Origin of the sequence: Sphingomonas immobilis, from assembly GCF_030580995.1 — a bacterium.
Lineage (GTDB): Bacteria > Pseudomonadota > Alphaproteobacteria > Sphingomonadales > Sphingomonadaceae > Sphingomonas > Sphingomonas immobilis.
This window is the reverse complement of sequence record NZ_JAUQSZ010000007.1, coordinates 57,672-166,756: the sequence shown is the minus strand read 5'-3', so window position 1 is coordinate 166,756 and position 109,085 is coordinate 57,672. Positions and strand designations below refer to the sequence as shown.

Below are 109,085 nucleotides of genomic sequence, written 5' to 3'. Positions count from 1 at the left end.
CGCGACAGCGTCGGCCTCGGTCACCTTGGCTTCGGCCGTGGCGAGATCGGGCGGCGTCGCGGCGAGCGCGGTCTGCGCGGCCGCGGCGGGGGTACGAACCGCCGGCGACATATTGTTCGGGTTGAAGCCGCTCGCGGCCTTCTCTTCCTTCTTGGCGCTGGCGGGCGCCGCAACCGTCAAGCCGGCAAGACCGATCGTCAGCGCGGCGGCGATCGCAATCTTCGAACCCTGCATCATCAAACTCTCCTTGAGGCGGCGCGTGAGGCCGAAATACCCGGTCGCTCTAGCCACCCGTAGGGCGGCGTTCAAGCGACGCTGTCGTGCAGACGAGTGCCGTCCGCGGCCTGAACAACGGTTGAACCCGCATCCGGCTCCCTCCGACGCATGCTTTGACGCTGACGGCGCGCGGCGTTACCGGCGGCGGCGATGATCGCCCTGCTCTCCCCCGCCAAGACGCTCGATTTCGAGCGCCCGATTCCCGACGTTGCCGCCACCGCCCCGCGCTTCGCGGAAGAAGCGTTGTCGCTCGCCGGTTCCGCATCGCGCCTGTCGCAGAAGAAGCTGGCGGAGCTGATGCACATCTCGCCCAAGCTGGCAAAGCTCAACGCCGATCGCTTCCACGGCTTCGCGGACCAGCCCGAGCGGCCCGCGATCTACGCCTTCGCCGGCGACGTCTATACCGGCTTCGAGGTGCGCAGCCTCGACGATGCGGCGGTCGCCTTCGCGCAGGATCATGTGCGGATGCTGTCGGGCCTCTACGGCCTGCTGCGCCCCTATGACGCGATGCGGCCCTATCGGCTCGAGATGGGCACGCGCTGGGCGCCGCGCCGCAAGAAGCTGACCGACTGGTGGGGCGATCGCATCGCCGCCGCCGTCCGCGAGGACGTGGCAGAAGAGGGGTCGGGCGTCGTCCTCAACCTCGCCAGCCAGGAATATTTCGCGGCGGTCGACGGGCGGCTGAAGGACTGCCGCGTCATCCACGTCGATTTCCGCGAGCCCGGTCCCGAGGGCCCACGCTTCGTCAGCTTCAACGCGAAGCGAGCGCGTGGCATGATGGCGCGCTGGCTGTGCGAACATCGAATCACCGACGCCGAGGCGATGAAGGGCTTCGACAGCGACGGCTATAGCTTCGACGCGGCGGAAAGCACGCCCGACACGTGGCGTTTCACCCGTCAGGCATGACGGAAATTTCATAAAGCCGTCACCGCGCGGGCGTCTGCAAAGGACCAGACCGGCCGCAAGGGGGCACGCATCCCGCGTCGCCCGATCCGGGGAGATGCCTGTGACCAAGACCCTTTTCGCGCTAACCGCGTGCGCCGCACTTACATTCGGCACCGCCGCCATCGCCGCGCCGAAGCCGACCCCTACTCCAAAGCCCATTGCCGCCAAGCCCGTTCCGGTCGCGGCGAAGCCCGCGCCGGTCGTGGCGGCTAAACCCGTGGCAAAGCCCGTCCCGGTCGCCGCCGCCAAACCCGCGCCCAAGCCCAAGCCCGCCGCCGCACCCGCCGGTCGTATGGTCCAAGCCAAGCTCGCCAATGGCAAGACCGTCACCTACAATTGCTCGCTCGCCGGCAACGCCACCAAGAAAGCCTGCAAGAGCTGACGACTGCTCTCCCCTCCCTGGAAGGGAGGGGCTGGGGGTGGGTCAGTGTGGGGCGGGCGCTACGATCCCTCGCAAGCCCACCCACCCCCTCCCCTCCCTTCCAGGGAGGGGAGTTTTGTTCGCTCACGTCTCCACGGTTTCTCCCGGTAATGGCGAGACGGTCCGTTTCGCCCCTCACGTGCGCGCACGCGCGTGACATGGGTGGCTGGGTGGGTTAGAAGTTCCGTCATCCAACCGAAACAAACCCGAAAGACTTGAAACCTTGACCGACGAGACGCTGCTCGCCGACCCCTCGGATATTTCCCCGATCTCGATCGTCGAGGAAATGAAGACCTCGTATCTGGATTACGCGATGAGCGTGATCGTCAGCCGCGCGCTGCCCGACGTCCGCGACGGCCTGAAACCCGTCCACCGCCGCATCCTCTTCGCCAGCCAGGAGGGCGGCTTCGTTCCCGGCCGCCCGTACCGCAAATGCGCGAAGATCGTCGGTGACGTGATGGGTAACTATCACCCGCACGGCGACAGCTCGATCTACATGGCCCTCGCCCGCCTGGCGCAGGACTGGGCGATGCGCGTCATGCTGATGGACGGCCAGGGCAATTTCGGGTCGATGGACCCCGATATGCCCGCCTCGATGCGCTATACCGAGGCGCGGCTGACCAAGGCGGCGATGACGCTGCTCGACGATATCGACAAGGACACCGTCGATTTCGCGCCCAACTACGACGGCTCGCGCGAGGAGCCGACGGTGCTGCCGGCGCGCTTCCCCAACATCCTCGTCAACGGCGCGGGCGGCATCGCCGTTGGCATGGCGACCAACATCCCGCCGCACAATCTCGGCGAAGTGATCGACGCGTGCTTCGCCTATATCGAGAACGGCGCGATCACGATCGACGAGCTGATGGAGATCGTGCCGGGCCCGGACTTCCCGACCGGCGGCATCATCCTCGGCCGCGCCGGCTGCCGCAGCGCCTATCACGAGGGCCGCGGCTCGATCATCGTGCGCTCGCGCCACATCGTCGAGGAAGGGCGCGGCGACAAGCGTTCGATCGTCCTCACCGAAATCCCCTATCAGGCCGGCAAGAGCAACCTCGTCGAGAAGATCGCCGAGGCCGCCAAGGACAAGCGGATCGAGGGCATCAGCGACATCCGCGACGAATCGAACCGTCACGGCGTGCGCATCGTCATCGATCTGAAGCGCGACGCGACGCCCGAAGTCGTCCTCAACCAGCTCTGGCGCCACACGCCCGCGCAGTCGAGCTTCCCCGCCAACATGCTCGCGATCCGCGGCGGCCGTCCCGAGACGCTCAACCTGCGCGACATCATCGAGGCGTTCGTAAAGTTCCGCGAGGAAGTCATCACGCGCCGCTCGAAGTTCGAGCTGGCGAAGGCGCGCGACCGGGCGCACATCTTGCTCGGCCTCGTCGTCGCGGTGTCGAACCTCGACGAGATGGTGCGCATCATTCGCGGCTCGGCCAACCCCGCCATCGCCCGCGCCGCCCTTGCCGCGCGCGAATGGCCGATCGCCGAGATCGCCCCCTACATTCGCCTCGTCGAAGCGGTCGAGACCGCGATCGAGGGCGACACCTACAAGCTCTCCGAGATCCAGATTCGCGCGATCCTCGACCTGCGCCTGCACCGCCTCACTGCACTCGGCCGCGACGAGATCGGCGACGAGCTCAAGACGCTCGCCGAATCGATCACCGAGCTGCTCGCCATCCTCGCCGACCGCGTGAAGCTCTACGCGGTGATGAAGGAGGAGCTCGCCGCCGTGCGCGATCAGTTCGCCACGCCGCGCAAGACCGAGATCGCCGCCGCCGCCGACGGCATCGACGACGAGGACCTGATCGAGCGCGAGGACATGGTCGTCACCGTCACGGTCGAAGGCTATATCAAGCGCACCACGCTCGACACCTTCCGCGCGCAGAAGCGCGGCGGCAAGGGCCGCGCCGGCATGGCGACCAAGGAAGAGGATGTCGTTACCGAGCTGTTCGTCACCTCGACACACACGCCCGTCCTGTTCTTCTCCAACCACGGTCGCGTCTATCGCATGAAAGTCTGGCGCCTGCCCGAGGGCGGCGCGGCGACGCGCGGTCGGCCGATGGTCAATCTGCTGCCGCTCGCGGCCGACGAGAAGATCACCACCGTCCTGCCGCTGCCCGAGGACGAGGCGGAGTGGAGCAACCTCCACGTCATGTTCGCGACCGCCAAGGGCTATGTCCGCCGCAATTCGATGGACGCCTTCGCCAACATCCGCACCGCCGGCAAGATCGCGATGAAGTTCGAAGGCGAAGACGCCGACGACCGCCTGATCGGCGTGCGCCTGCTCACTGAGGCCGACGACGTGCTGCTCGCCACCCGCCAGGGCAAGGCGATCCGCTTCGCCGCGACCGACGTACGCGAGTTCCAGAGCCGCGATTCGACGGGCGTGCGCGGCGCGAAGCTCGGCAACGGCGACGAGGTCATCTCCCTCGGCGTGCTGCGCGGCACGCCTTACACGCCAGAGCAGCGCGACGCGTATCTCAAGGCCGCGCCGTGGAAGGAAGGCGAGCGCGAAGTCACGCTCCCGCAGGAGATTGTCGACGAGATGCAGGCGGCGGAGGAATTCATCCTCACCGTCTGTGCCAACGGCTATGGCAAGCGCTCCTCGGCCTATGAATACCGCCGCACCAATCGCGGCGGCCAGGGCATCACCAACATCGACAACCTCAAGCGCAACGGCCCCGTCGTCGCGAGCTTCCCGGCGCATGCCGGCGAGCAGCTGATGCTCGTCACCGATCAGGCCAAGCTGATCCGCATGTCGTTGGGCGACACGCGCGTCATCGGGCGCGGCTCGGCGGGCGTGAAGCTGTTCGATGTCGGCACCAACGAGCATGTCGTCTCCGCCGCCAAGATCGAGGAGAGCGAGGAGGAGGCCGAGGCCAATTACGGCGACGGCCCGGTTGCAGGCGAACCCACCCCCGACGGCGATACGGCTGAGGATCTCGCCGCCGGCCCCGAGGACGGCGAGTGAGCGACACGATCGCCTACAAGGTGCTGACCGCGGCTCAGATGGCGGAGCTCGAGGGCGGGTCGTTCGCGGGCGCGCCGATCGATCTGGCGGACGGCTACATCCACCTCTCGACCGCCGCCCAGCTCACCGAAACGGTCGACAAGCATTTCGCGGAGGCAGTCGATCTGCACGTCGCGGCGGTCGATCTCGAAGCGCTCGGCGACGGCGTGAAATGGGAGGAATCGCGCGGCGGCCAGCTCTTCCCGCACCTCTACGGCGGGCCATTGTTGCTGGAAACGGTGATCGCCTACGGCCCGCTTTCGCGGAACGACGACGGATCGGTGGCGCTGCCGGTCGCCGGCTGAGCGCCCGCGTTCAGACGTAGAGGTCGGTCACTTCCGCGCCCTCGCCCACTGCCTCCAGCAACAACGTGCGGTGACAATGGCACGGGTCGCGCTCGTAGCACAGCAGCGCACTCGGCATCTCGCGCGCGAGATCAAGCATGATCGCCGCCTGCGCCTGCGCCTCGGGCAGTTCGAGCTGGTCGGCATAGACCGCCTCCAGCGTGGCGACGTCGCCGCGCTTGGCGGCATCGCGTCCCGGTTTCGGCGTGCCGAGCGCCTTCAGGTGCCGATAGTCGATCCCGGCCTCGGCCAGCGACGCAGCAAGGCTCGATTTCGAAAACCCCGGCCGCCGCGACAAGGGCAAGGCCCGCACGTCGATCACCCGCGCGACGCCCGCTGTCTGTAGCGCTGCGATGAACCCGTCCATCGTCGCGCCTTCATATCCGATCGTGAAGATGTGCATGCGGTGGATATAGGAAAGAAACCGCACGCCCCCAACCGTTCGTGCTGAGCGAAGTCGAAGCACATGGCACGCTCGCCATGCCCTTCGACTTCGCTCAGGGCGAACGGCCGTGGATTGGCTTGACTCCACCACCATTCCCGTTATTTCTGTCTTTACAGAAATAGAGAACAAACATGACCGTCACCGACCATCCCGACGCCAAGGCCTTCATCCTCCACTGGGGGGAGATGGGCACGCAATGGGGCGTCAACCGCTCGGTGTCGCAGATCCACGCCTTCCTCTACCTCTCCGAAAAGCCCGTCGATGCCGAGACCATCGTCGAGGCGCTCGGCCTCGCGCGCTCCAACGTGTCGACCGGCCTCAAGGAACTGCAGGGCTACGGCATCGTCCGCCGCGTCCATGTCGAGGGCGACCGCCGCGACCATTTCGTCGCCGAGACCGATCTGTGGGACATGCTGATGCGCATCGTGCAGGAGCGCAAGCGGCGCGAGATCGACCCCACCATCGCCCTCCTCGCCGATCTCGCCGAGCGGCTGAAGGCCGACAAGGCCGCCCCCGCCCAGCTCCGCGAGCGCGTCACGCGCATGCACGAATTCATCGGCACGCTCGGCGGCTGGTACGAACAGGTCCGCGTGCTGCCCAAACCGACGCTCGTCACGCTGATGAAGCTCGGCGGCAAGGTCGCCCGCTTCATCCCCGGCGGTAAGGCCAAACCGAAGGACTGATCGCCGGCACGACCACCCCGCATACGCACGTCCGCTAATTTCTTTTATTACAGAAAGGACAGTTACAATGGTCGAGACAACCTACATCCTCTACCTCGTCATCACCATCGCGATCACCATCTGGGTCGCGCGCACGCTGTCCCGCAACGGCGTCGTTTTCCTCACCCAATGCTTCGGCCAGAACGAGACGCTGGCGCGCTCCACCAATCACCTGCTCGTCGTCGGCTTCTATCTCATCAACATCGGTTTCATCACGCTGACGCTCAGCCTCGGGAACGAACCGACGACGATCCCCGGCGCGATGCGCTTTCTCAGCGGCAAGGTCGGCCTCGCGATCGTCGTGCTGGGGGCGATGCACTTCTTCAACATGGGCGCGATCGCGCATTTCGGCCGCAAGGTGAACGCCTGGCTCGCCGACGTCCGTCCGAGCGCCCCGCACTATCCCGCCTGAACATAGCCCGCGCCCGAAAGGAGACTGGTGATGACCGCGATCAAATCCGCTCTGGCCGACGTCGCCTGGCGCGACCTGACGCCGATGCGTCGCCGCGACGGGCTGGTCGAATGTTGCCACCCGCTGCCGTGGCTGCTCGCCAGCCTCGCCGCCGCGGCGCTCGGTTGGTGGCCGGTCGCGGCCGGCGCTTCCTTCATGCTGTTCCTGACGGCGCTGCGGCTCAATCACGAGGCGATCCACCACAATCTCGGCTTCGACGCGCGCGGCCACCGCATCGTGCTGCACGCCCTCAGTGCTTTGATGCTCGGCTCCAACACCGCCGTCGCCTTCAATCACCTCCAGCATCACAAGCATATCGGCACGGACTGCGATCTGGAGGGCGCGTGCGGCCGCATGACGATGGCGCGTGTGCTCGTCCACGGCCCGCTCTTTCCGCTCCGCATGCACGTGGCGGCATGGCAGGACGGCGGCCCTGCGGTGCGGCGGCGGATGCGGATCGACGCCGCGCTCAACCTCGCGGTGATCGCCGCCGTAACGCTCAGCGGCAGCCCGGTGCTGCTCTATCACGTCGCCGCGATGGCGGTCGCGCAGTGCCTCACGGCCTTCTTCGCGGTGTGGATCACGCACCACGACCTCGCGCCAGAGGATGTCGCCCGCACGCAGCACAGCGCGCTCGTCAATCTCGCGACCTACAACATGCTGCTCCACCTCGAACATCACCTCTTCCCCGGCGTGCCGGTGAAGCGGCTGGGCCGGCTCGCCGCGCGCATCGCCGCCGCAGCACCCGATGTCGCCGCGCGCGAGCGGCTGGTGGTGCCCGAGCCGTGGCGGTGAAGCGCGGCCTTAACGCCTGACCCGTAAGGACAGTCCGATGGATTTCGAACCCGAAACCCCGCAACCGGCGATCGATCCCGCCCCCGCCTGGCCGCGCATCCTCGGCGCGTTCGGCGTGGCGCTCGCCTTCGCGCTGGCGGTGTACCTGCTGCTGGAGGCGACGCGCTTCAACGGCACGATCAGCTTCACCTTCCTGCTGCTGCTCCCGGCGAGCCTCTCCGCCTTCGTCTGCTACGTGTCCGATCCGCACGCGACGCGCACGATCGGGCAATATCTGATGGTGCCCTTCTGGCTGCTGCTCGCGGTGATCGTCTGCTCGATCTTCATCCTGCGCGAAGGCACGATCTGCGTCGTGCTGCTCGGCCCGCTGTGGATGCTCAGCGGCATGCTCGGCGCGTGGCTGACGCACGCCCTGCGGCGGCGGGGTGAGCGGGAGGAGCGCGGCGGCCACGTCCGCGCCAGCGCCCTGCTGGTGATCCCCCTCCTCGCGATGCAGGTCGAGCCGCTCGTCCCGCTCCCCACCGCCGAGCCCGTCGTCGCGCGCAGTATCGTCATCGCGGCCCCGCCGGAGAAGATCTGGCCGCTGCTGCGCGGCATCCCCGACGTGCGTCCGGGCGAAGGCGCATGGAACATCTCGCAGGACGTGCTCGGCATCCCCCGCCCGATCGGCGCGCGGCTGGTCGGCGGCGGCATCGGCGCGGACCGCTACGCCGACTGGGGCGAACGCATCAAATTCCGCGAGCGCATTACGGAATGGGAGCCCGGCAGGCGCCTCGGCTGGCGCTTCCTCTTCGACGACGTCGCGGGCTGGGGCTATACCGACCGCCACCTGATGCCGAACAGCGCATACTTCACCGTGACGACGGGCGGCTATACCGTCGAACCGCTCGGCGACGGCCGCAGCCGCGTGACGCTCGACACGCACTACCGCATCACGACGCCGGTGAATGGCTATTCGGAGATGTGGGGCCAGCTCTTCCTCGGCGATCTCGAGAACAACCTGCTCGCGCTCGTGAAGGGCCGGGCGGAACGTGGGGCAGCCCGTGAGTGAACCGTCTCGCCACAGTTCTATCGCGCATCCGATCGGCGTCGCGATCTTGAGCGCAGGACCGATCGGAATGTGGATTCAAACGGCTTGGATGACGCTTACGCGCGCAGACATGCACATCGATCCAATCACAGTGCTGGCGGCCGCCACAATTAGCGCGATAGTGTTTTCACCTTGGGCGATCGCCTTTGGAGCGCCAGTCGGCGCCGTTCCGGCTATCCTTAGCGTGAAACTGCTCGTCTGGGTCGGTGATAAGAGTCCGATACTTCGTCATCAGATCTTTTGGGGATCAGCCGGCGCGATATTCGGTCTTGCGGTCGCCTATCTCATCTCGCTGGCATTCCCCAACGAGCCGCTGCTTTATCCTTGGGGAGCAGCGGTAGGCTGGATTTCTCTGTCGTTCGCGCGCTTGTTCCTCAAGTGGGACCTCGCGGCCTCGGATCGCTGTCCTACAAGTGCACGATAGTGCATCTTGCACGGATGCATCGCCACACCCCCCGTTCTCCCGCGTAGGCGGGAGTCCAGAGCCCCAAACGCTCCGCCCGAGACCCTGTACTCCCGCTTTCGCGGGAGAACCGGGTGGCGGTTTCAAATCAATCCACTCGTCGCAAGTATCGCGGTGACGTAGCGTAAACTTCGACAACTTCGCCGTCGCGCCCGCTTCCCGATTTCATGCCGATCAGTGTGACTTTAGTGTGACCTTTGCCTCCCCGCCCCCACCCCGCTATCGCCGCTTCGCATGACACACGACATTCACATCATCGGCGGCGGGCTCGCGGGTTCCGAGGCCGCCTGGCAGCTCGCCGAGGCCGGTTTCCGCGTGAAGCTCTCCGAAATGCGCGGCTCCGGGGAGATGACGCCCGCGCACCATACCGACGGCCTCGCCGAACTCGTCTGCTCGAACAGCTTCCGCTCCGACGATGCGACCAGCAACGCCGTCGGCCTCATCCATCAGGAACTCCGCACCCTCGGCTCGCTGATCCTGCGCGAGGCCGACATCCACAAGGTCCCCGCCGGTTCCGCGCTGGCGGTAGACCGCGACGGCTTCTCGGGCGGCGTCACGGCGGCGCTCGTCGCGCATCCCAATGTCGAGATCGTCCGCGAGCGGGTGGACATTCTCCCCGACACGCCCGCGATCGTCGCCACCGGCCCGCTCACCGCCCCCGGCCTCGCCGACAGCATCGCCGGCGCGACCGGCGCCGACGCGCTCGCTTTCTTCGACGCCATCGCGCCGATCGTCCATTTCGAAAGCATCGACATGGAGACGGCGTGGTTCCAGTCGCGGTGGAACAAGGGGGACGGGAAGGACTATATCAACTGCGCGCTCAACCGCGAACAATATGAGGCCTTCCATGCCGGCCTGATCGCTGGCGAAAAGACCGAGTTCAAGGAATGGGAGAACGTCCCCTATTTCGAAGGCTGCATGCCGATCGAGGTGATGGCCGAACGCGGGCTCGACACGCTCCGCTTCGGCCCGATGAAGCCCGTCGGCCTCGACGATCCGCGCACCGGCCGCTGGCCGCATGCCGTAGTCCAGTTGCGACAGGACAATGCGCAAGGCACGCTCTGGAACATCGTCGGCTTCCAGACCAAGCTCAAGCACGCCGAGCAGGTGCGGTTGTTCCGCACCATCCCCGGCCTCGAAAATGCCGAGTTCGCGCGCCTCGGCGGCCTGCACCGCAACACCTTCATCCGCTCGCCCGAGCTGCTCGACTCGACGCTGCGGCTGAAGTCGCGCCCCAACATCCGCTTCGCCGGCCAGATCACCGGCTGCGAAGGCTATGTCGAAAGCGCCGCGATCGGCCTTATGGCGGGCCGCTTCGCGATCGCGGAACTGCGCGGCGGGGCGCTCCCGCCGCCGCCGGTCGAAACCGCGCTCGGCGCGCTGCTCCACCACATCACCGGCGCGGCGGTGGCCGAGACCTATCAGCCGATGAACGTCAATTTCGGTCTGATGCCCCCCATCCCCGGCCGCACCAAGAAGGCCGACCGCAAGAAGATGTACACCGACCGCGCCCGCGCCGCCTTTGGGGCCTGGCTGGCGGCTTGAAACAAGAATGCCGTTCGTGCTGAGCGAAGTCGAAGCACGTAACCCGGGTGCGACGCTTGGAACACGTCCTTCGACTTCGCTCAGTACGAACGGAGGATTTAGAGCGGCCTAGCTCTCCTCCTCGTCCTTCGCCGCCGGGGCCGCCTGCTGGTTCTCGGGGCAGCGCGCGCGGACCTTGGCCTTGCGCTTGGGCTTGGTGGTGGCGAATTCGGACGCCGTCATCGCGCCCGATTTGTCGGCGTCGGCGGTGGCGAACTTGGCCTCGGTCTTGGCCGCCCATTCGTCGAAATCGAGCTTGCCGTCATGGTTGAGGTCGAGCTTCGCATAGGCCTTGTGCCGCGCGAGCAGATACTCGTCGCGCGTCACCTTGCCGTCGCGGTCCTTGTCGTAGCGGTCGAAGCGCTTCTGCTCGCGCGTGCGCTCGCTCGCCTCGGGGGCAGCATCGGGCAAGGCGTCGGCGGTCTGCGCCGCCCCGGCCTGTGCGCCCGCCAGCGGCAGCGCCGCACCGGGGCTGCCGCGCCCGCCGAAATAGAGAAAGCCGCCCGCCGTCAGCAGCATCGCCGCCAACCCGCCGACCAGATATCGCCACATGCCCACTCTCCCCCGATGTGACGTCAAACCTATCGGAGAGACGGCATCAGCGTCCAGTCATCCGGTGCCACATCAATCGCGCCACGCGCCCCGGTGCCCCCACCGGGATCGCCGCGCCGGGCGCCAGCGACAGGTTCATCCGCGCGACATGCGCCAACGCCCCCAGCGCCCGCCCGTCCCGGCTCCACCGCACCGCCGTCGCCTCGCGCAGGGCGTCCGCCGCCAGCGCCCGCGCCACCGCCGCCACCTTGGCGTCGGACAGATGCCGCGCGAGGTCGGCCAGCGCCCAGCCCCGCCCCGCGGCGGCTACCGGATCGTCTGACGTCACCAGCGTACCCGCGATTCGGAACAGCGCCGCACCCCGCCCCTCGCCATGCGCGCGCATCACCGCCTCGGTGACGTCATCCGCCTCCAGCAACGCCTCCCACCCTTCGACCAACGCCGCCAACCGCGCGCCGGTGACGCCACGCGGCAACACCTCCGCCGCCAGCGCCTGCAACACCGGCTCGGCCGGCGGCGGCTGCGTATCGAGCCGCGTGAGCGCATCGTGCCACCACGTCAGCCGCATCTGCCCCACCACCGGCTCGCTGGTGGTGCGCAGGATTGCCGCCAGCGCATCGTCGAGCCGGAACAAGGCGGCGAGTGACGCCACCGCGTCGCCCCGCGCATAGCCCAGCGCGAGTCCGCGTTCGGGGCCATTCGTAACCGCGTCGTTAACCACGTCGATAGACCTCACCTTATCGCCTCGCGGTGCAAAGGGCCCAATCGGGACCATCTCCGACCGGGTTCTTGGTGAGGTAATCGGGTGAAGAAGTCAGGGCGCAACATCGGCAACGGCGGCTTTCTGTCGCGGCTCGCCAACGACACCAGCGGCAACACGCTGGCGATGATGGCGATCGCGCTTATCCCCATCTGCGGAATCATCGGTTCGGGCGTGGACACCGCGCGACTGTACGTCGTGAAGGTGCGCCTGCAACAGGCCTGCGACGCCGGCGTGCTCGCGGGCCGCAAGTCGATCGTCAACAGCTCCGCTCCGCTTGACGTGTCGCCGACCGGCCAGGCGCAGACCTTCTTCAAGAACAATTTCAAGAACGGCTGGATGCAGAGCGCCTCCACTACGTTCACCCCTTCCAAGACGAGCGACAACCAGGTCAACGGCACCGCCACCACATCGGTGCCGATGACGGTGATGAAGATGTTCGGCGCGGCCGACGTGGCGATGACGGTGACATGCCAGGCGCGCTACGACGTCGCCGATACCGATGTCGTCTTCGTGCTCGATACGACGGGCTCGATGGCCGACAAGCCCGACGACAGCGGCGGCGGCGGCAAGATCGCGTTCACCCGCGAGAATGGCCAGCTCGGCTTCTCGACGCAGGAAGCCTCGTCCGGCTCGAAGATTTCGGGCGTGCGCAGCGCGGTGCTGAACTTCTACGATACAGTCGCATCGACGGCAGATTCCTCGACGCACATCCGCTACGGTTTCGTGCCGTACAGCGTGTCGGTGAACGTCGGCAAGGCGATCTACGATCTCAACCCGAGCTATCTGGTCGACAGCTACGACTACAATAGCCGCGTCCCCGCGGGCGAAGCGAACGACACGGTCCTTACGGGCTCGAGCAACAAGACCGTCACGAACACGGATAACACCGCCTCCACCGCCTGCTCTACAGGCGTGGTGCGATCGCCGACGACGGGCTACGTCGTCACCGGCACTTATCCCAATGCCAACGCCAACGCGACGCGCACGACGACGACCTGGGCGTCGCAGACCGGCGGCAAGGCACCGGGCACCTGCACCGTCACGGTCGAAAAGCTCAAGGTCAAATGGAACTACCAGACCACGACGATCGACACCTCGCAGTTCAAGACCTTTGCCGCCACCACCGACCCGACGCGCTTCGGCAATGGCACCGTGACGTGGAACGGCTGCATCGAGGAAATGGACACGACGGCCAACCTCAGCACCTTCAACCAGAGCTCGCTGCCGCCTGATCTCAACCCGGACACGATCCCGTCGGATGACTCCACCCGGTGGCGCCCGGCGCTGCCCGAGCTCAGCTATTGGCGCAACAGCAACGGCAATAGCTTCAACACCGCCAATAACACGACCAGCCTGAACAGCGACTACGTGCCCTCCAACGCCGGCAATGGCTATCCGAACGCCACCACCACCGCGGGCTATTGGATGGGCTACAATTACAACAGCGACTACGTCGCCTGTCCGAAGGCCGCGAAGCGCCTGTCGGTGATGACGCGCGGCGAGGTCGAAACCTATGTCTCGGCAAGCGGCGATCTGCGTCCGGGCGGCTACACGTATCACGACGCCGGGATGATTTGGGGCACGCGCTTCCTTGCCCCGAACGGTCCATTCGCGAACGACACCGCCGCATGGCCGAACCGCAACGCGCCCAACCGCTACATCGTGTTCATGACCGACGGCGCGATGACGAACGTCTCGCAGGCCTATCATCTGTACGGCGTCGAACAATATGACGCGCGTATCGGCGGCGCGAACGGCGTCACGACCTATCACACCGCGCGCTTCCTCGCGGAGTGTCAGGCGGCGGGCAACCGCGGCATCAAGGTCTATGTCATCGCCTTCGGCACGTCGCTGACCACCGATCTCAAGAACTGCGCCAAATACGGCCAGGGCCTGTCGTTCGCCGCGACCGACAACGCCGGCCTCAACACCGCCTTCCAGAACATTGCAAAGCAGATCGCCTTGCTGCGGATCTCGCAGTGATGCGCCGCTTGCGCGATTTCCTGCGCGATCGCCGCGGCTCGACCATCGTCGAATTCGCGTTCGTCGCCCCGGTGATGTGCCTGCTGCTGATGGGCCTGTGCGACCTGGCGTATCAGGTCTACGCGCAGGCGATCCTCAACGGTGCCGTGCAGAAGGCCGGGCGCGATTCCGCGATCCAGGGCGGCAACAACAACACTACCGCGATCGACGCGAAGGTGTCGGCGGTGGTCAAGCAGATCGCGAAGACCGCGACCTTCACCTTTACGCGCACGAACTACGATACGTTCAGCCTCGCCAAGCCCGAGACGTTCACCGATACGAACAACAACGGCATTCGCGATCCCGGCGAGTGTTTCACCGACGTCAACGGCAACAACCAATGGGACGCGGCACCGGGTGACGACGGCCAGGGCGGCGCGAACGACGTGAGCTCCTATACCGTGACGGTGACCTATCCGCGCCTGTTCGCCGTGGCGGGCCTGTTCGGCTGGTCGAGCACCAACACCATCAGCGCCAGCACGCTGCTGAAGAACCAGCCTTACGCAACGCAATCGGTCCTGACGGTGACAGCGAAGCAGGTCTGCACATGATGAAGCGGTTTTCCCCCAGGCTCCGTCGCCTCGCGCGCGACAACAGCGGCGTGGCGATGCTCGAATTCGCCTTCGCAATGCCGCTCGTCCTGATGATCGGGCTGTACGGCATAGAGACCTCGAACATGGCGCTGATCAATCTCAAGATCAGCCAGATCGCCCTTGGTCTCGCGGACAACGCCTCGCGCGTGGGCGCGATCGATTCGAGCCAGATCGAACAGCTCCGCGAGATCGACATGAACGACGTGCTCGACGCCGTGCGCACGCAGGGCAAGAGCATCAATCTGACGACGTACGGGCGCGTCACTGTGTCCAGCCTGGAAGCGGACAGCAGCGGTGTCCAGCGCATCCACTGGCAGCGTTGCCTCGGCAAGATGGCGGGTTCGAACTATGATTCGACCTACGGCGTAGCGACGAACGCCCTGACATCGAACGCCGGCACTTATGATCCCAACGCTGGCGTGAATACCGCGTCGTCCGGCGACAATTCGGCACTTCGGCCCGGACCGCTCGCGGTTGGCCCTGCTGGCGGGCCGGTGCTGGTCGGCATGGGTGACAGCGCCGCCGAAGCGGTGACGGCACCCGCCAGCGGCGGCGTGATCTTCGTCGAGATCAACTACAAATATCAGCCGGTGGTGGGCAACTGGCTCTTCGGCCAGTCGCGCATCCACTATATCGCGTCGTTCATCGTGCGCGACAACCGCGACTTCTCCCAGATCTACAATCCGTCGCCCGCCATCACGACGGCCAACAAGCTGACCTGCGACAAGTGGACGGCATGACGCGCCGCCTCTAGCGGTACGTCACCTTCTTCACCGCCGCGACGATCTTGTCGGCGTTGACGAGCGCGATCTTCTCCAGGTTGGCTGCATAGGGCAGCGGTACGTCCTCGTCCGTCACGCGCAGGACGGGCGCGTCGAGATCGTCGAACCCCTCCTCCATCGCGATCGCGAGGATCTCCGACGAGATCGAGCATGTCGGCCAGCCTTCCTCGACCACGACCATGCGGTTGGTCTTCTTGAGACTCTCCAGCACCGCTTTCTTGTCAAGCGGGCGCAGCGTGCGCAGGTCGATCACCTCCGCCTCGATGCCCTCCTTCGCCAGCGTTTCGGCGGCTTCGAGCGACAGTCCGACGCCGATCGAATAGCTGACGATCGTTACATCCTTGCCCTCGCGCATGATCCGCGCCTTGCCGATCGGCAGCACGTAATCGTCGATCTTGGGCACGTCGAACGAGCGACCGTACAGCAGCTCGTTCTCCAGGAACACGACGGGATCGTCGGTGCGGATCGCGGCCTTCAGCAGGCCCTTGGCATCGGCCGCGTCATAGGGCGCGATCACGATCAAGCCGGGCACGCTCGCGTACCACGGACCATAGTTCTGGGAATGCTGCGCGGCGACGCGGCTGGCTGCGCCGTTGGGCCCGCGGAACACGATCGGGCAGCGCATCTGGCCGCCCGACATATAGTTGGTCTTGGCGGCCGAATTGATGATGTGGTCGATCGCCTGCATCGCGAAGTTGAAGGTCATGAACTCGACGATCGGCTTCAACCCGCCCATCGCCGCGCCCGAGCCGATACCGGCGAAACCGTATTCGGTGATCGGCGTGTCGATCACGCGCGCCTCGCCGAACTCGTCGAGCAGGCCCTGCGTGACCTTGTACGCGCCCTGATACTGCGCGACTTCCTCGCCCATCACGAAAACGCGATCGTCGCGGCGCATTTCCTCGGCCATCGCATCGCGCAGCGCCTCGCGCAGCGTCATGCGCTCCATCTCGGTGCCTTCGGGCAGCGCGGGATCGGCGACCGCCGCATCGTGCTTGGCCGCCTCGAACAACTGACGCGCGCCGGTCTCGACCTTCTCCTGCGCGGGGCTCGCGCCGGTTTCCTCGGACTCGCCCTTGGGCTTTTCTTCCGTCTCCTCTGCGGGCGCTTCGGCCTTGGGCTCTGCGGAAGCGGGCTCCTCGCCCTCCCCGTCAAGCGTCGCGATGACGGTGCCGACCTTCACGCCCTCGGAACCTTCCGCGACGAGGATCTTGCCGATCGTGCCTTCGTCGACCGCCTCGAACTCCATCGTCGCCTTGTCGGTCTCAATCTCGGCCATGATGTCGCCGGACTTGACGGTATCGCCTTCCTTGACGAGCCACTTGGCGAGGGTGCCTTCCTCCATCGTCGGGGAAAGCGCGGGCATCTTGATCTCGATAGCCATCAGTAACGCTCCACCAGCACGTCGGTATAGAGTTCGGCCGGATCGGGCTCGGGCGTCTGCTCGGCGAAATCGGCGGCTTCGTTGACCTGCTTGCGGATGGCCTGTTCGGCAGCTTTCAAATCTTCTTCCTTCACGCCCATCTCCTCGAGCAGCTTCTTGGCGTGCTCGATCGGATCGGACTTGTCGCGAACGGCCTGAACCTCCTCGCGGCTGCGGTATTTGGCGGGGTCGGACATCGAGTGGCCGCGATAGCGGTAGGTCTTCATCTCGAGGATGATCGGCCCCTTGCCGGCACGCACCCATTCGAGCGCTTCCTCGGCCGCGCCGCGGCAGGCGAGCACATCCATGCCGTCAACCTGGATGCCGGGGATGCGGAAGCTCTCGCCGCGGCGATAGAGCTGATCCTCTGCCGACGAGCGATTGACCGAGGTGCCCATCGCATATTGGTTGTTCTCGATCACATAGATGATCGGCAGCTTCCACAGCTCGGCCATGTTGAAGCTCTCGTAGACCTGGCCCTGGTTCGCCGCGCCGTCGCCGAAATAGGCGAGCGCGACGCCGCCGTCCTTGCGGTACTTGTGCCCGAACGCGAGACCCGTGCCGAGCGACACCTGCGCGCCGACGATGCCGTGGCCGCCGTAGAATTTATGCTCGACGCTGAACATGTGCATCGAGCCGCCCTTGCCCTTGGAGATGCCGGCCTGACGCCCGGTCAGCTCCGCCATCACGTCCTTCGGCGGGATGCCGCACAACAGCATGTGCCCGTGGTCGCGGTAACCGGTGATCACCGAATCCTTGTCAGACAGCGCCGACTGCAAACCGACCGCAACCGCTTCCTGCCCGATATACAGATGGCAGAACCCGCCGATCAGGCCGAGGCCGTAAAGCTGCCCCGCCTTTTCCTCGAAACGGCGGATCAGCAGCATCTGCTTGTAGAATTCGAGCAGCTCCTCCTTGGAGGCCTCGTAGAGCTTGGGCTCGTCGGGCCGCTCGCGGTTGGGAACGGGCGGCTGCGCCTTGGCTACAGGGGCTTTTCGAGCGGCGGGGGCTTTGGCCACGTGGGGGAACCTCATGATCCTCGGGGAGAGAGTGCGGACCTATAGGCGCGATCGGTCGCGAACATCAATCGCATGAGGCACCCGAAGTTTCCCCGATCCATGAGCAATCCGCGATTGCCCGATACCGCGCGCTCCGCCTAAAGCCCGTCGCAATGTTCCCCGCCGACCATCCCTTTCACATTCCGGCGTTCCGCGCCTACTGGCTCTCCCGGCTGACCAGCACGATCGCCTTGTCGGCGATGGCGATCATCATCGGCTGGCAGGTCTATGGCATCGCCCGCGACGACATGCACCTGACGATCCGTGAGGCGACCTTTGCGCTCGGTATGATCGGTGCCGCGCAGTTCGTGCCCTTGTTCCTGCTGACGCCTGTGGTCGGCCTCGTTGCCGATACGTTCGACCGGCGCTGGATCGTGCGCGCGACGACGGCGCTGATGGCGGCGACAACCGCCACGCTCGGTATCCTGACGGCGCTGCACGCGCTGAGCCTGCCCGCTCTGTATCTCGCGGCGGTGGCGATCGGCGTCGGTCGCGCCTTCGCCGGGCCGGCCTATTCCGCGCTCGCCCCCAATCTCGTGCCGCGCGAAAGCCTGCCGACGGCGATCGCGGTGAGTTCGATCGCGTGGCAGGTCGGCGCGATCGCGGGGCCGAGCCTCGGCGGCCTGCTCTACGCGATCCACCCCGACGTCGCCTACGGCACTTCGACGGGCCTGTTGCTACTCGCGCTGGCGATGATCTTCCTGATCCCGAAGGTGCCGCAGCCAGCGGTGCAGGCCGATCACCGCCCGCTGCAGCGCGTGATCGACGGCTTCCGCTATGTCCGCAACAACCGGCTGGTGCTGGCGACGATCACGCTCGATCTGTTCGCGGTGCTGCTGGCAGGGGCGACGGCGCTGCTGCCGGTGTTCGCGCGCGACATCCTCCACGTCGGCGCGCAGGGCCTCGGGCTGCTCGCGGCGGGCATGGGCATCGGCGCGACGACCACGGCGCTGTTCTTCTCGTTCCGGCCGATGAAGACCAATGTCGGGGTGAAGATGCTGTGGGCGGTGATGGTTTTCGGGGCTGCGATCCTCACCTTCGGTGTCTCGCAACATTTCTGGTTGAGCCTTGCCGCGCTGGTCGTTGCGGGCGGGGCGGATATGGTTTCCGTGTACGTCCGCTCCTCGCTGATCCAGCTCCACACCCCCGATGCGATGCGCGGGCGGGTAAGCGCGGTGTCGCAGCTCACCATCTCCGCCTCGAACGAGCTCGGCGAGGCGGAAAGCGGGCTGCTCGGCTCCCTGCTCGGGCCGGTCGGCGCGGTGGTGTTCGGCGGCGTTGGTGCGATCGTCATCACCCTGCTATGGTCGCGCCTGTTCCCCGAACTGCGGCTTGCAAAGTCCTTCGATCCTCCCGAAATCCTCGAAACCACACCCGAGCACGGAGTCGTCCAGCCATGAAAGCCAATACGATTCTCGAAACGATCGGCAACACGCCGCACATCCGCCTGCAGAAGCTGTTTCCGGGGCAGGAAGTGTGGATCAAGTCCGAACGTTCGAACCCCGGCGGTTCGATCAAGGACCGCATCGCGCTGGCGATGGTCGAGGCGGCGGAAGCCGACGGCCGGCTGAAGGCGGGCGGCACGATCATCGAACCGACATCGGGCAATACCGGCGTCGGCCTGGCGATGGTGGCGGCGGTGAAGGGCTACAAGCTCGTCCTCGTCATGCCGGAAAGCATGTCGATCGAACGCCGCCGGCTGATGCTGGCCTATGGCGCAACCTTCGATCTCACCCCGCGCGAGAAAGGCATGAAGGGCGCGATCGAACGCGCGCTCGAACTCGTCGAGCAGACGCCCGGCGCGTGGATGCCGCAGCAGTTCGAGAACCCCGCCAATATCGACGCGCACGTCAAGACGACCGCGCAGGAGATCCTCAAGGATTTCGCCGATTCGCCGATCGACGTGCTGATCACCGGCGTCGGCACGGGCGGTCACATCACCGGCGTCGCCGAGACGCTGAAGGCGGAATGGCCGCACCTGAAAGTGTTCGCGGTCGAGCCCGAGGCCTCGCCGGTCATCTCCGGCGGGCAGCCGGGTCCGCACCCGATCCAGGGCATCGGCGCGGGCTTCGTGCCCGCGAACCTGCACACCCAGGCGATCGACGGCGCGATCAAGGTCGATGCCGCCGTCGCCAAGGACATGGCGCGCCGCGCCGCGAGCGAGGAAGGGATGCTGGTCGGCATCTCCTCCGGCGCGACGCTGGCGGCGATCCTGCAGAAGCTGCCCGATCTGCCCGACGGCGCGCGCGTGCTCGGCTTCAACTACGACACCGGCGAGCGCTATCTGTCGGTGCCCGATTTCCTGCCAGAGGCATGATACGGCGCTGATTTTTGGCTGATTCCGATTCCCTGACCGCGCGGCCCGCCCCGAGTCTCACTCCGGGCCGCGCCCCGAGTCTCACGTTGCGCATCATCCTGATCGTCACCGCGATCGCGGCGATCGTGGTGCCGGTGCTGCTCGTCCGCTACGGGCCGCGCATCGCGCCGAAACGCGTCGTCGTGATCGAGAAGCGCCGCGTCGTCGCCGCCACCGAGCTGCCGCCGGTCGAGCCAGTCGCGTTCCAGGATCTCGCGCCCGACGACGCACGCACGTACAATTCGCTCGTCCCGTTTTCCGATCTGCCAAACCCGGCCGCCCGCCCCTTCCAGCTCACCGGTACGGCCGATCAGCGCGCCCGCGCGGTCGACTGCATGGCGGCGGCGATGCTCTACGAGGCGGGCGACGACCCCGAAGGGCAGCGCGCGGTCGGGCAGGTCGTCATCAACCGCGCGCGCCATCCCGCCTTCCCCAAGACGATCTGCGGCGTGGTGTTCCAAGGACAGGAGCGCGCGACCGGGTGCCAGTTCACCTTCACCTGCGACGGCGCGCTGGCGCGGCACCAATGGTCCGCCGAAGCATGGGTGCGCGCCCGCGAGCGCGCGGTGGCGGCGCTGACCGGATCGGTGTTCAAGCCGGTCGGCTATTCCACGCACTACCATACCGACTGGGTGGTGCCCTATTGGCAGGCGAGCCTCGACAAGGTGACAGCGGTCCACACGCACCTGTTCTTCCGCTGGACGGGATGGTGGGGCACGCCCGGCGCGTTCAGCCGTGGCATCTCGGACGACGAGCCCGCCATCGCCCAGCTTGCCGCCTATTCGGACGCGCACCGCACGGCGGCGGTGCTGGCGGAGGCCGGCGGCATCGTCGCGGGCGCGCCGACGCTGGAGCCGGGCGCGCTCGCCCCGCTGGCGGGCGATCCCAACAGCTTCATCCTGACGCTTGACGCGCATGCGCCGCCCGACGCCTTCGCCGTGTTCGCGGCCAAGGCTTGCGGCGATCGGCCCTATTGCAAGGTGATGGGCTGGACCGACAAGACCAAGACGCCGACCGCGCTGCCGCTCCAGCCCGGACAGATCGGTTCGATGTCGTTCAGCTATCTGCGCGACACATCGCGCAAATACGAAAAAGCGCTGTGGAATTGCAGCGAGTTCAAGCGCGCCGATTTCGCGCAGTGCATGAAGGTGCAGGTGTTCATGCCCGCCGGGATGCGGACCCCCGCGGAGACGCCGAAGCCCGATCCCGCGCCGACGCCGCAGCCAGCCAAGCCCGGCGCGGTCGCGCCCAAGCCGGTGCCCGACGGCCTCGCCGGCGTGCGCCGCAAGCCCATCGATGTGCCCTTCACGGTGCGCCCCGCCCCGCCCGCCGCCAAACCGACGCCGCAGCCGACCCCGACGCCCGCCGGGCGCTAGGCTGCGCGATGCGCCCGCGTCACCGTAGCTTGACGTAGAGTTCGCCGCAGATCTGCCACCCTGCCGCACCCTTGATCCAATGCGCGGAATAGGAGCCGCCATAGCTCAGCTTGCCCGCCTGGCCGCGCTTGTCACCGATCCACGTCCCGGTTTCGAAGGCGCGATCACCCGCAGCGCCTAGGACGATCGTAACCGGGGTGCGCGTGAAGACGACGGATGACCAGCGCGGATCGGCGAAGTCCTCTCCGAACGTCTCGACCATCGCCTGCTTGCCCACGGCGGAGCTGCCGTCGCTCCAGACGAAAACAGCCTTGTCGGAATAGATGGCACCGATCGCGTTCAGATCGTGCGCGGCGATCGCACGATTGTTCTCCTGCCGCAGCGCGCGAATAGTGAGACGCGCATCCTCCTGATGCGCCGCCGCCGGGGCCCCCATGCTTGCCGCGACCATCCACGCGAACACCCCACCACGAACCATGCGCATCACCCCCGCCTATCCTAGCGCCATGCCACCTCCGTGATCCATCCGCCAGAAATCAGGAGAGCCGCTGCGCTTGAGCCGGCCGACCGGGTTCGAACTCCGGTTATTCGCCGCTCGGGCAGAGCAGGCGGCCGCGCCCGTCGCGTAGCGTCGAGGCTTCCGACACCGAGTCGCTGAGCCGGTCGACGGTCAGCCCCGCGATCGAGGCGCGCTGCGAGCAGAGCTTCGCGCACGCCTCCGGCACGCGGCCGGGAAAGACCAGCCGGTCGCCCTCGAATCGGACGTCGAAGCCGCAGCCGGCGGCGTCCGGGAAATCGAGGCGCAGCGTCTCGCCGGTGCGCGTGACGGTGCCCGATCCGCCGCAACTCTGCTGGTCGCCGTAGTCGACGAAGACGCCGACCTTGTAGGCGGAGGCGGTCGGCACGACGCACACCCGATCGGTCTCGCGCGTGTAGAGGCCGGTGATGTCGGAGCTTTTGGGATCGGGGATCACCCCCGCCTCGATGGCGGCGGCCTCCAGCCCGGTCGGCGCGGGCTTGTCGGCCTTCGCCGCCTCCTGGGGTGCCTGCGAACAGCCCGCCAGGAACAGCGCCAGCGCGGCGGCGTGCCTCATTCGACCGGCGTCAGGCGATCGCCGTCGATGCGGCGGTAGAAGCAGCTCGGCTGGCCGGTGTGGCAGGCGGGGCCGGCGGGATCGCAGATCAACCACACCGCATCCTGATCGCAATCGATGCGGATATCGGCGACCGACAGGACGTGGCCCGAGGTCTCGCCCTTCTTCCACAGCCTGCCCCGGCTGCGCGACCAGAAATGCGCCTCGCGCGTGACGACCGTCTGCGCCAGCGCCTCGGCATTCATGTGCGCCACCATCAGCAGCGCGCCGCTCGCGCGGTCGGTGACGACGGCGGTGACGAGGCCGGCGGCGTCGTATTTCGGATCGAGGGCAAGGCCGGTGTCGCGGGGGTCGCTCATCCGCCGCCTCATACGCACTGCGATTGATGCCGCAAAGCCACGCATGGCGGGCATGCGCGTAAAAACCGCACGCGGCGTGTGACAAAAGCGCGACAAACCCGGCCGGGCCGCTTATATGCCGGCCGCGAAAGCTCTCCTCTCCAAAGCGAAGGGCGTCATGCTCACGACAAACCCGTTCGAACCCGCCCACGGCCAAGACCTGGATGGGGATACGCTGCGCGAAGAGTGCGGCATTTTCGGCGTCGCCGGTGCGCCCGATGCGGCCGCGCTGGTCGCGCTCGGCCTCCACGCGCTGCAACACCGCGGCCAGGAAGCGGCCGGCATCACCAGCTTCGACGGGGTGGAGTTCCACACCCACCGCGCGATGGGCCATGTCGCCGGCAATTTCGACAAGGCCGAGACGATGATGCCACTGCGCGGCACCGTGGCGTGCGGCCATGTCCGTTATTCGACCACCGGCGAGACCGCGCTCAGGAACGTCCAGCCGCTCTACGCCGATCTCGCCTCGGGCGGGTTCGCGATCGCGCACAACGGCAACATCTCGAATGCGATGCGGTTGCGGCGCGACCTCGTGCGGCGCGGATCGATCTTCCAGTCGACCAGCGATACCGAAACGATCATCCACCTCGTCGCGACCTCCAGCTACCGCACGACCGTCGATCGCTTTATCGACGCGCTGAAGCAGGTCGAGGGCGCCTATTCGCTGATCGTGATGACCCCGGAAGGCATGATCGCCTGCCGCGATCCGCTCGGCATCCGTCCGCTGGTGATGGGCCGCGTGAACGGCGCCTATATCTTCGCGTCGGAGACGGTGGCGCTCGACGTGGTCGGTGCGACCTACGAGCGCGATATCGATCCCGGCGAACTGGTGATCGTGAAGGGCGGCGAGATCAGCTCGCACCGCCCGTTCGCGCCCGTCTCGCCGCGGCCGTGCATCTTCGAATACGTCTATTTCTCGCGGCCGGATTCGATTTCGTCGGACCGCAGCGTCTACACGGTCCGCAAGGCAATCGGCGCGCAGCTCGCGATCGAGGCGCCGGTGGAGGCCGATCTCGTCATCCCCGTCCCCGATTCGGGCACGCCCGCGGCGATCGGCTACGCGCAGGAATCGGGCATCCCGTTCGAGCTCGGCATCATCCGCTCGCATTATGTCGGCCGCACCTTCATCCAGCCGTCGAGCGAAGTCCGCCACCTCGGCGTGAAGCTGAAGCACAATGCCAACCGCGCGCTGGTGAAGGGCAAGCGCATCATCCTGATCGACGATTCGATCGTGCGCGGCACGACGAGCCTCAAGATCGTGCAGATGATGCGTGACGCCGGCGCGGCGGAGGTCCACATGCGCATCGCCAGCCCGCCGACGCGGCACAGCTGCTTCTACGGCGTCGACACGCCCGAACGCGCCAAGCTGCTCGCGCACAGCAAGAACATCGCGGAAATGGCGGCGTATATCCAGGCCGACAGCCTCGCCTTCGTCTCGATCGACGGGCTCTACAAGGCGCTGGGCGAGCCGTGCCGCGCCGATATCCGCCCCAGCCACTGCGACGCCTGCTTCACGGGCGATTATCCGACAATGCTGACCGACCAGGACGAAGCCGTCTCCGTCGACCAGTTCGCGCTGCTGGCGGAACGGGTGATCTAATTTCCCGACCGTTCGTGCTGAGCTTGTCGAAGCACTGTCCTTTCTTCTAACCGCGCAAAGAAGTGCAGCCGTTGGGCTTCGCCCCCCTTCGGGCCGACAAGCTCAGGGCGAACGGAGTGATTCGACGTGACCGACAAGCCCCTCGCCAACCAGATCGCACTCGTTACCGGCGCAAGCCGCGGTATCGGCGCGGCGACCGCGCTGGCGCTCGGCGCGGCGGGCGCGCATGTCGTGCTGACGGCGCGCACCGGCAAGGCGCTTGAGGAGGTCGAGGATGCAATCTTCACCGCAGGCGGATCGGCGACGATCGCCCCGCTCGACCTGACCGAGACCGACAGCATCGCGCGCCTGTCCATTGCGATCTCCGAACGCTGGCCGGCGCTCGACATCATGGTGCTGAACGCAGGAATGCTGGGATCACTCGGGTCGGTTCCGTCGACCGATCCCAAGGAACTCGCGAAGGTGCTGACGCTCAACGTCAGCGCGCAGGTCGCGCTGATAACGGCGTTCGACCCGATGCTCCGCAAGTCGAAGCGCGCGCGGGTGATCGGCGTGACATCCAGCGTCGCGCGGAAACCGCGTGCCTATTGGGGGCTCTACGGCGGATCGAAGGCGGCGTTCGAGACGCTGATCGCTGCCTATGGCGACGAGATGGAACAGATCAGCACGCTGCGCACCGCGATCGTCGATCCCGGCGCGACGCGCACCGCGATGCGCGAGCGCGCCTATCCCGGCGAGGATCCCGCGTCGGTGAAGCCCGCGAGCGTTGTCGGGGACCGGATCGCGGCGTTGGTAATTGAGGACTTCGCGACCGGGCATTTCGAGCGAGTCGAGCGCTAGGCTTTCACCAACGTCACCTGCGCGACGTCGATGCCGCCGCCGCGGAAACCGCCTTCGCAGTACATCAGATAATAGCGCCATAACCCCACGAAATCCTGCCCGAATCTTGGTGGCAGGCGGCCCGCGTCGACGGCGTCCTCGAAGGCGATACGCCAGCGTCGCAGCGTTTCGGCATAATGGAGCCCGAAGCCGCGCCGGTCGCGCCATTCGAGGCCCTGCGCCTCGGCAATCGCGCGGAAGCGGCCCTCCGACAGCAGCATCCCGCCCGGAAAGACATAGCGCTGGATAAAGTCGACGTTGCGGGCATAGGCGGGGAAGATGGCGTCATCCATCGCGATATACTGGATCGCCGCGTGCCCGCCCGGCTTCAGCGCCTGCGCAATGGCGGCGAGATAGGCGGGCCAATATTCCTGCCCGACAGCCTCCACCATCTCGATGCTGGCGACCGCATCGTAAGTGCCGGAGACCTCGCGATAATCGGTGAGCGCGACCGTCACGCCCGACAGCCCTTCTCGCCCAGCGCGCGCCTCGACCGCCTGCTTCTGTTCCGACGACAGCGTAATGGCGTGGACCGGCCGGCCCGCGCGCGCCGCGACCTCCACGAACGAACCCCAACCGCAGCCGATCTCGAGGATCGTGTCGCCCGGCGCGGTCGCGGTGCGATCGAGAATCGCAGCGAGCTTGGCGGCCTGCGCGCTTTCCATGCTCTGATTCGCGTCGATCGGCTCGGCGAACAGCGCGCTCGAATAGCTCATCGAAGGATCGAGCCATAAGCTGTAGAAATCATTGCCGAGATCGTAGTGGAACTCGATATTGCGCTGCGCCCCGCGCCGGCTGTTGTGATGCAGCCAATGCCCGATGCGCTGGAGCAGCCGCGTGAGGCCCGCCGCGCGGCCGGTCGGGCCCAGGGTCGTGCGATTGCGCACGAACAGCTCGAACAGCGGGACCGGATCGGGGCTCGTCCACTCGCCGCGCGACCAGGCGATATACCAGCCGACCGACCCGCGCGTCGCCAGCCGCAGGATCGAGCGCCAGCTGACGATCTCGACGATCGCCGCCGGCCCTTCCGCACGCGCGCCGAGCAGCCGAGTCGTGCCGTCGGGCAGCGTCACCTCGATCGAGCCGGACGCGAGGCCTGCATCGATCCGGTCCAGCACTTGCTGGAACAAGAAGCCGAAGCGCCCGAGCAGGCCATCGACCATGTTCCGCCCCGCGCGGCGGCGCGGACGGCCTCTGCGGGGGCGCTTCGCATTGGGCACGGAGGCGTTCATGGCGTCAGTCCATGCCCCCGCGACTCATGCCGCGCCAAGCGTTCATTTCGTATGCCGATAGGCGGCGAGCGCACGCTCGCGCGCCGCGCGGTGGCCGATGATCTTGGCCGGATAGTCGCGCGGGCGGCATCCGGCGTCTTCCGGATCGTGGATTGCCGCGTCGTCCAGCTTCGCAAGCTCGGGCACCCACTGGCGGATGTATCCGGCCGCATCAAATTTCGGCGATTGCGTGAGCGGTGCCATGATGCGAACGAACATGTTCGAATCCACCCCGGTTCCGGCGGTCCATTGCCAGTTGACCGCGTTGTTGCCGTAGTCCGCATCGACCAGACAGTCCCAGAACCAGCGCTCGCCCTCGCGCCAGTCGATCAGCAGATGCTTGATGAGGAATGACGCCGCGATCATGCGGACGCGGTTGTGCATCCATCCGGTCGCCCAGAGCTGCCGCATGCCAGCGTCGACGATCGGATAGCCGGTGCGGCCCTGCTGCCACGCGCGCAGATCGACCTTGCTGCTGCGCCAGGGCATTTCGTCGAACGCATCGCGCGCATTTTTCGATGCGTAATCAGGGTATTGCAGGATGATATTCTGGGCATAGTCGCGCCAGCCGAGCTCGCCGAGGAAGGTGCCGACCGAGCCGCCCTCCTCCGCCACCGCATGCCAGACCTGCGCGGGCGAGACTTCGCCGAAATGGAGGTGCGGCGACAGGCGTGAACTGCCGTCCTCCGAGGGCAGGTTGCGCGTTTCGGCATAGTCGTCGGCGTGGCGCTTGAAGCGGGAGAGTTGCTTGTGTGCGCCTTCTTCGCCGGGGGTCCAGGGGTCGAAGCCTTTGGCCCAGTTGGGCTTGGTCGGCAGCAGGTCCCAGTCGTTGAGCGTATCGCTCTTCGGCCATCTGGCGGGCGGGTCGATCTTCGCGGGCGCGCGGTGCGGATCGGGCGGCGGCATGTGGCCGTTCAGAGCGCGCCAGAAGGGGGTGTAGATCTTGTATTGCCCGCCCGTGCCCGTCGTGATCGAGCCCGGCGGCGCGAGGTAATTGCCGTCGTGCAGGACGAGATCGATCCGCTTGGCGACGGCGCGCTCGGCGTTGCGCCACCACGGTTCGTAATGGCGGAGGGCGTGGACGCGCTCCGCGCCGCATTCCTTCGCGATATCAGAAAGTTGTTCGTCGGATTTGCCGCGTCGCAGGATCAAGCGGGAGCCCTTCTCGCGCAGGCTCGCGTCAAGTGCCTTAAGGCTGTGGTGCAACCACCAGCGCGACGCGGCACCCATCGCACGGTGCTTCGGCGTCTCGTCATCGAGGATATAGACCGGCACGACCGACCCCTCGCCCGCCGCCGCGATCAGCGCCGCCTGATCGGAAAGCCGCAGGTCGCGGCGGAACCAGAGAATGGTTGGATCAGCCATCCCAAGCCAACGCTTTAAGCGCCTTCGAGTTCGCGCTTATCGTACCGCTCCCGCAGTCGCGCATTGCTGTGGGCGTGTTGAAGATTGAAGAATCGTGAGGCGACGGGCAAAAATCCGGCGATCGGCCGGCGACAATTTCCGCAAAACCGAGACGCTGCTTGCATCGCTCGCCGCTAAGAACGCGTCATTCAACCGCCGCTTGACTTCCAATGAGTGTTCAATTCGGTCGGGATCAATCGTTGCAGAGTAGGCGGCCGCGCCAAGTTCCTGTTCGTTGGCTTGCTGCGCATTGACGCGAAGTGGCCCATCTCGCCGCAATTCCGTCCAAGCCGCTATCGCAATCTCGATACCCTTTTCCGACAGACAGGCACGGCGCAAATCATCCGCATAACGCAAACGATCCTGCTCAAACAAAGCCGTATCCGCACGCGGGGGCATAGGCGGCCCTGGTGGCGCGACAAGCGTCTGAGCGGCGAGGAACGAGACGAAAATCATTCGACCCGCGGTTCCTTTTCGACCTGCCAGGTCTGGCCCGAGGAAAGCAGCTTCTGGAGATCGGGCTTCTTGCCCTGCGCGGCCTCGGCATTCTGGGTGACTACGGCGCTTTCGAAGGTGGGTGCGGGATCGTCGAAGATCACGCCGAGCGCCATCGGGAAGGCGCCGAAGGGCATCTCGACCAGCATGTGCGCGAGGCCGCGGTTGGTCTGGTCGTGGACGATGACGCCCGCCGCCTGCCAGTCGCCCTCGGCCACATCCACAACCTTCAGGACGAGACGCTCGTGATCGAGAGCGAGGCCCTTGGACCCGCCCTCGAACAGCAACGGCTTGCCGTGTTCGACCCACATCTGCGCCGCGCCTGCGTTCTTCTTCTCGGTGAAGGGCGCGAACACGTCGTCATTGTAGACGATGCAGTTCTGGAAGATCTCGACGAAGCCGGTGCCCTTGTGCGCGTGCGCCGCCTTGAGGACAGTCGGCAAATTCTTGTGGACGTCGATGCCGCGCGCGATGAAGCGGCCGCCCGCCCCCAGCGCGAAGGCGCAAGGGTTGGCGGGGCGATCGACCGAGCCGAACGGTGTCGACGGCGAGCGCGTGCCGACGCGCGACGTGGGCGAATATTGCCCCTTGGTCAGGCCGTAGATCTCGTTGTTGAACAGCAACACCTGGCAATCGAGATTGCGGCGGATGAGGTGCATCGTGTGATTGCCGCCGATCGACAGGCCGTCGCCGTCGCCGGTGATGATCCATACGTCGAGATCGGGATTGGCGAGCTTCACCCCCGTCGCCACTGCCGGCGCGCGGCCGTGGATGGTGTGGAAGCCGTAGGTCTCCATGTAATAGGGGAAGCGCGACGAGCAGCCGATTCCCGACACGAACACCGTGTTCTCGGGACGTCCTCCGATCTCCGGCATGGTGCGCTGCACTGCCTTGAGGATAGCATAGTCGCCGCACCCGGGGCACCAGCGCACCTCCTGATCGGTCTCCCAATCCTTGGGGAGGGTCTTGGCCCCAGGAATATTGGGGGGTGTCATGTCGTTCATCGGATGGCTTCCAAAGGTAACGAAAGTAACGCAAATCGGGGTCGAAAATGCGATGAATGGAATGGCTAGGCGGCCAACCCCTTCTCGATCGCCGCCTCGATCTCGGCGATCATGAAAGGCTGACCCGACACCTTGTTGAGCGGCTTTGCATCGACAAGGAACTGGTCGCGCAGCACGGTCTTGAGCTGGCCGGTATTCATCTCGGGCACGATGATATGCTCATACCCCTTGAGTAGGACACCCAGATTCGCCGGCATCGGCCAGATGTGGCGGATATGAACGTGCGAAACGTCCTGACCGCGCGCCCGCGCGCGGCGCACCGCCTGGTGGATCGGTCCGAAGGTCGATCCCCAGCCGACGACCACGAGCTTGCCCGAGGCGTTGCCGAGCGCGACTTCCTGCTCGGGCACCGCGATGTTCGCCACCTTGTCGCGCCGGATGTCGGTCATTTCCTGGTGGTTGGCGGGGCCATATTCGATGTTGCCGGTGCCGACCGCCTTCTCGATGCCGCCGATGCGGTGGAGCAGGCCGGGCGTGCCGGGCTTGACCCACGGACGCTTGAGCTTTTCGTCGCGGGCATAGGGCAGGAAGCCGCCCTCCGGCACATTCTCCAGATACTCGACCGGGAACGGCGCGTAGTCGTTCATGTCTGGCACCAGCCACGGCTCGGCGGCGTTAGCGATATAGCCGTCGGTCAGCAGCATGACGGGCGTCATGTACTGGACGGCGATGCGCACCGCCTCGATCGCGCAATCGAACGCATCGGCGGGGCTGCGCGCGGCGATTACGGGCAGCGGTGCGTCGCCGTTTCGGCCGTAAACCGCTTGATATAGGTCCGATTGTTCAGTCTTGGTGGGAAGTCCGGTCGAGGGGCCGCCGCGCTGCGAATTGACGATGACAAGCGGCAGCTCGGTCATGATCGCGAGGCCCATCGCCTCGCCCTTCAGCGCAATGCCGGGCCCCGACGACGAGGTGACACCGAGCTGTCCCGCATAGGACGCGCCGATGGCGGAGGCGATCGCCGCGATCTCGTCCTCGGCCTGGAAGGTGGTGATGCCATATTCCTTGAGGCGGCTCAGGTGATGCAGGATCGCCGATGCCGGGGTGATCGGATATCCGCCGAAGAACATCGGCACGCCGGCAAGCTGCGCGCCGGCGACGAGGCCGAAGCTGATCGATTCGGCGCCGGTTACGGTGCGGTACAGGCCCGGCTCGACGGGCGCTGCGGGCACGTGATGGCGGTGCATCGGCCCGGAGAGCTCGGCCGTCTCGCCGTAAGCATGGCCGGCGTTGAGCGCGGCGACGTTGGCCTCCGCCAGCGTCGGGTTCTTGGCGAACTTGCTGTTGAGCCAGTCGATCAGCGGCTGGCGATCACGGTCGAACATCCACAGCGCCAGGCCGAGCGTCCACATATTCTTGCAGCGCAGCGCCTCCTTGTTGCCGAGGCCGAAGGGCTTCACGGCGTCGAGGGTAAGCTGCGAGATGTTGAACGACAGCAGCTGCCACTTGCCGAGCGACCCGTCGGTGAGCGGGTTGGAGGCGTATTTCGCCTTGTCGAGATTGCGCTGCCCAAACTCGCCCTCGTCGGCGATGATGAGGCCGCCGGGTTTCAGCGCGCCGACGTTGGTTTTCAGCGCGGCGGGGTTCATCGCCACCAGCACGTCGGGCGCGTCGCCGGCGGTCTCGATCGCGGTCGACCCGAAATTGATCTGGAAGGCGGAGACGCCGAACAAGGTGCCCTGCGGCGCGCGTATCTCGGCGGGGAAATCGGGGAAGGTCGCGAGATCGTTGCCGGCGAGCGCTGTCGAGAGCGTGAATTGCCCGCCCGTCAACTGCATGCCGTCGCCGGAATCGCCGGCGAAGCGCACGACGATCGATTCTGCGGGCGGGTTGGCGGATGCCTCCTCTGGCGTCACTTCGTGAACGGCAGTCGCCATCAGTCTCTTCCTATGATCATTTTGTGGCACGACCCTTATGCCTGGGCCGCTGACCCACCAAGCTAGTTTGATCCTAGGCGGGCGCAACAGGTTCTTTCAGCGGCGCTTCCTCGGCGAAGGCGCGGCCGAGCGTCAGCATCGCCGTGACATGGCGGCGCGCGATGGCGGCGGTGTCGTCGCCGTAGCCGCCACCGACAGTGCTCGCGAGCGGGATGCCCCGCGCGATCGCGAGGCGCGCGACGAGACGCTCGCGCGCGATGAGGCCCTCCTCGCTCAACGCGAGGCGGCCGAGCCGGTCGCCGCCGAACGGATCGACGCCGGCCTGGTAGAGGATCAGATCGGGCCGCACGCTGTCGAGCAGCGGCGCGAGCGTCGCCTCCAGCGTGGCGAGATAGTCGGCGTCCCCCACCCCATCCGCCAGCGGCACGTCGAGCGTGGAGCGGGCCTTGCGCGCGGGGAAATTCTTCTCGGCGTGGATCGAGTAGGTCGCGATGCCGGGATGCCCGGTGGTGAGTGACGCCGTACCGTCACCCTGATGCACGTCGACATCGACGATCAGGACGCGCGCGACAGTCCCCTCCTCGACCAGCCGTACGGCCGCGACGGCGAGGTCGTTGAGCACGCAATAGCCCGATCCCGTCTCGGCGCGGGCGTGGTGGCTGCCGCCTGCCGTATTGGCGGCATAGCCGCGTTCCAGCGCGATGCGCGCGGCGAGATACGTGCCGCCGACCACACGGCGCGATCGTTCGGCGACGGCGGGCGTCACCGGGAAGCCGATGCGGCGCTCCTTGTCCGGCGGCACACAAGCGCCCAGCACTTCGGCGACATAGTCCGGGTCGTGGACTGCCTCGATCCATGCGCGCGGCATGGCGTCGGGTTCGTGCCACTCCGTGCCCGCCTCGGCACGCAGGAAATCGCGGATCAGCCCGTTCTTGCTCAGTTGCGACGGACTCGCGGCATGCGCGCTCGAGACATAGGCGGGATGATGGACGATATGGATCACGCCGCTTAGGTAGGCATGCATGACCGATCCCGCCACGCTCCCCTATCGCCCCTGCGCGGGCATCATGATCCTCAACAAAGATGGCAAGGTCTTCGTCGGCCAACGCGTCGATAGCGAGGTGGAGGCGTGGCAGATGCCGCAGGGCGGGATCGACCCCGGCGAGGATGCGGAAGAGGCCGCCTATCGCGAGCTGTTCGAGGAAACCGGGATCGCGCGCGAGCATGTATCGCTGGTCGCGATATCGCCGGAGGAGCTGTTCTACGATCTGCCGCCCGAACTGGTCGGCAAGGTGTGGAAGGGCAAGTGGCGCGGCCAGCGGCAGATCTGGTTCCTGTTCCGCTTCCACGGCGAGGACAGCGACGTGGACATCCATACCGATCATCAGGAGTTCATCGTCTGGCGCTGGATCGAGCCCGCCGCGCTGCCGTCGATGATCGTGCCGTTCAAGAAGAAGCTCTACGAGGATGTGCTCGCGGCGTTCGCCGACCACCTCTGACCTGCGGCAAGGCGAAGCGATCGGGCGATATGCCGTGATTTCGCCGAGTCGCCGCCTATGCTATGGAGCGGCCATGCGTTTTTGCCTGATCCTGCTCGCGGCACCGCTGCTGATTGCGGCTGCGGAAAAGAAGCCTGCGCTGGCGATCCCGGAACCGCTGACGCCGATTCCCGTGCCGGTGCGCGCGATGCTCGACGCGGCGGTGGCTAACGGCAACGAGAGCGAGGTGGCGATCGTCGCCAAATATGCGACCACCGCTGCGCCCGAGGCGGCGCGATCGATCAAGGCGGTGGTAGATCAATGGCGCGATTCGCGCGAGGCGCGGCGGCAGATCGATCTCGCCAACGCGGGGCCGCTCGACAACTGGAAGGGCAAGGCGCAGCTCGGCGGCTATCTCACCACCGGCAACACCAACGACATGGGCGTCAGCGGCGCGGTCGAGCTGACGCGCGAGACGCTGCGCTGGAAGCACAAGGTCAACCTCGCGGTCGATTACAAGCAGAGCTCGGGCGTCATCAGCCGCGAGCATTTCCTGGCGGCGTACGAGCCCAATTTTAAATTCTCGCCGCGCGGGTATCTCTACGGCGCGGCCCAGTTCGAGAGCGACCGTTTCCTCGGCTATTACGACCGATATTCCGGTTCTGTCGGAGCGGGTTACGGCGTGATTCGCGATCCCAACCTGAAGCTCGACATGGAGTTGGGCCCGGCCTATCGCCGCACCTCCTTCACCGATGCGACGCAGGAGAACAGCATCGCCGCGCGCGGATCGATGAACATGGACTGGAAACTCTCGCACGCCATCTCGCTGACGCAGGTGGCCTCCGCCTATCTGCAGAAAATCAACAGTACGGTGAGCAGCACGACCGCGCTCAACGCCAAATTGTTCGGGCCGCTGTCGGGCCAGCTCTCCTACGCCGTGCAGTACGAGAGCATGCCGCCGATCGGGCGGCGCAATACCGACACGTCGAGCACGGCGGCGCTGGTCTATAATTTTTAGCCACCCGCCGTTCTCCCGCGAAAGCGGGAGAACGGGGTTGGGGTGACGCCCCCGTCGCGATCCACTAGCATCCCCCGATGAGCGCACTCTCCCCCATCGAACGCGATGTCATCGAACGGGCGCAGGCCGCGCCGATGCTGGCGCAGGTGGAGCGCTGGGCGGCGATCAATTCGGGCACGCGCAACCTCGCCGGGCTCGCGCGCGTGGCGGGCGAACTGGCCGATGCATTCTCCACGCTCCCCGGCAATCTCGCGCTGGTCGCGCCCGCTCCGGTCGAGACGGTGCTGAGCGACGGCAGCGTCGCGGCGCTCGATCACGGCAGGCATCTGCACCTGAAAGTTCGGCCCGAGGCGCCGGTGCAGATTCTGCTGACCGGCCACATGGACACGGTCTACGGCGCGGATCACCCGTTCCAGACGATGCGATGGCAGGCGGACGGCGCGCTCAACGGGCCGGGCGTCGCCGACATGAAGGGCGGGCTGTCGCTGATGCTGGCGGCGCTCGACGCCCTCGAGGCGAGCCCGCTCGCGCCCCGGATCGGGTATGAGGTCGTGATCGATTCGGACGAAGAGACGGGCTCCTTCTCCTCCTCCGGCCTGCTGATGGCGGCGGCGCGCGGCAAGGCGGCGGCGCTCACCTACGAACCCGCGCTTCCCGACGGCACGCTGGCGGGCGCACGCGGTGGCACGGGCAATTTCTCGATCGTCGTGCGCGGCCGCAGCGCGCATGCCGGCCGCAACCCCGATGACGGCCGCAACGCCATCCTCGCCGCCGCTGAAGTCGCACTACGTCTGGCCGAGGCGCGATCGCCGCGACTGTCGGTCAACCCGGCACGGATCGAAGGTGGCGGACCCAACAACATGGTGCCCGATCTCGCTGTTCTGCGCGTCAACTTCCGCCCCAAGGATCACGACGAAATCGCGCGGGCGCAGGCACATATCGATGCGACCGTAGCCTGGGTGGCAAAAGCGCACGACGTCGCGATCAGCGTTCACGGCGGCTTCAACCGCCCGCCCAAACCGATCGACCCCGGCGCCGCGAAGCTGTTCGGCGTCGTCAAACAGGCCGGCGCCGACCTCGGCCTCGACATCGGCTGGCGCGACACCGGCGGCGTGTGCGACGGCAACAATATCGCCGCGGCGGGCGTGCCCGTGGTCGATACGATGGGCGCGCGCGGCGGGGCGATCCACTCGCCCGACGAGTTTCTGATCGTCGAAAGCCTGCCCGAACGCGCGGCCTTGTCCGCGCTCACCATCCTGCGCATCGCCGAGAAAGGTCACCTGTGAGCTTCCGCATCCGTGCCGCACGCGACGAGGATCTGCCGCACCTCTACGAAATGGCGAAGCTGACCGGTGGCGGCTTCACCAATCTGCCCCCCGACAAACGCTCGCTGCGCGCGAAGCTCGACCGCAGCCGCGCGTGCTTCGCCAGCGCAGATGGCGGCGCGGGCGACGAACTGTTCGTGCTGGTGCTGGAGAATGTCGACACCGGACAGGTGCGCGGCACATGCCAGATCTTCACCCATGTCGGCCAGCATTACCCCTTCTACAGCTACCGCATCGGCACGCTGACGCAGCACAGCAAGGAACTCGGCCGCACCTTCCGCGCCGACCAGTTGAGCCTGACCACCGACCTCGAGGGCGCGAGCGAGGTCGGCGGGCTGTTCCTCCACCCGCGCGAGCGCGCCGGTGGGCTCGGGATGCTGCTTGCGCGCAGCCGCTATCTGTTCATCGCCCAGCACCGCGCGCGCTTTGCCGACCGCATCCTCGCCGAATTGCGCGGGGTGATCGACGAGGCGGGCGGGTCGCCGTTCTGGGATGGCCTCGCGGGGCGCTTCTTCGGGATGAATTTCCAGGATGCAGACCAATTCAACGCCATCCACGGCCACCAGTTCATCGCCGATCTGTTCCCCAAGCACCCGATCTACACCGCGATGCTGCCGGAGGCGGCGCGCCATGCCATCGGCCTGCCCCACCCCTCCGGGCGCGCGGCGATGCGGATGCTGGAGACCGAGGGCTTCGCCTTCGACAAATATATCGACATCTTCGACGGCGGCCCGACGATGACCGCCTTCACCGACAAGGTCCGGACCATCGCCGAGGCACGGCCCGCGCGCGTCATCGCCATCGACGACGACGGCGGCGAGCCGGCGCTGATCGCGAGCGGCAGCCTCGCCGCGTTCCGTTGCGCCTATGGGCGGCTCCGGCCGGTCGGCGACGGCGTGGTGATCGACCGCACCTGCGCCGCCGCGCTCGGCATCGCGGAAGGCGCGGACATCAGCCACGTGGCGCGCACGTGATGCTGACCGAGATCAATTTCGACGGGCTGATCGGGCCGAGCCACAATTTTGCGGGGCTTTCGCCCGGCAATCTCGCGGCGACGCGCAACGCCGGCGCGACGGCTTTCCCGCGCAAGGCCGCGCTGGAGGGGATCGCGAAGATGCGCGCCAACCTTGCGCTCGGGCTGACGCAGGGGGTGTTGATGCCGCTCGCGCGCCCCGATCATGTTTGGCTGGCGCGGCTGGCGACCGACTATATGAGCGCGGCACCGCATTTGCAGGCGCAGGCGCTGTCGGCATCGGCGATGTGGGCGGCGAATGCGGCGACGGTCTCGCCCGCGCCCGATACGGCGGACGGGCGTTGCCACCTCTCCCCCGCCAACCTCGTGACGATGCCGCACCGCAGCCACGAATGGCCCGGCACGCTCGCGCAACTGCGACTCGCCTTCGCCGACCCCGCGTTCATCGTGCATGAGGCAGTGCCCGCGCCGTTCGGCGATGAGGGCGCCGCCAATCACATGCGGCTGTGCGACGGCCACGGCGCATCCGGCGTCGAGATATTCGTCTACGGCGTCAGCGGCGGCCCCTTTCCCGCCCGCCAGCACCGCGAGGCGAGCGCGGCGGTCGCCCGCGCGCACGGCCTCGATCCTGCGCGGACTTTGTTCGTGCAACAATCCGAGGAAGCGATTGCGGCAGGGGCATTCCACAACGACGTGGTCGCGGTTGCCAACGAGCGCGTGCTGTTCGCGCACGAGAAGGCCTTCGCAGACCGCGAGGGCTTTTATGCAGCACTGCGCGCGCTGCTGCCGCAGGTCGAGATCGTCGAGGTGCCCGAAGCGGAGGTGAGCCTTGCCGATGCGATCTCCTCCTATCTCTTCAACGCCCAGCTCGTTTCACCGCCCGATGGCGTCATGACGCTGATCGCACCCGAAGAGGCGCGCGCCAACCCCTCCGTCCGCGCCTATATGAAGGGGCTGATCGCGGGCAACGGCCCGATCCGCCGCGTCGGCATCGTCGATGTGCGGCAATCGATGGCGAACGGCGGCGGCCCGGCGTGCCTGCGTCTGCGCGTCGTCGCCGACCCCGCGACGATCGACCCGCGCTTTCTGGTCGATGCCGAAAAGCTCGACCGGATCGCCGCCGTGGTCGAAGCGCACTGGCCCGAGGAAATCGCGCACGACGCGATCGGCGACCCCGCCCTCATCGCCCGGATCGAGAGCGCGCGGGCGGCGCTGCTCGAGACGCTCGATCTTGTCGAATTAACTTACACGTAACCATGTTCGTTAAGGCGGAAACGCGGAAGTCCGCCGTTGGCCCGGGCCTTGCGTATACACGCGCATGTGGCGCAAATTCTCCCGGCTGTTCGTAATCAAGAACAAATTCGAGGCATTTCTCGTCATCTACGGCCTCGGGCTCGGCGCGGTCGAGCGCGGTATCCATTATGTCGAGCAGTATCACGGCAGCGTCGGCGGCTGGATGCTGTTCGCCGTCTGCCCGATCGCGGTGTTCATGGCGGGCGCGCGGATACTGGATTCGGTCGAGAACAATAAAGGCTAGTCGATCCGGTACGCGATCGGCTTGAAGCTGCCGCCGTTCGAGGCGGGCGCGGAGCAGGCGGTGAGGCCGATGACGAGGTCCATCGCCGCGCGGAACACGATCCTGTCGCCCGCCTTGCTGACCGGCGGCTCGACGCTGAGCTTGCCCGTCTCGCCATCGACCGGCACGTTCATGAAGCAGTTGAACGCGACAGGGATGCGATCCGGCAGGACGCCGTAGGGCTCCAGCGCGGCAGCGAGATTGCCGAAGCAGCCGCGATGCTGCGGCAGATCGGGATAGAAATGCACGAACGTCTCCCGGCTGCACGGCGTCAGCAGGAAATCGTGCAGGCCGACGCTGTCCTCGATGATCTCGAGCAGGATATTGCTGCGGTTCGAATAGAGGCTGTGCCCGGTCGTCAACCGAATCGTCTCGGCATAATCGAGCGTGCGGCCGGAAGAGATCACCTCGTCCACGTCGCGCGCGTTGAAGGCCAGCAGATCGGCGACCTGCATGCCCTTCGGATCGATGACGGTGAGCGTCTGGCCCGAGGAAAGCGTGAAGGCGGCACCGCTGCGTTCGGGAATCGTGACGGTCTCGCTCACGCCGCCCCACCCGAATCTGTGCCCGAATATTGGAACGGGCAGCGCCATTCGCCATCGACCGCGCGGCCGGAATATTGCCGCGCCTCGCTCGCCTCGCCGTGGCGCGCTAGCATCGGGTTGCGCGTGCCTGCCAGCGCTTCGTCGCGGACCATGATCTTCTCGCGCATGCCCTCGTATTTGTTCTGCGCGCGCAGCATCGTGAACTGATCGTGCAGGTTGAACACCATCGCCGGCCGCGCGAAGCGGCGCGCGGGGCGGCTTGCCTGCGGGTGGAGGCCGACGATGAAGAACGCCTCACCGCCGAAGCTCAGCGAGAAATGCGGGCTGTCCGGGTCGGCGCTGACGGAAGAATCGTAACCCTGCCCGCGCCACACATCCTTGTCGGAGAGCGACTGCGCGCGCTCCCACAGCGCCGTCTCGAACGCCGTCTCGTCGAGATCGTCGGGGCCTTCGAACACGACCGCGAAGCTGCGGAAGAGCTGCGGATCCTTGCGATACTCGGCGGCGAAGGCGAGCAGGCCGTCGTGAATGCGCAGATCGTCCCACGCGCTGTCGATCCGGTCGCAGGCCAGCACCTGCAGGGTGCCGCGCGCCAGCGCCGCCTTCGCACCGACGCAGGGGAAGTCGGCGTCGGCGACATAATCCTGAAGGAGTGTCTGAAGCGCTTCCTGGCTGCCATGCTGCCAGGAGAACATCGGAGTTGCGGGAGTTTGCATGAGCCACAAGACGCGGCGCGCGGGGGCAATGTTCCCGCCATTCATGCTGATAAGGATCAACTGCGCGTGCCGGAAAACCGACGAGCAGGAAAATGGTGCACCCAGAGCGATTCGAACGCCCGACCCTCAGATTCGTAGTCTGATGCTCTATCCAGCTGAGCTATGGGTGCATTGGAGCGGCGCTGTTAGCGGCCTCTTCCGGGGGATGCAAGTGCGTTGCGCGATTTATCCGCTGCGCATACAGCGGCCGGCATGAAGCGCCTCCTCCCCCTCGCCTGCCTCGCCCTTACCGCCGCCGGCTGTGTCGAAGGCGGGCCGGGCCGCTATCCTTCGCTGTTGCCACGCGAGATCGAGAAGCGCGGCGATGCCGAACCGGAAACGCCGATCGCCATCGCCGATCCCGATCCTGCGCTGGACCGCGCGCTGACCGGTCAGGCCAAGATGCTCGACGATACGCAGGCTGCCTTCGCCCCTGCCGCCGACCGGGCGGAAGCCGCCGCCAAGGGTGCGCGCGGCGACGCCGTGGGGAGCGAGCGCTGGATCGCCGCGCAGACCGCGCTGGCCGAGCTCGACACCTACCGCGCGACGACCTCCGCCACCGTCACCGATATTGAACAGGTCGCGCTCAACCGCGCCGCAGAGGGCAAACCGCCCTACCCTTCGGTCGATGCGCTCAAGACCCGTGGAGAGGCGCTGCTGGACGGACAGAGCGCGCGAATCGCGGCGATTCAGGCGATGTTGCCGGGTTCCTGAACGGGCCTTGCGATTCGATACGTGATGTGCGGGCGCAATGCGTGCCCCACAGGCAGGACGGGATGCTCGAAATCCTCTGACGGCACGCGGCGCATGCCGAGCCGCTCCATCAGCCCCCAGCTCCGGTCGTTGCCGATCACGGTGATCGCCGCGACTTCCGCCGCGTCGAGATTTGCCCAGGCCCAGTCGAGGCTCGCCTGCGCCGCCTCGCGCGCATAGCCCTGCCCCCAGGCCGCGCGCGCCAGCCGCCAGCCGACCTCGATCTGCCCGACGATCGGCGTGCCCTCCGGCCCCGGTTTCAAGCCGCAAAAGCCGAGGAACGCACCGTCCGAGCGCCGCTCGACCGCCCAGAAGCAATAGCCGTGGCTGGCGATAAAGTCGTTCTGGCGCGCGGCGGCGGCCTCGGCGTCGGCAAGGCTCAGCGGTTCGCCGAGATAGCGCATCACCTCGGGATCGTTGCCCATCGCGTGGAACGGTGCGACATCGGCCTCGCGCCAACCGCGCAGGATCAGGCGCTCGGTATCGATCACGGCCGGGAAATCGCAAACGTTACCGACGCGCGCAGCGGATCGCCGGGCGGATAGCTCGCGCTCTCGTAATCGCCGTCGGGGAGGCGCGCCATGCCGAGCTTCTCCATCAGCCGCTGACTCTTGACGTTGCGCGCCGAAGTGATCGCAACAATCCGCGCATCGGCGGTGTTGGCCCAGCCCCAATCGAGCATCGCCGCCATCGCCTCATAGGCATAGCCTTGCCCCCAGAAGGGCGAGGCGACGGTCCAACCGGCCTCAAGCTCGCCGTGAATGGCCAGGTGGCTCTCGCCGCGCTTCAGCCCGCAGAAGCCGATCATCGCGCCGTCGCTGCGCCGCTCCACCACCCGGAAGCCGAGCCCCTCGTGGCGATAGCCGTCATGCTTGGCGATCGTGGCGTCGCTGGCGGCTTCGTCCTTGATCGGCCCGAGATCGGCCATCACCAGCGGATCGGCCCACATCGCGTGCAGCGCCGCCCGGTCGCGCGGCTCGGGCACGCGCAACAACAGCCGCTCCGTCGCGATCATGCGCCCAGCAGGCGCGCCGCGTGGAGCGCGTGATAGGTGAGTACCCCCGAACAGCCCGCGCGCTTGAACGCCATCAGCGTCTCCAGCACGACCGCGTCGCGCTCGGCCGCACCGGCGGCGACGGCGGCCTCGATCATCGCATATTCGCCCGACACCTGATAGGCGAATACCGGCACGCCGAACTCGCTCTTCACCCGCACGATGATGTCGAGATAGGGCAGGCCCGGCTTGACCATCACGCTGTCGGCACCCTCCGCGAGATCGAGCGCGACCTCACGGATCGCTTCCTCGGCATTGGCCGAATCCATCTGGTAGGTCTTCTTGTCGCCCTTCAGCAGCCCGCGCGAGCCCACGGCGTCGCGGAACGGGCCGTAGAAGCCGCTCGCATATTTGGCCGCATAGGACATGATCTGGACGTTGATGCGGTTCTCCGCCTCCAGCGCGTCGCGGATCAGGCCGATGCGGCCGTCCATCATGTCGGAGGGTGCGATGACGTCCGCCCCAGCCGCCGCCTGGTTGAGCGCCTGCTGCACCAGCATGTCGGCCGTCTTGTCGTTGAGGACGTAACCGGCCTCGTCGAGCAGCCCGTCGTGGCCGTGCGCCGTGTAGGGATCGAGCGCGACGTCGGTCAGCACGCCGACCTCGGGCACCGCATCCTTCAGCGCGCGGGTGGCGCGGCACATCAGATTGTCGGGGTTGAGCGCCTCGCGGCCATCCTCGCTGCGCAGGCCCGCCGGCGTATTGGGGAACAAAGCGATGCACGGGATACCTGCGTCGCGCGCCTCCTTGCCCCGCGCCACGATATTGTCGACCGACCAGCGCGAGACGCCCGGCAGGCTTGCGATCGGCTCCTCGACGCCCTCCCCTTCGCTCACGAACAGCGGCCAGATCAGGTCGGCGGGGGTCAGCACGGTCTCGGCGTGGAGGCGGCGGCTCCACGCGCTGGCGCGGGTGCGGCGAAGGCGGAGGGCGGGATAGTGGCTCATGGCCGCGCCTTTGAACCCTCAACCCGTCGGGTGCAACCGCCCGGCGGGTTCGGAGGTGGCGTGCGCGCTTTCCTCGCCCGTGCTCGGGTGCGTGGCGGGTGGCACGGCCATGCGCATGTCGCGCCAGTTGCCGCGCAGGAAATACCAGACCGCGAGCGCGAGCGAGACGATCGAGCTGAGCGGGAACGCCAGCCACAGCGCATCGCCGCCGAACAGCGGCAGGCCGAACAGGGCGATACCGAGCCGAACCGGTATCAGCGCGATCAGCAGGATCACCAGCGGCACCACCGTCGCACCATTGGCGCGCACCGTCGCGAACAGCACCATCGTCGCGCCGAACAACAGGAACGTCCAGCTCGCGAGCAACTGAATATGCCGCGCGATCGGAATCGCCGGGCTCTCGCCGCCGATGAACAGCGCCATCACCGGCCGGTCGAACAGGATGATCGCGGCGATGACCACCAAGGTGATGATGCTGTTGTAGACGATGCCCGACCGCGTGATGCGATTGACCCGGTCCCACCGGCCCGCGCCGATATTCTGCGCCGCCATGCTGCTGCACGCCGCGCCGATCGCCATCGCCGGCATCTGGATGTAGTTCCACAATTGCTGCGAGACGGCATAAGCGGCGGCGGTGTCGACGCCGAGCCGGTTGACCAGGCCGATCATGGTCAGCCCCGATATCGACATCACCAGCATCTGCGCCGCCATCGGCACGCCCTTGGCGACGATGATGCGCACCAGCGCCGGATCGGGCGCGAGATAGGCAAGCTCCGCGCCGCGCAGCCGGATCGGCAGATCGCGGGCATAGATGTAGATGACCAGCCCGAACGCAGAGACCACCGCCGCGATCAGCGTGGCGGTCGCGGACCCGGCGATGCCCATCTGCGGGAACGGCCCGATCCCGGCGATCAGCAGCGGGTTGAGCCCCGCGTCGATCACCACGCTCAGCACCATGAACCACATCGGCGTGATGGCGTCGCCGACGCCGCGCAGCCCCATCTGGATGAGCGCGCCGACCATCGTGAAGGGCAGCCCGATGAAGATCACGCGCAGATAGACGAGCGCCATCTCCTGCGCCTGCCCCGGCGTCGCCAGCACATGCAGGATCTGCGGCGCAAACACCCAGCCAAGCGCGGCGATGAGGATGCCGATGCCGACCACCAGGCCGATTGCCGAACCGAACGCGCGCCGGGCGGCATCGATGTCGTGCCGGCCCATCGACTGGCCGATCAGGATCGTCGCCGCCATGCCGAAGCCGAACACCGCACTGAACGTCAGGAACATGATGATCGTGGCGTTGGACGTCGCCGCCAGTGCGCTTTCGCCCAGGAAGCGCCCGACCCAGATCGCATTGACCGATCCGTTGAGCGTCTGGAGGATGTTCGACGCCAGCGTGGGCAGCGCGAACAGCAGCAGCGTGCGGCCGATGGGTCCGGTGGTGAGATCGCGGCTCTGCGGTGGCATGGCCACGATGGTCTCCTGTTCGATTGCGGCGTTGGTACGCAGGCTCAATGGATTCGGCTAGCGCTTGCGTGCCGCCTGAAAGTTAGACCTCGCTTGTCAGATTGACACCTGAATCGAAAATGTAAGCTTCGATCGTTTCCGTTTTTGATCCAATCCTGCGACTCGACACGGTGGGCGACTTGCCGACTGTGACAGACACGCGACCTGTAGGACAGCGTCACCCCAGCCGCGCCAGCGCCGCCGCCAGCCGCTCCGCCTCGGCCGCTTTCTCGGCGTGGTCGGCACGCGCCTTCTCGACCGCCTCGGGCTTGGCGCGCTCGACGAAGCTCGCGTTGCCGAGGCGGCCCGCGAGCGCATCGCGCTCCTTCTCCGCCGCCGCGATCCCCTTGGTGAGGCGTGCGCGCTCGGCGTCGAGATCGATCACGCCTTCGAGCGGGAGGACATAGGTCGCCTCGTCGATCACGACCTGCACCGCGCCGGTCGCGGGCGCGGGGCCATCGGCGAGATCGATACGGGCGAGCCGCGCGATCGCGCCGCGCTGGCGATCGATCCGTGCCGTCGTGGCGTCATCGGCATCGCGGACGTGGAAGGCCATGCGCGTGCCCGGCGTGACGCCGAGTTCGTTGCGCGCCGCGCGCACCTCGCTCACCAGCCGGATCAGCCAGTCGATCTCCCTGCTCGCCTCGGCATCCATCGATCGCGCATCGGCCATCGGCCATTTCGCGACGATGAGCTCGTAATCGCGCGCGCCCAGCTTCGACCACAGTTCTTCGGTGACGAAGGGCATGAACGGATGGAGCAGCACGAGGATCTGGTCGAGCACCCAGCCCGCAACGGCGCGCGTCTCGTCGGCCTCGGGGCCGGGCAGTGCCGCGGACGTTCCGCTCTGCGAGGCTTCCCCCACCCCCTGCCCCTCCCCTGAAGGGGAGGGGTTTGAGGATAGGACAGGCCCTTCCACCTTGCTCAGGACGGGCTTGATGAGTTCGAGATACCAGTCGCAGAAGCGGCTCCAGGCGAACTGGTAGATCGCGTTCGCCGCGCCGTCGAAACGATAGTCGGCGAGCGCGAGGTCGACCGCCTGCACCGTCTGGATCGTCTCGGCGATGATCCATTTGTTGACGGCGAGCGTCGCCTCCGGCGCGTCGAGCGTCTTGCTCGCGCCGATGCCGTTCGACTGGCAGAAGCGCGCGGCGTTCCACAGCTTGGTCGCGAAGTTGCGATAGCCCTCGACGCGCTTCTCATCCATCTTGATGTCGCGGCCCTGGCTCTCCATCGCCGCCATGAAGAAGCGCAGCGCGTCGGCCCCGTACTGGTCGATCAGGCCGAGCGGGTTGACGACATTGCCCTTCGACTTCGACATCTTCGCGCCATCCGCGGCGCGGACGAGGCCGTGCAGGTAGAGCGTGCGGAACGGCACGTCCTTCATGAAGTGGATGCCCTGCATCATCATGCGGGCGTCCCAGAAGAACAGGATATCGAAGCCGGAGATCAGCACGTCGTTGGGGTAGCGGCCGTGGAGCGTCGGATTCGCCTCATCGGGCCAGCCCATCGTCGCGAACGGCCACAGCGCGGAGGAGAACCAGGTGTCGAGGACGTCGGGATCCTGCTCCAGCTTGACCGAGGGCCCCGCCTGCGCCTGCGCTTCCTCGGCGGTCAGCGCGACATAGACCTTGCCGTCGTCGCCGAACCACGCCGGAATCCGGTGCCCCCACCACAATTGCCGGCTCACGCACCACGGCTGGATGTTCTCCATCCAGTTGAAATAGGTCTTTTCCCAGCTCGCGGGCACGACCTTCACCGCGCCGGATCGCACCGCCTCGATCGCGGGCTTCGCCAGCGTCGCGGCGTCGACATACCATTGGTCGGTCAGCCACGGCTCGATCACCACGCCCGAGCGGTCGCCGTAGGGCGTCTGGATCGTGCGCGGTTCGGCGTCGTGCTCGGCACCCTCCTTGTCGACGTGCGGCACAAGGAAGCCCTCGTCCTTCAGCCGCGCGACCACGCTTTTCCGCGCATCCGCCGTCGACAGCCCGAGCAGTTCCGCCGGGATCAGCCCATCGCTCGTTTGCGTCACGTTCGCCTTGGCGTCGAGCATGTTGAGCATCTCGCCCGCCTTCATGCCGGCGCGCTTGCCGACCTCGAAGTCGTTGAAATCATGCCCCGGCGTGATCTTCACCGCGCCCGAGCCAAGGCTCGGATCGGCATGTTCGTCGGCAACGATGGGAATGAGCCGCCCGGTGATCGGCAGGCGCACGTTCTTCCCCACCAGCGCGGTGTAGCGCTCGTCCTGCGGGTTCACCGCCACCGCCATGTCGGCGAGCATCGTCTCCGGTCGCGTCGTCGCGACGTGGATGTACCCGCTACCGTCCTCAAGCGGATAGCGCAGGTGCCAGAAGCTGCCCTTGATCTCGCGCGTCTCGACCTCGAGGTCGCTGATCGCGGTGCCAAGGCCGGGATCCCAGTTCACGAGGCGCTTGTCGCGATACAGGAGCCCCTGGTTGTAGAGATCGACGAACACCTTGAGGACGGCCTTCGAAAAACCCTTGTCCATCGTGAAGCGTTCGTTCTTCCAGTCCATCGAACAGCCGAGGCGGCGGAGTTGCGACGTGATCTCGCCGCCGCTTTCCGCCTTCCACTCCCAGACCTTCTCGACGAATTGTTCGCGCGAGAAATCGGTGCGCTTCTGCTGCTTGAGCGCCATCTGGCGCTCGACCACCATCTGCGTGGCGATGCCGGCGTGATCGGTGCCGACCACCCACAGCGCATCCTTGCCCTTCAGCCGGGCGTGCCGCGCAAGGATATCCTGCAGCGTGTTGTCGAGCGCGTGGCCGATGTGCAGCGAGCCCGTCACGTTGGGCGGCGGGTTGACGATCGTCCACGGCTCCGCGCCGGGGCGGTCGGGATGGAAGAGATCGTTCTCCTCCCAATGCGCGTACCAGCGGCGCTCGATCTCGGCGGGGTCGAAGGTTTTGGGAAGCTCGGTCATGGCGCCAGCGTTTACCGGCGCGCGCTCAAAATAAAAGAGCGGGCCGCGCAGGGCGTGATAGAGTTCTGCCGTCAACGGTCGGGGGAGCGCCAATGCATATCGAAGTCTTCGTCCTCGCATGGGGCTGCGTGCTCGCACTCGTCCATATCTTCGCGGCGGCGACGCTGCGGACGAAGCAATATGGCAGCGACTGGAACGCGGGCCCGCGCGACGAGGAGATGCCGCCGCCCAACCCGACGGTCGGCCGGTTGACGCGCGCGCAGGCGAATTTCTTCGAGACCTTCCCGCTCGTCGTCGCGGCGGTGGCGGGGCTCGGCATCATGGGCATCCACACGCACTGGACGGCGATCGGCGCGCACCTCTGGTTGTTCGCCCGCGTCGCCTATCTGCCGCTCTACGTCTGGGGCGTGAAGTATGTGCGCTCGGCCGCGTTCATGGTCAGCCTTGCGGGAATCGTCATCATGCTGTGGCCGCTGCTGTTCGCGCTACACGGATAGGCGGCTATTTCGCCGCCTTGCCGGTATATGTGTTGAGCCAGCCGAGCACCTCATGATACCATTGGCGGCTTTCCTTGGGCTTGAGCACCCAGTGGCTGCCGCCGGGGAACACGACCAGCCGCGAGGGGATCTCGCGGCGCTGGAGCGCGGTGAAGCTGGCGATGCCCTGCGTATAGGGGATGCGGTAGTCGCCCTCGGAGGTGATGACGAGTTGCGGCGTCTTCCACTTCGCAACGTGGTTGACCGGGTTCCACTTCTCGAACTCGGCCGGTGCCTCGTAATAGGGGTGCCCGCCATGTTCCCATTCGTCGAACCACAGTTCCTCGGTCTCGTAGGCCATCGCGCGGGCGTCGAACACGCCGTCGTGCTGGACGATGCACTTGAAGCGATCGGGCCAGTTGCCCTCGATCCAGTTCATCATATAGCCGCCGTAGGACGCGCCGAGCGCGCAGGCATTGTCGCCGTCGAGCCAGGAAAATTTGGTCGTGGCGGCGGCGAGGCCCTTCTGCAGATCCTCGAGCGGCCAGCCGCCCCAGTTGCTGCGGATCGCGTCGGTGAAGGCCTGGCCGTAGCCGGTCGAGCCGTGGAAATCGACCGCGACAAGGCCATAGCCCGCGCCCGCGAACAGCATCGGGTTCCAGCGATAGGACCAGCTGTTGTTGCTCGATCCCTGCGGCCCGCCATGGACCATGTACGCGACCGGCACCTTGCCGGTGCTGCCCGCCGGCTTCATCGCATAGCCCCAGACGGTGTCGTTGTTCGCGCCGGTGAAGCTGAAGCGCGTGACGGTGGGGATGTCGATGCCCGCGAGCTTCGTCGCGTTGACGCTGGTGAGGCGCTGCGGCTTGCCGCCTGAGAGCATCCAGAAATCGTCGGGCGCGGTCAGGCTGTTGAGCGCGTAGACGAGCCCCTTGGCGGTCGGCACGACGGCGGAGACGTTGCCTTGCTGGGTGAGGCGCGTGACCTTGCCCGAGGCGGCATCGACCGACCAGATCGGGTTCTCCTGCGTGTCCTCGGCGGTGACGATCAGGCGCTTGCCGTCCGGCGCCCAGGCGATCGAGCCGATCGAGCGGTCCCAGCTTTCGGTCAGCGGCTTGACCGTGCCGCTGGCGAGATCGCGCAGCATCAGCACCTGCCGGTCGGCCTCATAGCCCGCGCGCTTCATCGACACATAGGCGAGCCACTTGCCGTCGGGCGACACGGTCGGCAGCGTGTCGGTGCCCTTGTTGTTCGCCGTCAGATTGACCGGCGCGGCCGAGCCGTCCGCCGGGGCCGCGAAGATATCGAAGTTGGTCGACAGCGGCTCGATCCGGCCCGCCTCGCGCAGCGCGAAATAGACGGTCTTGCCATCCGCGCTCCATGATACTTCGCTGCCGTCGCCGAACGGCTTGGAGGGGGTGTCGCCGACCAGCCCGCTTTCGATTGCGGTGCCGCTGCCGGGCGCACCCGCTGCCGTCAGCGCCAGCACGAACAGTTGCGAGCGGTTGCCGTCCGCCCAGCTCGCCCAGTGGCGCACGAACATCTGGTCGTAGGTGCGGGCGTTGCCGGCCATGCCGTCCTTCTTGACCATCGGCAGTTCGAGGCTTGGAGCGCCGGGCTTGCGATCGGCCCAGATCAGCAGCTTGTCGCCTGCGGGCGAGACCTTGAAGCCGCCCATGCCGCCCTTGAAATCGGTGAGCTTCGTCGCCGTGCCGCCGGCGATGCCGATCGACCAGACGGCGTCCTCGCCGCCCTTGTCGGACTGGAACCAGACGGACTTGCCGTCGGCCGAAATCTGCGGCGCGGTTTCGTTGACGTCGGCCTCGGCGACGAGCTTCACCGGCGCGGCACCCTTCTTCGTCAGATCGAGTCGCCAGAGATCGTAGCGGCCGCCGTCGATCTGCAGATCGGTCTCGCGCTGCTGGTAGACAAGCCAATGCCCATCCGCCGAAACGGTGGGCGACGACACGCGCGACAGCGAGATAACGTCGTCGATGGTGAGCTGGCGGGCGGCGGCGGGGGCTGCAGCGACGAAAGCGAGTGCGGCGGCGCTCGCGAACAGGATGTTTCTCATGTTACGGGTTAAGCAGAACGCCCCGCCCCCCGCAACCGGCGATCGGCTCAGCGCTGGCCGGTGATCCGGCTGATCTCGCGCGCGACCATCTGTTCGACCATCGCCGGCAGCTTGGCGTCGAGCCATTCGCGCAGCATCGGGCGGATCATCTCGCGCACCATGCCTTCCAGCGTGTCGCTGCCATTGGTTTCCGGCTTGACGATCAGGCGCGAGAGCGCATCGAGCGGCCCGCGCGTCGCGTCTACGGCGTCCTGCGAGACGAGCGCCTCCGAACGTGCGGGAGCGGCAGGAGCAACGCGGGCGGGCTGGGCCGCAACCGGCGCCGCGACCTGCTCGGCCTGGGCGAAAGGACGCTCGGTCGCGACCGGCTCGCTCAGTTCCAGGATTTCGCGCGGCTCGGGCGCTGGGTTGATGACCGGGCGCGGCGCGCGGCGCGGGCGATCGGCGACGTCGCCTTCTTCGGCGATGATCCGCTTGATCGACGAGAGGATGTCCTCCATCGACGGCTCTGCGCTGATATCCCCCATCGACGGCAACCTCGCGACCTGAGACGCCGAAATTCAGCGCCTCTTAACCACGTTATTTTGCGGGAGCCGGGGCCTTGTTGTCAACCGGCGTGTCGAGCTCGGGCTCGAGGGGCCGTGTTACTACGGAGGTCTGCGCCGGGCTGGCGGCGGTGCTGGTCGCGACCGGCGCCGGCGTCGGGTCCGATCCGAAATCCCAGATCGTGTTGCGCACCTTCTTGTAATGGATCAGCGGATCGTAGAGCGGCCCGCCGTCGAGCCCGAGATCCTTGGCCTCTGCCTTGCCCATCGCCGCGAGCAGCGCGAAGCCCGCGACATAGGCGTCCCGCTGCGCGGAGACGAGCGTGATCTGCGAGTTGAGCAGCTCCTGCTCGGCGTTGAGAATGTCGAGGATCGTGCGGCTGCCGACACTGTTCTCGGCGCGCACGCCCTCCAGCGAGAGCTTGTTGGCATCGACCGCGACCTGGCTCGACGCGATCACCTGCAGCGAGGATCGCCATGCGGCATAGGCGCTGCGGGCCTGTGCGATGATGTTGCGTTCGGTCGCGGTCGTCTGCTCGATCGCCTGCGCCTGGCGGGCCTGTGCCTGGCGGACCTGCGCGGTCGGCGCGCCGCCCTGGAAGATCGGCACGCTGATCTGCGCGCCGACATAGGCCGACTTGCCGCTCTGCGACACCAGCGCCCCGGTCGTGCCCGCACCGCCGAGCGACCCCAGGTAATTATAGTAATTGCCGCTGGCGACGGCGGAGACCTGCGGCAGGCGGCTCGCGTTCGCGGCCTTTACGTCATAGGCGGTCGCGTCGCGGTTCTTGCTTGCCGCGAGCAGCGCCGGATTGTCATGCAGCGCGACATCGACCGCCGCGGTCGGATCGGCGGGCAGGTTGGGCAGTTCGGGCGGCTGTTCGAGCGTGCCCGGCGGCGTACCGACGAGCTGGACGTAATTCTCGCGGCTGCTGATGAGCCGGGCCTGCGCATTCTGCAACTGGCTCTGGGCCAGCGCGAGACGTGCCTCGGACTGGGCGACGTCGGTGCGGGTCAGGTCGCCGACCTGGAAGCGGTCGCGGCTCGCCTGCAGATTGACGTCGAGGACATGGACGTTCTGCGTGTTGAGCGCGACGATCGTCTCGTCGCGGATCACGTCCATATACGCGCCGACCACCGACGAAAACACGCTCGCCTCGGTATCGCGCAGGCCGTAGCGGCCCGCCTCGACGCGGGTATCCGCGGCGCGCACCGAATTGCGCACGCGCCCGCCGGCGTAGAGCGGCACCGTGATCTGCGGCTGGACGATCACCTGCCGGTCGGGCGAGACGAAGTTGTTCGACGCCTTCAGCACGTTCTCGGCATATTGCCCGGTCAGCGAAACGCTCGGCAGGCCGTTCGCGCGGGCAAGCGGTACGCCCTCGTCCGTGGCGCGCAGATTCGCGCGTTCGGCGGTGAGCGTCGGATTGGTGTTGTATGCCTTGACCAGCGCCTCGCGGAGCGTCTCCGCGGCCGCCGGACCGGCCAAAAGCGAAAGCGCCGCGCCTGCAAGAAGATAGGAATATCGCATCGGGCGGGCGCGGTCTTTCAGAAGCTGAAGGTCTTGGGGGCCGCAAAACCCGGCAGCGGCACACATTCGATATCGGCGAAATCGACGAGGCCGAAGCCGCCCGCCGTGCGCCGGCCCGCGCTGAGCCGCGTCACGCCGCGGTCGGCCAGACCGGCGACGGCACGGCCGCCCGGCTTGACCTGCGCAACGATGGCGTCGGGGATCTGTTCGACCGCACCGTCGACGAACAGCACGTCATATGGGCCGGAGTCGGGCGCTCCCGCTTCCAGTGGCCCCTCGATCAACGTGACGGTCGGATACTCGGCGAGCGCGGCGCGTGCCTGCGCGGCGAGCGCGGAATCGCTCTCGACCGCGACCACCGAGGCAACGAGTTCGGACAGCACCGCAGCGGTGTAGCCGCCCGCCGCCCCGATCAGCAGGACGCGGTCGTCGCTTTTCAGATAGGCCTCGGTCAGCAGGCGTCCGGTCGCGATCGGCACGTTCTGGAACCGGCCACCACCAAGCGGCACGGCGGTGTCGCGATAAGCGATCGCAGCGACGCTTTCCGGCAGGAACGCCTCGCGCGGCACACGGTCCATCGCGGCGACGACGCGCGGGTCGCTGACGGCGTTGGTGCGCAGCTGGCTCGCCACCATCGCGCGGCGCATCGCCACTTGGGTGGGCTGGGAAGCGGAGATCGTCATGCTGGCACCTCTGTGGCACAGCCGTGTTAGCCATGCAATACACTATATTCGCTAGCGGCTTGTATCGCGCCGCATCACCAACGCCAAGCGACGCAGGCGTTTTTTGCCGAGGTGTTGACTTGCGGGCACGGCCCGCGCATTTGCGCCCGCTCCACGCGATCGGGGCCCGATGGCGGAGTGGTGACGCAGAGGACTGCAAATCCTTGCACCCGGGTTCGATTCCCGGTCGGGCCTCCAGCTTTTCTCACAGGCACAACGCCGCGATCGCTTCGGCGAATCGCACGTCGGCGGGCGGCATCGGCAACGTCTTGAGTTCCGCCACGTCGCACCAGGCGAGCGCGGCGGCATCCAGCATCTGCGGCACGCCCTGCCAGCGGCGGCAGGCATAAAGCAGCAGGATCATTTCCCGCGCGTCCGCCGGGCCGGTCGCGAAGGTGACGGGCACGAGATCGCCGGGCGCCACCGCGATGCCCAGTTCCTCGGCCAGTTCGCGCACCAGCGCCGCCTCGGGCGTCTCGCCGGGCTCTACCTTGCCGCCGGGATATTCCCAAAGCCCGGAAAGCGCCTTTCCCGGCGGGCGCTGCTGCACCAGCACCCGCGCGTCCGCATCGATCAGCGCGGCGGCGACGACCAGCATCGGCGCGGAAATGTCGGTCAAATGCGCCGCCTTGGCATTTCGTTAACGCTCCTCGGTTAAGTTTTACGGGGTTTATCGCGACATTCGGGACGGGGCGAGAATGCTGTTTAGGCTGATCAGGAAGGTTGCGCGTGACCAGCGCGGGGCGACCGCGGTCGAATACGGCATCATCCTGGCGGTCATCGTGCTGACGATGGTCACGGCGCTCGCCGGCGTTGCCACCACCACCACCGGCATGTGGAACAACATCAGCGACAAGGTGAACAACGCGCACTGATAGTTAAGCGCGCGCTAAGACTAAGGTCGAAAAAAAATCTTTGCGTTTAAACTTTTGTCAACGGTGCCTCTCTAAAACGAACATTGCTGCTCCGGTCTACCCGGTTCAGTCGGGTACTGAAGCTATCGAACACTTGGAGAAGAAATCATGCAGACCATCCGCAAGTTCATCAAGAACAGCAAGGGCGCGACCGCAATCGAATACGGTCTGATCGCTGCTCTGATCGCCGTCGCTGCGATCGCCGCCATGCAGGGCCTGGGCAACCAGCTGAAGGCGACCTTCGGCAACGTCCAGTCGAACATGAAGGCTTCGTAAGCTCTAAACAGCTTACTTGCTTCAAACGAGGGCGGCGAAATCATCGGGTTTCGCCGCCCTTATTTGTTTCGGGAGTGCCGCATGGCAAAGAAACTGTTCACGATGCTGCGCCAGACGCGCGGCGCGACGGCCATCGAATATGGCCTGATCGCAGCGCTGATCGCCGTCGCCGCGATCGCCGCGATGCAGGGCCTCGGCAACCAGCTGAAGAAAACCTTCGGCAACGTCCAGTCGAACATGAAGGCCAGCTGATCGGTCGGCGGTTCTTTCCTAGAACCGCCCCATCGCCAGGAATTTCTCGCGCCGCGCCTTGCGCAGCGCATCGGGGTTCAACCCCGACAGATCGCCCAGCGCGCTCGCGATACCATCGCCGAGCGAGGCGATCGCCGTGGCCGGTGCGCGGTGCGCGCCGCCCATCGGTTCGGGCACGATCGCGTCGATAACACCCAGCCCTTTCAGATCCTGCGCAGTGACTTTCATCGCCTCCGCCGCGTCCGCCGCCTTGTCGCCGGTGCGCCACAGGATCGAGGCGCAGCCTTCGGGCGAGATCACCGAATAGATCGCGTGTTCGAACATCAGCACCTTGCTGGCCGCCGCGAGCGCGATGGCACCGCCCGAGCCCCCTTCCCCGACGACCGCCGCGACCATCGGCACGCCGAGCGCGAGGCATTGTTCGGTCGACCGGGCAATGGCCTCCGCCTGGCCGCGCTCCTCGGCCTGCACGCCGGGGAAGGCGCCCGAGGTGTCCACCAGCGTGACGACCGGCAGGCCGAAACGGTCGGCGAGCTGCATCAGGCGGATCGCCTTGCGATAGCCCTCCGGCTTGCCCATCCCGAAATTGTGGCGGATGCGCGTGGCGGTGTCGTCGCCCTTCTCATGGCCGATGACGATGACGCGCTGCCCCCGGAAGCGGGCGAAACCGCCGAGGATCGCCTGATCGTCGGCAAAGGCGCGGTCTCCGGCGAGCGGCATATATTCGTCGAACAGCCCGGCGACATAGTCCTTGAAGTGCGGCCGCTCCGGGTGGCGGGCGACCTGCGTCTTTTGCCACGGGGTGAGCTTCGCGTAGGTATCGCGCAGCAGTTTGTCGGACTTGGCCTGCAGCCGCCCGACATCGGCGGTGATGTCGACGCTGCCGTCGGCGGCGGTCTCGCGCAGTTGATCGATCCGGCCTTGCAGCTCGGCGATCGGTTTCTCGAAGTCGAGGAAGCTTGCCATAAGGTGCGCTCGGTTAGGCGGGTGTGCGCTTCGCGTCAACGCGCGCGCGTGCTTCGGCGAGCGGGTGGCGCTCGTTGACCAGCGCGACGAGGCGGCTCGCGTCGACGTGCGTATAGATTTCCGTCGTGGCAATGTCGGCGTGGCCGAGCATGGATTGCAGCGCGCGCAGATCCGCGCCGCCCGCCAGCAGATGCGTCGCGAAGGCGTGGCGCAGGACGTGGGGGCTGATGCGGTCGGGCGGGATGCCGGCCTCCGCGCCCAGCGCACGGAGGATCTGGAAAAGGCGGACGCGCGACAGGTGGCTCTTGCCCGAGGGAAACAACCATAGCCGGTCGCTCGCGACATGCTGACGCCACGCCGCCACCGCCGCCCGCGCGCGGTCCGAGATCGGCACCAGCCGCTCGCGTCCGCCCTTGCCCTTCAGGATCAGATACGGCCGGTCGGACGCGATGGCGCTGCGCGGGAGCGACACGAGTTCCGTCGCGCGCAGGCCGGAGCCGTAAAGCAGCTCGACCAGAGCGGAGAGGCGGAGGTCGCGCAGATCGACCGGATCGGCCTGCAGCCTTGCGGCGATGACGGCGAACAGGCGATCGACGTCGTCGCGGCCCAGCACCTTTGGCAGCGACCGCCGCGCGCCGGGCCGCGGCAGTGCGCCGCCGGGATCGTCGGCGCGGTGGCCCTCACCCGCGAGGAAGGCGAAGAACCGGCGCAGCGCGGCGGACTTCCGAGCGACGCTGGCGTGCGAGAGATCGATCCACTGGCCGGCGAGGCGGATGAGGTCATCGGGCGTCGCGTCGCTGAGCTTTCCCTCGAGAAAGCCCGAGGCCAGCGCGAGGTCGCTGCGATAGGCGGCGATGGTGTTCTTCGCCGCCCCGCTCTCGGCCGCCATCATTTCGAGGAAGCGGTCGATGAGGCCGCGGTCGTTCACAACCGTGCGATCGCCTCGGCAGCGATCATCCGCGCCTCGCCCTCGAGCCCGACCGAGCGCAGCGCGACGGTGATGTGATACAGTGCCTCGGGCGAGACACCGCGCCACACAGGCGTCTGCATGCCGACCGCCGCGAGGAGGAGGACCGTTCCGGGCTGGTTGCCCTCCGCCGCCTGCGCAATCGCGCGGGTCCAGGCGTTTTCCGCACCGATCTTGACGTCGAGCGCGCGCGCACCCGCCTCGATATCGGCGTTCGACATCCGCCCCAGACCCGCCATTCCGGCGAACAGCATCCGGCGCTTGCGCTCCGCCGCCTCGCCATTGCCGACATAGCTGCTGAGCGCGGCATACGTGGTGCCGCGCGAATCGGGATCGGCGAGCAGCAGCATCGCGCGCGCATCGCTGGTCGCGGCGACGGCGCGGCGCCATTTCTGCGCGCTGCGGTCCATGCCGGCCGACAGCATCGCCGCGACGATCGAATCGGCGTCGGCCCCTTCCGCACCCACCGGCACGCGCGCCGCGGCATGCGCCGTCAGGATCAACCGGGCATAGCGTCCGTCGGGGGATTTCGGCGCGTCCCACAGCGATTTCATCGCCGACAGTCGGGCGGCGACATCGCCGCCCGAATAGGCCGTCTGAAGATCGCGGGCGACGCCCATTTCCGGCAGCGAATTGTCGCCTTCCTCGCCGATCGCGCCGTAGAGATCGACCAGCGCGGTGCTCGACAACACGCCGCGCAGCGCCGCCCGCTCGGCAACCTTCGCACGCGCAGGCGTCAACAGATTGGGCGACAGCGCGCGCCAGGCATCGACATAGCGCTGCGTCCCGTCGAGCAATTCCTGCGGCACGTCGGTGCCCGAGGCGAGCGCGAGGCCGAAGCGCCATGCTGTCAGCCGATCGACGCCTGCCCATTCGATCGTCACCGCCTGCTGCCCGCCGGTGGCCGAGCCCGCGACCTTCTGCGCGAGCAGCATGTCGATGCCGTCGCGGAGGCCCTGCTTGCGCGCGTCCTTGAACAGCGCATTGACGCGGCCCGGCGTGCCCGCCAGCCCCGCGCACATCGCCTTCGCCAGCAGCCAGCCGCGCTCGCGCCCCAGCGTCACGCCGCCCGCCACGACCGGGCAAAGCGCCGCCGGATCGCCGGTCGCGAGCGCCGACTGCATCGCCATCTCGTACAGCTTTGGCGTGTAATCCTGATTGTCGACGCTCTGCACGACGGCGCGCGCCGACACCGATTCGCCCATGCGCAGCAACAGCCACGCGCGCTCCGCCGCAAAATCTGCGCCGTTGATGCCGGCGGGCGTATCGACCTTCGACAGCAGCGCACGGCGCAGCGCGATCGACAGCCAGCGCGAGGCGATCGGCGTGTCGAGCGAGCGCATCAACGCCTCGACATACAGGCCCTTGGCATCGCCGAACGCGCTTGCAGGAAGCCCGCCGTCGTAGAGATCGACCGGCCCGACCTGCGCCAGCGAGCGGCGCGCGAACGGCGGCATGTCGTAGCGCACCGGCATCAGCCCGGTCGGCGTGGCGGTCGGCGTCGGCAGCGGCGTGGGGGTCTCGCCCGGCATCGGCAGCCCGACGATCGAGGGCGGCAGGCCCGGTGTCGTCGACACCGCGGGCGGCGGCAGCGTCTGCGTGCGGACGACGGGCGGCGCATCGCCGCTACGGGTGGCGCGCGGCGTCGGGGTCGGCGCGGGCTCACCGAAACCGGGCGGCAGGATCGATTCGGGCGAGCTCTGCCCCAGCGCGGGGATTCCCACGCCGAGCGCGATCAGCCCCGCCAAGCCGAGAAAGGAAAGCTCAGCCCTGGAGATTCGCAAGCGTGACAACCTTCTCGACATGAGTCAGGGGCTTTTCCGACGAACGGCCGGCCAGCAGGAACAGCCCGCCGACCAGAACGACGGCGACGACCAGAAGAACGACGAGCGAACGGGGCATCTTGGAAAACCTTGTAACAACCGCGCAAAACGCGCCCGGCTCGACCTTTTGCCCGAGCGGCGGGTGCGCTGTATAGCCCTCGCTTGATGTTGCAAAGCCCCGCCCCCCTGCCGGCCTGGACCGGGCTGCCGATCGTGCTCATCGGGCTGATGGGCGCGGGCAAGTCGACCGTGGGGCGCAGGCTCGCCGTGCGCATGCGCCTGCCCTTCGTCGATGCCGATACCGAGATCGAAACGGCGGCGGGCATGACCATCACCGAGATGTTCGCTCGCTTCGGCGAGGCGCACTTCCGCGACGGCGAGCGGCGCGTGATCCAGCGCCTCATCAACGGCGAACCGCGCGTCATCGCCACCGGCGGCGGCGCGTTCATGAACGACGAGACGCGCGCGCTGATCCTCGAAAGCGCCATCGCGATCTGGCTCGACGCCAGCCCGGACGTGCTGGTCGAGCGGGTGAAACGCCGCGACAACCGCCCCCTGCTGCGGCAGGGCGATCCGCTCGAGGTGCTGCGGGGCCTCGCGGAAATCCGCAACCCGGTCTATGCACAGGCGCCGATCCGCGTCGTCAGCCAGGCGGCGCCGCATGACGCGACCGTCAACGCCATCCTGAAAGAACTCGGCCTTTGACCATCGTTCCCGTCGCGCTGGGTGCGCGCAGCTATGACGTCGTGATCGAGGCGGGCCTGCTCGCGCGTGCCGGGGATAGGCTCGCGCCGCTGTCGCGCGGACGAACGATGGCGATCGTCACCGACGAGAACGTGCGGCCGCATCTCGCGACGTTGCAGGCGGCGCTGACGGCGGCGGGTGTGGCCAGCGAAGCGATCGTGCTGCCTCCTGGCGAAGCTACCAAAAGCTGGGCGCAGTTGGAGGCGCTGTCGGATCGGCTGCTCGATCTCGGCGTCGAGCGTGGCGATCACGTCATCGCGCTCGGCGGTGGGGTGATCGGCGACCTCGTCGGCTTCGCGTGCAGCATCCTGAAGCGGGGCTGCGGCTTCGTGCAGGTGCCGACCACGCTGCTCGCACAGGTCGATTCGTCCGTCGGCGGCAAGACCGCGATCAACACCCGCGCCGGCAAGAATCTGATCGGCGCGTTCCACCAGCCGGCGCTCGTGCTGATCGACCCGCAGGTGCTAGACACGCTTCCCGACCGGCAGGTACGCGCGGGCTATGCCGAAGTGGTAAAATACGGACTGATCGACGATCCCGCCTTCTTCGCCTGGTGCGAGGCCAACGGACCCGCGCTGCTGACCGGCGTGCCCGAAGCGCGCGAGGCGGCGATCGCCTATTCGGTCGCGGCGAAGGCCCGCATCGTCGGCGAGGACGAGCGCGAGACCAAGGGGCGGCGCGCGCTCCTCAATCTCGGCCACACCTTCGGTCATGCGCTGGAGGCGGACACCGGTTTCTCCGACAAGCTGCTGCACGGCGAGGCGGTCGCGGCAGGTATGGCGCTGGCATTCGGTTTCTCCGCCTCACAGGGCCTGATGCCGGAAAGCGATGCCGATCGCGTGGCGGCGCATCTGCGCTCGGTCGGTCTGCCCGATGGGCTCGCGGCGGCGGGTGTCTCGGGCGACGGCAAGGCGCTGGTCGCACACATGCTGCACGACAAGAAGATGGACGCCGGCACGCTCCCCTTCCTGCTCGCGCGCGGCATCGGCGAGACGTTCGTCGACAAACAGGTCGATCTCGGCGCGGTCGCCGCCTTCCTCGACGCGCAGCCACGATGAGGGTGCGCGCCGCTCTCGCCGCGCTGATGCTGCTGACGGCGAGCGGCTGCGTCACGATCAAGCGCGACGCCTTCACGGCGGCCGAACAGGCGACGGCCTATCCGGTCGGCTTTCCCGGCGTGCGCTATGCCGGCGATGCGTCGCTCGGCACGATCTACAAACCGCCTGCCGATCATGCGCCGGTGATGATCGCCTTGTCGGGCGGCGGCGCGAACGGCGCGTTCGGCGCGGGCGTGCTGTGCGGCTGGAGCGAGGCGGGCACGCGGCCGCAGTTCGACGTCGTCACCGGCGTCTCGACCGGCGCGCTGATGGCCCCATACGCCTTCCTCGGCCCGAAGTGGGATGCGCAACTCCGCGCCGCCTATACCGACGGGCGCACCTCGCACCTGCTGCCCTTCCCTTTCATCAAGCCGCTGTTCCGTGACAGCGTCTACACCGGCAAGCGGCTCTACGCGCTGGTCGATCGCACGATCACGCCCGATATGGTCGCCGCCATCGCCGCCGAACACGCGCGCGGCCGCCGCCTGCTCGTCGCCACCACCGATCTCGATACCGAGAAGCTGATCGTGTGGGACATCGGCGCGATCGCGACGCGCGGCGGGCCCGAGGCACGCGCGCTGATCGTGACGGTGCTGACCGCCTCCGCCGCGATCCCCGGCGTCTTCCCGCCGGTGATGATCCCGGCGCAGATGGGCAGCCATGTCGCCGCCGAACTGCACGTCGACGGCAGCACGGTCGGCGCGTTCTTCGCGCTGCCCGACGCCGCGCTGATCCGCCCGGTGCCGGGGGCCGCGAACGGGGGGCGCATCTACGTCCTCATCAACGGCAAGGCCGACAGCGAATTCACCGTCACGCAACGCTCGCTGTTTTCGTTGCTTCAGCGCAGCTTCTACACCGCGAGCAAGGCCGCCCAGCGCACCTCGCTGGAGACGGTCGCGAAGTTCGGCGAGGACAATGGCGTGGCGACGTTCGTGGCCGCGGTGCCGCCCGAGGCGACCGCATCGTCGATGGACTTCCGCCAGCCGTCGATGGTGGCGCTGTTCGAGATGGGGCGGCAGCAGGCGGCGACGGGCAAGGCGTGGGCGGATCTACCGGGGGTGTTGAAGCGGCGCTAGCCTCCCATTTCCACCTTCTCCCGCCTTTGCGGGAGAGGCAACGAAGACTTGGTTCGCGCACTTCTGCGCGGACTTAGTCGTAGTCGGTGAGGGCCTTCTTCTTTCCGCGGGTCGATAAGAAGAAGACCCTCCCCAACCCCTCCCGCGAATGCGGGAGGGGAGAAGACTTCACCGCGCTGCCACCCAAGCCAGCCACAGCCACCCCGCGATCAGCGCCAGCCCGCCCAGCGGCGTCACCGCGCCCAGCCATTTCGGCAGCCCCAGCGCCATCAGGTACAGCGTCCCCGCGAACACCGCGCCGCCGGCAACGAACAACCAAGCCGAGCCCTTCGCCCCCATCTGTGCCGCCACCAGCGCCGCGACCGCGTGGATGAGCTGATACTCGCCGCCGGTCTTGAGCCATGCCGCCGCCTGCTCGCTCGCCGCGCCGTGCGCGCCGAAAGCGCCCGCGCCGACCGCGATCGCGCCCGACAGCGCCGCCAGGATCACCACCCAGTTCATTTGCCCTCCGGCGCCAGCATCTCGCGGCGGTCCTGCACGATCATCCGCGCGCCCGCCGCGCGCATGTCGCCGGTTTCGAACTGCACTTTCAGCCGTTCCTTGTCGCGGTTGCGGTAATGCTGCTCGCTGCGCTCGATCTCCTCTTCGGGGATGTCGAGGCTCGTCATCGCCAGCCGCGCCATCTTCACCGCCGATTCGAGCACTTCGCGCACGACGCCGTCGACCGGTGCCTCCTTGAGCTTGATCAGTGCGCGCCGGTCGAACGCGCGCACGAAGATGCCGGCCTTGGGGAAGGCCGATTTCACGCCCTCGACGATGTCGGGCGTGATCTGGTCTCCGTCGAGGCAGAACAGGATCAGCTCGGCATCCGCCGCGCCCGCCTGCCGCAACAGATCCAATCGAGTGCCGTCGCCGTAATAGACCTTCGCGCCGAACTCGCTCGCGATGTCGATCATCTCGATATCGGTGTCGATCAGCGTGACGGGGATGCCCTGCGCGATCAGCATCTGGCCGACCGTCTGGCCGAAGCGCCCGTAGCCGACGATCAGCGCGTTGGCACCGTCGACCTTGGGCCCGTCGCGCTCCTCGCGCCGGATCGCCTCGCGCCGCAAGGGGGCCGCCAGCATCATCAGGAACGGCGTCGTCGCCATCGACAGCGTGACGACCGCGCCGAACAGGCTCGCCGCATCGGGGTCGATCAGCCACGCCTTCTGCGCCTGTGCGAAGAGGACGAAGCCGAACTCGCCGCCCTGGCTTAGCAACAGCCCGAGGCCGAGCGCGGCACGCCACGGCATGCGGAATGCCATCGCTATCCCGCTCAGGATCACGATCTTGGTGGCGACCAGCGCGATCGCCATCGTGACGACGAACATCGGCCGCTCGGCGATGGCGTGCAGGTTCAGCATCATGCCGATCGCGACGAAGAACAGGCCGAGCAGGATCGAGCGAAACGGCTCGACATCGGCCTCCAGCTCATGCCGGTACGGGCTGTCGGCCAGCATCACGCCCGCGACGAACGCGCCGAGCGCGGTCGACAGCCCGAGCGTCTCCATGATCGCCGCCGACGCCACGACCGTGAACAGCCCGGCGAACACGAACATCTCGCGCTCGCCGAGATTGCCGATCACGCGAAACAGCGGCCGCAGCAGGAAACGCCCGGCCAGCACCAGCCCGGCGACCGCCAGCACGGTGTAGATGAACAGCAGCCAGCCCGGCGGCCCGCCCTTGTCGGCCGGATTGCGCGACAGCACCGTGACGATCGTGATGAGCGGCACGATCGACAGATCCTGGAACAGCAGGATCGAGAAGGCGCGCTCCCCGAAGGGCGTGCGCAGGCGGCCGGCGGATTGCAGCATCGGCAGCACCTGCGCGGTCGACGACAGCGCCAGCGGCAGGCCGAGCGCGAGCGACGCCTGCCACGAGAAATGCGCCAGCAGCCGCACCACGAGCGTAAGCGCGATGCCGCAGGTCAGCACCTGCAGCAGGCCCAGCCCGAATATCTCCTTGCGCAGCGACCAGAGCCGCGCCGGGTTGAGCTCCAGCCCGACGATGAACAGCAGCAGCGTGATGCCGAGTTCCGCCACGCCGATCTTCTGTTCGGGATCGCCGACCAGCCCGAGCACCTGCGGCCCCACGACCGCGCCCGCGATGAGGAAGCCCAAGGTGGCGCCGAGCCCGAGCCGGCGGAAAATCAGCACGAAGAGGAGCGCGAACCCGCCCAGCACCGCGCCGTCGAGCAACAGCGATTCGTTCATGCGGCACGCGCCCGGGCGGCGGCCTCGGCCGCTTCGGCGGCGGCTTCGAAGGCGAGGCGGATCGAGGCGTGGCGTGCGCTGTGCGGCAGCGCGGGCGCGAACAGGTCGAAGCCGGGCCAGTCAGGCAACGGCCCCTCGCCCGCCAGCCACGCGGTCAGCGCATCGCGCGCCGCCACCAGTTCGGGCGCGCTACGCCCGATCACATTGGCCGCCAGCAGCGAAGACGACGCCTGCCCCAGCGCGCACGCCCGCACCAGCAACCCGACCGCGCTCACGCGCCCGGCATCATCGACGTTCACGTCCACCGTCACCCGGCTGCCGCACACCGGCGACCGCTTCTCCGATGTCGCCATCGGATCGGGTAACCGCTCATGATGCGGGATAGTGGCGGCGAGGCGGAGAATCTCGGTGTTGTAGAGCGGCGCGTTCATGAGGCGGGTGTAGGGCGATTGCGCCGCTTCGTCACCCCGGACATTGGGCCGACCGTTACGGGCGCGGCGTATCGCTCGCATTGCCGGGCGGCGTCGCCGGCCCGAACACCGGCAGGCCCTTGCGCCTGCGATCGACGAAATCGGCGATCCCGGCGCTGGTGGCGTTGAGCAGCGGATAGGTCTTCGACGCCGTCAGCCATTCGGGCCGATGCGACGGGCCGCCGTGGACCGTGTCGGTCATCAGCACGACGAGCAGGAAGCCGAGGCTTGTCAGGATCAGGCCCTTCAGCGCGCCGAAACCGAAGCCCAGCGCGCGGTCGACCGGGCCGATCACCGAATCGCGGATCCGCCCGCTCACCGTGTTGGCGACGATCCGCCCGCCGAAATAGGTGAGCCCGGCCAGCACCGCGAACGCCAGCACTGCCGCCCCCGTCACCGTGCCGACCATGCCGGAAAAGGCGTGCGTCAGCGGTGAGTGGAACAGCTTCAGCGCGAACACGATCGCGACCCAGGCGAACAGCGACAGCACCTCGCTGACGAAGCCGCGCATCAACCCGAGCACCGCCGCGCCGCCGACCGCGAGGATGACGATGATATCGAGAGCGGAGAAACCCATGATCGTGCGCGCTTACGATGGCGGCGCTGGACTGTCGAGTGTGTTGGGGGTGTGGAGCACCTGGACGCGGATGCCGGCGCGGTTCGGGCGGAAGGTCACACTGCGGCGTTGGTCCCGCGCCTGCGCGTTCGGGCGCGGAAGTTTAGAAAGTTTACGCTACGTCTGCCCCATTCCTTCCTTCCCCGCGCGGTTTGCACGTGGGCGAGAGGACACATTCGCCGGAATGGCGGGACGTGCGGGCCGACAGTTCAAAGAGCGATGGTGCGATATAGCTTGGAGAGGTGAGTGTAGGACAGCGCTGTCTTGGTTTGGGTGGACGGGCGACATCACTCATCCTCTCCCGCGTTCGCGGGAGAGGCAACGGAGACTTGGTCCGCATTCTTCATGCGGGCCTAGTCGTAGTCGGTGAGGGTCTTCCTTTTGCAGCCGTAGAGAGAAGAAGACCCTCCCCCAGCCCCTCCCGCGAAGGCGGGAGGGGGAAGCTAGGGCTCCCTCCCGCGAAGGCGGGTGAGGAGAAGAAACCAGGCTCGCAAATGGTCGGAAGCCGCCGTTCGGCGCTACCTCACGGACGTCTGCTATGGGTTGAAAGGGGAGGTTCGATAAAACTGGCCCTCGTCAACCCGACGCCCCCTCACCCCACCACCCGCATCACCCGCTTGCCCTTCGTCCGGCTCGTCAGGTGGAACTGGAAACAGCGATCGCAGCGATACTGCCGCAGCGGCAGGCCCCAGCCCTCCGCACCCAGCACCGCCTCGCGCGCGGTGGCGAAGCGGGCTTTGCGGCGGCAGACGCTCAGCTTCGTGCGCATTCCTTGCCCAGTAGATGTTCGACCAATTGCCCCAGCGTGCGGAAGCCGCTGATCGTGAGCGGTCCCTTTTCCCCGACCATCGCGGACGGGCCGAGCGCGCGCATGAAGCCGAGCTTGGCCGATTCCTTCATGCGCAGCGGCGCGTGCGCGACCGGCCTCACCTCGCCCGACAAAGCGATCTCGCCGAACGCCACCGCATCGGCCGCCACCGGCCGCTCCGACAGCGCCGAGACGAGCGCCGCCGCCACCGCCAGATCGGCGGCGGGATCGGTGACGCGGTAGCCGCCGGCGATGTTGAGATAGACCTCGCACGACGAGAAGCTCAGCCCGCAGCGCGCCTCCAGCACGGCGAGGATCATCGCCAGCCGGCCGCCGTCCCAGCCGACCACCGCGCGGCGCGGCGTCGCGCCGGAGGCAAGCCGCACGACCAGCGCCTGGATCTCGACCAGCACCGGCCGCGTCCCTTCCAACGCGGGAAAGACGGTCGAGCCGGTCACGCCTTCCTCGCGCTGCGTCAGGAACAGCGCGCTGGGATTCGACACCTCGGTCAGACCTTCCGCCACCATCGCGAACACGCCGATCTCGTCGGTGCCGCCGAAGCGGTTCTTGATCGCGCGCAGGATGCGATACTGGTGGCTGCGCTCGCCTTCGAAGCTCAGCACCGTATCGACCATATGTTCGAGTACGCGCGGCCCTGCGATGCTGCCGTCCTTGGTGACATGGCCGACCAGCACCACCGCCGTGCCGCGCTCCTTGGCGAAGCGGATCAGCTCCTGCGCGGAGGCGCGCACCTGGCTGACGGTGCCGGGTGCGCCCTCGATCAGGTCGCTGTGCATCGTCTGGATCGAGTCGATCACCAATAGGTCGGGCGGGGTTCCCTGCGAGAGCGTGGTGAGGATATCGCGCGTCGATGTGGCGGCGGCGAGCTGCACCGGCGCCGCGCCCAGACCGAGCCGCCGCGCGCGCAATCGCACCTGATCCGCCGCTTCCTCACCCGAGACGTACGCGACCGAGAGGCCGGCGAGCGCCATCTTCGCCGCCGCCTGCAGCAGCAGGGTCGACTTGCCGATGCCGGGATCGCCGCCGATCAGCGTCGCCGATCCCTCGACGAACCCGCCGCCAAGTGCCCGGTCGAGCTCGGCAATGCCGCTGGAAAGCCGCGCGGGCAGCTCGACGTCGGTATCGAGCCCGATCAGCGAAATCATCCGCCCACCGCCCTGCAGATTGTGCTTGGCCTGAAACGGCGTGACGTTCCCGCCCGCCTCCTCGACCAGAGTGTTCCATTCCGCGCAATCGGCGCACTGCCCCTGCCACCGGTGCGACACCGATCCACAGGATTGGCAGACATAACGCTTCTGGGGTTTGGGCATGCGGGCGCCCTAACAGAAGAACGTTACCGGAACAACGTGGTTTGACGCCGCCCTCAAAACGGCGTTACGCTCGGACGTGCAGGGAGAAGACTATGGCGATGATGTTGGCGCTGCTGATGGCCGCTACGGCGACGCCCGTTCCGATGACGTCGCAGGGGCCGTGGGTCGTGAATGGCGACGAGAACCTCTGCTACCTGCAGCGCAAGTTCTCGGACGGAAAGCAGGAGGCGACTTTGGTCTTCCAGCCTCTGCTCGATCTCAGCACGATGGAATTGTCGATCATCTCGAAGGACAAGTCCTCGACGACGACGGGAGAAGCGGCCGTCACTTTGTCGTCGAGCAATCGTACCTTCAAGGGCCGGTATTTTTCGACCTTCAATGCCAACAGGAACCGGCGGCTGACCCGGATTACGATCGATCGCGTCCTGCTCACCACGATCAAAGACGGCGATGACCTCATCGTCGACGCCAGGCCGGTCGCGGCGCGTTTCCCGATCAAGCGGCCGGACAAGGCGCTGCCGATCCTGCAGGAATGCGTCGATTCGATGAAGAAGTCTTGGGGCGTCGACCCTGAGTCCAAAGCTGCCGTCGCGGTGCAGCCGACCGGCAATCCCGCGGCCTATTTCGGACCAGATGCTTATCCTGTGGCGGCGTTCAGTGAGGGCATCTCCGGCCGCGTAATCGCGCTCCTGCAAGTCAGCGCGAACGGCAAGGTCGAGCATTGCCGAATCGTCTCCTCGGCAGCTCAGGCGCTAAACGAAGGAACGTGCACGGCCGCGTATCACATCCGCTTCAAGCCTGCGCTCGGCCAAGACGGCAAGCCCATCGCCTCGACCTACCTGCTGCCGGTTAACTGGGTCATGCCCTAGGGCCGCGCCGGTATCGTCAGCCCCCTTTGCACCGCCGGCCGCGCCAGTCCGCGTTCCAGCCATGCCTTCACGTTCGCGAACCCGTCGAACCCCACCAGATCGCCCGCCTCGTAGAAGCCGACCAGTCCGCGCACCCAGCCCAGCATCGAGATGTCGGCGATCGTATAGTCGTCGCCCAGGAACCAGTCGCGCCCGGCCAGCGCCTTGTCCATCACGCCGAGCAGCCGCTTCGCCTCGCCGACGTAGCGGTCGCGCGGGCGCTTGTCCTCGAAGTCCTTGCCGGCGAACTTCACAAAGAAGCCGACCTGGCCGAACATCGGGCCGACGCCGCCCATCTGGAACATCACCCACTGGATCGTCTGCAGACGCCGGATCGGATCGGTGGGCAGAAACTTGCCTGTCTTTTCCGCCAGATACAGCAGGATCGCGCCGCTCTCGAACAGCGCGAGCGGCTTGCCGCCCGGCCCGTTCGGATCGAGGATCGCCGGGATCTTGCCATTGGGGTTGAGCGATTCGAACTCGGGCGTGTGCTGATCGTCCTTGCCGAAATCGACCACATGCACCTCGTAGGGCAGGCCCGTCTCCTCCAGCATGATCGACGCCTTCACGCCGTTGGGCGTCGGCAGCGAGTAAAGCTGCAGGCGGTCAGGATGCTGCGCGGGCCAGCGCTGCGTGATCGGGAAGTCGGCGAGATCGGTCATGGGGCTCTCCTTCGCCGCCACAGATAGGGTGTCGCCCAGACCGGGCAATTGCGGACGGCTAACAAAACGCCGATACTCGCGCAAAACAGGGCCTGCAGAAATGGATGAACTCGCGCAGCAATCGGTCACGTTCGGCGACGACACGCGCATCCGCGCGATCCTGAAGGCCGTTTGCGACATGACCGGCATGGGCTTTGCCGCGGTCTCGCGCGTCACCGATACGCGCTGGATCGCGTGCCAGGTGCTCGACAAGATCGGCTTCGGGCTCGAACCGGGCGAGGAGCTCGATCTCAAGACCACGATCTGCGACGAGATCCGCGAGGGCGGCAAGCTGGTCGTGATCGATCATGTCGGCGCCGATGCCGACTGGCGCACGCATCACACGCCGATGATGTACGGCTTCGAAAGCTATGTCTCGATCCCGATCGTGCTGGAGGACGGCAGCTTCTTCGGGACGCTCTGCGCAATCGACCCGGAACCGCGCGCGCTCACGTCCGGCACCATCGTCGCGACGATGCAGGGCATGGCGCAGCAGGTCGCGGCGATGGTCACGGAAAAGGCGATGGGCAAGCGCGCTGATATCGAGCAATAGCCAAGGCGTCCCCGCCCCGCTATGGCGCGGCTGATGCTCGCGCCCGAATTACGTGTTGCCCTGTTCAGCGGCAATTACAACTACACCAGAGACGGCGCCAACCAGACGCTGAACCGGCTCGTCGGGCATCTGCTCGGGCGCGGGGCGGCGGTGCGCGTCTATTCGCCGACGAGCAAGCGCCCCGCCTTTGCGCCAACCGGCGATCTCGTCAGCACGCCTTCCGTGCGACTGCCGGGCGGTCGGGCCGAATACAAGCTCGGGCTCGGCATATCGAAGGAGGTGCGGCGCGATCTCGATGCGTTCGCACCCAACCTGATCCACGTCTCCGCGCCCGAATTCCTCAATCACGCCGCCGTCCGCTACGCGCGCGAAAAAGGCATCCCGGTGGTCGCGTCGTACCACACGCGCTTCGAGACCTATGTTCAGTACTACGGCCTTGCCTTCCTGAAGCCGCTCGCGATCAGCATCCAGCGCAAATTCTACCAGAGCGTCGACGAGGTGCTCGCGCCCAGCCAGATGATGGGCGAGATATTGCGGGAATGGGGTGTGACGACGCCCGTCACGCGCTGGTCGCGCGGGGTGGATCACGATCGCTTCAATCCGGCGCGCCGCAGCCTGGAGTGGCGGCGCGCGCTCGGCATCGCCGATGACGAGATCGCGATCGGCTTCCTCGGCCGGCTGGTGAAGGAAAAGGGCCTCGACGTCTTCGCCAAGGCGATTCACGCGCTGCAGAAGCGCGGCGTGCGGCACAAGGTGCTGGTGGTAGGCGAAGGCCCTGCCGAGGCATGGTTCGCGAAGGAGATTCCCGATGCGGTGTTCGCCGGCTTCGTGACCGGCGACGATCTCGGCCGCGCGGTCGCCTCGATGGACGTGTTCTTCAACCCCAGCGTCACCGAGACCTTCGGCAACGTGACGCTGGAGGCGATGGCCGCCGGCGTGCCGGTGGTGGCGGCACGCGCGAGCGGCGCGGTCGGGCTGCTTGAGGACAATGTGACCGGACTGATCGTCGATCCCGACGATGTCGAGGGCTATGCCGACGCGATGCAGCGTTTCTGCGAGGACGAGGCGTTCCGCGTCGGCGCAGGCCGTGCGGGCGTGGCGGAAGCGGCGCGCTACGACTGGGACACGATCAACCAGACCGTGCTCGACACGTATCTGCGCGTGATCGAGCGCGAATCCAACTAGCGTCGCCCCGGCGCAGGCCGGGGCCGCCAGGTTGCTTGGCAGGACTTTTGCCACAAACTCAATGGCCCCGGCCTGCGCCGGGGCGACGATTAATCAGGCCGCCTTCCAGTCGAAGCTCAGCGGCGCCTCGCGGAACGCGAAGCGGTCGAGATGGCGCGCGACCGCACCCTTCAGCCCTTCGAGCTGCTCCTCGACGCTCGCGTCGATCCGCACGCCGAGCGCTTCCGCGCCCGCGTCGAACGTCACCAGCGCATCGGCCGGCCAGTCCGCGCCGCGCGCGTCCTTCGGGAAGATGACGGTGCCATGCTCGGCGTTGAACAACACGGTCAGATTGTGCTGCCAGTGCTTGCAGAGTTGCTGGAGGTATTTGCTCGCGCTCGCGGTGGGAACCTGGGCGGTTGCGCTGATGCTCACGATTTCGAATCCTTCCGGGGGATAGGGGGTGGCGGTTGCCCAATCGGACAACCGCCGGCGCAGCTTTTCGAGCCGCGTCATGGTTACAGCCGCTCGATCTTCTGCGCCGCCTCGTCAAGCAGCGCGACGACGGCCTGCAGCGTCTCGTCATCGAGATCGCGGTCGCTGAGACGATCCTTCAGAGCGATGCCGAGGTTCATCATCGCCCGCTTGATCGAGCGATGATCGGTGCGCGCGCGCTCCTCGCCCACCGCCGCCAGCCGGGCGAACAGCGCCGCGACGGCCTCGGCATTTTCCGCAAGATGCGCGGTGCCGGCCTCGGTGACGGCGAAGAGCTTCTTCGCACCCTCCTGCTTGCCCTCGACCAGGTCCATGTCGTCGAGCAGGGTGATGGTCGGATAGACCACGCCCGGGCTCGGCGCATAAGCGCCGCCGGTCAATTCCTCGATCTGGCGGATCAGGTCGTAGCCGTGGCGCGGTTCATCGGCGATCAGCTTGAGCAGCACGAGCCGCAGTTCGCCGCCGTCGAACATCCGGCGGGACCGCCCGCCTTCACGGCTGCCGCCCTCACCCCAGCCGTGACGCCCGCCGAAGCCACGACCGAAACCACCCCCAAACATCGGGTGGCCGTGGCCATGATTGCCGCGAAGGCCATGTCGTTTGTTGTGTCCAAACATCTATCGTTACCTTTCTGAGTCTCTACGATGGCACTAAGATATATCGCAATGCAGAGGAGTCAAGATATATCTTGGAATGTTTTTATCATTCGCTATTGGCCCTTCGTCACTCCGGGCTTGACCCGGGGTCTCGCTTGTTGTGCGGCGTTGGAAAGGCAGCGGGATCCCGCTCAAGGCCGGGGTGACGGCGGAGCAAGTGTGGCGGAGATCGACGAAAGTCCCTATCTGTTCCCGATGCCCGACCTCTTCGCAGCCTATGATCCACCCGCGCCCGAGGCGCCGCTACCCGAGGGTGCGCCCCTTGCCGATCGCCTCCGTCCGCGTGCGCTGTCGGATGTCGTCGGTCAGGATCACCTCACCGGCGCCGAAGGCGCGATCGGGCGGATGGTCGCGGCCGGACGCCTGTCGTCGATGATCCTGTGGGGCCCGCCCGGCACCGGCAAGACCACCATCGCGCGGCTGCTCGCCGACGCCGTGGGCCTGCGCTTCGTCGCGATCTCGGCGGTGTTCTCGGGCGTGGCGGACCTCAAGAAGGCCTTCGCCGAGGCGCGCGAACATGCGAAGCTCGGCAAGCGCACGCTCCTGTTCGTGGACGAGATCCACCGCTTCAACCGCGCGCAGCAGGACGGCTTCCTGCCCTTCGTCGAGGACGGCACGGTCACCCTCGTCGGCGCGACCACCGAGAATCCGAGCTTCGAACTCAATGCCGCCTTGCTCAGCCGCGCGCAGGTGCTGATCCTGCGCCGCCTCGATGCCGCCGCGCTCGAACTGCTGCTGGAACGCGGCGAGGCGCTGGAGGAACGCCCGCTCCCGCTCACGCCGGCAGCGCGCGAGGCGATCGTCGCCAGCGCGGACGGCGACGGCCGCTTCCTGCTCAACCAGGCCGAGACATTGTTCTCGGTCGATCTGCCCGAACCGCTCGATCCCGCCGGTCTGTCGGCGTTCCTGCAACGCCGCGTCGCCGTCTACGACAAGGACCGTGAGGGGCATTACAACCTCATCTCCGCGCTGCACAAATCGCTGCGCGGGAGCGACCCGCAGGCGGCGCTCTATTATCTCGCGCGGATGCTGACGGCAGGCGAGGAGCCGCTCTACGTGCTGCGCCGTATCGTCCGTTTCGCGAGCGAGGATATCGGCCTCGCGGACTCGAATGCGCTCACGGTGTGCCTCGCCGCCAAGGACGCCTACGATTTCCTCGGCAGCCCGGAGGGCGAGCTCGCGATCGTGCAGGCCTGCCTCTATTGCGCCACCGCGCCCAAATCGAACGCCGCCTATGTTGCGCAAAAAAGTGCCTGGCGCAGCGCGAAGGAAACCGGCTCGCTGATGCCGCCGCAGAACATTCTCAACGCGCCGACCAAGCTGATGAAGGAGATCGGCTACGGCAAGGGCTATGCCTATGATCACGATACCGATGCGGGTTTCTCGGGCTCCGATTACTGGCCCGAGGAGATGGCGCCGCAGACCTTCTACACCCCCACCGACCGCGGCATGGAAAAGCGCATCGCCGAGCGCATGGCGTGGTGGGCGGAGCTGAAGAATGAGGACGACACCCCTCCCCGTTCGGGCTGAGCTTGTCGAAGCCCTGTACTTCTTTTGCTACGATAGAGAAAAAAGACAGCCCTTCGACAAGCTCAGGGCGAACGGGGGCGGGAATGCTTTTCGATAGCTGGGACGATGTCGTCGCCTTTGCCCTCACCCTGCCCGACACCTATATGGAAAGCTTCTACAACCAGCCCGCACCGAAGGTGAACAAGAAGGCGTTCGTCTCGCAGGGACATGAGGAGGGCAGCTTCCACGTCCCCAGCCCGCACGACGAAAAGGCGGTGCTGCTCGAAACCGATCCCGATACCTTCTGGCAGACGAAACACTACGAGAACTGGCCCGGCCTGCTCGTCCGATACGGCAGCCAAGATCCGGAACGCATCGCCACCGTCATCCGCCGCGCCTGGTGGGACAAGGCGGGCAAGACCCAGCGCAAGGCTTTCGGCGAACGTCCTTAACTTGCGACGAACGGCGGAACCTGGCCCCCGATTCGGCGATTATCGGATGCGTGACCCAAGACAAGAAGCCGACCGCTACCCTCACCCGATCCGCGAAGCTCCGTCAGCAGGCAGGCAACTGCCTGACCATCGCCGTGCGCGAAAAGACCCCCGATTTCGCCGCCGAACTGATCGACGAGGCGCTCCGTCTGTCGCAGCGCGCGGCCGAGCTGGAGGGCAAGGCGGCGTAGAAAACCTCCCCCCGCCAGGGGGAGGTGGCAGGCGTAGCCTGACGGAGCGGGAGGACGGCGGCGTCCTCGCGACTGTTCCGCATCCGCTCCCTTCGTCGCCTGCGGCGACACCTCCCCCTTGTGGGGGAGGATACTTGCCAGAAGTTTCCCTACACCCCGCAAAAGCATCCGTCCGGTTGCCCGATCCCCCGGCTTCGCTCATGGGTCGATCATGGCTAGCCTGCTCGATCCCACCTCACGCGGCCGCGTGATCCTTGTCGGCGCGGGGCCGGGCGATCCCCGTCTGCTCACCGTGCGCGCGGTCGAGGCGTTGCGCGCCGCCGATATCGTCGTCCACGACGGGCTGATCGATCCGCGCGTCCTCGATATCGCGCCGCCGACGGCGCAACGCATCTCGGTCGCGAAACAGCGCGCACGCCACACGCTGCCGCAGGAATCGATCAACGCGCTCATCATCGCCCATGTCCGCACCGGCGCGATCGTCGTGCGGCTGAAGGGTGGCGACCCCTTCATCTTCGGGCGCGGCGGCGAAGAGGTCGAGGCGGTGCGCGCCGCCGGGCTTCCAGTCGAAGTCATTCCTGGCGTCTCGGCCGCGCTCGGCTGCGCGGCGGAGGCGATGTTGCCGCTCACTCACCGTGATCACAGCAGCGCGGTCAGCTTCGTCGCGGGCCAGTGCAAGGGATTGGCCGATCAGGACTGGTCGGGCCTCGCCGGCAAGGGCCGCACGCTCGTCATCTACATGGGCGTCGCGACCGCCTCCGACATCGCCGACAAGCTGATGCGCGACGGCGTCACGCCCGACATGCCCGTCGCGGTGCTGGAGCGCGGCACGCTCTCTGGCGCGCGCGCGCTGCGCACGCTCCTTGCCGATCTCGGGCCGATGATGGCGCGCGAAAAGGTGGCGAGCCCGGCGATCATCGTTGTAGGCGAGGTCGTCGAACTGTCCGATGCCGAGGACCGGCTCGGCCGCTGGGCGAGCGTTGCAGAGGGGACTTTTGCGTGAAGCTGTTGACGGGGAACGACTTGCCGAGCGGCGACGTGATCTGGTGGACCGGAAGCGGCTGGTCGCGCCACGTCGAGGACGCCGCCGATACCGGCACCGACGGCGAAGCGATCCTCGCGGTGGAACAGGCCGCCCGCCGCGTCAACGGCGCCTATGTGATCGACGCGGCCGCGACGCCCGATGGCCCCCGCCCCGCCCACATCAAGGAACGCATCCGCGCGCTCGGCCCCACGGTGCGCATGGACCTGACGCTCAAGCCCGAGGTTTCGCCCGAGGTGGTGCTGTGATGGTTCACGCGGAGGCGCGGAGCCGCGGAGCGGATGTCGCGCGCGGCAGCGCGTCTCTTTTCATCGCGACGTTCGAAAGGTCTCCCGGACGCACCGCCAGCGCATCGCCTCGGCGTCCTCTGCGCCTCTGCGCGAACCCCCTTCTTCTCTCCGCGGCTCCGCGCCTCCGCGTGCAAAAAATCAGGGCTTTCTGATGTATCAATACGACAAATACGACCAGTCGATCGTCGATGCCCGCGTCGAGGAATTCCGCGATCAGGTGAAGCGTCGCCTCGCCGGCGAGATCACCGAGGATCAGTTCAAGCCGCTCAGGCTGATGAACGGCCTCTACCTTCAGCTCCACGCCTATATGCTGCGCGTCGCCGTGCCCTACGGCACGCTGTCCGGCCCGCAGATGCACATGCTGGCGCACATCGCGCGCAAATACGATCGCGGCTACGGCCATTTCACCACGCGGCAGAACATCCAGTACAACTGGATCAAGCTCGACGAATGCCCCGATATCCTCGCGGAGCTGGCAACGGTCGAGATGCACGCCATCCAGACCAGCGGCAATTGCATCCGCAACATTTCGTCGGACCAATACGCCGGTGCGGCCGCCGACGAGGTCGCCGATCCGCGCCCCTGGGCGGAGTTGCTGCGCCAGTGGAGCACCTTCCACCCAGAGTTCACGTACCTGCCGCGCAAGTTCAAGATCGCGGTGATCGCCGCCGACGAGGACCGCGCGGCGATGCGCCTCCACGATATCGGCATCCAGCTCGTCAAGAAGGACGGCGTGCTCGGCGGGCGCATCTTCGTCGGCGGCGGCATGGGCCGCACGCCGATGATCGCGCCCGAGATCAAGAACTTCGTCACCGCCGACGATCTGCTCAGCTATGTCGAGGCGTGCCTGCGCGTCTACAATCGCTACGGCCGGCGCGACAATATCTACAAGGCGCGCATCAAGATCCTGATCCACGAGATCGGCGCCGACGAATACCGCCGCCAGGTCGAGGAAGAATTCGTCGCCGTGAAGGCGCTCGGCATCGATCCGCCGCAGGCCGAGTTCGACCGCATCACGGCCTTCTTCGCGCCCCCCGCCTTCGACGCGGGCGCGAGCGACGCGATCGACCGCACCGATCCCGATTTCGCCGTCTGGCTCGACCAGAACGTCAAGCCGCACAAGCAGCCGGGCTATGCCATCGTCAACATCAGCCTGAAGAAGACCGGCGACATCCCCGGCGACGCCTCGGCCGATCAGATCGACGTCATGGCCGATCTCGCCACCAAATACAGTTTCGACGAGCTCCGCGTGACGCATGCGCAGAACATCGTCCTGCCGCACGTCGCGGTGCGCGATCTGCCCGAGGTGTGGCGAACGCTCGACGCCGCCGGCCTCGCCGCCGCCAACCTCGATCTCATCACCGATATCATCGCCTGCCCCGGCCTCGATTATTGCAGCCTCGCCAACGCGCGCTCGATCCCGGTCGCGCAGAAGATCGCGAGCCGCTTCGCCGATCAGGGCCGCCAGCGCGACCTCGGCGAATTGAAGCTCAAGATCAGCGGCTGCATCAACGCCTGCGGGCACCACCATGCCGGCCACATCGGCATCCTCGGCGTCGACAAGAAGGGCACCGAGAATTACCAGCTCCTGCTCGGCGGATCGGGCGCGGAGGACGCCAGCCTCGGCAAGATCACCGGCCCCGGCTTCGACGAGGACGGCATCGTCGATGCGGTCGAGAAGGTCACAAACGTCTATCTCGGCGTGCGCGCGGACGGGGAGCGTTTCCTCGACACCTATCGCCGCGTCGGCATGGAGCCGTTCAAGGAGGCTCTCTATGGGTGATCTGCTCCGCTACCGCGACGATGCGGCGCACGAGGAACCGGCAGTCACGCTCGACGCCTTTCTTGGGGCATCGAACGCCACCGCCGTGCGGATCGAGCCCGGCGAGGATGCCCGCGCGCTGCTCCCGCATCTCGACCGCATCGCCTTGGTCGAGGTCGCCTTTCCCGCCTATCGCGACGGGCGCGGCTATTCCACCGCGCGCGTGCTGCGCGAGGCCGGCTACACGGGCGAGCTTCGCGCCGAGGGCGACGTGCTGGTCGATCAGGTGCCGCTGATGCGCCGTTGCGGCTTTGATAGTTTTGCTCCGCGCGCTGAAATCGATTCTGCGACGCTCAAGGCCTCGTTGGAAAGATACGAGTTCGTATATCAGGGTGCGGCCGATGGGGCCGTTCCCGTATGGAAGCTGCGACATGGGTGAACCCGCCCGCAAGATCGACATTATCGGCTCCCGCCCCGCCTTTACTCAGGCCGATGCGGATGCGCTCAACGCGCGCTTCGCGGGCGTCGATACGATGTCGATGCTGCGCGCTCTGTTTTCCGAGGGCATCCTCGGGCGCACCGCAGTGGTGTCCTCGTTCGGCACCGAGAGCGCGGTGCTGCTCGATCTCGTCGCCCGCGCCGACAAGAGCGTGCCGGTGGTGTTCGTCGATACGCTCAAGATGTTCCCGGAGACGCTCGCCTATCGCGATACTCTGGTCGAGACGCTGGGCATCGAGAACAGCTGGACGGTAGAACCCGATCCGGTCGTGCTCGCCGCCAAAGACGGCACCGATCTGCGCTGGTCCTACGATCCCGACGGCTGCTGCGAGATACGCAAGGTGGAGCCGTTGAAGCGCGCCAAGGCGGGGCTCGACAGCTGGATTTCCGGGCGCAAGGCGTTCCAGTCGCAGACCCGCCAGAACATCGCCCGCTTCGAGATCGAGGACGGCCGCCTCAAGGTCAATCCGCTTGGCGATTGGGTGAAGGCCGATCTGGAGGCGTATTTCGCGGAAACGCATCTGCCGCGTCATCCGCTGGAAGTGGACGGCTATCCCTCGATCGGCTGCCAGCCCTGCACCAGTAAAGTCCTGCCCGGCGAAGACCCCCGCGCGGGCCGCTGGCGCGGGTGGGAAAAGGTGGAATGCGGCATCCATGTGCCGGAGAAGCCGGGCGAAGAACCCGTTTTCTAGGGCTTCTTGCCGGTCGTGATCGCCTGCGTGCGGTGTGCGGCGACCTGAGCGTCGAGCACCCGCGCCCGCGTATCCAGCTCCCGCGCTTCCGCGTCCGACATGCCGTCGCCGCCGTAGCGATCCGAGAGCGTATCGATCTGATTGGCCTCGCGCCGCTGCCGGTAAGCGTCGCGGCGCGAGAGTTGCCCGGCGTTGCGCCCGTGGTCGATATCGCGGCGGATCTTCGCGGTGTCGGCGCTGCCCGCATAGACCGGCGCGGCCGGGCTCCATTCCTTGACCGGCGCCCGGAACTGCGCCGTCGCGGGCATGGGCGCCGCCATCAGGGCGATTGCGATCCAGGCTCCACGTCGCATCATCGTCACGCTCCTACCCGCGTCATGCGGGAAGATGATCGGGCCGGACTGAACGCCGCGTGAACCTCAATAGCCCACGTAATCACTGAACCGCGTGATCGTCGGCTCGAACTTCAGCACCACCTTGCCGGTCGCGCCGTGGCGCTGCTTGGCAACGATCAGCTCGGCGAGGCCGAAGACGCGCTCCATGTCGGTCGCCCATTGCGCGTGATCCTCGAAGATCTTGGCGCTGTCGCCCTCGGTCGGGCGCTTGGGCTCCTTGGCGGCGACGTAATAATCCTCGCGGTACACGAACATGACGATGTCGGCGTCCTGCTCGATCGATCCCGATTCGCGCAGATCCGAAAGCTGCGGGCGCTTGTCCTCGCGCTGCTCGACCGCGCGGCTGAGCTGCGAGAGCGCCATCACCGGCACGTTCATGTCCTTCGCCAGCGTCTTGAGCCCGCGCGAGATCTCGGAGATTTCCTGCACGCGCCCGTCGCTCGACGATTTGGCGGAGCCGGTCAGCAGCTGGAGGTAATCGATCACCACCAGCCCGATCTCGTTATTGTGCCGCCGCTGCAGCCGTCGCATCCGCGTGTGCAGCGCCGCGATCGTCAGGCCAGCCGTATCGTCGATGAACAGCGGCAAATTCTCCAGATCGGCGGCGGCGGCGGCGAGCTGGTTGAACTCGGCGCGGCTGATCTTGCCCATGCGCAGCGCTTCGGAACTGATCCGCGCTTGCTCCGAAAGGATGCGCGTGGCGAGCTGGTCGGCCGACATTTCCAGGCTGAAGAATGCGACCTTCGCGCCGACAGACTCGCTGTGCGGGATGCCGTCCGCGCGGTCGCGCATGTAGCGCTGCGCCGCGTTGAAGGCGATGTTGGTGGCGAGCGATGTCTTGCCCATGCCCGGACGCCCGGCGAGGATCATCAGATCCGAATGGTGCATGCCGCCGATCTTGGCGTTGACGCTGTCGAGCCCCGTCGTGATGCCCGACAGGTTGCCGCCCGAGTTGAGCGCGCGCTGCGCCATCTTCACCGCAGCCGTCGTCGCCTGGGCGAAGGTCTTGACCGCGGTCTCGGATGCGTTGTCGCCCGCGACCTTGAACAGCTCTTCCTCGGCCAGCTCGATCTGCCCGCGCGGATTGACCTCCTCCGACGTGTCCATCGCGCGTTCGACCAGCCCGCGCCCGACGGTCACCAGCGTGCGCAGCATGGCGAGATCGTAGATCTGCGACGCGAACTGCCGCGCGCCGATCAGCCCGGCACCGCTGCCGGTGAGCTGCGCGAGATAGGCCGGCCCGCCGAGCTCCTTCATCGCCGGATCGCTCTCGAACATCGGCCGCAGCGTCACCGGCGAGGCGAGCATGTCGTTGCCGCGCGCGGTGCGGATCGCCGCGAAGATGCGACCATGCAGCGGCTCGAAGAAATGCTCGGGCTCGAGCTTGTCGATCAGGTCGTCAGCCAGCCGATTGTCGATCATCATCGCGCCGAGCATCGCCGCCTCCGCCTCCACGTTCTGCGGAAGCTGGGTTTCGGGCGGAGTCGACGCGGGTGGGACGAGTGCGGTGGCCATCCGACCGCTTCTACGCGAGCGGGCGCGCGCCTCAAAGCCGCTTGCGACGGGCGGCGGTGTGGAGCCCGTGGATAACCTACCGGATTGTCCCCGCCCCGCATCCCCGGTACGGCGCTCGGGATGAGCGATCCGCGCATCATCGACATCAGCCTCGACGAGGCGACGATCGCCTGGCGCTCGGCGGATATCGAGCAGGAGCGGCGGATCGCGATCTTCGATCTGATCGAAGGCAACAGCTTCGCCCCCGTCCGCACCTATCCCGATGGCTATGCGGGGCCATACAAGATCGCGCTCGCCGCCGAGGAAGGCCGCCTCGCCATCGCCATCAACCGCGCCGACGGATCGCATCTGGAAACCTATGTGCTGGCGATGGGGCGCTTCCGGCGCACGATCAAAGATTATTTCGCGATCTGCGACAGCTATTTCGAGGCGATCCGAAACGCGACACCGCAGCAGATCGAGACGATCGACATGGCGCGGCGCGGCATTCACAATGATGCTGCCGACCTCCTCAAGGAGCGGCTGGAGGGCAAGATCGCGATCGATTTCGATACCGCACGGCGGCTGTTCACGCTGATCTGCGTGCTGCACAATCGGGGCTGAGGGCGAGGTGCGGCTCAATCTCGTCGGCCGGTGGATCGGCATCGCCGGTGCCGGTGCCGTCGCGCTCGTGCTGATCGGCGTGGCGGCGTGGACGCTCGCGCTGAGCTGGCGGCCGACCGACAAATACGTCTTTCAGGGCGTCGACGTTTCCGAGGAGCAGGGCGCGGTCGAATGGTGGACGGTCAAGGGCGGGGGCGCGAACTTCGCCTATCTGCGCGCGACCAGCGGGTCGGCCGGCCGCGACCAGCGCTTCGAGAAGAATTGGGCCGATGTCGAAAAGACGGGGATGCGCCGCGGCGCGATCCACCGCTACTCGCTCTGCAATCTGGCGGTCGATCAGGCGAACAATTTCAACACCACCGTCCCCAAGGACGAAGGCGCACTGCCCGCCGCAGTGGAGCTCGATTTCACCGGCGATTGCACCGCTCGCCCCGAACAGGCGGTGGTCGTCGATGAGTTGCGCAAATTCCTGACGATGGTCGAGGCGCACACCGGCAAGCCCGTGCTGTTGCGCATCACCAGCCGTTTCGACGCGCAGTACAAGGTGACGCAGGGCATCGTGCGGCCGGTCTGGGCGATCGGCAATTTCTTCCCGCCCGATTATGCCGCGCGGCCGTGGCGGATGTGGCAGGCGAGCGATATGCGGCGGATCGACGGGGTCGACGGCCCGGTTCATTGGGATGTGGTGCGGCCATGACGGATCTGGTTCTTGAAGAGGCGACCGGCGCGCGCCTGATCGCGGCGGCGCGCGAGGCCGCGCTGAAGGCGCATGCACCCTACTCCCGCTTCGGCGTCGGCGCGGCGGTGCTGCTGGCGGACGGCAGCGTGGTGACGGGCGCCAATTTCGAGAACGCCAGTTACGGCCTCTCGCTTTGCGCCGAGACGGTGGCGCTGGCGACCGCGAGCAGCGCCGGGCGGCTGCGCGACGTCGTCGCCATCGGCGTGATCGGCGGCGCGATGGACGCGGCCGGCACCCCGCGCGGGGATGCGGTGGTCGGCCCGTGCGGCCGCTGCCGCCAGGTCATCAACGAAGCCGCGCAGATGGGCGGTCGCGACGTGACCGTCTGGTGCGCCGCCGCCGAGGGCGACGCGGTCGAACGCTACCGCCTGTCCGAACTGCTGCCCCACGCCTTCGGGCCGGGCGATCTCGGCATCACAGGCTGATGGCGAAGGCCGATCGTCTCGCCCGCCTCGACGATCAGCGCATCGAACTCGAGGCCGAGTATCGCGAGGCGCTGATTGCGGCGCTCCGCGTCACGGCCGCGGGCAAATGGGGCCTGTTCGATCACACCGGGGATCGCTCCGCGCGCGCCGCGGTCGCGCCGGTCCTGGCTCATCTCGCCTATCTCGGCGAGACGATCGACAAGGCGCGCGCACAGTTCGCCATGCCCTCGTTTCCGCTGCAGCAGGAATTTCTGAGTGCGCGCGGCCGCGTATCGCCGCAGGCACCGGGCGAGCCGAAGCAGGCGCAGGCATGGCTGGAACGTCTCGGGTAACGCCCCCGCGCGACCGCCGTCTCGCTACCCCTTGCCCCCCTCCCCGTTTCCGGCAAAAGCTGCACCCCAAGGGAGCGCAACAATGTCCGTCATGTCAGACCGCTGGATCCGCGAGCAGGCGCTTGGGGCCGGCATGATCGAGCCGTTCGTCGATGGGCAGAAGCGCGACGGCTGCATCTCCTACGGCCTGTCCTCCTACGGCTATGACGCGCGCGTTTCGGACGAGTTCAAGATCTTCACCAACATCGACAGCGTGACGGTCGACCCGAAGGATTTCGCCGCCAACAGCTTCGTAGATCGCAAGACCGACGTCTGCGTGATCCCACCCAACAGTTTCGCATTGGCGCGGACGGTGGAATATTTCCGCGTTCCCCGCGACGTGCTGGTCATCTGCCTCGGCAAATCGACCTACGCGCGCTGCGGGATCATCGTGAACGTGACCCCGCTGGAGCCCGGCTGGGAGGGGCATGTGACTTTGGAGTTCTCCAATACCACGCCCCTGCCGGCCAAGATCTACGCCAACGAAGGTGCCTGCCAGTTCCTGTTCCTGCAGGGCAACGAACCGTGCGAGACGAGCTACGCCGACCGCGCGGGCAAATATATGGGTCAGCGCGGGGTGACGTTGCCGCGCCTTTAGGGCGCGTCGAGACAGCGTCGCCGCGTAACCACGGCCGACGTCCGTACGCTACAGTCGCAAACGGCTGCCCGGAACACTTTCGCGCGTCGAGAGATTCTGCGGCATGTTGCATCACGTCTCGCTCGGCACCACCGACCTCGCTCGCGCCCGCGCCTTTTACGACCCGGTCATGGCGGAATTGGGCCTGCGCCGAACCCTGGATGTCGACAACGCCGTGGGATACGGCGCGGGCATCACCGTGTTCAGCCTCAATCTGCCGGCAGACGGCGAGCAGGCGACTGCCGGAAACGGCACGCATATCGCCTTCGAGGTGGAGCGCCGCGCCGCCGTCGACCGCTTCTTCGCGATGGCCCTTGCTAACGGCGCGGAGGGCGATGGCGCGCCCGGCCTGCGGCCCGAATATGACGCCAATTACTACGCGGCCTTCGTACGCGATCCCGATGGCAACAAGATCGAAGCGCTCACCTTCGCCGCGAGTTGAGGCGCTGCCTACGGGACGCGAGGCACGTGGCGACGGCTAGACAAGACCGGCCGGACGCGGCCGCGTGCTCTGCCCTCACGGAAAAGGGCGGCCCCGAAGGACCGCCCTGTCTGTTTTCCGCTTCCCGCGCTCGGACCCTACGTCGCCGCCGGCAAAGCCGTCGGCCGGGTTCGGGGCTGCGCGCCGACCCGCCGGCCGGTCGGGGCGATGCTTGGCTACGCCTCGCATCGGCGCGCGGCTCGCGCGCCCTCACCCCGATTTAGAAGTCGTTCCGGTACTGTTCGTTGCCGATGAAGCCGAGCTTCGAGATGCCCGAGCGCTTGATCACGGCGAGGACGGTATCGACCTTTTCGTAGCGCGCCGCGGGATCGGGCTGGAAGTGCAGCTCCGGTTCCGGGTTCATCGTCTTGGTCGTCTCCAGATACTGCTGGAGCGTCACCAGATCGACCGGCGAGCCGTTCCACTGCACCACACCGGCGGGATCGATCACGACCTTGTTCTTCACAGGATCGATGATCGGCTGGCGCTGGCTGGGATCGTTGATCGGCAGATCGACCTTCACCGCGTGCGTCTGCGGCGGAATGGTGATGATGAACATGATCAGGAGCACCAACATGACGTCGATCAACGGCGTCGTGTTGATATCCATCATGGGGTCGCCTTCTTTGCCACCCGAGCTCATTGCCATGTAGAAATACTCCTAAATTCCGAGAACGGGGTCGGGCTCAATCGGGCACCACGTTGGGCGCCGGCTGCGAAATGAAGCCGACCTTCGCGAAACCTGCCATCTGCATCGTGTAGACCGCGCCACCGATGCACTTGTACGGCACGTTCACGTCGCCGCGGATATGCGCCTCGGGAAGATCCTCAGGCGTCAGATTGGCGGGTCCGCCGAGCCGCTTGATCTCCGCCTTCAGCTTGTCGACCGCGCGCTGGAGCAGTTCCTCGTGCGTCACCCGCGTGAGGTTCCAGTAGACGGCGCAGTTGCCGCCCTCGTCCTCGACGATCGAAAGGCTGACGTTCTCCGGCTTGGTCGTGGTCGGATCGTACTTCACCTCGGGAAGCTTCAGCTTCACGTTCTGAACCACCACCGGAACCGTGATCAGGAAGATGATCAGCAGAACCAGCATGACGTCCACGAGCGGCGTCGTGTTGATGTCCGACATCGGCGTTTCGCTGTCGGTGGGGGCGCCTGTGCTCACGGCCATGAAAGGCTATCCTATTCCTTGTCGTTCGAACTGCGGGCCGATGCTCGCAGCGAGGGCGGGAGCCGCCGCATGACGGCTCCCGTTATTGACTTCAGGCCTTGGTCTGAACGCCACCGGCCTGGCCGGCCGTGGTCGTGGCAGGCTTGGGAGCCGGGGCACCCGGAGCAACCTTGGCCTTCGCGCCGGCAGGCTTCACGGCGCCGTCCGACGCGATGTAGCCGAGCACGTCGTTCGAGAACGCGCTGAGGTTCTCGGCGATCGCCTTGTTGCGGCGCTGCAGGAAGTTGAAGGCGAGCACGGCCGGAACCGCGACGACGAGACCGAAGGCGGTCATGATGAGCGCCTCACCGACCGGGCCTGCGACCTTGTCGATCGATGCCTGACCGGCCTGGCCGATCGAGATCAGCGCGCGGTAGATACCAAGCACCGTACCGAACAGACCGATGAACGGCGCGGTCGCGCCGACCGTCGCGAGGAAGGCGAGACCGCCACCCAGCTGCGAGTTGATCACCGCTTCCGAGCGAGCGAGCGAGCCGTGGACCCAATCATGCGCTTCGACCGGATCGGTCAGCTTCGAATGCTGCTCCTGAGCGAGCAGGCCGTCGTCGACGATCTGCTTGTAGGCCGAGTTCTTCTCGAGCTTGGCAGCGCCTTCGCGCAGGCTCGGCGACGACCAGAAGGTCGTGCGGACGCGCTTGCCCTGGTTGATCACCTTCTGCTGCTCGAACAGCTTGGTGAACAGGATGTAGAGCGAGAAGAACAGCATGATGACGAGGATCGCCGCGGTGACCGCGGTGACCGGGCCGCCCTGCTGCAGGGCGTTCATGAGGCCGAAGTTGTTCTCTGCCGGGGGTGCGCCGGCGGCGAGGATGGTAGTGAACATGCGGTAGCTTCCCTCTTCAATAAAAATCCCGGGCGCGTCCGTCAGGCGCGCGCCCAGGGCGGACAATCATTCAGGCAGAACCCAGCGGACTGGCAGCGTGTAGGTGGTCGAAATCGGCGAGCCGTTATCGTCCTGAGCGGGCGAGAACTTCACGCGGCGCTTCGCGATGCTGCAGGTGGTCGAATCGAGATCGGCGTTGCCGCTCGACGAGGTGACCACGCAATCGACGACACGCCCATCCGTGCCGACCGTCAGCTTTGCGACGACGCGGCCTTGTGCTTCCGCACGCAGAGCGGACGCCGGGTAAGCATCAGGACCGAAGAACTGCGCCGGATTACCCTTGAGGCCGGCTGCCTTGGACACGCGCGGCGGAGCCGGCGGCGGCGGCGGGGCCGCGATCGGGATCATCGGCGCGGCCGGCGGAGGCGTCTGCACCGTCTGGATCATAGGCGGCGGCGACTGGACCTGCACGATCGGCGGCGGCGACACCACGGGCGGCGGCTGCACCTGCGGCTGGTCTGGCGGCGGGGGTGGCGGTTTGTCCGGCGGCGGGGGTGGTGGCTCCGCCACGTCGAACGTGTTGAGCTTCTCAGCCGCCTTCTTGACGTATTTGTAGGCGAGGCCGGTTACGAATGCGTAACCGAATGCCGCTACCATGATCGACACGATGACTATCGTGACGACGCGGCTGCCGGTTGTATCGCGATCAGCGTAAGCCATTCAGAAACGAAACTCCTATATCCCGGCACGGTGGGTGTGGCCGAACCGCAAAGCCGCTCGTGACCGTCCTGTCGTGGGCTAGTGTATCCTAAACAGGCGCATGAACCCTATCGCGGCAAAAACGGTGACGCAAACGCTTTGTCCCCGAAACCCTTCCTATCGCGGCCGCATGGCAGAATTATTTCTGTATCGAATCCATGTGATCGCGTAGGCAGGGCGAATGCGAAACACCCCGAAATTGACATTTCTTTACGCAGTTGCAGCACTTTACGCGCCGTTTTGCGCTGCGGCGCAGCAGCTTCCGGCACCTGTCGAAGCAGCCCCGCCTGCTCCTACTTATTCCGAATTTGCGGACCTCGTGGTGGCTGCGCCGGTGCTGATCGATGCGACGATTCGCTCCACTGCGAAGGTAAAGCCGCCCGAATCCGGTCCGGGCGAGCCGCCGCGCTCAGGCGGCGTTCAGCCGGGCTACGCCCGATTGTATGTCGAGGCCGAGGTTTCGGCGCTGATTCGCAGCCCCGATCCGCTGCCGCCGCTGGTCGGATACGTCGTCGATATCCCGCTCGATCGCGCCGGCCGCCTGCCGAAGCTCAAGCGGCTGCGCGTGCTCCTCTTTGCGCGGACGACGCGAACGCCGGGGCAGATCCAGCTCGTGCGCACGGACGCCCAGCGTTACTGGAACCCGGAGGCCGACGCCCTGACGCGGCGGATCGCGACCGAACTGGTCGCGCCCGGCGCGGCACCGGCCATTACCGGCGTCGCCACCGCCTTCCACACGCCCGGCGCGCTGCCCGGCGAGGGAGAGACCCAGATCTTCCTAACCACCGAGGGCGATAGCCGCATCTCGCTCAACATCACGCGCAAACAGGGCCAGCCGCCGCGCTGGTCCCCCGCGGTCGGCGATGTGGTGGACGACGCCGCCGCGCCGCCCGCGCACGATACGTTACTGTGGTATCGCCTTGCCTGCGGGCTGCCTGCCGCCCTGCCGGAGACGAGCACGGCGGGGATCACCCCCGAGGAGGCCGAACTGGCGCGGGCGGATTATCGCTTCGTGCTCGAATCGCTGGGGTCTTGCGGACGACCGCCTGCATAAGGTGACGGCGCGGGCGGTGCGACGGCGAGGACTTGTCCCGTCGTCGATGCTGCATTTGCGAGGAATTGCACCGCGGCGATCACGTCGCTCGGATCGCTGCCGCCCGCGATCTCGACCGCCCCAATCCGGGTAGCAGGCGCGCGCTCGGCGGCGAGCGGAGCGATCGCCGCGCGCAGCATCGCGCGCGCCAACGGCGAAACTTCGGGCAGGATCACCAGAACGGCGGGATCGGGGGCGTTCCGCAACCGCGCGATCACGGCCTCGACCGCATCGTCCGGCCCCGCGATCGTCGCGACGCCCGCCAATGCCCGGTCGAGGGCCTCCCTCACCGGCGGTTGCGAACCAGCGTCATGCCGATCGATTCGCCGCCTTCGGCGATGGCAAGCTTGATGATCTTCACCTGCACGCGCTGCACCCGCTTGTCCTGCAGGAACAAAGTCTCGGCGATATGATCCGCCACCGCCTCGATCAGCGTGAAGTGCTGGCCGGGCGGCAGCGCGCTCGTCGCGGCATGCTTCAGGTCGAGATAATTCTTCGACGCGCGCAGCGGCGCGTCGGGCGCGAAATGATCGGGGCAATCCAGATCGACCGTCAGCGAAATCCGCAGCGGCTGCGGCAGATGGGTTTCCTCGGAATAGATGCCGGTCAGCACCTGGACTTCGAGATCGTGTACTTCAAGGCTCAGGCGGTCGTCCAACAAAGCGTCCTTACGGGTTCACATATGCGGGCGGCCCATAGCAGAAGCCGCGTCCAGGGGAAGCACCGCCCGCGCGCATTCGGCTTGCGTTCAAGCGGCGTGGCGCTAAATCGCGCGGCCCGGCGGTCGTCGCCGGCGCGAGGACCAACGCCCGTGATCGAGATCGTGCCCATTGCCGCAGTCTCCGCCGACGCCGTCGAGCAGCTGCTCGACCGCGCCTTCGGGCCCGACCGGCACACGCGCACCGCCTGCAGGATCCGGCAGGGCACGCAGGCCATCCCGGCGCTCAGCTTCGCGAGCGTCGAGGACGGCGCGCTGATCGGCACGATCCAGTGCTGGCCGGTCCGCCTCGCGCGCGATGCGGGCGGCAGCGCGCCGCTGGTGATGGTCGGTCCGGTCGCGGTCGAGCCGTCGCGCCAGCGCGGCGGCATCGGCCAGGCGCTGACCGCGCACGCGATTCGCGTCGCCGACGAGACCGGCGCGGACCCGCTGATGCTGATCGGCGACCCGGAATATTACGGCCGTTTCTTCGGCTTCGACGATTCGGCGACAGGCGCGTGGCGCGTGCCCGGCCCGGTCGAGCGCCGCCGCCTGCTCGCACGCGGCCCCGCCCCGGCCGACGCGGGGATGCTGGAACCGCGCGTCGTCGCGACCGCTTGAAGTGATTGCCTCGGGGTGTCGCGCCCAGCCGCGCGACCTGGAGACCTTTCCAACGTCGTTATGAGATGAGCGCGCTCCCCGCGCGTTTTCTCTCTGCGTTCTCTGCGCCCCCTGCGCGAACGAAACTCCGCGCCTTCGCGTGAACCCCTTCTCTTTACGTCAGCGCGCCCCTGTCCTACCGCCTCCTCATGCCGATGGACCCGATGCCCGATCTCTCCGCGCTGTCGCTCGCCGAAATCGCGCGCCTCGCCGAAGAGCAGAAACTGCCGCCGATCGAACGCTGGAATCCCACGCATTGCGGCGACAGCGAGATGCGCATCGCGCGCGACGGCACCTGGTATCACCAGGGCTCGCCGATCGGGCGCGAAGCGATGGTGCGGCTGTTCTCGACGATTCTCCGGCGCGAGCCCGATGGCGGCTATGTTCTCGTCACCCCCGTCGAGAAGCTCGACATCGCGGTCGAGGATGCCCCCTTCGTGGCGGTCGAGATGAAGTCCGAGGGCGTGGGCGAGGCCCGCAGCCTCGCCTTCCGCCTCAACACCGGCGACCTCGTCACCGCCGGCCCCGAACATCCCCTGCGCTTCGAAAACGGCGAGGACGGCCCCCGCCCCTATCTGCTCGTGCGCGGCGGGATGGAGGCCCTGGTCGCGCGCAGCGTCTATTACGACATCGCCAACATCGCGATCGAGGACGGCGCGGAGCCCGCCGGCGTGTGGAGCAACGCGGCCTTCTTCGCGCTGGAGCCCGCTGAATGAGCCTGGTCGAGCGGTTGCGCCGCGCGCTTGAGACGGGGCATGCGACCGACACCGTCCTGCTGACCGGCGACCATATCGACGGTGACCTCGTGTTCGACGGCGATTTCCGGCAGGCGGGCGTGCTCGTCCCCGTCACCGACCGTGCCGACCCCGGCGTGATCCTGACGCGCCGCAACGATACGATGCGCAACCATGCCGGTCAGGTCGCCTTCCCCGGCGGCCGCATGGATCCGGGCGATGCCGATGTCGTGGCTGCTGCCCTGCGCGAGGCGGAGGAAGAGATCGCTCTCCCTCGCAGCGCCGTCACCGTGGTCGGCGCGGCGGACGAATACCGCACGATATCGGGCTACCGCGTCACGCCGGTGATCGGCGTGGTCCCGCCCGATCTCACCTTCACGCCCAATGCCGGCGAAGTCGCCGATGTGTTCGAAGTGCCGCTCGGCTTCCTGCTCGATTCGGGCAATCACCTCGAAAGCGTGATCGAGTGGCAGGGCCACAACCGCCACCTCTACGAAATCCTCTGGGGCAATCAGCGCATCTGGGGCGCGACCGCGGCGATGATCGTCAACCTCTCGCGACGGCTGCGATGGAGCGGCTGAAGCTACCCGAGCGGGTGGGCATGGCCGGGCTCTACGCTGCGCTGGATGCGGACGCTGGCCATGTCCGCCTCGTCGGCGGTGCGGTGCGCGATACGGTGCTGGGCATCCCCGTCGCGGACATCGATCTCGCGACCGATCTGGCGCCAGAGGATGTGCTGAAACGCCTGCGCGCGGCGGGCATCAAGGCGGTGCCGACCGGCCTCGCCCACGGTACGATCACCGCCGTCCTGCCCGAAGGCCCGATCGAGGTGACGACCTTGCGCCGTGATGTCGCCACCGACGGCCGCCACGCGACGGTCGCCTTCACCGGCGACTGGCGCGAGGATGCGGCGCGGCGCGATTTCACGATCAACGCGCTCTACGCCGATCCGCTGACGGGCGAGATGTTCGATTATTTCGGCGGACGCGACGATCTTGCCGCGCGGCGCGTGCGCTTCATCGGCGATCCGCTGCAACGCATCGCCGAGGATTATTTGCGCATCCTCCGTTTCTTCCGCTTTCACGCCCGCTTCGGGGCGGTGGTGGATGCCGAGGGCCTCGCAGCCTGCGCCGCGCGCGCCAACGATCTGATGGCACTGTCGCGCGAACGCATCGCGGCGGAACTGCTCAAGCTGGTGGTCGCGCCCGGCGCGGTGCCGACACTGGCACTGATGATCGACCAGGGCATCTTCCTTCCGGTCCTCCCCGAGATCGCCGACGCCGCGCGCATCGCGACGCTCGCCGAGCGCGAAGCCGAAGCAAGCATCGCCCCCGCCCCGATCCGCCGCCTCGCCGCCTTGCTACCGCCCGATCCGGCAATCGCGGACGATGTCGGCGCACGGCTGAAGCTCTCGAAGAACGACCGACGCCGTCTCGTCAGCGCGGCGACGCCGGCGAGTGCCGAACCGTCGCAAACACTGGCCTACGCGCTCGGCACCGATCTCGCGATCGACCGGCTGCTGCTGTCGGATCGCCCGGTCGCCGACGCGGAAGCCATCGTCGGCTGGCAAGCCCCGCGCCTGCCGCTCGGTGGCGGCGCGTTGGTCGAACGCGGAGTGAAGAAAGGCCCCGAAGTGGCGAAGCTGCTGCGCGAGATCGAAAGCGCCTGGGTCGCCGAAGGCTTCCCCGCCGAACCGCGCGTCACTCAACTCGCCGACGCGGCGGTCGATCAGTGGCGGCGGTTTTCCAGCAACGCATAAGCCGCGTCGAACTCCAGCGGCCGGGCATAGGCGAAGCCCTGCCCATAGGTGCAACCCAGCGCCGTCAGCGTCTGCGCCAACTCGTTGGTCTCGATGCCCTCCGCCGTCGTCTCCATACCCAGCGCCTGCGCGAGGCTGAGGATCGCGCGCACGATCGCGACCTTGTCGCGGTCGGCCAGCATCCCGGTCACGAAGCTGCGGTCGATCTTCAGCACGTCGATCGGCAGCTTCTGGAGATAGGCGAGGTTCGAATAGCCGGTGCCGAAATCGTCCATCGCGATGTTCGTGCCGAGCCCCTTCAGCGCGTGCATGATGCCCGCGATCCGGTCCGGGTCGGTGACGAGCGCGCTTTCCGTAAGCTCCAGCGTGAAGCGCGATCCCGGCAGATTGTGCTTCGTCAGCGCCGCTTGCAGCAGCGGCGCGATGCTGTCGCGCTGGAGCTGGATCGCCGAGAGGTTGACCGCGATCTTCACGCCGCACTCGCCGCCGTACTGCTCGTCCCACACCGCCATCGTACGGACGGCCTCCTCGATCGCCCAGCGGCCGAGCGGCACGATCAGCCCCGATTCCTCGGCGACCGGGATGAACGCACCCGGCTGATGCTCCGTCCCGTTCTCGTCGCGCCAGCGCGCCAGCGCCTCGAACGACACGAGCTTGCCCGAAGCGAGATCGTAGATCGGCTGATAGGTCAGGCGAAGCTGGCCGCGATCGATCGCGCGGCGCAAAGCGGTCTCCATGCCGAACTGCTCGCGCGCCAGATCGAACGCCTGCGGCTGATACGCCTCGGCCCGGCCGCTCGCCTTGGAGCGTTTCACCGCGAACTGCGCGTGGCGGATCAGCTCCTCGGGATCGTCGACGTCGACTGCACCAAAGGCGATACCGATCGAGGACGCCACGCGAATCTCGTAGTCCGAAAGCCGGAACGGCGTCGACAGCGCGGTCTGGATACGCTTGGTGACGTGCGCCACGTCGTCGCGGCCGTCTTCCACCGTCAGGAAGATCGCGAATTCGTCGCCGCCGATCCGCGCGAGAATGTCGTGTGATCGCAGCACGCCCTTCAACCGCCGCGCCACCGTCATCAGCAATTCGTCGCCCGACATCGACCCCAGGCACGCATTGACGCGGCTGAACCGGTTGAGATCGAGCATCATCACCGCATAGCGGAACCCGTCCGGCGCCGATTCGAGCAACTGCTCCAGCCGGTCGCTGAAGCCCGCGCGATTGGGCAGCCCGGTCAGGCTGTCGGTCATCATCTCGCGGCGGAGGTTGTTTTCGGTGCGCAGCTCGGCGGTATTGTCGACGAGCGTGACGATGCAACGCCCCTCCTCGTTCTTCGCGAGCCGCGACAGCGTGACCTGATAATAGCGGCAATCGACCGACAGCCCGAGCTGGAGCGGAAATTCCTCGCTCATCCGCTCGCTGATCACGAAATCGTGGATGCGCGTGTCGATCAGGTCGAGCAATGGCTGACGGTCCGGGCCGGCGTTGAGACCCGCCGCATCGAAGGCGGGGTTGGTCGCATCGAGCACGATCTTGCCGTGCTTCGATCGCACCACCAACGCGGGTATGGGCAGCAGCGCGATCAGCCGTGCGGCGATCTCCGTCGCCTGCGCACGCCCCACCAGCCGCTCGACAAAGCCGAGAGGGTTCAAAGCGGATGACGCGACAGGCTTACCGAATGGCATCTCCCATCCGCGCTAAGCCAAAGTCGTTAAAGCCTGCTGAACCTTGAGCGAGATCAGGAACACTGCGTAGGCGGAAAAATTGTGCCGCTTTAGAAACGATTATCGCGGGGGAAGCCGTTGGGTGGCATCCGCCCCGCCGCGCCGCGCGCCGCGCGCCACGGCGCAAGATCGGCCTCGGTGCGGGTCCGTCCCGAATCGCCGCCCATCGCCCAGCTCAGGCCGCTGGCGAATACGAAGGTGATCGCGTCGGCAAGCCCGCCATCCCGGTAGCGTTGCAACTGCACGCCCTGCCCCCGGCCCATCTCCGGCAGTTCGGAAAGCGGGAATACCAGCATCCGCCGGTTCTCACCGATCACCGCGACGAAATCCGCCGCCGGATCGACCGCATGGATGATGCGCAGCTTCGCACCGGGTTTGGGATTGACGATCGTCTTGCCCTTGCGCGTCTCGGCGATCACGTCGGCGGTCGGCACGATGAAGCCGCGCCCGTCGCTGGCCGCGACCAGCAACTTCGCGGCGATGCTGGCGCGCGTCAGTGCGACGATCTCGACCGATCCGTCGAGGTCGATCATCAGCCGCACCGGCTCGCCAAAGCCGCGCCCGCCGGGCAATTTGTCCGCCGGAAGCGTAAAGAACCGACCGTTTTCCGCCGCGATCAGGATTTTGTCGGTGGTCTGCGCCGTCAGGCTGAACAGCGGGCCGTCGCCTTCCTTGAACTTGACGGCGGCCAGCCCGGCCTCGTCGAGATGCCCCTTCATCGCGCGCACCCATCCACGCTGCGACAGGATCACGGTGACGGGCTCGCGCTCGATCATCGCCTCCAGCGGAATGTCGCGCGCGGGCGCCGCTTCCTCGATCGTGGTGCGCCGCTTGCCGAGCGCAGTCTCCGGGCCGTAACGCGCCTGCAGATCGCCGAAGACCTTCTTCAGCCGCGTCCGCTGCCGCGCGTCGCTGCCGAGCAACGCCTCCAACCCGGCACGCTCCTTGTCGAGCCCGTCGCGCTCCCGGCGGATCTCCATCTCTTCCAGCTTGCGCAGCCGCCGCAGCCGCATGTCGAGGATCGCCTCGGCCTGGCGGTCGGTCAGCCCGAATTCGGCGATCATCACCGGCTTGGGCTCATCCTCGGTGCGGATGATCTCGATCACGCGGTCGAGATTGGGATATGCGATCAGATAGCCGTCGAGCAGTTCGATCCGGTCGGCGATCTTGTTCAGGCGATGCTCGCTCTTGCGGCGCAGGATGACGAACTGATGTTCGACCCAGGCCAGCAACGTCTCGCGCAAGCTCATCACGCGCGGCGTGCGCGTCTTGTCCAACACGTTGAGATTGAGGCTGAAACGCGATTCGAGATCGCTCATCTTGAAGAGCGATTCCATCAGCATCACCGGATCGACGGTGCGGCTGCGCGGCTCGATGACGACGCGGATCTCGCTGTCCGATTCGTCGCGGATATCGGCGAGGATCGGCAACTTCTTCTCGTTGATGATCGCTGCGATCTGCTCGATCAGCTTCCCCTTCTGCACGCCATAGGGAATCTGCGTGACGATCACCTGCCAGCCGCCGCCCTTCTCGCGTTCCACCTCCCACCGCGCCCGCACGCGGAAGCCGCCGCGCCCGGTGCGATAGGTCTCGGCCAGCGCCGCAGGATTGTCGACGACGAGCCCGCCGGTCGGGAAATCGGGCCCCGTCACCAGTGCATGCACCGCCGCGTCGTCCGCCTCGGGCTGATCGACCAGCAGGATCGCCGCGTCGTAGAGTTCGGCGACATTGTGCGGCGGGATGCTCGTCGCCATGCCGACCGCGATGCCCGCCGCGCCGTTCGCCAGCAGGTTCGGGAAGGCGCCGGGGAACAGCTCGGGCTCATGGTCCTCGCCGTTGTAGGTCGGGCGGTAATCGACCGCATCCTCGTCGAGCCCGTCCATCAGGTCGATCGCGACCTGCGTCAGCTTCGCCTCGGTATAGCGATAGGCGGCGGCGTTATCGCCGTCGATATTGCCGAAATTGCCCTGCCCGTCGACCAGCGGGTAGCGCATGGCGAAATCCTGCGCGAGCCGCACCATCGCGTCATAGACCGACTGGTCGCCGTGCGGATGATATTTGCCGATCACGTCGCCGACGACGCGCGCGCTCTTCTTGTAACCCTGCGCCGGATCGAGCCGCAGCAGCCGCATCGCCCACAGCAGGCGGCGATGCACGGGTTTCAGCCCGTCGCGCACATCGGGCAGCGACCGCGCCGTGATCGTGGAAAGGGCGTAGACGAGATACCGGTCGCTCAGCGCACTGTCGAACGGCGCATCGAGAATGCCGATCGGGGGTTCTGCGGGCGGAAGGTCGTCAGTCGTCGAGGCCATCCGAGGGAGTTAGAGCGCTTTCGGCGCGGGGGGAAGTGGAGCCGTGCTCCCGACTCGCCCGTCCCTTCACGAGAGAGGGGAGAAGCTGTTACGCTCGCAGCTTAAAGGGGACATATCATGATCCGTTCGACCAAATTCGCGCTGCTCGCATCGGCGCTCGCTCTTGCCGCGCCGTCCGCTCCGATCCTCGCTCGCCCGGCGGTGGCGGTCAGCGCCTCCACCCACGCCGATCTCGTCACCCTCTTCACCGACTGGCGGCGCTTCGTGCAGCCGCAGGTGAAGGACGGCCTCCCAGACTACAGCGCCGCCGCGATGGCGAAGCAGGCCGCCGCGCTTCCAGCCTACAAGGCCCGCCTCGCCGCGATCGACACCAAGGGCTGGAGCCCAGCCGACGTCAACGACCACCGCCTCGTCACGGCGGAGATGAACGGCCTCGACTTCTTCCAGCGCGTCCTCAAGCCCTGGGCGCGCGACCCGAGCTTCTACGCCACGATCTTCCAGGACATGAGCGACGTCCCCGCGCACGAAGGCCCCAGCGCGCAGCCCAATATCGACCTCTTCGCCTACACATGGCCGCTCAGCCGCGCCGACGACGCCAAGCTCGCCAGCCAGATCGGCGCGATCCCCGCCCTGCTCGAACAGGCCAGGACCAACCTCGCCCCCAGCCAGGCGCACGATCTCTGGGCTTACGGCGACCGCGCCTTCCGCGAGCAGAGCGACGCCCTCGCCGCGCTCGACGCCGGCCACCTCGTGATGAACGATCTCGGCGGCAAGCGCACCGCCGACATGAAAGGCGCCAGCCCGAAGCTCCACGCCGCCATCCGCGCCGCGAAGGCCGCGACCGACGCCTTCGCCGACTGGGTCAAGGCCGAGGCCCCGAAGCGCACCGGCCCCTCGGGCGTCGGCAAGGACAATTACAACTGGTATCTCCAGCACGTCACGCTCAACCCCTATAGCTGGGACGATCAGGTGCTGCTGCTCCAGCGCGAGCTCGACCGTTCGCTCGCCTCGCTGCGGCTGGAGGAAACGCGCAACCGCGCGCTCCCGCCGATCGCCGAGATCGGCGACCCGGCGAAGTTCCGCGCGATGGCGCTGGCGAAAACCGCCAAGTTCAACGATTTCGTCGTCGCCACCGGCCTCGCCTCCGACAAGCCCTATTTCCGCGAGGCGATGATCGGACAGACGCAGGATTATACGCCGCCCGCCGATCGCAACTTCTTCCTGCACGTCACCGCGCTCGATCCGCTGCCGCTGCTCAGCCACGCCTCGCACTGGATCGAGCTCGCACGGCTGAAGCACGAGCCGCATCCGAGCGCGATCCGCGACACGCCGCCGCTGTTCAACATCTACGCCGACCGCTCCGAAGGCTTCGCCACCGCCTTCGAGGAGATCGTGATGCAGGCCGGCCTCTACGACGACATCCCGCACGGCCGCGAGCTGGTGTGGATCATGCTCGCCAACCGCGCCGCGCGCGGGCTCGCGTCGCTGCGCGTGCAGGCCAACGAGATCGATCTCGCGCAGGCAGGCCAGTTCCACGCGCGCTGGACGCCGCGCCACTTCTCCGATCCGGCGAGCAAGCTGGTCGGCTTCGAACAGCTCCTCTACCTGCGCCAGCCCGGCTACGGCCCGAGCTACATCGTCGGCAAGCTCCAGCTCGACCATCTGCTCGCCCGCGCCGGCCACGAGGACGATGTCGCGAACCGCCCCTTCGCGCTGAAACAGGCCTGGTCGCGCATCATCGCGGCGGGCATCGTGCCGCCGGCGCTGATCGAAGCGGAGACGTTCCCGCCCGCGGACTAAGGGCTACAGCGGCGAAGGCCGGTCGCGCGCCAGTTCCGCCAGCAACCATTCGCGGAAGCGCTTCACCTTGGTCACGCTCCGCCGTGCGCTCGGGTAGACCAGCCAGTAGGACGGGCCCCACATCGATACCTGCTCGAACGGCCGCACCAGCTTCCCGTCGGCGAGGTCGTTGCGCCAGAAGAAGGGCGTCAGCATCGCCACGCCCTGCCCCGCCATCGCCGCGTGCCCTTCGTTGGCCTGCGAATCGAGCCGCACGCCACCCTGCGATCGCTCCTCGGGCACGTCGACGCCAGCCTCGCGCAGCCAGATCGACCAGCAATCCTCCTGCGGGCTGATGCGCGGCAGCCGCATCAGGTCGCGCGGCGTCAGCGGGCCGTGGCGTTCGAGAAAGCCGGGGCTGCACATCGGCGTATAGTCGATCGCGATCAGCCGGATCTCGTCGAGATCGGGCCACCCGCCGGAGCCGATGCGGATGCCGACGTCGACATCGTCGGTCACGAAATCGGCGAGCTTGTCGCTGGTCAGCAGCCGCACCGCCATTTCGGGATGCGCGACCTGGAAAGACCCCAGCCGCCACGCCAGCCAGGTGTTGGCGAAAGTGTTCGAGGTCGAGATCGTCAGCACCGCGCCGTCGTCCGCGCGCAGCCCTGCGAAGGTCGCTTCCAGCGTGTCGAACGCGCCCGATATCTGCGGCGCGGCGCGCTTGCCCGCCTCGGTCAGCAGCACGCGCTTCTTCTCGCGCCGGAACAACGGCACGCCGAGCCGCTCCTCGAGCAACTTGATCTGATAGCTGACCGCCGCCTGCGTCATGCCGAGCTCGCCCGCCGCGACCGTGAAATTCTCATGCCGAGCAGCGGCTTCGAACACCCGAACGGCGGAGAGAGGCGGGATGCGGCGCATGGCCGATTGATAAGTCCAGCTTGTCGATCCTGTCCAACGCTTTGTTGGTCCTGCGCAACGGATTTCGCCATATCCATGCCATCGGCGCTGGTGCCGATCATCAGGAGCACGTCGATGCACGACGATTTCGAAAGCGCGGCCTGGGCCGCCAACCACAGCCGCTTCAGCGGATCGATCCATAAGCTGGTCGCCGATATCATGGCCGGCTTCACGCGCCTCAACGCGATCCAGTTCGACGCGCCGTGGCGCCGCGAGACCAAGTCGAACACATGCCGTTGATCCGGCCCAAGACGCATCTCGACTACGAAAAAGCACGATTCATCGTATTTACAGAGCGATGAAATAGGATATCATTCTCCCGATAATAACGGGAGAGTCGAGATGCGTTTCAGGATCGCGCCAGGTTTCGCGCTCGTTGGATTGCTCGTCGTCGGGGCCTGTAGCCCCAAGCCGGACGACAGCCGCCAGACCGAGAAGATCAACACCTACGACGTCGCCGAATCGCGCGCACCGCCCCCGGCCGATGCGGTCTCCCCCTCCGCGATGGTCGCCGGAGCCCCCGGCATCTCCGTCACCGCCGCCCCCGGCGTCGCCTTCAACTACCATTACAGCTTCCGCCAGCCGCCCGCGAAGATCGCCGCCGCGCAGGAGGCCCATGCGCAAGCCTGCGAGAAGCTCGGCATCGCGCGCTGCCGCATCACCGGCATGCGCTACAGCCTCGTCGGTGAGGACCGCGTCGAGGCGATGCTCGCCTTCAAGCTCGACCCGACGATCGCCCGCAACTTCGGCAAGGAAGGCATCGCCGCCATCGAAAAGGCGGAAGGCATGCTGATCGACGCCGAGATCACCGGCACCGACGCCGGCGCGCAGATCACCCGCGGCGAACAGACCAGGGCCTCGCTCGCCGACCAGATCGCCAGCCTCAAGGCCGAACTCGCCAAACCCGGCCTCAAATCCGCCGAGCGCGCCGATCTCTCCGCCCGCCTCACCGAGCTCCAGCGCCAGGCCGCCGCCACCAAGGCCAATGTCGAGGACGCCAAGGACAGCCTCGCCACCACGCCGATGGTGTTCGACTATCATTCCGGCACGGTCATCCGCGGCTTCGACGGCCGCTCGCCCTTCGCCAATGCGCTCGATACCGCGATCAATTCCGCGCAGACCACGCTTGCGGTGGTGCTGCAACTGATCGCCGTGCTGGCCGCGCCGGTGCTGCTGCTCGTGCTGCTCCTGCTGCTCTGGCTCTACGCGATCCGCCCGCTCATCCCGCGCAAGACCGGGGCGCTGCCGGATGTCGCGCCGCCCACCCCGCCGGCGGTCTGATGAGGCGGACGGGCGCTGCCGCTTTCGTTGCAGCGCCCGTCCGCATCCGCTATAGGCACGCCTTCCACGCCCCGGCCCGCGCGACCCGCGACGCCGGGGCCGCTCATTTTGTAGGAACATGCCAGCATGGCACGCCGCCGCCAGATCTACGAAGGCAAGGCCAAGATCCTCTACGAGGGTCCGGAACCGGGCACGCTCATCCAGTATTTCAAGGACGACGCGACCGCCTTCAACGCCCAGAAGAAGGGCACGATCAATGGCAAGGGCGTGCTCAACAACCGGATTTCGGAGCATGTCTTTACGCTGCTCGGCCATATCGGCATCCCCACGCACTTCATCCGCCGTCTCAACATGCGCGAGCAACTCATTCGCCAGGTTGAGATCGTGCCTGTCGAGGTCGTCGTCCGCAACGTCGTCGCCGGCAGCCTCGCGAAGCGGCTCGGCATCGAGGAGGGCACGCAGCTCCCCCGCACGATCATCGAATATTATTACAAGGACGATGCGCTCGGCGATCCGATGATCACCGACGAGCATATCGCCGCCTTCGGCTGGGCCAGCCAGGAGGAGATGCACGACATCGCCGACCTCGCGATTCGCGTGAACGATTTCCTCTGCGGCCTGTTCGCCGGCATCGGCATCCGCCTCGTCGACTTCAAGCTCGAGTTCGGCCGCATCTGGGATAACGACTACGCCCGCATCATCCTCGCGGACGAGATCAGCCCGGACGGCTGCCGCTTGTGGGACATGACCACCGGCGAAAAGCTCGACAAGGACCGCTTCCGGCGGGACTTGGGCGGCGAAGTCGAGGCCTATCAGGAGGTTGCGCGCCGTCTCGGCCTGCTGCCCGAAGGCGCCGACAGCGCCGTGCTCGACCTGGAACAGCACCGGAAGAATCTGGGGAAGTAAGGCGTTGGGGCGACGCCGTCGCCCCACCCCCGCCGTCACCCCGGACTTGTTCCGGGGTCCACTAAGCCGCTTGCTCGAACCTTTGAGCCTCTGGCCGCGACGCCTGCCGCCCGTTGGACCCCGGAACAAGTCCGGGGTGACGAAACGAGTTGCCCCTCACGAAGCAAGACGCACCCTTGCCCCGACTCGCCCTCCTCGCCATAGCGAGCGCAACCACTCACCACCGGACACTCGCCTCATGAAGCTGCGCATCTTCGTCACGCTGAAACCCGGCGTCCTCGATCCGCAGGGCAAGGCGATCCACAAGGCGCTCGGCGGCCTCGGGTTCGAAGGCGTCAACGATGTCCGCGCCGGCAAGCTGATCGAGATGGACGTGGCCGACGCCACCGACGACGCCGCGATCGACGATATGTGCAAGAAACTACTCGCCAACACCGTCATCGAGAATTTCCGGGTCGAGCGCGTATGAAAACCGCCGTCATCGTCTTTCCGGGCTCCAACTGCGACCGCGACATCGCCGTCGCGCTCGAGGCGGTGACGGGCGTGAAGCCCGCGATGGTCTGGCACGGCGAGAGCGAACTGCCCGCCGGCATCGGCCTCGTGGCACTCCCCGGCGGCTTCTCCTACGGCGATTATCTGCGCTCCGGTGCGGTCGCGGCGCGCTCGGCGATCATGCGCGCGGTGGTCGCCGCCGCCGACAAGGGCCTGCCCGTCCTCGGCATCTGCAACGGCTTTCAGGTGCTGACCGAGGCGGGCCTGCTCCCCGGCGCGCTGATGCGCAACGAAGGGCTCGACTTCGTCTGCCGCGAGGTGAAGCTGACCGTCGACAATGCGCAGAGCGCCTTCACCAGCCGCTATGCCGCGGGCGAGGAGATCGTCATCCCCGTCGCCCACCACGACGGCAATTACTTCGCCGACCAGGACACGCTCGACCGCATCGAAGGCGAAGGCCGCGTCGCCTTCCGCTATGCCGGGCAGGTCAACGGCTCGGCGCGCGACATCGCCGGCGTCCTCAACGCGGGCGGCAACGTCCTCGGCATGATGCCCCACCCCGAACGCCGCATCGAAGCCGCCCACGGCGGCGACGACGGCCGGCGGCTGTTCGAGGGGCTGCTGGAGACGGTGGGGGCGTAAACCGCTGTCCTACACGGCGCGAATCTGCGATCTAGGCGGCCGCTCTTTGACACTGCTGCGCCACCCGATTGGATCAAAAATGGAAACGATCGCGCCTGACATTTTCGATTCAGGTGTCAATCTGTCAAGCGAGCTATCACTCTAACCGCGCTCAAACCCGCGTGTGGAACGGCGAGAAGTTGGTGCCCTCGTCATACACGTCGATGCCCTCGCGCTTCTTGAGGAAGCCGACCACCGCATAGGTGACGGGCGTCAGGATCACCTCCCAGCTCACCTTCAGCACGAACTGGCTGAGCATCACCATCAGCAGCGCCTGCACCGGCCAGTCGGGCAGGCCGTAAAAGGCCAGCGGATAGAAGATCAGGCTGTCCGCCCCCTCGCCGATGATCGTCGAGCCGATCGTGCGCGTCCACAGCGCCTTCCCCTGCGTCCAGATCTTCATCTTCGCCAGCACGAAGGCGTTGAGGAAATCGCCGACCCAGAACGCCGCCAGGCTCGCGCCGACGATCCGCCAGCCGCTGCCGAACACGCGCTCGTACGCCGCCTGCCCGTTCCATCCTTCGGCGACGGGCAGGTGAACGACGACCCACTCCATCCCGGCCATGAAGATCAGCGCCGCGAACGCCGCCCACGTCACCCGCCGCGCCCGCGCATAGCCATAGACCTCGGTCAGCACGTCATCGAGCACATAGGAGATCGGGAAGAACAGGATGCCCGCCCCGAACGGCCACAGCCCGATCCACGGCAGATCGATGACCGAGCGCTTCTCCGCGCCGACGATGTTCGACAGCAGCAGGATCACCACAAAGGCGACCATCACATAGTCGTAATAACGGAACTGCCGCCCCTGCAGCTCGCCCGCCGTCACCCTGTTCAGCGCCATCGTTCCGCCCCCGAAATGCTAGGCCGACGACATATCGCCGTTTCGCAGCCGCGCAAACCGCGCTAACCGGAACCCAGCGCGCGCCCGTAGTTCAACTGGATAGAGCACGAGCCTTCTAAGCTTGGAGTTGCAGGTTCGAATCCTGCCGGGCGCGCCAATCGCTTGCCAAGCCACCGCACATCGTATCGACTGCCCGGTGAAGGGGAAGGCGATGGACGAGACCACGAGCGGACCGGGCCGCGTCATCGGCTTCTGGGCGTGCCTGGCGCTGGTGGTCGGCAATCTCATCGGCTCGGGCATCTATCTCCTCCCCGCCAATCTCGCGCCGCTGGGGTGGAACGGCGCGATCGGCTGGGTCGTCACGATCGGCGGCGCATTGTGCATCGCGCACGTCTTCGCCCGGCTCTGCGCGCATCTGCCGGCGGCGGGCGGTCCCTATGCCTATACGCGCGCCGCGTTCGGTCATCTGGCGGCGTTCTTCGTCGCCTGGGCCTATTGGATCTTCGTGTGGCTGGGCAATGCCGCTATCGCCGTCGCGGTGGTGAGCGCGCTCAGCGTGTTCGCGCCCGCCGTCGCGGCGGTGCCGGGATTGCCCGCCGTGCTGGCGGTCGCGCTCGTCTGGGCGGTGACGCTCGTCAACATCGCGGGCATCGGCGCGGCGAGCCGCGTGCAGATGGCGACGACCCTGCTCAAGCTGCTGCCGCTGTTCGCGGTGATCGGGATTTCGGCCGTCGTCCTGCTGACGCACGGTGCCGACATCGCCGCCAACGTCGCCCCCGTCCCGCTCGCCGCCGGTGCGATATCGGGTGCGGTGGCGCTCAGCTTCTGGGGGTTCGTCGGTCTCGAATCGGCGACCGTCCCCGCCGCCAAGATCCGCGACCCGCGCCGCACCATCCCGCGCGCGACGATGATCGGCGTGGTGCTCACCGGCGTGGTCTATATCCTCGTCTCGACCGCGATCACCGTGCTGATGCCGCACGCGCAGGCCGCCGCCTCGCCCGCCCCGATCGCGGCCTTCATCGCGACCTATTGGGGCGCGGCGGCGGGCAACCTCGTCGCGCTGTTCGCCGCGATCAGCGCCGCCGGCGCGCTCAACGGCTACGTCATGGTGCAGGGCGAAGTCGCGCAGGCGATGGCGGTTGGCGGCGTATTCCCGCGCTGGATGGCACCCACAAATGCCGCCGGATCGCCGGCCCGCGCGCACATCGTGTCGAGCATATTGCTGACGATCGTCACGCTGATGAACTTCAGTCGCTCGCTGTCGAACCTGTTCGAGTTCATGGCGCTGGTGTCGATCGCGACCGGGCTGATGGCCTATCTCGCCTGCGCCGCCGCCGCGCTGAAGCTGATCCCGCACGAGCGTGCCTTGTGGTTCACCGCCCCGCTCGCCGCCGCCTTCGCGCTATGGGCGATCTACGGCTGCGGACTGGTGACGCTGGCGTGGGGGCTGGTGCTGATCGCGCTGGGCGTGCCGGTCTATTTGTGGGTGCTGCTGGTCGAGAAGCCGCGCCTAGCCAAACAACCGGCGTAGCAAACTCCGGTCCCGCAATATCTCATGCGCCGCGTTATGCCCCGGCGCACCCGTCACGCCGCCGCCGGGATGCGTACCCGATCCGCACATATACAGCCCCGCGATCGGGCTGCGGTAGTCGCCATGCCCCAGCGTCGGCCGCGCCGCCCAGAGCTGGTCGAGCCCCATCGTGCCGTGGAAGATGTCGCCGCCGATCAGCCCGAACTTGCGCTCCAGATCGAGCGGCGAATGGATTTGCCGCGCGAGGATCGACGCTTTGAAATTGGGCGCGTGATCGTTGACCGTCTCGACGATCAGGTCCGCCACCGCTTCGCGGTGCGCATCCCAATCGGCCTTGGGGTCGAACTGCTGGCAGAACAGGCTGGCGATATGCTGCCCCGGCGGCGCGAGGCTGTCGTCGACCGTCGTCGGCAGCTTCATCTCGACGATCGGCTTCTTCGACCAGCCGAACTGCTGCGCGTCGATGAAGGCCTGGTCCATATAGTCCATGCCCGGCGCGATGATGATGCCGGCGGTGTGATGCTCGGCCTTGTCCTTGCCGCGCAGCACGGTGAAATCGGGCAGCTCGCTCAGCGCGACGTTCATGCGGAAGGTGCCGGAGCCGGTCTTGAACCCGTCCATCCGCCGCTTGAAATCGGCCGGCAGGTCGGCCGCATCGACCATCCGGCGATAGAGCAACGCCGGCCCGACATTGGCGGCGACCACGGTCGCGGCGATCTCCTCGCCCGATACCAGCCGAACGCCCGCCGCCCTAGTCCGTTCTGGGCCACCGTCCGTAAGCACCGTCTCGACCGGCGCTTCGAGGCTGATCTCCACCCCCGCCTCGACGCACGCCGCCGCCATCGCTTGGGTGATCGCGCCCATGCCGCCGACCGAATGGCCCCACGCGCCGTATTTGCCGTTCACTTCGCCGAAGACGTGGTGGAGCAGGACATAGGCGCTGCCCGGCGTCGAGACGCCCGCGTAATTCCCCACCACCGCGTCGAAGGCGAAGGCCGATTTGACGTGATCATCCTCGAACCAGCGATCGAGGAAATCGCGCGCCGATTTGGTGAACACGTCGAGCAGATCGCGCTGCGCCTCGATCCCCAGCTTCGCCAGCGGCCAGCCCTGCCCCGCCCCGGAGATCAGCGCGCGCAGCCCCCCACCCACGTTCGGCGGCGTCTTGAGAGCAAGATCGCGCAGCACCTGCGCCACTTTCTCCAGCGCGGCGTCATAGGCCGGATAGGCGTCGGCATCCTTCTGCGAGAAGCGCGCGAATTCCGCCTGCGTCCGCGCCGTGCCGCCGCCGAGCTTCAGATAGGTGTCGGGAAACGGGAAGAAGTTCGAGATCGTCCGCTCGATGATCCGAAAGCCGCGATCGTGCAGCTTCATGTCGGCGATCACCTTGGGCCGCAGCAGGCTGACGGTGTAGCTCGCGGTCGAATTGCGGAAGCCGGGCGCGAATTCCTCGGTCACGCACGCGCCGCCGACCACATCGCGCCGCTCCAGCACGCGCACCTTCAACCCGGCGCGCGCGAGATAGAAGGCGCAGACGAGCCCGTTGTGGCCACCACCGATGATGAGTGCGTCGTATTTCCGCGTCATTCGTGCCCCCGCACCCGCCTGCTCCACCCCGCTGCCGGCGCGCGCGGCAAGCGTGCCTCCGGGATCCGCGCGCGGATCTTCGCCGCGAAGCTGCGCAGGCACACCTCGCTCGCGCCGATCGGCCCGGCGGTGAAGCTGGCCGATTGCATCCCCTGCTGCACGCGCTCGATCAGCCAGGTGTCCTCGGCGTTGACCACGCGGTTGATCCGCCAGTTGGCATAGCGCACCAGCTTCATCTCGCGGCCGTCGTCCGGCAGGGCGAACGCCATCTCGCGCAACACGCATGTCGTCGCGCTCATCGGCAGCCACTGCATGAAATCGACCTGATCGGGGTAGATGTCGAACGCCATGTTCGGCCACAGCTTGTAATAGAGCCACAGCCGCTGCGCCTCCTCCGGCAGATGCGGCGCGCGCGGCAGGTGCGTCTGGTAGAAGCGCTCCCACGGATTCCGCGACGGCCGCTCGACCAGCCGTCCGCTCATCTTGTCGACCCACGGCTGCGCCGCGATCGCATAGCTGTCGCCGAACAGCCGCGTCAGCCCGTCATGCGCAACGGGAATGTGGAGGTTGTCCGAATAATTGTCGCCGACATTCTTCCAGTTCACCGCCCGCGCCCGTTCCCGCACCGGGCTGATCGTGCGCAGATCCTCGAAGCGATAGGGCGCGATCTCGTCCGCATACGGCGCCATCATCGCCGCCACCGAAGGCCCGCCATCATCCTCCAGCCGCACGAAGACGAAGCCGCACCAGATCTCGATATCGACCGGCTTCAGCCCCTGCGCCGCCATGTCGAGCGCCGGATAATCACGCCGCGACGGCACGCCCGACAACCGCCCGTCGAGCTCGTAGACCCAGGCATGATAGGGGCAGACCAGCTTCCTAGCGCAGCCCTCCGGCCCCTCGACGATCCGCATCGCACGGTGGCGGCAGACATTGGCAAAGGCGCGCAACGCGCCGTCCTCGCCGCGCACCACGACAACGCTCTCGCCGAGATAGTCGAGCGTCCGGTACGCGCCCGCCCCCGCCAGGTCGCTCTCATGGCAGACGATCTGCCACGATGGCCGCAGCACGCGCGCAATCTCGACGTCGAGAAACTCCGGGTCGTGATAGATCCACCCCGGCAGGCCCCAGTCGGCATCGGGATCCAGTTCCACCTCCGGCGCAGGATCGGCGCGCGCCGCCATCACTTCGACAGGTCGGTGAACAGCGAGAGATAATAAGTGATCGCCGGCGCGATGTTGGCGATCGGCGTGCGCTCGTTGAGGCCGTGGCTGAACTCGTCCGATGCCTTGATGAAAATCGGGCTCGCGCCGTAGCTGTCGGCACCGGCGTGGCGAAACCACATGCTGTCGCTCGCGCCCGACGCCTGGCTCGGGAAGATCGGCACGCCGGGATAGACCTTGCCCAGCGCCTTCGTCACCGCGCCGACGAAATCGGGGCGCATCGGCGAGGCACCGGCCGGCACCGACCCCTCGGTCACGTCCTTGAAGGTGACGGCGGGGTCGGCCGCCACGCGCTGCAACTCGGCCATGATCGCGGCGGGCTTGTGGCCCGGATAGATGCGGCAGTTGATGTTGGCGGTCGCGCGCTGCGGCAGCGCGTTTTCGGCATGGCCGCCGTTGATGAGCGTCGTCACGCAGGTCGTGCCGATCTTGCCGACCTGCGACGGGTCCGCCGCCAGCGTCTCGATCGCCGCCGGATCGGCGGGGTTCGCCGCGAAGGCGCGCATGGCGGCGGCGATATCGGGATTCTCGTACTTCGCCGCCTGGACGAAATAGGTCTTCATCAGGTCGTTGAGTTCGGGCTTGAACCGATAGTCGCCGATCTTCACCAGCGCCGCCGACAACTGGTTGATCGCGTTGAGCTTGCGCGGGGCCGAGGAATGGCCGCCCGGATTGGTGACGGTCAACTGGAAGTCGGCATAGGTCTTTTCGGCCCCCTGCCAGGTGAAATAGAGCGGCTTGCCCGTCTCGGCGAGCGCCCCGCCGCCACCGTCGATATTCAGAACGATATCGGCGTTCTTCAGCTTCTGCGCGATGGCTTCGCTGGTTTTCATCACCGTTTCCTCATCACCCGAAAAGGCGATGACGATGTCGCGGCGCGGCCTGTAGCCCTGTCGCTTCAGCTCGATCAGCGAGGCGATCGCGATCGTCCCGTCGAGCTTCATGTCGGTCGCGCCGCGCCCGAACAGATAGCCGTTCTCGACCACCGGCGTGAACGGATCGCGCTGCCAGTCGGCGGGCTTGGCCTCGACGACATCCATGTGCCCGGAAATGACGAGCGGCTTGGCGGCGCCGTCGCTGCCCGGCCAGCGCGCAATGAGATAGGCGGTGTCGTCGACCGGCGTGATCGTCACGTCCTCGGCCTTGAAGCCGCCCGCGACGAGCTGCGCCTTCAGATACGCCAGCAATTGCGGGGTCTGGTTGCCGGGCCCGCGCACTGAGCGGAACGCGATCGCCTTCTTCGCCATGTCGAGCGCTTGGGCCTCGGCCGCGGGATGCGCGGCCTCCTTCGCGCAGGCCGGCGCGGCCCATGCCAGGGCCATCAGGGAAACCAGAGCAAACCCACCGATTTTCGTCACGCACACACTCCGATTGCCTATCGGGCCTCACGCTATTGGCTGGCGGGCGCGCGTCAATGCGCAAACTGGTTCGCGCGCCGCGAATGTGTTGTAAGGACGCCGCAAGGTTCGCAAAGGGGTTCGCACATGAGCAAGGTGATCGTCGCAGCAGCACTGGCCGCGTTGCTTTCCAGCGGGGCGAGCGCGCAGCGCCTGATCGCGCCCGCCGCCCCGAGTGCATCGACGATGGCGGCGCCCGCCGCGATCCCGAGCGACACACCCTGCCCGCCCACCACGGCCGCACCGTCCGGGGCATGGGCGGAATGGGTGCCGCCCACCTCGGTCGCGGCGGGCGGCACCGTGCCGGCGCTGACGATCGGCACACGCACCGATCTCACGCTCGATGCGACAGAGAAGGTCGCCTACACGCTGGCCCTCGCGCGGCCGCCCCGGCCGAACACCTGGGGCGGGATGCTCTCGCTCAAGATCGCCACCGCCGGCACCTATCAGGTCGCGCTCGGCACCGGGGCCTGGATTGACGTCGTCAAGGACGGCAAGACGGTCGCCTCGACGACGCACGAACACGGACCCCCGTGCAGCGGCATCCGCAAGATCGTCGCCTTCACGCTCGCGCCCGGCGATTACACGATTCAGCTCTCGAACAGCCCGGAGCCCGCGATCGGCGTGATGGTGATCGCGAAGCACGGCTGATGGCGAAGGCGAACCCGTTCCTCTCGATCCACCGGCACGGCCTGATCCGCGTCGGTGCCTGCACGCCGCCCGGCACCGTCGGCGATCCCGCCACCAACGCCGCCGCGACGATCGCGCTGGCGAAGGACGGGCACAAGCGCGGCGCTGACCTGCTCGTCTTTCCAGAACTCAACATTTCTTCCTACGCAATCGACGACCTGCACCTGCAGACCGCGCTCCATCATGCGACCGAGGCCGCGCTCGGCGAGGTCGCCAAGGCCACCGCGAGCCTGCGCCCCGTCCTGCTGGTCGGCGCGGCGCTCCCGCGCAACGGCCGCCTCTACAATTGCGCGGTAGTGATCGCGCGCGGGAAGATCCTCGGCGTGGTGCCCAAGACATTCCTTCCCAATTACCGCGAATATTACGAGAAACGCTGGTTCGCCAGCGGTGCAGATACCGGCGGCGCGCACATCACGGTCGCGGGCCAGACCTGCCCGTTCGGCGACGACCTGCTGTTCGCCGCCACCGACCTCGAGCATTTCGTTTTCCACGCCGAAATCTGCGAGGATTACTGGGCGCCGACCCCGCCCTCGACGCACGGCGCGCTGGCGGGCGCATTGATCTGCTGCAATCTTTCCGCCTCGAACATCACCATCGGCAAGGCGCGCGAGCGGGCGTTGCTGTGTGCCTCGCAAAGCGCACGCGCGGTGTGCGGTTATGTTTTCGCTGCGAGCGGCCCCGGTGAAAGCACCACCGATCTCGCCTGGGACGGTCAGGCGATGATCCACGAACTCGGCGAGCTGTTGACCGAATCGACGCGCTTCGGCCGCGAGCCCGAGATCGTGCTGGCCGATCTCGATGCCGAACGTATCGAGCAGGAGCGGATGCGCGTCGGCACCTTCAACGACGCGGCGCGGCGCGCGGGCGACCCGGAGAAGCACTTTCGCCGCGTTTCGTTCGATCACAAGCCCGACTTCGCCGACATCGGCCTGATCCGCGAGACGCGCCGCTTCCCCTTCGTGCCCAACACGCCCGAGCGGCTCGATCAGGATTGCTACGAGGCGTTCAACATCCAGGTGCAGGGCATCGCCAAGCGCTTCGAGGCGGCGAAGGCCGAACGGCTGGTGATCGGCATTTCCGGCGGGCTCGATTCGACGCACGCGCTGATCGTCGCGGCCAAGGCGCTCGATCTGCTCGGGCGGCCGCGCAAGCACATCCTCGGCTATACCATGCCCGGCTTCGCGACCAGCGACGCGACCAGGTCCAACGCCTGGGCACTGATGCGCGCGATCGGCATCGACGGCGACGAGATCGACATCCGCCCCGCCGCGACGACGATGCTGGAAGGGATCGGCCACCCCTTCGCGAACGGGGAGCCGGTCTTCGACATCACCTTCGAGAATGTGCAGGCCGGCCTGCGCACCGACTATCTCTTCCGCCTCGCCAACCGCCACAACGGCCTCGTCGTCGGCACCGGCGACCTGTCGGAGCTGGCGCTCGGCTGGTGTACCTACGGCGTCGGCGACCAGATGAGCCATTATGCCGTCAATGCGGGCGTGCCCAAGACGCTGATCCAGTTCCTCATCCGCTGGTGTATCGAGAGCGACCAGTTCGACGCCGAGACCGACGAAATCCTCGGCCGCATCGTCGCGACCGAAATCTCGCCCGAGCTGGTGCCGGCCGGTGCCGACGGCGCGATCCAGAGCACCGAGAGCAAGATCGGGCCCTACGCGCTCAACGATTTTTTCCTGCACCACGTCGTGCGCTACGGCATGGCCCCGTCGAAGATCGCCTTCCTCGCGCACCACGCATGGCGCAACGCCGAGGCGGGCCGCTGGCCGCTCGGCGTGCCGGCGGGCGCGCGCGTCGCCTACGACCTGCCGACGATCAAGGGCTGGCTGGAGAAGTTCCTCGTGCGCTTCTTCGTGACGAGCCAGTTCAAGCGTTCCGCCATCCCCAACGGCCCGAAGGTATCGACGCGCGGCGCGCTCTCCCCCCGCGGCGACTGGCGCGCGCCGTCCGACGGCGTGGCGACGGTGTGGCTGGAAGAACTGGCGAAGAACGTGCCGTGACGTACGGGCGAGTCCCAAAACCGTTCGGGCTGAGCTTGTCGAAGCCCTGCCCTTTTTCTTCGGTTGAAAAGAAGAACAGCCCTTCGACAAGCTCAGGGCGAACGGTGGAAGGGGCCTAGCGCTTCTTCGCCTTGCGCGCGGCATAGCGCGCGTCGCGGGCGGCCTTCTTCTCGGCCTCGGTGAGCTGCGTCTTCTGAACGGCTTCCTCGGCGGCGCGCTTGGCCTCTTCGGCCTTGGCGATCTTGTCGAGCTTGGCCTGCTCGATCGCGGCCTTCTTGGCGGCGCGCTTCTCGGCCTCGGCCTTTTCCTTCGCCTCGCGCGCGGCGGCGCGTTCGGCGACGACGGCGGGGTCGAGCGGCGGCTTCGCCTTCAGCTTCTCCAGCGCGCGTTGCTTCGCATCGGCCGACAGAGCGGCGCG

The 109,085-nt window shown here is 67.0% G+C and carries 119 protein-coding genes and 3 tRNA genes (2 of these 122 cut by a window edge); 65 read left to right on the top strand and 57 right to left on the bottom strand.

All coding sequences use genetic code 11. The features are described 5' to 3' along the window. A protein-coding gene (locus Q5H94_RS11880) for a PgaA family protein (RefSeq protein WP_304561482.1) crosses the window boundary here: on the bottom strand, positions 1-237 show its 5' end (the start). It extends 1,059 nt beyond the left edge of the window; 237 of the gene's 1,296 nt are visible here — the first part of the coding sequence; it begins with the start codon at positions 235-237; its stop codon lies beyond the left edge, outside the window. Positions 238-426: 189 nt separating this feature from the next. Between Q5H94_RS11880 and yaaA the strand changes: the two genes are divergently transcribed. From yaaA to Q5H94_RS11860, 4 genes are all read left to right on the top strand, one after another. Then, positions 427-1,182 carry a peroxide stress protein YaaA gene (gene yaaA, locus Q5H94_RS11875; protein ID WP_304561481.1) on the top strand — a complete coding sequence of 252 codons (756 nt, stop codon included), beginning with the start codon at positions 427-429 and terminating at the stop codon, positions 1,180-1,182. A 100-nt stretch (positions 1,183-1,282) separates the two neighbouring features. Further along, a complete protein-coding gene (locus tag Q5H94_RS11870) occupies positions 1,283-1,603 on the top strand; it encodes a hypothetical protein (RefSeq protein WP_304561480.1) in 321 nt (106 codons plus the stop codon). Between the two features lie 262 nt (positions 1,604-1,865). Then, positions 1,866-4,616 carry a DNA gyrase subunit A gene (gene gyrA / locus Q5H94_RS11865; RefSeq protein ID WP_304561479.1) on the top strand — a complete coding sequence of 917 codons (2,751 nt, stop codon included), beginning with the start codon at positions 1,866-1,868 and terminating at the stop codon, positions 4,614-4,616. A gap of 38 nt (positions 4,617-4,654) precedes the next feature. Beyond that, positions 4,655-4,960 carry a DUF952 domain-containing protein gene (locus Q5H94_RS11860; RefSeq protein WP_304561528.1) on the top strand — a complete coding sequence of 102 codons (306 nt, stop codon included), beginning with the start codon at positions 4,655-4,657 and terminating at the stop codon, positions 4,958-4,960. 10 nt (positions 4,961-4,970) lie between these two features. Here Q5H94_RS11860 and Q5H94_RS11855 read toward each other — a convergent pair whose 3' ends face one another. Beyond that, positions 4,971-5,402, bottom strand: coding sequence for a DUF488 domain-containing protein (locus Q5H94_RS11855; protein WP_304561527.1), 432 nt, complete (start codon positions 5,400-5,402; stop codon positions 4,971-4,973). A gap of 173 nt (positions 5,403-5,575) precedes the next feature. Between Q5H94_RS11855 and Q5H94_RS11850 the strand changes: the two genes are divergently transcribed. The 6 genes from Q5H94_RS11850 (at position 5,576) to trmFO (ending at position 10,510) form a co-directional block, all read left to right on the top strand. Further along, positions 5,576-6,127: a GbsR/MarR family transcriptional regulator gene (locus Q5H94_RS11850; protein ID WP_304561478.1), complete on the top strand. Its 552-nt coding sequence runs from the start codon at positions 5,576-5,578 to the stop codon at positions 6,125-6,127. Between the two features lie 67 nt (positions 6,128-6,194). Then, entirely contained in the window at positions 6,195-6,578 is a 384-nt protein-coding gene (locus tag Q5H94_RS11845) for a hypothetical protein (RefSeq protein ID WP_304561477.1), read from the top strand. A 30-nt stretch (positions 6,579-6,608) separates the two neighbouring features. After that, a complete protein-coding gene (locus tag Q5H94_RS11840) occupies positions 6,609-7,412 on the top strand; it encodes a fatty acid desaturase (RefSeq protein ID WP_304561476.1) in 804 nt (267 codons plus the stop codon). A gap of 37 nt (positions 7,413-7,449) precedes the next feature. Next, positions 7,450-8,463, top strand: a complete 1,014-nt coding sequence (locus Q5H94_RS11835; protein WP_304561475.1) for an SRPBCC family protein — start codon at positions 7,450-7,452, stop codon at positions 8,461-8,463. A gap of 109 nt (positions 8,464-8,572) precedes the next feature. Next, entirely contained in the window at positions 8,573-8,926 is a 354-nt protein-coding gene (locus Q5H94_RS11830; protein WP_304561474.1) for a hypothetical protein, read from the top strand. A 273-nt stretch (positions 8,927-9,199) separates the two neighbouring features. Then, the gene (trmFO, locus tag Q5H94_RS11825; protein ID WP_304561473.1) at positions 9,200-10,510 is read left to right on the top strand and encodes a methylenetetrahydrofolate--tRNA-(uracil(54)-C(5))-methyltransferase (FADH(2)-oxidizing) TrmFO; all 1,311 of its coding nucleotides are present in this window, start codon (positions 9,200-9,202) and stop codon (positions 10,508-10,510) included. A 108-nt stretch (positions 10,511-10,618) separates the two neighbouring features. Here the strand turns inward: trmFO and Q5H94_RS11820 are convergent, their stop codons facing one another. Together Q5H94_RS11820 and Q5H94_RS11815 are read right to left on the bottom strand one after the other, a co-directional pair. Beyond that, on the bottom strand, positions 10,619-11,101 hold the full coding sequence (locus tag Q5H94_RS11820; protein ID WP_304561472.1) for an EF-hand domain-containing protein: 483 nt from the start codon (positions 11,099-11,101) through the stop codon (positions 10,619-10,621). Positions 11,102-11,147: 46 nt separating this feature from the next. Beyond that, positions 11,148-11,837, bottom strand: a complete 690-nt coding sequence (locus tag Q5H94_RS11815) for a squalene/phytoene synthase family protein (RefSeq protein ID WP_304561471.1) — start codon at positions 11,835-11,837, stop codon at positions 11,148-11,150. A gap of 69 nt (positions 11,838-11,906) precedes the next feature. On the opposite strand from Q5H94_RS11815, the gene Q5H94_RS11810 reads away from it, so the two are divergent. The 3 genes from Q5H94_RS11810 to Q5H94_RS11800 are packed head-to-tail and all read left to right on the top strand — an operon-like array spanning position 11,907 to position 15,219. Then, entirely contained in the window at positions 11,907-13,847 is a 1,941-nt protein-coding gene (locus Q5H94_RS11810; protein WP_304561470.1) for a TadE/TadG family type IV pilus assembly protein, read from the top strand. Further along, the gene (locus Q5H94_RS11805) at positions 13,847-14,437 is read left to right on the top strand and encodes a TadE family protein (RefSeq protein ID WP_304561526.1); all 591 of its coding nucleotides are present in this window, start codon (positions 13,847-13,849) and stop codon (positions 14,435-14,437) included. The genes Q5H94_RS11810 and Q5H94_RS11805 overlap by 1 nt, the downstream gene beginning before the upstream one ends. Beyond that, on the top strand, positions 14,437-15,219 hold the full coding sequence (locus Q5H94_RS11800) for a TadE/TadG family type IV pilus assembly protein (RefSeq protein WP_304561469.1): 783 nt from the start codon (positions 14,437-14,439) through the stop codon (positions 15,217-15,219). The genes Q5H94_RS11805 and Q5H94_RS11800 overlap by 1 nt, the downstream gene beginning before the upstream one ends. 10 nt (positions 15,220-15,229) lie before the next feature. Here the strand turns inward: Q5H94_RS11800 and Q5H94_RS11795 are convergent, their stop codons facing one another. Both Q5H94_RS11795 and pdhA read right to left on the bottom strand, forming a co-directional pair. Then, positions 15,230-16,645 (bottom strand): pyruvate dehydrogenase complex E1 component subunit beta, encoded by a 1,416-nt coding sequence (locus Q5H94_RS11795; RefSeq protein WP_304561468.1) that lies wholly within the window; start codon positions 16,643-16,645, stop codon positions 15,230-15,232. After that, a complete protein-coding gene (gene pdhA, locus Q5H94_RS11790; protein ID WP_304561467.1) occupies positions 16,645-17,703 on the bottom strand; it encodes a pyruvate dehydrogenase (acetyl-transferring) E1 component subunit alpha in 1,059 nt (352 codons plus the stop codon). Before pdhA ends, Q5H94_RS11795 begins: the two co-directional genes overlap by 1 nt. A 152-nt stretch (positions 17,704-17,855) precedes the next feature. Here pdhA and Q5H94_RS11785 point away from each other — a divergent pair, with 152 nt between their 5' ends. The 3 genes from Q5H94_RS11785 to Q5H94_RS11775 all read left to right on the top strand — a co-directional run bounded on the left by Q5H94_RS11785 (position 17,856) and on the right by Q5H94_RS11775 (position 21,474). After that, positions 17,856-19,142: an MFS transporter gene (locus Q5H94_RS11785; protein ID WP_304561466.1), complete on the top strand. Its 1,287-nt coding sequence runs from the start codon at positions 17,856-17,858 to the stop codon at positions 19,140-19,142. Beyond that, positions 19,139-20,059, top strand: coding sequence for a cysteine synthase A (gene cysK / locus Q5H94_RS11780; RefSeq protein ID WP_304561465.1), 921 nt, complete (start codon positions 19,139-19,141; stop codon positions 20,057-20,059). The genes Q5H94_RS11785 and cysK overlap by 4 nt, the downstream gene beginning before the upstream one ends. A 95-nt stretch (positions 20,060-20,154) precedes the next feature. Continuing rightward, positions 20,155-21,474, top strand: a complete 1,320-nt coding sequence (locus tag Q5H94_RS11775; protein WP_431312165.1) for a cell wall hydrolase — start codon at positions 20,155-20,157, stop codon at positions 21,472-21,474. A gap of 19 nt (positions 21,475-21,493) precedes the next feature. Here Q5H94_RS11775 and Q5H94_RS11770 read toward each other — a convergent pair whose 3' ends face one another. From Q5H94_RS11770 to hisI, 3 genes are all read right to left on the bottom strand, one after another. Then, on the bottom strand, positions 21,494-21,958 hold the full coding sequence (locus tag Q5H94_RS11770; protein ID WP_304561463.1) for a YybH family protein: 465 nt from the start codon (positions 21,956-21,958) through the stop codon (positions 21,494-21,496). Between the two features lie 100 nt (positions 21,959-22,058). Next, the gene (locus Q5H94_RS11765) at positions 22,059-22,568 is read right to left on the bottom strand and encodes a hypothetical protein (RefSeq protein WP_304561462.1); all 510 of its coding nucleotides are present in this window, start codon (positions 22,566-22,568) and stop codon (positions 22,059-22,061) included. After that, positions 22,565-22,927, bottom strand: coding sequence for a phosphoribosyl-AMP cyclohydrolase (gene hisI / locus Q5H94_RS11760; RefSeq protein WP_304561461.1), 363 nt, complete (start codon positions 22,925-22,927; stop codon positions 22,565-22,567). Before hisI ends, Q5H94_RS11765 begins: the two co-directional genes overlap by 4 nt. 157 nt (positions 22,928-23,084) lie before the next feature. Here hisI and purF point away from each other — a divergent pair, with 157 nt between their 5' ends. After that, complete coding sequence (gene purF / locus Q5H94_RS11755) at positions 23,085-24,566, top strand: amidophosphoribosyltransferase (RefSeq protein WP_304561460.1); 1,482 nt, start codon at positions 23,085-23,087, stop codon at positions 24,564-24,566. Positions 24,567-24,692: 126 nt separating this feature from the next. Next, positions 24,693-25,406 carry an SDR family NAD(P)-dependent oxidoreductase gene (locus Q5H94_RS11750; RefSeq protein WP_304561459.1) on the top strand — a complete coding sequence of 238 codons (714 nt, stop codon included), beginning with the start codon at positions 24,693-24,695 and terminating at the stop codon, positions 25,404-25,406. Here the strand turns inward: Q5H94_RS11750 and Q5H94_RS11745 are convergent. The 6 genes from Q5H94_RS11745 to Q5H94_RS11720 form a co-directional block, all read right to left on the bottom strand. Continuing rightward, the gene (locus Q5H94_RS11745) at positions 25,403-26,608 is read right to left on the bottom strand and encodes an SAM-dependent methyltransferase (RefSeq protein WP_304561525.1); all 1,206 of its coding nucleotides are present in this window, start codon (positions 26,606-26,608) and stop codon (positions 25,403-25,405) included. The genes Q5H94_RS11750 and Q5H94_RS11745 overlap by 4 nt on opposite strands. A 111-nt stretch (positions 26,609-26,719) precedes the next feature. Further along, positions 26,720-28,081 carry a cryptochrome/photolyase family protein gene (locus tag Q5H94_RS11740; RefSeq protein ID WP_304561458.1) on the bottom strand — a complete coding sequence of 454 codons (1,362 nt, stop codon included), beginning with the start codon at positions 28,079-28,081 and terminating at the stop codon, positions 26,720-26,722. A gap of 36 nt (positions 28,082-28,117) precedes the next feature. Further along, entirely contained in the window at positions 28,118-28,576 is a 459-nt protein-coding gene (locus Q5H94_RS11735) for a hypothetical protein (protein WP_304561457.1), read from the bottom strand. After that, positions 28,573-29,619, bottom strand: a complete 1,047-nt coding sequence (locus Q5H94_RS11730) for a 2-oxoacid:ferredoxin oxidoreductase subunit beta (protein WP_304561456.1) — start codon at positions 29,617-29,619, stop codon at positions 28,573-28,575. Before Q5H94_RS11730 ends, Q5H94_RS11735 begins: the two co-directional genes overlap by 4 nt. Before the next feature lie 65 nt (positions 29,620-29,684). After that, on the bottom strand, positions 29,685-31,556 hold the full coding sequence (locus tag Q5H94_RS11725) for a 2-oxoacid:acceptor oxidoreductase subunit alpha (protein WP_304561455.1): 1,872 nt from the start codon (positions 31,554-31,556) through the stop codon (positions 29,685-29,687). Between the two features lie 73 nt (positions 31,557-31,629). Continuing rightward, positions 31,630-32,559 carry a histone deacetylase family protein gene (locus tag Q5H94_RS11720; RefSeq protein WP_304561524.1) on the bottom strand — a complete coding sequence of 310 codons (930 nt, stop codon included), beginning with the start codon at positions 32,557-32,559 and terminating at the stop codon, positions 31,630-31,632. A 19-nt stretch (positions 32,560-32,578) separates the two neighbouring features. Between Q5H94_RS11720 and Q5H94_RS11715 the strand changes: the two genes are divergently transcribed. The 6 genes from Q5H94_RS11715 to Q5H94_RS11690 all read left to right on the top strand — a co-directional run bounded on the left by Q5H94_RS11715 (position 32,579) and on the right by Q5H94_RS11690 (position 37,887). Next, complete coding sequence (locus Q5H94_RS11715; protein ID WP_304561454.1) at positions 32,579-33,055, top strand: RNA pyrophosphohydrolase; 477 nt, start codon at positions 32,579-32,581, stop codon at positions 33,053-33,055. Positions 33,056-33,128: 73 nt separating this feature from the next. Beyond that, entirely contained in the window at positions 33,129-34,052 is a 924-nt protein-coding gene (locus Q5H94_RS11710; protein ID WP_304561453.1) for a DUF481 domain-containing protein, read from the top strand. Positions 34,053-34,129: 77 nt separating this feature from the next. Beyond that, on the top strand, positions 34,130-35,338 hold the full coding sequence (locus Q5H94_RS11705; RefSeq protein ID WP_304561452.1) for a hydrolase: 1,209 nt from the start codon (positions 34,130-34,132) through the stop codon (positions 35,336-35,338). Then, the gene (locus tag Q5H94_RS11700; protein WP_304561451.1) at positions 35,335-36,351 is read left to right on the top strand and encodes an arginine N-succinyltransferase; all 1,017 of its coding nucleotides are present in this window, start codon (positions 35,335-35,337) and stop codon (positions 36,349-36,351) included. The genes Q5H94_RS11705 and Q5H94_RS11700 overlap by 4 nt, the downstream gene beginning before the upstream one ends. After that, positions 36,351-37,604 (top strand): N-succinylarginine dihydrolase, encoded by a 1,254-nt coding sequence (locus tag Q5H94_RS11695; RefSeq protein WP_304561450.1) that lies wholly within the window; start codon positions 36,351-36,353, stop codon positions 37,602-37,604. The genes Q5H94_RS11700 and Q5H94_RS11695 overlap by 1 nt, the downstream gene beginning before the upstream one ends. Positions 37,605-37,668: 64 nt before the next feature. Next, positions 37,669-37,887, top strand: coding sequence for a hypothetical protein (locus tag Q5H94_RS11690; RefSeq protein WP_304561449.1), 219 nt, complete (start codon positions 37,669-37,671; stop codon positions 37,885-37,887). Here Q5H94_RS11690 and Q5H94_RS11685 read toward each other — a convergent pair. The 3 genes from Q5H94_RS11685 to Q5H94_RS11675 all read right to left on the bottom strand — a co-directional run bounded on the left by Q5H94_RS11685 (position 37,884) and on the right by Q5H94_RS11675 (position 39,357). Further along, positions 37,884-38,471: an urea carboxylase-associated family protein gene (locus tag Q5H94_RS11685; protein ID WP_304561448.1), complete on the bottom strand. Its 588-nt coding sequence runs from the start codon at positions 38,469-38,471 to the stop codon at positions 37,884-37,886. The two genes, Q5H94_RS11690 and Q5H94_RS11685, sit on opposite strands and share 4 nt — an antisense overlap. After that, positions 38,468-39,187 carry a guanitoxin biosynthesis heme-dependent pre-guanitoxin N-hydroxylase GntA gene (gntA, locus tag Q5H94_RS11680; RefSeq protein WP_431312163.1) on the bottom strand — a complete coding sequence of 240 codons (720 nt, stop codon included), beginning with the start codon at positions 39,185-39,187 and terminating at the stop codon, positions 38,468-38,470. The genes Q5H94_RS11685 and gntA overlap by 4 nt, the downstream gene beginning before the upstream one ends. Before the next feature lie 93 nt (positions 39,188-39,280). Further along, positions 39,281-39,357: transfer RNA gene (locus tag Q5H94_RS11675), tRNA-Arg, on the bottom strand. Positions 39,358-39,439: 82 nt separating this feature from the next. Here Q5H94_RS11675 and Q5H94_RS11670 point away from each other — a divergent pair. Continuing rightward, positions 39,440-39,940 carry a hypothetical protein gene (locus Q5H94_RS11670; RefSeq protein WP_304561446.1) on the top strand — a complete coding sequence of 167 codons (501 nt, stop codon included), beginning with the start codon at positions 39,440-39,442 and terminating at the stop codon, positions 39,938-39,940. Here Q5H94_RS11670 and Q5H94_RS11665 read toward each other — a convergent pair. The 5 genes from Q5H94_RS11665 to Q5H94_RS11645 all read right to left on the bottom strand — a co-directional run bounded on the left by Q5H94_RS11665 (position 39,916) and on the right by Q5H94_RS11645 (position 46,433). Continuing rightward, positions 39,916-40,470: a GNAT family N-acetyltransferase gene (locus Q5H94_RS11665; RefSeq protein ID WP_304561445.1), complete on the bottom strand. Its 555-nt coding sequence runs from the start codon at positions 40,468-40,470 to the stop codon at positions 39,916-39,918. The genes Q5H94_RS11670 and Q5H94_RS11665 overlap by 25 nt on opposite strands. Continuing rightward, positions 40,467-40,994, bottom strand: a complete 528-nt coding sequence (locus Q5H94_RS11660) for a GNAT family N-acetyltransferase (protein WP_304561444.1) — start codon at positions 40,992-40,994, stop codon at positions 40,467-40,469. Before Q5H94_RS11660 ends, Q5H94_RS11665 begins: the two co-directional genes overlap by 4 nt. Then, positions 40,991-41,980, bottom strand: coding sequence for a porphobilinogen synthase (gene hemB, locus Q5H94_RS11655; RefSeq protein ID WP_304561443.1), 990 nt, complete (start codon positions 41,978-41,980; stop codon positions 40,991-40,993). Before hemB ends, Q5H94_RS11660 begins: the two co-directional genes overlap by 4 nt. 18 nt (positions 41,981-41,998) lie before the next feature. Then, positions 41,999-43,447, bottom strand: a complete 1,449-nt coding sequence (locus tag Q5H94_RS11650; protein ID WP_304561523.1) for an MATE family efflux transporter — start codon at positions 43,445-43,447, stop codon at positions 41,999-42,001. 217 nt (positions 43,448-43,664) lie between these two features. Then, entirely contained in the window at positions 43,665-46,433 is a 2,769-nt protein-coding gene (locus Q5H94_RS11645; RefSeq protein WP_304561442.1) for a valine--tRNA ligase, read from the bottom strand. Between the two features lie 92 nt (positions 46,434-46,525). Here Q5H94_RS11645 and Q5H94_RS11640 point away from each other — a divergent pair, with 92 nt between their 5' ends. After that, positions 46,526-46,930 carry an MAPEG family protein gene (locus Q5H94_RS11640; RefSeq protein ID WP_304561441.1) on the top strand — a complete coding sequence of 135 codons (405 nt, stop codon included), beginning with the start codon at positions 46,526-46,528 and terminating at the stop codon, positions 46,928-46,930. Between the two features lie 4 nt (positions 46,931-46,934). Here Q5H94_RS11640 and Q5H94_RS11635 read toward each other — a convergent pair whose 3' ends face one another. The 4 genes from Q5H94_RS11635 to Q5H94_RS11620 are packed head-to-tail and all read right to left on the bottom strand — an operon-like array spanning position 46,935 to position 51,742. After that, a complete protein-coding gene (locus Q5H94_RS11635; RefSeq protein ID WP_304561440.1) occupies positions 46,935-48,983 on the bottom strand; it encodes a S9 family peptidase in 2,049 nt (682 codons plus the stop codon). Positions 48,984-49,030: 47 nt separating this feature from the next. Beyond that, entirely contained in the window at positions 49,031-49,510 is a 480-nt protein-coding gene (locus Q5H94_RS11630) for a DUF2497 domain-containing protein (protein WP_304561439.1), read from the bottom strand. A 52-nt stretch (positions 49,511-49,562) separates the two neighbouring features. Further along, the gene (locus tag Q5H94_RS11625; protein ID WP_304561438.1) at positions 49,563-51,059 is read right to left on the bottom strand and encodes a TolC family outer membrane protein; all 1,497 of its coding nucleotides are present in this window, start codon (positions 51,057-51,059) and stop codon (positions 49,563-49,565) included. A gap of 17 nt (positions 51,060-51,076) precedes the next feature. Beyond that, positions 51,077-51,742, bottom strand: coding sequence for a protein-L-isoaspartate O-methyltransferase family protein (locus Q5H94_RS11620; RefSeq protein WP_304561437.1), 666 nt, complete (start codon positions 51,740-51,742; stop codon positions 51,077-51,079). A 163-nt stretch (positions 51,743-51,905) separates the two neighbouring features. On the opposite strand from Q5H94_RS11620, the gene Q5H94_RS11615 reads away from it, so the two are divergent. Then, a tRNA-Cys gene (locus Q5H94_RS11615) sits at positions 51,906-51,979 on the top strand. 7 nt (positions 51,980-51,986) lie between these two features. Here the strand turns inward: Q5H94_RS11615 and Q5H94_RS11610 are convergent. Further along, a complete protein-coding gene (locus tag Q5H94_RS11610; protein ID WP_304561522.1) occupies positions 51,987-52,379 on the bottom strand; it encodes a (deoxy)nucleoside triphosphate pyrophosphohydrolase in 393 nt (130 codons plus the stop codon). A gap of 100 nt (positions 52,380-52,479) precedes the next feature. Here Q5H94_RS11610 and Q5H94_RS11605 point away from each other — a divergent pair, with 100 nt between their 5' ends. The 3 genes from Q5H94_RS11605 to Q5H94_RS11595 all read left to right on the top strand — a co-directional run bounded on the left by Q5H94_RS11605 (position 52,480) and on the right by Q5H94_RS11595 (position 53,223). Continuing rightward, positions 52,480-52,656, top strand: a complete 177-nt coding sequence (locus Q5H94_RS11605; RefSeq protein WP_304561436.1) for a Flp family type IVb pilin — start codon at positions 52,480-52,482, stop codon at positions 52,654-52,656. Positions 52,657-52,803: 147 nt separating this feature from the next. Beyond that, a complete protein-coding gene (locus tag Q5H94_RS11600) occupies positions 52,804-52,971 on the top strand; it encodes a Flp family type IVb pilin (protein WP_304561435.1) in 168 nt (55 codons plus the stop codon). 81 nt (positions 52,972-53,052) lie between these two features. Beyond that, positions 53,053-53,223, top strand: a complete 171-nt coding sequence (locus tag Q5H94_RS11595) for a Flp family type IVb pilin (RefSeq protein WP_304561434.1) — start codon at positions 53,053-53,055, stop codon at positions 53,221-53,223. An 18-nt stretch (positions 53,224-53,241) separates the two neighbouring features. Here the strand turns inward: Q5H94_RS11595 and Q5H94_RS11590 are convergent, their stop codons facing one another. Genes Q5H94_RS11590 through Q5H94_RS11575 form a run of 4 tightly spaced genes read right to left on the bottom strand, consistent with a single transcriptional unit; the run spans position 53,242 to position 57,058 of the window. Further along, positions 53,242-54,189: an acetyl-CoA carboxylase carboxyltransferase subunit alpha gene (locus Q5H94_RS11590; RefSeq protein WP_304561433.1), complete on the bottom strand. Its 948-nt coding sequence runs from the start codon at positions 54,187-54,189 to the stop codon at positions 53,242-53,244. A gap of 13 nt (positions 54,190-54,202) precedes the next feature. Next, on the bottom strand, positions 54,203-55,117 hold the full coding sequence (locus tag Q5H94_RS11585; protein WP_304561432.1) for a tyrosine-type recombinase/integrase: 915 nt from the start codon (positions 55,115-55,117) through the stop codon (positions 54,203-54,205). After that, positions 55,114-56,904: a hypothetical protein gene (locus Q5H94_RS11580; protein ID WP_304561431.1), complete on the bottom strand. Its 1,791-nt coding sequence runs from the start codon at positions 56,902-56,904 to the stop codon at positions 55,114-55,116. Before Q5H94_RS11580 ends, Q5H94_RS11585 begins: the two co-directional genes overlap by 4 nt. A gap of 16 nt (positions 56,905-56,920) precedes the next feature. Further along, a complete protein-coding gene (locus Q5H94_RS11575; protein WP_304561430.1) occupies positions 56,921-57,058 on the bottom strand; it encodes a hypothetical protein in 138 nt (45 codons plus the stop codon). An 86-nt stretch (positions 57,059-57,144) separates the two neighbouring features. On the opposite strand from Q5H94_RS11575, the gene Q5H94_RS11570 reads away from it, so the two are divergent. From Q5H94_RS11570 to Q5H94_RS11560, 3 genes are read left to right on the top strand one after another with little or no spacing between them, the layout of a single operon-like run. Continuing rightward, the gene (locus Q5H94_RS11570) at positions 57,145-57,684 is read left to right on the top strand and encodes a shikimate kinase (protein ID WP_304561429.1); all 540 of its coding nucleotides are present in this window, start codon (positions 57,145-57,147) and stop codon (positions 57,682-57,684) included. Continuing rightward, complete coding sequence (gene aroB, locus Q5H94_RS11565) at positions 57,681-58,781, top strand: 3-dehydroquinate synthase (protein ID WP_304561428.1); 1,101 nt, start codon at positions 57,681-57,683, stop codon at positions 58,779-58,781. Before Q5H94_RS11570 ends, aroB begins: the two co-directional genes overlap by 4 nt. Further along, positions 58,778-59,896 (top strand): patatin-like phospholipase family protein, encoded by a 1,119-nt coding sequence (locus tag Q5H94_RS11560; RefSeq protein ID WP_304561427.1) that lies wholly within the window; start codon positions 58,778-58,780, stop codon positions 59,894-59,896. The genes aroB and Q5H94_RS11560 overlap by 4 nt, the downstream gene beginning before the upstream one ends. Positions 59,897-60,064: 168 nt before the next feature. Here Q5H94_RS11560 and Q5H94_RS11555 read toward each other — a convergent pair whose 3' ends face one another. The 6 genes from Q5H94_RS11555 to radA form a co-directional block, all read right to left on the bottom strand. Further along, positions 60,065-60,397 (bottom strand): DUF423 domain-containing protein, encoded by a 333-nt coding sequence (locus Q5H94_RS11555; protein WP_304561426.1) that lies wholly within the window; start codon positions 60,395-60,397, stop codon positions 60,065-60,067. Next, a complete protein-coding gene (locus tag Q5H94_RS11550; RefSeq protein WP_304561425.1) occupies positions 60,394-62,151 on the bottom strand; it encodes a cation:proton antiporter domain-containing protein in 1,758 nt (585 codons plus the stop codon). The genes Q5H94_RS11555 and Q5H94_RS11550 overlap by 4 nt, the downstream gene beginning before the upstream one ends. After that, positions 62,148-62,582, bottom strand: a complete 435-nt coding sequence (locus tag Q5H94_RS11545) for an iron-sulfur cluster assembly scaffold protein (RefSeq protein ID WP_304561424.1) — start codon at positions 62,580-62,582, stop codon at positions 62,148-62,150. The genes Q5H94_RS11550 and Q5H94_RS11545 overlap by 4 nt, the downstream gene beginning before the upstream one ends. Before the next feature lie 55 nt (positions 62,583-62,637). Next, positions 62,638-63,198, bottom strand: coding sequence for a CvpA family protein (locus tag Q5H94_RS11540; RefSeq protein ID WP_304561423.1), 561 nt, complete (start codon positions 63,196-63,198; stop codon positions 62,638-62,640). Positions 63,199-63,829: 631 nt separating this feature from the next. After that, positions 63,830-64,006 carry a hypothetical protein gene (locus Q5H94_RS11535; protein ID WP_304561422.1) on the bottom strand — a complete coding sequence of 59 codons (177 nt, stop codon included), beginning with the start codon at positions 64,004-64,006 and terminating at the stop codon, positions 63,830-63,832. Continuing rightward, the gene (gene radA, locus Q5H94_RS11530; protein ID WP_304561421.1) at positions 63,991-65,376 is read right to left on the bottom strand and encodes a DNA repair protein RadA; all 1,386 of its coding nucleotides are present in this window, start codon (positions 65,374-65,376) and stop codon (positions 63,991-63,993) included. The genes Q5H94_RS11535 and radA overlap by 16 nt, the downstream gene beginning before the upstream one ends. Before the next feature lie 92 nt (positions 65,377-65,468). On the opposite strand from radA, the gene Q5H94_RS11525 reads away from it, so the two are divergent. Beyond that, positions 65,469-66,245: an energy transducer TonB gene (locus Q5H94_RS11525; RefSeq protein ID WP_304561420.1), complete on the top strand. Its 777-nt coding sequence runs from the start codon at positions 65,469-65,471 to the stop codon at positions 66,243-66,245. Here the strand turns inward: Q5H94_RS11525 and Q5H94_RS11520 are convergent. After that, on the bottom strand, positions 66,242-66,946 hold the full coding sequence (locus Q5H94_RS11520; RefSeq protein WP_304561419.1) for a glutathione S-transferase N-terminal domain-containing protein: 705 nt from the start codon (positions 66,944-66,946) through the stop codon (positions 66,242-66,244). The two genes, Q5H94_RS11525 and Q5H94_RS11520, sit on opposite strands and share 4 nt — an antisense overlap. A gap of 100 nt (positions 66,947-67,046) precedes the next feature. Between Q5H94_RS11520 and Q5H94_RS11515 the strand changes: the two genes are divergently transcribed. Together Q5H94_RS11515 and Q5H94_RS11510 are read left to right on the top strand one after the other, a co-directional pair. Further along, positions 67,047-67,538, top strand: a complete 492-nt coding sequence (locus Q5H94_RS11515; RefSeq protein ID WP_304561418.1) for a GAF domain-containing protein — start codon at positions 67,047-67,049, stop codon at positions 67,536-67,538. 33 nt (positions 67,539-67,571) lie between these two features. Continuing rightward, entirely contained in the window at positions 67,572-68,723 is a 1,152-nt protein-coding gene (locus Q5H94_RS11510) for a glycosyltransferase family 4 protein (RefSeq protein ID WP_304561417.1), read from the top strand. A gap of 93 nt (positions 68,724-68,816) precedes the next feature. Here the strand turns inward: Q5H94_RS11510 and Q5H94_RS11505 are convergent, their stop codons facing one another. Both Q5H94_RS11505 and Q5H94_RS11500 read right to left on the bottom strand, forming a co-directional pair. Then, positions 68,817-69,137, bottom strand: a complete 321-nt coding sequence (locus Q5H94_RS11505; RefSeq protein WP_304561416.1) for a DUF2218 domain-containing protein — start codon at positions 69,135-69,137, stop codon at positions 68,817-68,819. Between the two features lie 83 nt (positions 69,138-69,220). Then, positions 69,221-69,814 carry a PadR family transcriptional regulator gene (locus Q5H94_RS11500; protein WP_304561415.1) on the bottom strand — a complete coding sequence of 198 codons (594 nt, stop codon included), beginning with the start codon at positions 69,812-69,814 and terminating at the stop codon, positions 69,221-69,223. 234 nt (positions 69,815-70,048) lie between these two features. Here Q5H94_RS11500 and Q5H94_RS11495 point away from each other — a divergent pair, with 234 nt between their 5' ends. The 8 genes from Q5H94_RS11495 (at position 70,049) to Q5H94_RS11460 (ending at position 76,328) form a co-directional block, all read left to right on the top strand. After that, positions 70,049-71,383: a replication-associated recombination protein A gene (locus Q5H94_RS11495; protein ID WP_304561521.1), complete on the top strand. Its 1,335-nt coding sequence runs from the start codon at positions 70,049-70,051 to the stop codon at positions 71,381-71,383. 83 nt (positions 71,384-71,466) lie between these two features. Further along, positions 71,467-71,814 carry a hypothetical protein gene (locus Q5H94_RS11490; protein WP_304561414.1) on the top strand — a complete coding sequence of 116 codons (348 nt, stop codon included), beginning with the start codon at positions 71,467-71,469 and terminating at the stop codon, positions 71,812-71,814. Positions 71,815-71,864: 50 nt separating this feature from the next. Beyond that, complete coding sequence (locus tag Q5H94_RS11485) at positions 71,865-72,044, top strand: hypothetical protein (RefSeq protein ID WP_304561413.1); 180 nt, start codon at positions 71,865-71,867, stop codon at positions 72,042-72,044. Positions 72,045-72,255: 211 nt separating this feature from the next. Further along, positions 72,256-73,047, top strand: a complete 792-nt coding sequence (gene cobA, locus Q5H94_RS11480; protein WP_304561412.1) for a uroporphyrinogen-III C-methyltransferase — start codon at positions 72,256-72,258, stop codon at positions 73,045-73,047. Continuing rightward, positions 73,044-73,334, top strand: a complete 291-nt coding sequence (locus tag Q5H94_RS11475) for a DUF2849 domain-containing protein (protein ID WP_304561411.1) — start codon at positions 73,044-73,046, stop codon at positions 73,332-73,334. The genes cobA and Q5H94_RS11475 overlap by 4 nt, the downstream gene beginning before the upstream one ends. A gap of 193 nt (positions 73,335-73,527) precedes the next feature. Then, the gene (locus Q5H94_RS11470) at positions 73,528-75,159 is read left to right on the top strand and encodes a nitrite/sulfite reductase (protein ID WP_304561410.1); all 1,632 of its coding nucleotides are present in this window, start codon (positions 73,528-73,530) and stop codon (positions 75,157-75,159) included. Next, the gene (locus tag Q5H94_RS11465) at positions 75,152-75,577 is read left to right on the top strand and encodes a DUF934 domain-containing protein (protein ID WP_304561409.1); all 426 of its coding nucleotides are present in this window, start codon (positions 75,152-75,154) and stop codon (positions 75,575-75,577) included. The genes Q5H94_RS11470 and Q5H94_RS11465 overlap by 8 nt, the downstream gene beginning before the upstream one ends. Next, positions 75,570-76,328, top strand: a complete 759-nt coding sequence (locus Q5H94_RS11460; RefSeq protein ID WP_304561408.1) for a phosphoadenylyl-sulfate reductase — start codon at positions 75,570-75,572, stop codon at positions 76,326-76,328. Before Q5H94_RS11465 ends, Q5H94_RS11460 begins: the two co-directional genes overlap by 8 nt. Here Q5H94_RS11460 and Q5H94_RS11455 read toward each other — a convergent pair. Together Q5H94_RS11455 and Q5H94_RS11450 are read right to left on the bottom strand one after the other, a co-directional pair. Beyond that, a complete protein-coding gene (locus tag Q5H94_RS11455; protein WP_304561407.1) occupies positions 76,325-76,684 on the bottom strand; it encodes a hypothetical protein in 360 nt (119 codons plus the stop codon). The genes Q5H94_RS11460 and Q5H94_RS11455 overlap by 4 nt on opposite strands. A gap of 63 nt (positions 76,685-76,747) precedes the next feature. Beyond that, positions 76,748-78,238, bottom strand: a complete 1,491-nt coding sequence (locus Q5H94_RS11450) for a replicative DNA helicase (protein WP_304561406.1) — start codon at positions 78,236-78,238, stop codon at positions 76,748-76,750. Positions 78,239-78,358: 120 nt separating this feature from the next. Here Q5H94_RS11450 and Q5H94_RS11445 point away from each other — a divergent pair, with 120 nt between their 5' ends. The 6 genes from Q5H94_RS11445 to Q5H94_RS11420 all read left to right on the top strand — a co-directional run bounded on the left by Q5H94_RS11445 (position 78,359) and on the right by Q5H94_RS11420 (position 81,455). Continuing rightward, complete coding sequence (locus Q5H94_RS11445) at positions 78,359-78,841, top strand: UPF0262 family protein (protein WP_304561405.1); 483 nt, start codon at positions 78,359-78,361, stop codon at positions 78,839-78,841. Positions 78,842-78,848: 7 nt separating this feature from the next. Next, entirely contained in the window at positions 78,849-79,538 is a 690-nt protein-coding gene (locus tag Q5H94_RS11440; RefSeq protein WP_304561404.1) for a GH25 family lysozyme, read from the top strand. Next, positions 79,535-80,005, top strand: a complete 471-nt coding sequence (locus Q5H94_RS11435; RefSeq protein ID WP_304561403.1) for a cytidine deaminase — start codon at positions 79,535-79,537, stop codon at positions 80,003-80,005. The genes Q5H94_RS11440 and Q5H94_RS11435 overlap by 4 nt, the downstream gene beginning before the upstream one ends. After that, complete coding sequence (locus Q5H94_RS11430) at positions 80,005-80,337, top strand: hypothetical protein (RefSeq protein ID WP_304561402.1); 333 nt, start codon at positions 80,005-80,007, stop codon at positions 80,335-80,337. The genes Q5H94_RS11435 and Q5H94_RS11430 overlap by 1 nt, the downstream gene beginning before the upstream one ends. Positions 80,338-80,419: 82 nt before the next feature. After that, entirely contained in the window at positions 80,420-80,974 is a 555-nt protein-coding gene (dcd, locus tag Q5H94_RS11425; RefSeq protein ID WP_304561401.1) for a dCTP deaminase, read from the top strand. Between the two features lie 103 nt (positions 80,975-81,077). Continuing rightward, a complete protein-coding gene (locus tag Q5H94_RS11420) occupies positions 81,078-81,455 on the top strand; it encodes a VOC family protein (RefSeq protein WP_304561400.1) in 378 nt (125 codons plus the stop codon). A 259-nt stretch (positions 81,456-81,714) separates the two neighbouring features. Here the strand turns inward: Q5H94_RS11420 and Q5H94_RS11415 are convergent, their stop codons facing one another. The 4 genes from Q5H94_RS11415 to Q5H94_RS11400 form a co-directional block, all read right to left on the bottom strand. Next, positions 81,715-82,143: an ExbD/TolR family protein gene (locus Q5H94_RS11415; protein ID WP_304561399.1), complete on the bottom strand. Its 429-nt coding sequence runs from the start codon at positions 82,141-82,143 to the stop codon at positions 81,715-81,717. A gap of 37 nt (positions 82,144-82,180) precedes the next feature. Further along, on the bottom strand, positions 82,181-82,663 hold the full coding sequence (locus Q5H94_RS11410; RefSeq protein ID WP_304561398.1) for an ExbD/TolR family protein: 483 nt from the start codon (positions 82,661-82,663) through the stop codon (positions 82,181-82,183). Between the two features lie 91 nt (positions 82,664-82,754). Next, entirely contained in the window at positions 82,755-83,546 is a 792-nt protein-coding gene (locus Q5H94_RS11405; RefSeq protein ID WP_304561397.1) for a MotA/TolQ/ExbB proton channel family protein, read from the bottom strand. 66 nt (positions 83,547-83,612) lie between these two features. Further along, the gene (locus Q5H94_RS11400; protein WP_304561396.1) at positions 83,613-84,266 is read right to left on the bottom strand and encodes an energy transducer TonB; all 654 of its coding nucleotides are present in this window, start codon (positions 84,264-84,266) and stop codon (positions 83,613-83,615) included. A gap of 361 nt (positions 84,267-84,627) precedes the next feature. Between Q5H94_RS11400 and Q5H94_RS11395 the strand changes: the two genes are divergently transcribed. Beyond that, positions 84,628-85,359 (top strand): hypothetical protein, encoded by a 732-nt coding sequence (locus Q5H94_RS11395; protein ID WP_304561395.1) that lies wholly within the window; start codon positions 84,628-84,630, stop codon positions 85,357-85,359. On the opposite strand, the gene Q5H94_RS11390 is transcribed toward Q5H94_RS11395, so the two are convergent. Continuing rightward, the gene (locus Q5H94_RS11390) at positions 85,308-85,688 is read right to left on the bottom strand and encodes a Rossmann fold domain-containing protein (protein ID WP_304561394.1); all 381 of its coding nucleotides are present in this window, start codon (positions 85,686-85,688) and stop codon (positions 85,308-85,310) included. The genes Q5H94_RS11395 and Q5H94_RS11390 overlap by 52 nt on opposite strands. Beyond that, entirely contained in the window at positions 85,685-86,056 is a 372-nt protein-coding gene (locus Q5H94_RS11385) for a dihydroneopterin aldolase (RefSeq protein ID WP_304561393.1), read from the bottom strand. The genes Q5H94_RS11390 and Q5H94_RS11385 overlap by 4 nt, the downstream gene beginning before the upstream one ends. A gap of 153 nt (positions 86,057-86,209) precedes the next feature. Here Q5H94_RS11385 and Q5H94_RS11380 point away from each other — a divergent pair, with 153 nt between their 5' ends. The 4 genes from Q5H94_RS11380 to Q5H94_RS11365 all read left to right on the top strand — a co-directional run bounded on the left by Q5H94_RS11380 (position 86,210) and on the right by Q5H94_RS11365 (position 89,248). Continuing rightward, a complete protein-coding gene (locus Q5H94_RS11380) occupies positions 86,210-86,716 on the top strand; it encodes a GNAT family N-acetyltransferase (RefSeq protein WP_304561392.1) in 507 nt (168 codons plus the stop codon). A 188-nt stretch (positions 86,717-86,904) separates the two neighbouring features. Beyond that, positions 86,905-87,471, top strand: coding sequence for a DUF1285 domain-containing protein (locus tag Q5H94_RS11375; protein ID WP_304561391.1), 567 nt, complete (start codon positions 86,905-86,907; stop codon positions 87,469-87,471). Beyond that, a complete protein-coding gene (locus Q5H94_RS11370; protein ID WP_304561390.1) occupies positions 87,468-88,070 on the top strand; it encodes a CoA pyrophosphatase in 603 nt (200 codons plus the stop codon). The genes Q5H94_RS11375 and Q5H94_RS11370 overlap by 4 nt, the downstream gene beginning before the upstream one ends. Beyond that, positions 88,058-89,248, top strand: a complete 1,191-nt coding sequence (locus Q5H94_RS11365) for a CCA tRNA nucleotidyltransferase (protein ID WP_304561389.1) — start codon at positions 88,058-88,060, stop codon at positions 89,246-89,248. The genes Q5H94_RS11370 and Q5H94_RS11365 overlap by 13 nt, the downstream gene beginning before the upstream one ends. Here Q5H94_RS11365 and Q5H94_RS11360 read toward each other — a convergent pair. Both Q5H94_RS11360 and parC read right to left on the bottom strand, forming a co-directional pair. Beyond that, a complete protein-coding gene (locus tag Q5H94_RS11360; RefSeq protein WP_304561388.1) occupies positions 89,218-90,870 on the bottom strand; it encodes a putative bifunctional diguanylate cyclase/phosphodiesterase in 1,653 nt (550 codons plus the stop codon). The genes Q5H94_RS11365 and Q5H94_RS11360 overlap by 31 nt on opposite strands. A 152-nt stretch (positions 90,871-91,022) precedes the next feature. After that, the gene (parC, locus tag Q5H94_RS11355; RefSeq protein WP_304561387.1) at positions 91,023-93,284 is read right to left on the bottom strand and encodes a DNA topoisomerase IV subunit A; all 2,262 of its coding nucleotides are present in this window, start codon (positions 93,282-93,284) and stop codon (positions 91,023-91,025) included. Positions 93,285-93,401: 117 nt separating this feature from the next. Between parC and Q5H94_RS11350 the strand changes: the two genes are divergently transcribed. After that, the gene (locus tag Q5H94_RS11350) at positions 93,402-95,084 is read left to right on the top strand and encodes a DUF885 family protein (RefSeq protein WP_304561386.1); all 1,683 of its coding nucleotides are present in this window, start codon (positions 93,402-93,404) and stop codon (positions 95,082-95,084) included. Between the two features lie 3 nt (positions 95,085-95,087). Here Q5H94_RS11350 and gcvA read toward each other — a convergent pair whose 3' ends face one another. Beyond that, complete coding sequence (gene gcvA / locus Q5H94_RS11345; protein WP_304561385.1) at positions 95,088-95,984, bottom strand: transcriptional regulator GcvA; 897 nt, start codon at positions 95,982-95,984, stop codon at positions 95,088-95,090. 114 nt (positions 95,985-96,098) lie between these two features. Here gcvA and Q5H94_RS11340 point away from each other — a divergent pair, with 114 nt between their 5' ends. From Q5H94_RS11340 to purQ, 5 genes are all read left to right on the top strand, one after another. Then, positions 96,099-96,263, top strand: a complete 165-nt coding sequence (locus Q5H94_RS11340; RefSeq protein WP_304561384.1) for a hypothetical protein — start codon at positions 96,099-96,101, stop codon at positions 96,261-96,263. Positions 96,264-96,365: 102 nt separating this feature from the next. After that, positions 96,366-97,304, top strand: coding sequence for a hypothetical protein (locus Q5H94_RS11335; protein ID WP_304561383.1), 939 nt, complete (start codon positions 96,366-96,368; stop codon positions 97,302-97,304). A gap of 126 nt (positions 97,305-97,430) precedes the next feature. Next, entirely contained in the window at positions 97,431-98,210 is a 780-nt protein-coding gene (gene purC / locus Q5H94_RS11330) for a phosphoribosylaminoimidazolesuccinocarboxamide synthase (protein WP_304561382.1), read from the top strand. A gap of 238 nt (positions 98,211-98,448) precedes the next feature. Further along, entirely contained in the window at positions 98,449-98,679 is a 231-nt protein-coding gene (gene purS / locus Q5H94_RS11325; protein WP_304561381.1) for a phosphoribosylformylglycinamidine synthase subunit PurS, read from the top strand. Then, positions 98,676-99,344 (top strand): phosphoribosylformylglycinamidine synthase subunit PurQ, encoded by a 669-nt coding sequence (gene purQ, locus Q5H94_RS11320; protein ID WP_304561380.1) that lies wholly within the window; start codon positions 98,676-98,678, stop codon positions 99,342-99,344. The genes purS and purQ overlap by 4 nt, the downstream gene beginning before the upstream one ends. 151 nt (positions 99,345-99,495) lie before the next feature. On the opposite strand, the gene Q5H94_RS11315 is transcribed toward purQ, so the two are convergent. Continuing rightward, on the bottom strand, positions 99,496-100,227 hold the full coding sequence (locus tag Q5H94_RS11315) for a queuosine precursor transporter (protein WP_304561379.1): 732 nt from the start codon (positions 100,225-100,227) through the stop codon (positions 99,496-99,498). An 80-nt stretch (positions 100,228-100,307) separates the two neighbouring features. On the opposite strand from Q5H94_RS11315, the gene Q5H94_RS11310 reads away from it, so the two are divergent. Together Q5H94_RS11310 and Q5H94_RS11305 are read left to right on the top strand one after the other, a co-directional pair. Then, positions 100,308-100,384: transfer RNA gene (locus Q5H94_RS11310), tRNA-Arg, on the top strand. Between the two features lie 54 nt (positions 100,385-100,438). After that, positions 100,439-101,758 carry an amino acid permease gene (locus tag Q5H94_RS11305; protein WP_304561378.1) on the top strand — a complete coding sequence of 440 codons (1,320 nt, stop codon included), beginning with the start codon at positions 100,439-100,441 and terminating at the stop codon, positions 101,756-101,758. On the opposite strand, the gene Q5H94_RS11300 is transcribed toward Q5H94_RS11305, so the two are convergent. Genes Q5H94_RS11300 through Q5H94_RS11290 form a run of 3 tightly spaced genes read right to left on the bottom strand, consistent with a single transcriptional unit; the run spans position 101,738 to position 105,890 of the window. Next, positions 101,738-103,345 carry a phytoene desaturase family protein gene (locus tag Q5H94_RS11300; protein ID WP_304561377.1) on the bottom strand — a complete coding sequence of 536 codons (1,608 nt, stop codon included), beginning with the start codon at positions 103,343-103,345 and terminating at the stop codon, positions 101,738-101,740. The two genes, Q5H94_RS11305 and Q5H94_RS11300, sit on opposite strands and share 21 nt — an antisense overlap. Further along, positions 103,342-104,529 carry an aromatic ring-hydroxylating oxygenase subunit alpha gene (locus tag Q5H94_RS11295; protein ID WP_304561376.1) on the bottom strand — a complete coding sequence of 396 codons (1,188 nt, stop codon included), beginning with the start codon at positions 104,527-104,529 and terminating at the stop codon, positions 103,342-103,344. The genes Q5H94_RS11300 and Q5H94_RS11295 overlap by 4 nt, the downstream gene beginning before the upstream one ends. Continuing rightward, positions 104,529-105,890, bottom strand: coding sequence for a M20/M25/M40 family metallo-hydrolase (locus tag Q5H94_RS11290; protein WP_304561375.1), 1,362 nt, complete (start codon positions 105,888-105,890; stop codon positions 104,529-104,531). Before Q5H94_RS11290 ends, Q5H94_RS11295 begins: the two co-directional genes overlap by 1 nt. Positions 105,891-106,052: 162 nt before the next feature. Here Q5H94_RS11290 and Q5H94_RS11285 point away from each other — a divergent pair, with 162 nt between their 5' ends. Then, positions 106,053-106,616, top strand: coding sequence for a hypothetical protein (locus Q5H94_RS11285; protein ID WP_304561374.1), 564 nt, complete (start codon positions 106,053-106,055; stop codon positions 106,614-106,616). After that, positions 106,616-108,667, top strand: a complete 2,052-nt coding sequence (locus Q5H94_RS11280; RefSeq protein WP_304561373.1) for an NAD(+) synthase — start codon at positions 106,616-106,618, stop codon at positions 108,665-108,667. Before Q5H94_RS11285 ends, Q5H94_RS11280 begins: the two co-directional genes overlap by 1 nt. Positions 108,668-108,782: 115 nt before the next feature. On the opposite strand, the gene Q5H94_RS11275 is transcribed toward Q5H94_RS11280, so the two are convergent. Further along, positions 108,783-109,085, bottom strand: partial view of a DUF6481 family protein gene (locus tag Q5H94_RS11275; protein WP_304561372.1) — the 3' portion only. Its footprint extends 30 nt past the window's final position; the window shows 303 of its 333 coding nt (coding positions 31-333); its start codon lies beyond the right edge, outside the window; it ends in the stop codon at positions 108,783-108,785.

Excerpts from the sequence above, each read along its gene's own strand:
- yaaA (WP_304561481.1), top strand. The coding sequence starts at position 427 with ATGATCGCCCTGCTCTCCCCCGCCAAGACGCTCGATTTCGAGCGCCCG.
- Q5H94_RS11860 (WP_304561528.1), top strand. The coding sequence starts at position 4,655 with ATGGCGGAGCTCGAGGGCGGGTCGTTCGCGGGCGCGCCGATCGATCTG.
- Q5H94_RS11855 (WP_304561527.1), bottom strand. The coding sequence starts at position 5,402 with ATGCACATCTTCACGATCGGATATGAAGGCGCGACGATGGACGGGTTC.
- Q5H94_RS11850 (WP_304561478.1), top strand. The coding sequence starts at position 5,576 with ATGACCGTCACCGACCATCCCGACGCCAAGGCCTTCATCCTCCACTGG.
- Q5H94_RS11845 (WP_304561477.1), top strand. The coding sequence starts at position 6,195 with ATGGTCGAGACAACCTACATCCTCTACCTCGTCATCACCATCGCGATC.
- Q5H94_RS11840 (WP_304561476.1), top strand. The coding sequence starts at position 6,609 with ATGACCGCGATCAAATCCGCTCTGGCCGACGTCGCCTGGCGCGACCTG.
- Q5H94_RS11835 (WP_304561475.1), top strand. The coding sequence starts at position 7,450 with ATGGATTTCGAACCCGAAACCCCGCAACCGGCGATCGATCCCGCCCCC.
- Q5H94_RS11830 (WP_304561474.1), top strand. The coding sequence starts at position 8,573 with ATGCACATCGATCCAATCACAGTGCTGGCGGCCGCCACAATTAGCGCG.
- trmFO (WP_304561473.1), top strand. The coding sequence starts at position 9,200 with ATGACACACGACATTCACATCATCGGCGGCGGGCTCGCGGGTTCCGAG.
- Q5H94_RS11820 (WP_304561472.1), bottom strand. The coding sequence starts at position 11,101 with ATGTGGCGATATCTGGTCGGCGGGTTGGCGGCGATGCTGCTGACGGCG.
- Q5H94_RS11805 (WP_304561526.1), top strand. The coding sequence starts at position 13,847 with ATGCGCCGCTTGCGCGATTTCCTGCGCGATCGCCGCGGCTCGACCATC.
- Q5H94_RS11800 (WP_304561469.1), top strand. The coding sequence starts at position 14,437 with ATGAAGCGGTTTTCCCCCAGGCTCCGTCGCCTCGCGCGCGACAACAGC.
- Q5H94_RS11795 (WP_304561468.1), bottom strand. The coding sequence starts at position 16,645 with ATGGCTATCGAGATCAAGATGCCCGCGCTTTCCCCGACGATGGAGGAA.
- Q5H94_RS11785 (WP_304561466.1), top strand. The coding sequence starts at position 17,856 with ATGTTCCCCGCCGACCATCCCTTTCACATTCCGGCGTTCCGCGCCTAC.
- cysK (WP_304561465.1), top strand. The coding sequence starts at position 19,139 with ATGAAAGCCAATACGATTCTCGAAACGATCGGCAACACGCCGCACATC.
- Q5H94_RS11770 (WP_304561463.1), bottom strand. The coding sequence starts at position 21,958 with ATGCGCATGGTTCGTGGTGGGGTGTTCGCGTGGATGGTCGCGGCAAGC.
- Q5H94_RS11765 (WP_304561462.1), bottom strand. The coding sequence starts at position 22,568 with ATGAGGCACGCCGCCGCGCTGGCGCTGTTCCTGGCGGGCTGTTCGCAG.
- hisI (WP_304561461.1), bottom strand. The coding sequence starts at position 22,927 with ATGAGCGACCCCCGCGACACCGGCCTTGCCCTCGATCCGAAATACGAC.
- purF (WP_304561460.1), top strand. The coding sequence starts at position 23,085 with ATGCTCACGACAAACCCGTTCGAACCCGCCCACGGCCAAGACCTGGAT.
- Q5H94_RS11745 (WP_304561525.1), bottom strand. The coding sequence starts at position 26,608 with ATGGTCGATGGCCTGCTCGGGCGCTTCGGCTTCTTGTTCCAGCAAGTG.
- Q5H94_RS11740 (WP_304561458.1), bottom strand. The coding sequence starts at position 28,081 with ATGGCTGATCCAACCATTCTCTGGTTCCGCCGCGACCTGCGGCTTTCC.
- Q5H94_RS11735 (WP_304561457.1), bottom strand. The coding sequence starts at position 28,576 with ATGATTTTCGTCTCGTTCCTCGCCGCTCAGACGCTTGTCGCGCCACCA.
- Q5H94_RS11730 (WP_304561456.1), bottom strand. The coding sequence starts at position 29,619 with ATGAACGACATGACACCCCCCAATATTCCTGGGGCCAAGACCCTCCCC.
- Q5H94_RS11725 (WP_304561455.1), bottom strand. The coding sequence starts at position 31,556 with ATGGCGACTGCCGTTCACGAAGTGACGCCAGAGGAGGCATCCGCCAAC.
- Q5H94_RS11715 (WP_304561454.1), top strand. The coding sequence starts at position 32,579 with ATGACCGATCCCGCCACGCTCCCCTATCGCCCCTGCGCGGGCATCATG.
- Q5H94_RS11710 (WP_304561453.1), top strand. The coding sequence starts at position 33,129 with ATGCGTTTTTGCCTGATCCTGCTCGCGGCACCGCTGCTGATTGCGGCT.
- Q5H94_RS11705 (WP_304561452.1), top strand. The coding sequence starts at position 34,130 with ATGAGCGCACTCTCCCCCATCGAACGCGATGTCATCGAACGGGCGCAG.
- Q5H94_RS11695 (WP_304561450.1), top strand. The coding sequence starts at position 36,351 with ATGCTGACCGAGATCAATTTCGACGGGCTGATCGGGCCGAGCCACAAT.
- Q5H94_RS11690 (WP_304561449.1), top strand. The coding sequence starts at position 37,669 with ATGTGGCGCAAATTCTCCCGGCTGTTCGTAATCAAGAACAAATTCGAG.
- gntA (WP_431312163.1), bottom strand. The coding sequence starts at position 39,187 with ATGCAAACTCCCGCAACTCCGATGTTCTCCTGGCAGCATGGCAGCCAG.
- Q5H94_RS11670 (WP_304561446.1), top strand. The coding sequence starts at position 39,440 with ATGAAGCGCCTCCTCCCCCTCGCCTGCCTCGCCCTTACCGCCGCCGGC.
- Q5H94_RS11660 (WP_304561444.1), bottom strand. The coding sequence starts at position 40,994 with ATGATCGCGACGGAGCGGCTGTTGTTGCGCGTGCCCGAGCCGCGCGAC.
- hemB (WP_304561443.1), bottom strand. The coding sequence starts at position 41,980 with ATGAGCCACTATCCCGCCCTCCGCCTTCGCCGCACCCGCGCCAGCGCG.
- Q5H94_RS11650 (WP_304561523.1), bottom strand. The coding sequence starts at position 43,447 with ATGCCACCGCAGAGCCGCGATCTCACCACCGGACCCATCGGCCGCACG.
- Q5H94_RS11645 (WP_304561442.1), bottom strand. The coding sequence starts at position 46,433 with ATGACCGAGCTTCCCAAAACCTTCGACCCCGCCGAGATCGAGCGCCGC.
- Q5H94_RS11640 (WP_304561441.1), top strand. The coding sequence starts at position 46,526 with ATGCATATCGAAGTCTTCGTCCTCGCATGGGGCTGCGTGCTCGCACTC.
- Q5H94_RS11635 (WP_304561440.1), bottom strand. The coding sequence starts at position 48,983 with ATGAGAAACATCCTGTTCGCGAGCGCCGCCGCACTCGCTTTCGTCGCT.
- Q5H94_RS11630 (WP_304561439.1), bottom strand. The coding sequence starts at position 49,510 with ATGGGGGATATCAGCGCAGAGCCGTCGATGGAGGACATCCTCTCGTCG.
- Q5H94_RS11625 (WP_304561438.1), bottom strand. The coding sequence starts at position 51,059 with ATGCGATATTCCTATCTTCTTGCAGGCGCGGCGCTTTCGCTTTTGGCC.
- Q5H94_RS11620 (WP_304561437.1), bottom strand. The coding sequence starts at position 51,742 with ATGACGATCTCCGCTTCCCAGCCCACCCAAGTGGCGATGCGCCGCGCG.
- Q5H94_RS11610 (WP_304561522.1), bottom strand. The coding sequence starts at position 52,379 with ATGCTGGTCGTCGCCGCCGCGCTGATCGATGCGGACGCGCGGGTGCTG.
- Q5H94_RS11605 (WP_304561436.1), top strand. The coding sequence starts at position 52,480 with ATGCTGTTTAGGCTGATCAGGAAGGTTGCGCGTGACCAGCGCGGGGCG.
- Q5H94_RS11600 (WP_304561435.1), top strand. The coding sequence starts at position 52,804 with ATGCAGACCATCCGCAAGTTCATCAAGAACAGCAAGGGCGCGACCGCA.
- Q5H94_RS11595 (WP_304561434.1), top strand. The coding sequence starts at position 53,053 with ATGGCAAAGAAACTGTTCACGATGCTGCGCCAGACGCGCGGCGCGACG.
- Q5H94_RS11590 (WP_304561433.1), bottom strand. The coding sequence starts at position 54,189 with ATGGCAAGCTTCCTCGACTTCGAGAAACCGATCGCCGAGCTGCAAGGC.
- Q5H94_RS11575 (WP_304561430.1), bottom strand. The coding sequence starts at position 57,058 with ATGCCCCGTTCGCTCGTCGTTCTTCTGGTCGTCGCCGTCGTTCTGGTC.
- Q5H94_RS11570 (WP_304561429.1), top strand. The coding sequence starts at position 57,145 with ATGTTGCAAAGCCCCGCCCCCCTGCCGGCCTGGACCGGGCTGCCGATC.
- Q5H94_RS11560 (WP_304561427.1), top strand. The coding sequence starts at position 58,778 with ATGAGGGTGCGCGCCGCTCTCGCCGCGCTGATGCTGCTGACGGCGAGC.
- Q5H94_RS11555 (WP_304561426.1), bottom strand. The coding sequence starts at position 60,397 with ATGAACTGGGTGGTGATCCTGGCGGCGCTGTCGGGCGCGATCGCGGTC.
- Q5H94_RS11550 (WP_304561425.1), bottom strand. The coding sequence starts at position 62,151 with ATGAACGAATCGCTGTTGCTCGACGGCGCGGTGCTGGGCGGGTTCGCG.
- Q5H94_RS11545 (WP_304561424.1), bottom strand. The coding sequence starts at position 62,582 with ATGAACGCGCCGCTCTACAACACCGAGATTCTCCGCCTCGCCGCCACT.
- Q5H94_RS11540 (WP_304561423.1), bottom strand. The coding sequence starts at position 63,198 with ATGGGTTTCTCCGCTCTCGATATCATCGTCATCCTCGCGGTCGGCGGC.
- Q5H94_RS11535 (WP_304561422.1), bottom strand. The coding sequence starts at position 64,006 with ATGCGCACGAAGCTGAGCGTCTGCCGCCGCAAAGCCCGCTTCGCCACC.
- radA (WP_304561421.1), bottom strand. The coding sequence starts at position 65,376 with ATGCCCAAACCCCAGAAGCGTTATGTCTGCCAATCCTGTGGATCGGTG.
- Q5H94_RS11525 (WP_304561420.1), top strand. The coding sequence starts at position 65,469 with ATGGCGATGATGTTGGCGCTGCTGATGGCCGCTACGGCGACGCCCGTT.
- Q5H94_RS11520 (WP_304561419.1), bottom strand. The coding sequence starts at position 66,946 with ATGACCGATCTCGCCGACTTCCCGATCACGCAGCGCTGGCCCGCGCAG.
- Q5H94_RS11515 (WP_304561418.1), top strand. The coding sequence starts at position 67,047 with ATGGATGAACTCGCGCAGCAATCGGTCACGTTCGGCGACGACACGCGC.
- Q5H94_RS11510 (WP_304561417.1), top strand. The coding sequence starts at position 67,572 with ATGCTCGCGCCCGAATTACGTGTTGCCCTGTTCAGCGGCAATTACAAC.
- Q5H94_RS11500 (WP_304561415.1), bottom strand. The coding sequence starts at position 69,814 with ATGTTTGGACACAACAAACGACATGGCCTTCGCGGCAATCATGGCCAC.
- Q5H94_RS11495 (WP_304561521.1), top strand. The coding sequence starts at position 70,049 with ATGCCCGACCTCTTCGCAGCCTATGATCCACCCGCGCCCGAGGCGCCG.
- Q5H94_RS11490 (WP_304561414.1), top strand. The coding sequence starts at position 71,467 with ATGCTTTTCGATAGCTGGGACGATGTCGTCGCCTTTGCCCTCACCCTG.
- cobA (WP_304561412.1), top strand. The coding sequence starts at position 72,256 with ATGGCTAGCCTGCTCGATCCCACCTCACGCGGCCGCGTGATCCTTGTC.
- Q5H94_RS11470 (WP_304561410.1), top strand. The coding sequence starts at position 73,528 with ATGTATCAATACGACAAATACGACCAGTCGATCGTCGATGCCCGCGTC.
- Q5H94_RS11465 (WP_304561409.1), top strand. The coding sequence starts at position 75,152 with ATGGGTGATCTGCTCCGCTACCGCGACGATGCGGCGCACGAGGAACCG.
- Q5H94_RS11460 (WP_304561408.1), top strand. The coding sequence starts at position 75,570 with ATGGGTGAACCCGCCCGCAAGATCGACATTATCGGCTCCCGCCCCGCC.
- Q5H94_RS11455 (WP_304561407.1), bottom strand. The coding sequence starts at position 76,684 with ATGATGCGACGTGGAGCCTGGATCGCAATCGCCCTGATGGCGGCGCCC.
- Q5H94_RS11450 (WP_304561406.1), bottom strand. The coding sequence starts at position 78,238 with ATGGCCACCGCACTCGTCCCACCCGCGTCGACTCCGCCCGAAACCCAG.
- Q5H94_RS11445 (WP_304561405.1), top strand. The coding sequence starts at position 78,359 with ATGAGCGATCCGCGCATCATCGACATCAGCCTCGACGAGGCGACGATC.
- Q5H94_RS11435 (WP_304561403.1), top strand. The coding sequence starts at position 79,535 with ATGACGGATCTGGTTCTTGAAGAGGCGACCGGCGCGCGCCTGATCGCG.
- Q5H94_RS11430 (WP_304561402.1), top strand. The coding sequence starts at position 80,005 with ATGGCGAAGGCCGATCGTCTCGCCCGCCTCGACGATCAGCGCATCGAA.
- dcd (WP_304561401.1), top strand. The coding sequence starts at position 80,420 with ATGTCCGTCATGTCAGACCGCTGGATCCGCGAGCAGGCGCTTGGGGCC.
- Q5H94_RS11420 (WP_304561400.1), top strand. The coding sequence starts at position 81,078 with ATGTTGCATCACGTCTCGCTCGGCACCACCGACCTCGCTCGCGCCCGC.
- Q5H94_RS11415 (WP_304561399.1), bottom strand. The coding sequence starts at position 82,143 with ATGGCAATGAGCTCGGGTGGCAAAGAAGGCGACCCCATGATGGATATC.
- Q5H94_RS11410 (WP_304561398.1), bottom strand. The coding sequence starts at position 82,663 with ATGGCCGTGAGCACAGGCGCCCCCACCGACAGCGAAACGCCGATGTCG.
- Q5H94_RS11405 (WP_304561397.1), bottom strand. The coding sequence starts at position 83,546 with ATGTTCACTACCATCCTCGCCGCCGGCGCACCCCCGGCAGAGAACAAC.
- Q5H94_RS11400 (WP_304561396.1), bottom strand. The coding sequence starts at position 84,266 with ATGGCTTACGCTGATCGCGATACAACCGGCAGCCGCGTCGTCACGATA.
- Q5H94_RS11375 (WP_304561391.1), top strand. The coding sequence starts at position 86,905 with ATGCCGATGGACCCGATGCCCGATCTCTCCGCGCTGTCGCTCGCCGAA.
- Q5H94_RS11370 (WP_304561390.1), top strand. The coding sequence starts at position 87,468 with ATGAGCCTGGTCGAGCGGTTGCGCCGCGCGCTTGAGACGGGGCATGCG.
- Q5H94_RS11365 (WP_304561389.1), top strand. The coding sequence starts at position 88,058 with ATGGAGCGGCTGAAGCTACCCGAGCGGGTGGGCATGGCCGGGCTCTAC.
- parC (WP_304561387.1), bottom strand. The coding sequence starts at position 93,284 with ATGGCCTCGACGACTGACGACCTTCCGCCCGCAGAACCCCCGATCGGC.
- Q5H94_RS11350 (WP_304561386.1), top strand. The coding sequence starts at position 93,402 with ATGATCCGTTCGACCAAATTCGCGCTGCTCGCATCGGCGCTCGCTCTT.
- gcvA (WP_304561385.1), bottom strand. The coding sequence starts at position 95,984 with ATGCGCCGCATCCCGCCTCTCTCCGCCGTTCGGGTGTTCGAAGCCGCT.
- Q5H94_RS11340 (WP_304561384.1), top strand. The coding sequence starts at position 96,099 with ATGCACGACGATTTCGAAAGCGCGGCCTGGGCCGCCAACCACAGCCGC.
- Q5H94_RS11335 (WP_304561383.1), top strand. The coding sequence starts at position 96,366 with ATGCGTTTCAGGATCGCGCCAGGTTTCGCGCTCGTTGGATTGCTCGTC.
- purC (WP_304561382.1), top strand. The coding sequence starts at position 97,431 with ATGGCACGCCGCCGCCAGATCTACGAAGGCAAGGCCAAGATCCTCTAC.
- purS (WP_304561381.1), top strand. The coding sequence starts at position 98,449 with ATGAAGCTGCGCATCTTCGTCACGCTGAAACCCGGCGTCCTCGATCCG.
- purQ (WP_304561380.1), top strand. The coding sequence starts at position 98,676 with ATGAAAACCGCCGTCATCGTCTTTCCGGGCTCCAACTGCGACCGCGAC.
- Q5H94_RS11315 (WP_304561379.1), bottom strand. The coding sequence starts at position 100,227 with ATGGCGCTGAACAGGGTGACGGCGGGCGAGCTGCAGGGGCGGCAGTTC.
- Q5H94_RS11305 (WP_304561378.1), top strand. The coding sequence starts at position 100,439 with ATGGACGAGACCACGAGCGGACCGGGCCGCGTCATCGGCTTCTGGGCG.
- Q5H94_RS11300 (WP_304561377.1), bottom strand. The coding sequence starts at position 103,345 with ATGACGCGGAAATACGACGCACTCATCATCGGTGGTGGCCACAACGGG.
- Q5H94_RS11295 (WP_304561376.1), bottom strand. The coding sequence starts at position 104,529 with ATGGCGGCGCGCGCCGATCCTGCGCCGGAGGTGGAACTGGATCCCGAT.
- Q5H94_RS11290 (WP_304561375.1), bottom strand. The coding sequence starts at position 105,890 with ATGGCCCTGGCATGGGCCGCGCCGGCCTGCGCGAAGGAGGCCGCGCAT.
- Q5H94_RS11285 (WP_304561374.1), top strand. The coding sequence starts at position 106,053 with ATGAGCAAGGTGATCGTCGCAGCAGCACTGGCCGCGTTGCTTTCCAGC.
- Q5H94_RS11280 (WP_304561373.1), top strand. The coding sequence starts at position 106,616 with ATGGCGAAGGCGAACCCGTTCCTCTCGATCCACCGGCACGGCCTGATC.